Annotated in this window: 111 protein-coding genes and 4 tRNA genes (2 of these 115 only partly in view); 71 read left to right on the top strand and 44 right to left on the bottom strand. The window is 56.4% G+C overall.

Going from position 1 to position 113,369, the window contains the following annotated elements:
* On the bottom strand, window positions 1–19 hold the start of the coding sequence (gene gmk, locus DBR02_RS11125) for a guanylate kinase (protein ID WP_006177710.1). The gene continues 605 nt to the left of window position 1, outside the view; the window shows 19 of its 624 coding nt (coding positions 1–19); the start codon lies at window positions 17–19; its stop codon lies off the left edge, out of view.
* A 249-nt stretch (window positions 20–268) separates the two neighbouring features.
* Between gmk and ligB the strand changes: the two genes are divergently transcribed.
* The 8 genes from ligB to etk all read left to right on the top strand — a co-directional run bounded on the left by ligB (window position 269) and on the right by etk (window position 10,365).
* Window positions 269–1,939, top strand: coding sequence for an NAD-dependent DNA ligase LigB (ligB, locus tag DBR02_RS11130; protein WP_107534395.1), 1,671 nt, complete (start codon window positions 269–271; stop codon window positions 1,937–1,939).
* Between the two features lie 671 nt (window positions 1,940–2,610).
* Window positions 2,611–2,967, top strand: coding sequence for a hypothetical protein (locus DBR02_RS11135; protein ID WP_107534396.1), 357 nt, complete (start codon window positions 2,611–2,613; stop codon window positions 2,965–2,967).
* A gap of 118 nt (window positions 2,968–3,085) precedes the next feature.
* Window positions 3,086–3,730, top strand: a complete 645-nt coding sequence (locus DBR02_RS11140; RefSeq protein ID WP_107535640.1) for a YjbF family lipoprotein — start codon at window positions 3,086–3,088, stop codon at window positions 3,728–3,730.
* A complete protein-coding gene (locus DBR02_RS11145) occupies window positions 3,727–4,464 on the top strand; it encodes a capsule biosynthesis GfcC family protein (RefSeq protein WP_233157733.1) in 738 nt (245 codons plus the stop codon). The genes DBR02_RS11140 and DBR02_RS11145 overlap by 4 nt, the downstream gene beginning before the upstream one ends.
* A complete protein-coding gene (locus DBR02_RS11150; RefSeq protein WP_107534398.1) occupies window positions 4,464–6,557 on the top strand; it encodes a YjbH domain-containing protein in 2,094 nt (697 codons plus the stop codon). The genes DBR02_RS11145 and DBR02_RS11150 overlap by 1 nt, the downstream gene beginning before the upstream one ends.
* A gap of 43 nt (window positions 6,558–6,600) precedes the next feature.
* Window positions 6,601–7,734 (top strand): polysaccharide export protein, encoded by a 1,134-nt coding sequence (locus DBR02_RS11155; protein ID WP_107534399.1) that lies wholly within the window; start codon window positions 6,601–6,603, stop codon window positions 7,732–7,734.
* Window positions 7,722–8,165, top strand: a complete 444-nt coding sequence (locus tag DBR02_RS11160; protein WP_107534400.1) for an arsenate reductase/protein-tyrosine-phosphatase family protein — start codon at window positions 7,722–7,724, stop codon at window positions 8,163–8,165. Before DBR02_RS11155 ends, DBR02_RS11160 begins: the two co-directional genes overlap by 13 nt.
* A gap of 22 nt (window positions 8,166–8,187) precedes the next feature.
* Complete coding sequence (gene etk, locus DBR02_RS11165; RefSeq protein ID WP_107534401.1) at window positions 8,188–10,365, top strand: tyrosine-protein kinase; 2,178 nt, start codon at window positions 8,188–8,190, stop codon at window positions 10,363–10,365.
* Window positions 10,366–10,391: 26 nt separating this feature from the next.
* Here the strand turns inward: etk and DBR02_RS11170 are convergent, their stop codons facing one another.
* Window positions 10,392–11,009 (bottom strand): trimeric intracellular cation channel family protein, encoded by a 618-nt coding sequence (locus DBR02_RS11170; protein WP_063868767.1) that lies wholly within the window; start codon window positions 11,007–11,009, stop codon window positions 10,392–10,394.
* Window positions 11,010–11,217: 208 nt separating this feature from the next.
* On the bottom strand, window positions 11,218–12,081 hold the full coding sequence (locus tag DBR02_RS11175) for a YicC/YloC family endoribonuclease (RefSeq protein ID WP_003860907.1): 864 nt from the start codon (window positions 12,079–12,081) through the stop codon (window positions 11,218–11,220).
* Between the two features lie 125 nt (window positions 12,082–12,206).
* Between DBR02_RS11175 and rph the strand changes: the two genes are divergently transcribed.
* Both rph and pyrE read left to right on the top strand, forming a co-directional pair.
* Window positions 12,207–12,923: a ribonuclease PH gene (rph, locus tag DBR02_RS11185; RefSeq protein WP_013094888.1), complete on the top strand. Its 717-nt coding sequence runs from the start codon at window positions 12,207–12,209 to the stop codon at window positions 12,921–12,923.
* Window positions 12,924–12,990: 67 nt separating this feature from the next.
* The gene (gene pyrE, locus DBR02_RS11190; protein ID WP_107534402.1) at window positions 12,991–13,632 is read left to right on the top strand and encodes an orotate phosphoribosyltransferase; all 642 of its coding nucleotides are present in this window, start codon (window positions 12,991–12,993) and stop codon (window positions 13,630–13,632) included.
* Between the two features lie 82 nt (window positions 13,633–13,714).
* Here the strand turns inward: pyrE and slmA are convergent, their stop codons facing one another.
* The 3 genes from slmA to coaBC form a co-directional block, all read right to left on the bottom strand.
* Complete coding sequence (slmA, locus tag DBR02_RS11195; RefSeq protein WP_063868771.1) at window positions 13,715–14,311, bottom strand: nucleoid occlusion factor SlmA; 597 nt, start codon at window positions 14,309–14,311, stop codon at window positions 13,715–13,717.
* Between the two features lie 121 nt (window positions 14,312–14,432).
* Window positions 14,433–14,891 (bottom strand): dUTP diphosphatase, encoded by a 459-nt coding sequence (gene dut / locus DBR02_RS11200; protein WP_015570042.1) that lies wholly within the window; start codon window positions 14,889–14,891, stop codon window positions 14,433–14,435.
* Window positions 14,869–16,080, bottom strand: a complete 1,212-nt coding sequence (coaBC, locus tag DBR02_RS11205) for a bifunctional phosphopantothenoylcysteine decarboxylase/phosphopantothenate--cysteine ligase CoaBC (protein WP_107535641.1) — start codon at window positions 16,078–16,080, stop codon at window positions 14,869–14,871. The genes dut and coaBC overlap by 23 nt, the downstream gene beginning before the upstream one ends.
* Window positions 16,081–16,252: 172 nt before the next feature.
* Between coaBC and radC the strand changes: the two genes are divergently transcribed.
* From radC to mutM, 4 genes are all read left to right on the top strand, one after another.
* A complete protein-coding gene (gene radC, locus DBR02_RS11210; RefSeq protein ID WP_063868776.1) occupies window positions 16,253–16,918 on the top strand; it encodes a RadC family protein in 666 nt (221 codons plus the stop codon).
* Between the two features lie 217 nt (window positions 16,919–17,135).
* On the top strand, window positions 17,136–17,372 hold the full coding sequence (rpmB, locus tag DBR02_RS11215) for a 50S ribosomal protein L28 (protein ID WP_002436699.1): 237 nt from the start codon (window positions 17,136–17,138) through the stop codon (window positions 17,370–17,372).
* A 22-nt stretch (window positions 17,373–17,394) separates the two neighbouring features.
* Window positions 17,395–17,562, top strand: a complete 168-nt coding sequence (rpmG, locus tag DBR02_RS11220) for a 50S ribosomal protein L33 (protein ID WP_003024094.1) — start codon at window positions 17,395–17,397, stop codon at window positions 17,560–17,562.
* A gap of 72 nt (window positions 17,563–17,634) precedes the next feature.
* Window positions 17,635–18,444: a bifunctional DNA-formamidopyrimidine glycosylase/DNA-(apurinic or apyrimidinic site) lyase gene (mutM, locus tag DBR02_RS11225; protein WP_003860879.1), complete on the top strand. Its 810-nt coding sequence runs from the start codon at window positions 17,635–17,637 to the stop codon at window positions 18,442–18,444.
* Between the two features lie 2 nt (window positions 18,445–18,446).
* On the opposite strand, the gene coaD is transcribed toward mutM, so the two are convergent.
* The 7 genes from coaD to rfaQ form a co-directional block, all read right to left on the bottom strand.
* Window positions 18,447–18,926 (bottom strand): pantetheine-phosphate adenylyltransferase, encoded by a 480-nt coding sequence (gene coaD, locus DBR02_RS11230; RefSeq protein ID WP_063452136.1) that lies wholly within the window; start codon window positions 18,924–18,926, stop codon window positions 18,447–18,449.
* A gap of 3 nt (window positions 18,927–18,929) precedes the next feature.
* Window positions 18,930–19,700 carry a glycosyltransferase family 2 protein gene (locus DBR02_RS11235; protein WP_107534403.1) on the bottom strand — a complete coding sequence of 257 codons (771 nt, stop codon included), beginning with the start codon at window positions 19,698–19,700 and terminating at the stop codon, window positions 18,930–18,932.
* A complete protein-coding gene (gene waaA / locus DBR02_RS11240) occupies window positions 19,700–20,974 on the bottom strand; it encodes a lipid IV(A) 3-deoxy-D-manno-octulosonic acid transferase (RefSeq protein ID WP_003860874.1) in 1,275 nt (424 codons plus the stop codon). The genes DBR02_RS11235 and waaA overlap by 1 nt, the downstream gene beginning before the upstream one ends.
* A 66-nt stretch (window positions 20,975–21,040) precedes the next feature.
* A complete protein-coding gene (locus DBR02_RS11245; RefSeq protein WP_063452138.1) occupies window positions 21,041–22,030 on the bottom strand; it encodes a glycosyltransferase in 990 nt (329 codons plus the stop codon).
* Window positions 22,031–22,041: 11 nt separating this feature from the next.
* Window positions 22,042–23,142 carry a glycosyltransferase gene (locus DBR02_RS11250; RefSeq protein ID WP_064910019.1) on the bottom strand — a complete coding sequence of 367 codons (1,101 nt, stop codon included), beginning with the start codon at window positions 23,140–23,142 and terminating at the stop codon, window positions 22,042–22,044.
* Between the two features lie 2 nt (window positions 23,143–23,144).
* Window positions 23,145–24,272 carry a glycosyltransferase family 4 protein gene (locus DBR02_RS11255; RefSeq protein ID WP_107534404.1) on the bottom strand — a complete coding sequence of 376 codons (1,128 nt, stop codon included), beginning with the start codon at window positions 24,270–24,272 and terminating at the stop codon, window positions 23,145–23,147.
* Entirely contained in the window at window positions 24,269–25,339 is a 1,071-nt protein-coding gene (gene rfaQ / locus DBR02_RS11260) for a putative lipopolysaccharide heptosyltransferase III (RefSeq protein ID WP_107534405.1), read from the bottom strand. Before rfaQ ends, DBR02_RS11255 begins: the two co-directional genes overlap by 4 nt.
* 150 nt (window positions 25,340–25,489) lie before the next feature.
* On the opposite strand from rfaQ, the gene DBR02_RS11265 reads away from it, so the two are divergent.
* Entirely contained in the window at window positions 25,490–26,446 is a 957-nt protein-coding gene (locus DBR02_RS11265; RefSeq protein ID WP_107534406.1) for a polysaccharide deacetylase family protein, read from the top strand.
* 35 nt (window positions 26,447–26,481) lie between these two features.
* On the opposite strand, the gene DBR02_RS11270 is transcribed toward DBR02_RS11265, so the two are convergent.
* The 5 genes from DBR02_RS11270 to rfaD are packed head-to-tail and all read right to left on the bottom strand — an operon-like array spanning window position 26,482 to window position 31,468.
* Window positions 26,482–27,381: a glycosyltransferase family 2 protein gene (locus tag DBR02_RS11270; protein ID WP_107534407.1), complete on the bottom strand. Its 900-nt coding sequence runs from the start codon at window positions 27,379–27,381 to the stop codon at window positions 26,482–26,484.
* Window positions 27,382–27,386: 5 nt separating this feature from the next.
* Window positions 27,387–28,496, bottom strand: a complete 1,110-nt coding sequence (locus DBR02_RS11275) for a glycosyltransferase family 9 protein (protein ID WP_107534408.1) — start codon at window positions 28,494–28,496, stop codon at window positions 27,387–27,389.
* Between the two features lie 3 nt (window positions 28,497–28,499).
* Window positions 28,500–29,483: a lipopolysaccharide heptosyltransferase RfaC gene (gene rfaC / locus DBR02_RS11280; protein ID WP_107534409.1), complete on the bottom strand. Its 984-nt coding sequence runs from the start codon at window positions 29,481–29,483 to the stop codon at window positions 28,500–28,502.
* Between the two features lie 3 nt (window positions 29,484–29,486).
* Window positions 29,487–30,533 (bottom strand): ADP-heptose--LPS heptosyltransferase RfaF, encoded by a 1,047-nt coding sequence (gene rfaF, locus DBR02_RS11285; RefSeq protein WP_107534410.1) that lies wholly within the window; start codon window positions 30,531–30,533, stop codon window positions 29,487–29,489.
* A gap of 2 nt (window positions 30,534–30,535) precedes the next feature.
* On the bottom strand, window positions 30,536–31,468 hold the full coding sequence (rfaD, locus tag DBR02_RS11290; RefSeq protein ID WP_107534411.1) for an ADP-glyceromanno-heptose 6-epimerase: 933 nt from the start codon (window positions 31,466–31,468) through the stop codon (window positions 30,536–30,538).
* Window positions 31,469–31,683: 215 nt separating this feature from the next.
* Between rfaD and kbl the strand changes: the two genes are divergently transcribed.
* Together kbl and tdh are read left to right on the top strand one after the other, a co-directional pair.
* Window positions 31,684–32,880 (top strand): glycine C-acetyltransferase, encoded by a 1,197-nt coding sequence (gene kbl, locus DBR02_RS11295; protein WP_045260056.1) that lies wholly within the window; start codon window positions 31,684–31,686, stop codon window positions 32,878–32,880.
* 9 nt (window positions 32,881–32,889) lie between these two features.
* Window positions 32,890–33,918, top strand: a complete 1,029-nt coding sequence (gene tdh / locus DBR02_RS11300; protein WP_107534412.1) for an L-threonine 3-dehydrogenase — start codon at window positions 32,890–32,892, stop codon at window positions 33,916–33,918.
* Window positions 33,919–33,944: 26 nt separating this feature from the next.
* On the opposite strand, the gene DBR02_RS11305 is transcribed toward tdh, so the two are convergent.
* The 5 genes from DBR02_RS11305 to gpmM are packed head-to-tail and all read right to left on the bottom strand — an operon-like array spanning window position 33,945 to window position 39,892.
* Entirely contained in the window at window positions 33,945–34,859 is a 915-nt protein-coding gene (locus tag DBR02_RS11305; RefSeq protein WP_107534413.1) for a hypothetical protein, read from the bottom strand.
* A 15-nt stretch (window positions 34,860–34,874) separates the two neighbouring features.
* Complete coding sequence (locus tag DBR02_RS11310) at window positions 34,875–36,080, bottom strand: glycosyltransferase (RefSeq protein WP_102750783.1); 1,206 nt, start codon at window positions 36,078–36,080, stop codon at window positions 34,875–34,877.
* Window positions 36,081–36,100: 20 nt separating this feature from the next.
* On the bottom strand, window positions 36,101–37,051 hold the full coding sequence (locus tag DBR02_RS11315) for a divergent polysaccharide deacetylase family protein (RefSeq protein ID WP_107534414.1): 951 nt from the start codon (window positions 37,049–37,051) through the stop codon (window positions 36,101–36,103).
* Between the two features lie 3 nt (window positions 37,052–37,054).
* A complete protein-coding gene (gene envC, locus DBR02_RS11320) occupies window positions 37,055–38,314 on the bottom strand; it encodes a murein hydrolase activator EnvC (protein ID WP_230373043.1) in 1,260 nt (419 codons plus the stop codon).
* Between the two features lie 33 nt (window positions 38,315–38,347).
* Window positions 38,348–39,892 carry a 2,3-bisphosphoglycerate-independent phosphoglycerate mutase gene (gene gpmM / locus DBR02_RS11325; RefSeq protein ID WP_107534415.1) on the bottom strand — a complete coding sequence of 515 codons (1,545 nt, stop codon included), beginning with the start codon at window positions 39,890–39,892 and terminating at the stop codon, window positions 38,348–38,350.
* A gap of 248 nt (window positions 39,893–40,140) precedes the next feature.
* On the opposite strand from gpmM, the gene DBR02_RS11330 reads away from it, so the two are divergent.
* From DBR02_RS11330 to cysE, 5 genes are all read left to right on the top strand, one after another.
* Complete coding sequence (locus DBR02_RS11330; protein ID WP_003860840.1) at window positions 40,141–40,572, top strand: rhodanese-like domain-containing protein; 432 nt, start codon at window positions 40,141–40,143, stop codon at window positions 40,570–40,572.
* An 11-nt stretch (window positions 40,573–40,583) separates the two neighbouring features.
* Entirely contained in the window at window positions 40,584–40,835 is a 252-nt protein-coding gene (gene grxC, locus DBR02_RS11335) for a glutaredoxin 3 (RefSeq protein ID WP_003860837.1), read from the top strand.
* A 31-nt stretch (window positions 40,836–40,866) separates the two neighbouring features.
* Complete coding sequence (gene secB, locus DBR02_RS11340; protein ID WP_003860835.1) at window positions 40,867–41,334, top strand: protein-export chaperone SecB; 468 nt, start codon at window positions 40,867–40,869, stop codon at window positions 41,332–41,334.
* On the top strand, window positions 41,334–42,353 hold the full coding sequence (gene gpsA, locus DBR02_RS11345) for an NAD(P)H-dependent glycerol-3-phosphate dehydrogenase (RefSeq protein WP_006812398.1): 1,020 nt from the start codon (window positions 41,334–41,336) through the stop codon (window positions 42,351–42,353). The genes secB and gpsA overlap by 1 nt, the downstream gene beginning before the upstream one ends.
* A 75-nt stretch (window positions 42,354–42,428) precedes the next feature.
* Window positions 42,429–43,250, top strand: a complete 822-nt coding sequence (gene cysE, locus DBR02_RS11350; RefSeq protein WP_008502718.1) for a serine O-acetyltransferase — start codon at window positions 42,429–42,431, stop codon at window positions 43,248–43,250.
* A 54-nt stretch (window positions 43,251–43,304) separates the two neighbouring features.
* Here cysE and ppiC read toward each other — a convergent pair whose 3' ends face one another.
* On the bottom strand, window positions 43,305–43,586 hold the full coding sequence (gene ppiC / locus DBR02_RS11355) for a peptidylprolyl isomerase PpiC (RefSeq protein ID WP_006812396.1): 282 nt from the start codon (window positions 43,584–43,586) through the stop codon (window positions 43,305–43,307).
* Between the two features lie 85 nt (window positions 43,587–43,671).
* Here ppiC and rep point away from each other — a divergent pair, with 85 nt between their 5' ends.
* Window positions 43,672–45,696, top strand: coding sequence for a DNA helicase Rep (gene rep / locus DBR02_RS11360; RefSeq protein WP_063868811.1), 2,025 nt, complete (start codon window positions 43,672–43,674; stop codon window positions 45,694–45,696).
* Window positions 45,697–45,747: 51 nt separating this feature from the next.
* Here rep and gppA read toward each other — a convergent pair whose 3' ends face one another.
* A complete protein-coding gene (gene gppA, locus DBR02_RS11365) occupies window positions 45,748–47,232 on the bottom strand; it encodes a guanosine-5'-triphosphate,3'-diphosphate diphosphatase (RefSeq protein WP_107534416.1) in 1,485 nt (494 codons plus the stop codon).
* A 6-nt stretch (window positions 47,233–47,238) separates the two neighbouring features.
* Window positions 47,239–48,507 carry an ATP-dependent RNA helicase RhlB gene (rhlB, locus tag DBR02_RS11370; RefSeq protein WP_063452156.1) on the bottom strand — a complete coding sequence of 423 codons (1,269 nt, stop codon included), beginning with the start codon at window positions 48,505–48,507 and terminating at the stop codon, window positions 47,239–47,241.
* A gap of 144 nt (window positions 48,508–48,651) precedes the next feature.
* Between rhlB and trxA the strand changes: the two genes are divergently transcribed.
* The 17 genes from trxA (at window position 48,652) to DBR02_RS11455 (ending at window position 63,808) form a co-directional block, all read left to right on the top strand.
* Window positions 48,652–48,981, top strand: a complete 330-nt coding sequence (gene trxA, locus DBR02_RS11375) for a thioredoxin TrxA (RefSeq protein ID WP_006812392.1) — start codon at window positions 48,652–48,654, stop codon at window positions 48,979–48,981.
* Window positions 48,982–49,322: 341 nt separating this feature from the next.
* Complete coding sequence (gene rho / locus DBR02_RS11380; RefSeq protein WP_001054528.1) at window positions 49,323–50,582, top strand: transcription termination factor Rho; 1,260 nt, start codon at window positions 49,323–49,325, stop codon at window positions 50,580–50,582.
* 242 nt (window positions 50,583–50,824) lie between these two features.
* Complete coding sequence (gene wecA, locus DBR02_RS11385) at window positions 50,825–51,928, top strand: UDP-N-acetylglucosamine--undecaprenyl-phosphate N-acetylglucosaminephosphotransferase (protein ID WP_001050933.1); 1,104 nt, start codon at window positions 50,825–50,827, stop codon at window positions 51,926–51,928.
* Between the two features lie 13 nt (window positions 51,929–51,941).
* Complete coding sequence (gene wzzE, locus DBR02_RS11390) at window positions 51,942–52,988, top strand: ECA polysaccharide chain length modulation protein (protein WP_063868815.1); 1,047 nt, start codon at window positions 51,942–51,944, stop codon at window positions 52,986–52,988.
* A gap of 56 nt (window positions 52,989–53,044) precedes the next feature.
* Window positions 53,045–54,175, top strand: a complete 1,131-nt coding sequence (gene wecB / locus DBR02_RS11395) for a non-hydrolyzing UDP-N-acetylglucosamine 2-epimerase (protein ID WP_063868817.1) — start codon at window positions 53,045–53,047, stop codon at window positions 54,173–54,175.
* Entirely contained in the window at window positions 54,172–55,434 is a 1,263-nt protein-coding gene (wecC, locus tag DBR02_RS11400) for a UDP-N-acetyl-D-mannosamine dehydrogenase (protein ID WP_107534417.1), read from the top strand. The genes wecB and wecC overlap by 4 nt, the downstream gene beginning before the upstream one ends.
* On the top strand, window positions 55,431–56,108 hold the full coding sequence (gene rffC / locus DBR02_RS11405; protein ID WP_107534418.1) for a dTDP-4-amino-4,6-dideoxy-D-galactose acyltransferase: 678 nt from the start codon (window positions 55,431–55,433) through the stop codon (window positions 56,106–56,108). Before wecC ends, rffC begins: the two co-directional genes overlap by 4 nt.
* 4 nt (window positions 56,109–56,112) lie before the next feature.
* Window positions 56,113–57,243, top strand: coding sequence for a dTDP-4-amino-4,6-dideoxygalactose transaminase (gene rffA, locus DBR02_RS11410; protein ID WP_063452161.1), 1,131 nt, complete (start codon window positions 56,113–56,115; stop codon window positions 57,241–57,243).
* A gap of 1 nt (window position 57,244) precedes the next feature.
* The gene (gene wzxE / locus DBR02_RS11415; protein ID WP_107534419.1) at window positions 57,245–58,495 is read left to right on the top strand and encodes a lipid III flippase WzxE; all 1,251 of its coding nucleotides are present in this window, start codon (window positions 57,245–57,247) and stop codon (window positions 58,493–58,495) included.
* Window positions 58,492–59,571 (top strand): TDP-N-acetylfucosamine:lipid II N-acetylfucosaminyltransferase, encoded by a 1,080-nt coding sequence (locus DBR02_RS11420; protein ID WP_107534420.1) that lies wholly within the window; start codon window positions 58,492–58,494, stop codon window positions 59,569–59,571. The genes wzxE and DBR02_RS11420 overlap by 4 nt, the downstream gene beginning before the upstream one ends.
* On the top strand, window positions 59,568–60,920 hold the full coding sequence (gene wzyE, locus DBR02_RS11425; protein WP_063868827.1) for an ECA oligosaccharide polymerase: 1,353 nt from the start codon (window positions 59,568–59,570) through the stop codon (window positions 60,918–60,920). The genes DBR02_RS11420 and wzyE overlap by 4 nt, the downstream gene beginning before the upstream one ends.
* A 12-nt stretch (window positions 60,921–60,932) precedes the next feature.
* Window positions 60,933–61,673 (top strand): lipopolysaccharide N-acetylmannosaminouronosyltransferase, encoded by a 741-nt coding sequence (wecG, locus tag DBR02_RS11430; RefSeq protein WP_107534421.1) that lies wholly within the window; start codon window positions 60,933–60,935, stop codon window positions 61,671–61,673.
* Between the two features lie 198 nt (window positions 61,674–61,871).
* Window positions 61,872–63,257, top strand: coding sequence for a bifunctional threonine/serine APC transporter ThrP (gene thrP, locus DBR02_RS11435; RefSeq protein WP_063868832.1), 1,386 nt, complete (start codon window positions 61,872–61,874; stop codon window positions 63,255–63,257).
* Between the two features lie 102 nt (window positions 63,258–63,359).
* A tRNA-Arg gene (locus DBR02_RS11440) sits at window positions 63,360–63,436 on the top strand.
* Between the two features lie 67 nt (window positions 63,437–63,503).
* Window positions 63,504–63,579: transfer RNA gene (locus tag DBR02_RS11445), tRNA-His, on the top strand.
* Window positions 63,580–63,600: 21 nt separating this feature from the next.
* Window positions 63,601–63,687, top strand: a tRNA-Leu gene (locus tag DBR02_RS11450).
* 44 nt (window positions 63,688–63,731) lie between these two features.
* Window positions 63,732–63,808 (top strand) — tRNA-Pro (locus tag DBR02_RS11455).
* A gap of 538 nt (window positions 63,809–64,346) precedes the next feature.
* Here DBR02_RS11455 and hemY read toward each other — a convergent pair.
* From hemY to hemC, 4 genes are read right to left on the bottom strand one after another with little or no spacing between them, the layout of a single operon-like run.
* Complete coding sequence (gene hemY, locus DBR02_RS11460) at window positions 64,347–65,546, bottom strand: protoheme IX biogenesis protein HemY (RefSeq protein ID WP_063452167.1); 1,200 nt, start codon at window positions 65,544–65,546, stop codon at window positions 64,347–64,349.
* Between the two features lie 2 nt (window positions 65,547–65,548).
* A complete protein-coding gene (gene hemX, locus DBR02_RS11465; RefSeq protein ID WP_107534422.1) occupies window positions 65,549–66,742 on the bottom strand; it encodes a uroporphyrinogen-III C-methyltransferase in 1,194 nt (397 codons plus the stop codon).
* Window positions 66,743–66,762: 20 nt separating this feature from the next.
* Window positions 66,763–67,503: a uroporphyrinogen-III synthase gene (gene hemD, locus DBR02_RS11470; protein WP_107534423.1), complete on the bottom strand. Its 741-nt coding sequence runs from the start codon at window positions 67,501–67,503 to the stop codon at window positions 66,763–66,765.
* Window positions 67,500–68,441 (bottom strand): hydroxymethylbilane synthase, encoded by a 942-nt coding sequence (hemC, locus tag DBR02_RS11475; RefSeq protein ID WP_139158017.1) that lies wholly within the window; start codon window positions 68,439–68,441, stop codon window positions 67,500–67,502. The genes hemD and hemC overlap by 4 nt, the downstream gene beginning before the upstream one ends.
* Before the next feature lie 349 nt (window positions 68,442–68,790).
* On the opposite strand from hemC, the gene cyaA reads away from it, so the two are divergent.
* Window positions 68,791–71,334, top strand: a complete 2,544-nt coding sequence (gene cyaA, locus DBR02_RS11485; RefSeq protein ID WP_063452171.1) for a class I adenylate cyclase — start codon at window positions 68,791–68,793, stop codon at window positions 71,332–71,334.
* Between the two features lie 137 nt (window positions 71,335–71,471).
* Here cyaA and cyaY read toward each other — a convergent pair whose 3' ends face one another.
* Window positions 71,472–71,792 carry an iron donor protein CyaY gene (gene cyaY / locus DBR02_RS11490; protein ID WP_107534425.1) on the bottom strand — a complete coding sequence of 107 codons (321 nt, stop codon included), beginning with the start codon at window positions 71,790–71,792 and terminating at the stop codon, window positions 71,472–71,474.
* A 135-nt stretch (window positions 71,793–71,927) separates the two neighbouring features.
* Here cyaY and lptM point away from each other — a divergent pair, with 135 nt between their 5' ends.
* The 8 genes from lptM to corA all read left to right on the top strand — a co-directional run bounded on the left by lptM (window position 71,928) and on the right by corA (window position 78,859).
* A complete protein-coding gene (gene lptM / locus DBR02_RS11495) occupies window positions 71,928–72,131 on the top strand; it encodes an LPS translocon maturation chaperone LptM (protein ID WP_006812373.1) in 204 nt (67 codons plus the stop codon).
* Between the two features lie 35 nt (window positions 72,132–72,166).
* Complete coding sequence (gene dapF / locus DBR02_RS11500) at window positions 72,167–72,991, top strand: diaminopimelate epimerase (RefSeq protein WP_022646661.1); 825 nt, start codon at window positions 72,167–72,169, stop codon at window positions 72,989–72,991.
* Window positions 72,988–73,695: a DUF484 domain-containing protein gene (locus tag DBR02_RS11505; protein WP_063868844.1), complete on the top strand. Its 708-nt coding sequence runs from the start codon at window positions 72,988–72,990 to the stop codon at window positions 73,693–73,695. The genes dapF and DBR02_RS11505 overlap by 4 nt, the downstream gene beginning before the upstream one ends.
* The gene (gene xerC / locus DBR02_RS11510) at window positions 73,692–74,594 is read left to right on the top strand and encodes a tyrosine recombinase XerC (RefSeq protein WP_063868846.1); all 903 of its coding nucleotides are present in this window, start codon (window positions 73,692–73,694) and stop codon (window positions 74,592–74,594) included. The genes DBR02_RS11505 and xerC overlap by 4 nt, the downstream gene beginning before the upstream one ends.
* Entirely contained in the window at window positions 74,594–75,310 is a 717-nt protein-coding gene (gene yigB, locus DBR02_RS11515) for a 5-amino-6-(5-phospho-D-ribitylamino)uracil phosphatase YigB (protein ID WP_063868848.1), read from the top strand. Before xerC ends, yigB begins: the two co-directional genes overlap by 1 nt.
* A 79-nt stretch (window positions 75,311–75,389) precedes the next feature.
* Window positions 75,390–77,552 (top strand): DNA helicase II, encoded by a 2,163-nt coding sequence (gene uvrD / locus DBR02_RS11520; protein ID WP_063868850.1) that lies wholly within the window; start codon window positions 75,390–75,392, stop codon window positions 77,550–77,552.
* A gap of 149 nt (window positions 77,553–77,701) precedes the next feature.
* Entirely contained in the window at window positions 77,702–77,758 is a 57-nt protein-coding gene (ysgD, locus tag DBR02_RS26890; RefSeq protein ID WP_212743980.1) for a YsgD/CorL family protein, read from the top strand.
* A 150-nt stretch (window positions 77,759–77,908) separates the two neighbouring features.
* Complete coding sequence (gene corA / locus DBR02_RS11530; protein ID WP_063868853.1) at window positions 77,909–78,859, top strand: magnesium/cobalt transporter CorA; 951 nt, start codon at window positions 77,909–77,911, stop codon at window positions 78,857–78,859.
* Between the two features lie 84 nt (window positions 78,860–78,943).
* On the opposite strand, the gene rarD is transcribed toward corA, so the two are convergent.
* Window positions 78,944–79,840, bottom strand: coding sequence for an EamA family transporter RarD (rarD, locus tag DBR02_RS11535; RefSeq protein WP_063868855.1), 897 nt, complete (start codon window positions 79,838–79,840; stop codon window positions 78,944–78,946).
* Window positions 79,841–79,891: 51 nt separating this feature from the next.
* Window positions 79,892–80,359 carry an acyl-CoA thioesterase YigI gene (gene yigI, locus DBR02_RS11540; RefSeq protein WP_006812366.1) on the bottom strand — a complete coding sequence of 156 codons (468 nt, stop codon included), beginning with the start codon at window positions 80,357–80,359 and terminating at the stop codon, window positions 79,892–79,894.
* Between the two features lie 160 nt (window positions 80,360–80,519).
* On the opposite strand from yigI, the gene pldA reads away from it, so the two are divergent.
* The 3 genes from pldA to rhtC all read left to right on the top strand — a co-directional run bounded on the left by pldA (window position 80,520) and on the right by rhtC (window position 83,991).
* Window positions 80,520–81,389: a phospholipase A gene (pldA, locus tag DBR02_RS11545; protein ID WP_063452178.1), complete on the top strand. Its 870-nt coding sequence runs from the start codon at window positions 80,520–80,522 to the stop codon at window positions 81,387–81,389.
* Window positions 81,390–81,479: 90 nt separating this feature from the next.
* Window positions 81,480–83,309 carry an ATP-dependent DNA helicase RecQ gene (gene recQ, locus DBR02_RS11550; protein ID WP_063868856.1) on the top strand — a complete coding sequence of 610 codons (1,830 nt, stop codon included), beginning with the start codon at window positions 81,480–81,482 and terminating at the stop codon, window positions 83,307–83,309.
* A 61-nt stretch (window positions 83,310–83,370) separates the two neighbouring features.
* Window positions 83,371–83,991 carry a threonine export protein RhtC gene (gene rhtC, locus DBR02_RS11555; RefSeq protein ID WP_010426287.1) on the top strand — a complete coding sequence of 207 codons (621 nt, stop codon included), beginning with the start codon at window positions 83,371–83,373 and terminating at the stop codon, window positions 83,989–83,991.
* On the opposite strand, the gene rhtB is transcribed toward rhtC, so the two are convergent.
* Window positions 83,988–84,608 (bottom strand): homoserine/homoserine lactone efflux protein, encoded by a 621-nt coding sequence (rhtB, locus tag DBR02_RS11560; protein ID WP_028014786.1) that lies wholly within the window; start codon window positions 84,606–84,608, stop codon window positions 83,988–83,990. The two genes, rhtC and rhtB, sit on opposite strands and share 4 nt — an antisense overlap.
* 111 nt (window positions 84,609–84,719) lie before the next feature.
* Between rhtB and pldB the strand changes: the two genes are divergently transcribed.
* The 3 genes from pldB (at window position 84,720) to DBR02_RS11575 (ending at window position 87,525) form a co-directional block, all read left to right on the top strand.
* Window positions 84,720–85,712, top strand: a complete 993-nt coding sequence (gene pldB / locus DBR02_RS11565; RefSeq protein ID WP_107534427.1) for a lysophospholipase L2 — start codon at window positions 84,720–84,722, stop codon at window positions 85,710–85,712.
* Window positions 85,713–85,742: 30 nt separating this feature from the next.
* Complete coding sequence (yigL, locus tag DBR02_RS11570; protein ID WP_063452181.1) at window positions 85,743–86,543, top strand: sugar/pyridoxal phosphate phosphatase YigL; 801 nt, start codon at window positions 85,743–85,745, stop codon at window positions 86,541–86,543.
* 82 nt (window positions 86,544–86,625) lie between these two features.
* Window positions 86,626–87,525, top strand: coding sequence for a carboxylate/amino acid/amine transporter (locus DBR02_RS11575; protein ID WP_107534428.1), 900 nt, complete (start codon window positions 86,626–86,628; stop codon window positions 87,523–87,525).
* Here the strand turns inward: DBR02_RS11575 and metR are convergent.
* Entirely contained in the window at window positions 87,413–88,366 is a 954-nt protein-coding gene (gene metR / locus DBR02_RS11580) for an HTH-type transcriptional regulator MetR (protein WP_107534429.1), read from the bottom strand. The two genes, DBR02_RS11575 and metR, sit on opposite strands and share 113 nt — an antisense overlap.
* 116 nt (window positions 88,367–88,482) lie before the next feature.
* Here metR and metE point away from each other — a divergent pair, with 116 nt between their 5' ends.
* The gene (gene metE / locus DBR02_RS11585) at window positions 88,483–90,744 is read left to right on the top strand and encodes a 5-methyltetrahydropteroyltriglutamate--homocysteine S-methyltransferase (protein ID WP_107534430.1); all 2,262 of its coding nucleotides are present in this window, start codon (window positions 88,483–88,485) and stop codon (window positions 90,742–90,744) included.
* Window positions 90,745–90,826: 82 nt separating this feature from the next.
* Here metE and DBR02_RS11590 read toward each other — a convergent pair whose 3' ends face one another.
* Window positions 90,827–91,633, bottom strand: coding sequence for a dienelactone hydrolase family protein (locus DBR02_RS11590; RefSeq protein ID WP_107534431.1), 807 nt, complete (start codon window positions 91,631–91,633; stop codon window positions 90,827–90,829).
* A 259-nt stretch (window positions 91,634–91,892) separates the two neighbouring features.
* Here DBR02_RS11590 and udp point away from each other — a divergent pair, with 259 nt between their 5' ends.
* From udp to tatD, 9 genes are all read left to right on the top strand, one after another.
* A complete protein-coding gene (gene udp, locus DBR02_RS11595; RefSeq protein ID WP_045417628.1) occupies window positions 91,893–92,654 on the top strand; it encodes a uridine phosphorylase in 762 nt (253 codons plus the stop codon).
* A 140-nt stretch (window positions 92,655–92,794) separates the two neighbouring features.
* Window positions 92,795–94,252 carry a DNA recombination protein RmuC gene (gene rmuC, locus DBR02_RS11600; protein WP_107534432.1) on the top strand — a complete coding sequence of 486 codons (1,458 nt, stop codon included), beginning with the start codon at window positions 92,795–92,797 and terminating at the stop codon, window positions 94,250–94,252.
* 66 nt (window positions 94,253–94,318) lie between these two features.
* Complete coding sequence (ubiE, locus tag DBR02_RS11605) at window positions 94,319–95,074, top strand: bifunctional demethylmenaquinone methyltransferase/2-methoxy-6-polyprenyl-1,4-benzoquinol methylase UbiE (RefSeq protein ID WP_063452187.1); 756 nt, start codon at window positions 94,319–94,321, stop codon at window positions 95,072–95,074.
* A gap of 13 nt (window positions 95,075–95,087) precedes the next feature.
* A complete protein-coding gene (gene ubiJ / locus DBR02_RS11610; RefSeq protein ID WP_107534433.1) occupies window positions 95,088–95,693 on the top strand; it encodes a ubiquinone biosynthesis protein UbiJ in 606 nt (201 codons plus the stop codon).
* Window positions 95,690–97,330: a ubiquinone biosynthesis regulatory protein kinase UbiB gene (gene ubiB, locus DBR02_RS11615; protein WP_107534434.1), complete on the top strand. Its 1,641-nt coding sequence runs from the start codon at window positions 95,690–95,692 to the stop codon at window positions 97,328–97,330. Before ubiJ ends, ubiB begins: the two co-directional genes overlap by 4 nt.
* A 76-nt stretch (window positions 97,331–97,406) precedes the next feature.
* On the top strand, window positions 97,407–97,661 hold the full coding sequence (gene tatA, locus DBR02_RS11620; protein WP_063452190.1) for a Sec-independent protein translocase subunit TatA: 255 nt from the start codon (window positions 97,407–97,409) through the stop codon (window positions 97,659–97,661).
* A 3-nt stretch (window positions 97,662–97,664) separates the two neighbouring features.
* Entirely contained in the window at window positions 97,665–98,207 is a 543-nt protein-coding gene (gene tatB / locus DBR02_RS11625) for a Sec-independent protein translocase protein TatB (protein WP_003860783.1), read from the top strand.
* Between the two features lie 2 nt (window positions 98,208–98,209).
* Window positions 98,210–98,980 carry a Sec-independent protein translocase subunit TatC gene (gene tatC / locus DBR02_RS11630; protein WP_063452191.1) on the top strand — a complete coding sequence of 257 codons (771 nt, stop codon included), beginning with the start codon at window positions 98,210–98,212 and terminating at the stop codon, window positions 98,978–98,980.
* 41 nt (window positions 98,981–99,021) lie between these two features.
* Entirely contained in the window at window positions 99,022–99,804 is a 783-nt protein-coding gene (tatD, locus tag DBR02_RS11635) for a 3'-5' ssDNA/RNA exonuclease TatD (RefSeq protein WP_107534435.1), read from the top strand.
* Here tatD and rfaH read toward each other — a convergent pair.
* Entirely contained in the window at window positions 99,801–100,292 is a 492-nt protein-coding gene (gene rfaH / locus DBR02_RS11640) for a transcription/translation regulatory transformer protein RfaH (RefSeq protein WP_063452193.1), read from the bottom strand. The genes tatD and rfaH overlap by 4 nt on opposite strands.
* A gap of 172 nt (window positions 100,293–100,464) precedes the next feature.
* Between rfaH and ubiD the strand changes: the two genes are divergently transcribed.
* The 3 genes from ubiD (at window position 100,465) to DBR02_RS11655 (ending at window position 104,536) form a co-directional block, all read left to right on the top strand.
* A complete protein-coding gene (gene ubiD / locus DBR02_RS11645) occupies window positions 100,465–101,958 on the top strand; it encodes a 4-hydroxy-3-polyprenylbenzoate decarboxylase (RefSeq protein WP_162301186.1) in 1,494 nt (497 codons plus the stop codon).
* A 39-nt stretch (window positions 101,959–101,997) separates the two neighbouring features.
* Entirely contained in the window at window positions 101,998–102,699 is a 702-nt protein-coding gene (gene fre, locus DBR02_RS11650) for an NAD(P)H-flavin reductase (protein WP_006812340.1), read from the top strand.
* A 217-nt stretch (window positions 102,700–102,916) separates the two neighbouring features.
* Window positions 102,917–104,536, top strand: coding sequence for an ABC-F family ATP-binding cassette domain-containing protein (locus DBR02_RS11655; protein ID WP_107534436.1), 1,620 nt, complete (start codon window positions 102,917–102,919; stop codon window positions 104,534–104,536).
* 38 nt (window positions 104,537–104,574) lie between these two features.
* Here DBR02_RS11655 and DBR02_RS11660 read toward each other — a convergent pair whose 3' ends face one another.
* Complete coding sequence (locus DBR02_RS11660; protein WP_063452196.1) at window positions 104,575–104,862, bottom strand: HTH-type transcriptional regulator; 288 nt, start codon at window positions 104,860–104,862, stop codon at window positions 104,575–104,577.
* 331 nt (window positions 104,863–105,193) lie between these two features.
* On the opposite strand from DBR02_RS11660, the gene DBR02_RS11665 reads away from it, so the two are divergent.
* Together DBR02_RS11665 and cspE are read left to right on the top strand one after the other, a co-directional pair.
* The gene (locus DBR02_RS11665; RefSeq protein WP_063452198.1) at window positions 105,194–105,904 is read left to right on the top strand and encodes a DUF3053 domain-containing protein; all 711 of its coding nucleotides are present in this window, start codon (window positions 105,194–105,196) and stop codon (window positions 105,902–105,904) included.
* 245 nt (window positions 105,905–106,149) lie between these two features.
* A complete protein-coding gene (cspE, locus tag DBR02_RS11670) occupies window positions 106,150–106,362 on the top strand; it encodes a transcription antiterminator/RNA stability regulator CspE (protein WP_003860775.1) in 213 nt (70 codons plus the stop codon).
* 58 nt (window positions 106,363–106,420) lie between these two features.
* Here the strand turns inward: cspE and ghrB are convergent, their stop codons facing one another.
* The 6 genes from ghrB to DBR02_RS11700 form a co-directional block, all read right to left on the bottom strand.
* Window positions 106,421–107,395, bottom strand: a complete 975-nt coding sequence (ghrB, locus tag DBR02_RS11675; protein ID WP_107534437.1) for a glyoxylate/hydroxypyruvate reductase GhrB — start codon at window positions 107,393–107,395, stop codon at window positions 106,421–106,423.
* A gap of 27 nt (window positions 107,396–107,422) precedes the next feature.
* The gene (locus tag DBR02_RS11680) at window positions 107,423–108,703 is read right to left on the bottom strand and encodes an MFS transporter (RefSeq protein WP_001089079.1); all 1,281 of its coding nucleotides are present in this window, start codon (window positions 108,701–108,703) and stop codon (window positions 107,423–107,425) included.
* 117 nt (window positions 108,704–108,820) lie between these two features.
* The gene (locus DBR02_RS11685; RefSeq protein WP_107534438.1) at window positions 108,821–109,759 is read right to left on the bottom strand and encodes a sugar kinase; all 939 of its coding nucleotides are present in this window, start codon (window positions 109,757–109,759) and stop codon (window positions 108,821–108,823) included.
* Between the two features lie 3 nt (window positions 109,760–109,762).
* Complete coding sequence (locus DBR02_RS11690; RefSeq protein WP_107534439.1) at window positions 109,763–110,512, bottom strand: sugar phosphate isomerase/epimerase family protein; 750 nt, start codon at window positions 110,510–110,512, stop codon at window positions 109,763–109,765.
* A 102-nt stretch (window positions 110,513–110,614) separates the two neighbouring features.
* Window positions 110,615–111,631, bottom strand: a complete 1,017-nt coding sequence (locus DBR02_RS11695; RefSeq protein ID WP_063452202.1) for a LacI family DNA-binding transcriptional regulator — start codon at window positions 111,629–111,631, stop codon at window positions 110,615–110,617.
* Window positions 111,632–111,745: 114 nt separating this feature from the next.
* The gene (locus tag DBR02_RS11700) at window positions 111,746–112,408 is read right to left on the bottom strand and encodes an OmpA family lipoprotein (RefSeq protein ID WP_102749580.1); all 663 of its coding nucleotides are present in this window, start codon (window positions 112,406–112,408) and stop codon (window positions 111,746–111,748) included.
* A gap of 164 nt (window positions 112,409–112,572) precedes the next feature.
* Here DBR02_RS11700 and DBR02_RS11705 point away from each other — a divergent pair, with 164 nt between their 5' ends.
* Window positions 112,573–113,369: the start of a molybdopterin guanine dinucleotide-containing S/N-oxide reductase gene (locus DBR02_RS11705; RefSeq protein ID WP_107534440.1), read on the top strand. Its footprint extends 1,531 nt past the window's final position; only the first 797 of its 2,328 coding nucleotides appear in the window; it begins with the start codon at window positions 112,573–112,575; the stop codon falls past the right edge of the window.

Genomic DNA, 113,369 nt, shown 5'->3' on the forward strand with positions numbered 1-113,369 from the left:
AAAGCGTGCCTTGAGCCATGAGAGTCTTTTGTATGTGTTAACGAAGAAGTCCTACATACGGGCTTATTATACACGTCGCCGCTGTGTGACGTAGCCTTTGTCACACTTTTTCCCCTGGATTATTGATTTTGCGTGCCGTTTTCAGGTTTTACCCCCCTTTTGCTGCAATAAAAACAATGCGCTGAAGCACGCTCGTAAAATGCCTTTTTGCCGCTGGTCTGCGGCTCTTGGGCAGGGTATACCCTTCGCAAAACCGGGAGGGATGATAATGGTGAGATGGATAAGCATACTGATGTTCTTCTTAAGCAGCGGGGCGTTGGCAATCTGCCCGGTCTGGTCGCCGTCGAAGGCCGGGCAGGAGATCGCGGCCCTGAAGGCGCAGCTGGCCCGCTGGAATGATGCTTACTGGAAGCAGGGCAGCAGCGAGGTGAGCGACGACGTTTACGACAGGCTTAACGCCCGATTAAAACAGTGGCAGCGCTGTTTTCACGATGAGCCGCTGCACGACGATCTCCCTGCCGCCAGCGGGACGGTGAAGCACCCCTTCGCCCATACCGGCGTGCATAAGGCAGAAAGCCAGCAGGCGCTTAGCCGCTGGATGGCCGCGCAGCAGGATCTCTGGGTGCAGCCAAAGGTGGATGGCGTAGCGGTCACCCTGGTCTATAAAAGCGGCAGGCTGGCGCAGGCCATCAGCCGGGGCGACGGTTTACAGGGGGAAGAGTGGACGGCACAGGCGCGAATGATCCCCGCTATCCCGCAAACGCTTTCCGGGCCGCTTGCCAACAGCGTATTGCAGGGTGAACTTTTTCTGCTTCGCGAGGGGCATATCCAACAGCAGATGGGCGGTATGAATGCGCGAGCGAAGGTGGCGGGAGCGATGATGCGCGCGACCGATCGCGCAGCGCTGAAGCAGACAGGCATTTTTATCTGGGCCTGGCCGAACGGTCCAAAAATGATGAAAGCACGCCTTTCCGCGCTGGAAGAGGCCGGTTTTACCCTGACTGCGCGTTATACCTTGCCGGTTAAAAACGCGGCTGACGTGGAAGCGCAGCGGACGGCCTGGTTTAAGGCTTCGTTACCCTTTGCCACTGATGGCATTGTGGTTCGCGCCTCGGCAGAGCCGCCGGGTGAGCAGTGGCTGCCGGGAGAAGGGAACTGGGTCATCGCGTGGAAATATCGTCCTGTGGCCCAGGTGACGGAAGTCAAAGCCATTCATTTTACCGTTGGCCGTACCGGGCGGATCACGGCGATTGCGCAGCTTGAGCCGCTTATGCTCGACGATAAACGTGTACAGCGCGTGAGCCTGGGGTCGGTCAACCGCTGGCAGATGCTGGATATTGCGCCCGGCGATCAGGTGCTGGTAAGCCTGACGGGACAAGGTATTCCCCGGCTGGATAAGGTGGTATGGCGCAATGTGGATCGTCATAAACCACAGCCGCCCTCATCGCACTATAACGGCTTAACCTGTTTCTACGCCTCCCCGGAATGCATGGAGCAATTTTTTGCCCGGCTGACGTGGCTAAGCTCCAGCCAGGCGTTAGATATCAAAGGGATGGGCGAGTCGGGGTGGCGTAACCTCTATCAGGCGCATCGGTTTGAGCATCTCTTTTCCTGGCTACAGCTCACGCAGGCGCAGCTCGCTGCGACGCCGGGGATATCGGCAACGCATGGCGCTGCGCTATGGCATCAGTTTAACCTGGCGCGGGAGCGTCCTTTTATCCGCTGGATCGCCGCGATGGGAATACCGTTGTCCCGGTCAACGCTGAAGGCGGCAGGGGATCGCTCCTGGCAGGCGCTGGTTCAACGAAGCGAAGCGGAGTGGCGGAGGCTGCCGGGCACCGGACAGGAGAAGGCCCGCCAGATCGTAGACTGGCTGCATCAGCCGCAGATTGATGCGCTGGCGAGGTGGCTGGCCGCACAGCACATTGGTGGATTTTAATCTGCGTGCGCTCCTGAAGAGACTGGCAAGGGGCGCATTATTACGCTGTTGTTAATACGCGTATTTATGAAAAGGGGTTTAATATACATAATAATTATGAGTAAAAATAAAGTATTCACGACATATATATTTGAGGGGATATTATTCCTGCCAACTCTTTCAAGGATCGGTTTAATTGATCTCAATCATTATTAATCAAGAATAATAGACTGGCATGAACGTTTCATGGAGGCGTTGTCTTGGGTTTTTGGGGTCTTATTTCTCATTATTTCAGTGACTTAATTATTTTATTAATAATGTGCTGAACGTTTTCCAGGTTAACAATTAGTCATATTTATTCTGGCGGAAATCATTGCGTCAAATTATTTTAAGAATTATCTTATCTGAAATTATTAAGGTAGTGACCGCTGGGGTGCAATTTGCATCACTTCTGCGTTTTCCTTTCTTTTGCGCCCCGTAAGGGAGTTAACTATCTGAACTCCTATTGAAGCCATTAAGAGTATCGAAATATATCCTGACGGTTTATGTGCGCTGGTGTTCAGAGCTCAGGGCTTTTACATGGATGATTTCCCGTCCCTGTCGGGCCGGGATTCAGCCCCGGGCGTTTTGCCCGTTAACGGGGGCCTGGTTTCCAGGTGCTCATCTTTCCTTCATTTGAATGAGGAACATAAATGAAAAAGAGGCTTTGTACAGTGCTTACGGCACTCACGCTGGCGACTGCACTGCCTGCTATGGGGGCAACCACCGAAGCTGGTAGCGCCAGCGCAGCAACCGGCGAAACGACAACCGGAACAACAACCGGAGCGACAACCGGTACAGCGACCGGGACAACAACCGGAGCGACAACCAGTGCAACGGTGGGAGCTACCGCTGGCACCACGGGAGGGCTGGCGGCAGGTGCGATTGGCACGACCGCTGTTGTCACCACCGCTGCGATTGCCGGTGTAGCGTCGTTAGCCGTTGTCGCGGCAAGCGACAGTGGCGATGACTCAGGCAATGGGACTTCCACGACGACAGTTACCCGCTAAGGCTGCTGGTGCGCAAGGCGAAATAGCCTTCCGCAGAACAGCGCAACAACCTGACCCGGTGGCAACATCAACGCCGGGTATTTAGTTGATTCTAATGTTATTTAATAAAGGATTTCTGGTGAGACTGTTTATTCTGCTCATCATGATTCTGCCGATCCAGGGCTGTACGCCGAGTCAGCAGAGCATCATTGAGACCTTTAACGCCAGCCTGGCCGGGCGCCAGGATGTGACGCTAACGGACGGGCAGATTCAGGCGCTCCCTTACTCAACCATGTACCTGCGTCTTGATAATGGCCCGAGGATCCTGGTGGTTCTCGGATATATCGAACAGGGAAACAGTAAATGGTTATCGCAGGATAATGCGATGATCGTCACGCATAACGGTCGCCTTATCCACACGCTGAAGCTCCCGTATAACCTGCTTGAGGTGTCCAGCCTGGAGCACGATCCGCTGCGCCACGCGCAGCAGCTCCACGACGGCAGCCGGTGGTCGCGCGATGTGCGCTGGCAGGAAGAGGGGCGTTATCGCTCCGCACGCCTGACCTCGCGCTTCTCCCTGAGCGGGACTGAAAATCTGACCATTGCCGGCGATACGCTGCATTGCCAGGTCTGGCAGGAGACGGTGCAGGCCGACGGCCTCGGTCGTCGCTGGCAGAACACCTTCTGGATTGATTCCGCCACCGGCCAGGTACGCCAGAGTGAACAGATGCTCGGCGCTGGCGTATTCCCTGTCGCCATGACGATGTTGAAGCCCGCCCCATGAACAGACTCAAAAAATGGCTACCTGGCGTAGGGTTATCACTCTTCAGCCTGCCCGGCTTATGTGCAGGCGTCGTTACCGTGCATCAGCCGGGAAAAACGTGGTCTGCCGGACAGGCCGACACGCTCTCCCAACTGGTTACCCAGCCGCAGCTGAACAACGTCTGGTGGCAGGGCGCTGCGATTGCAACCCCTTCCGCCACACTGCGCGCGCAGCAGACGAAGCAGCAGGTGCTGGCGGCGCTTTCAGCCTGGCAGAATCGCGCTGATGACGGGCGGACCGCGACCGTTCGTGCTGTCGCTGCGCAGATCCAGCCCCTGCGGATCGTCGGGCGGCAGTTTGTCAGCCTCGATCCAGACGCAGTGCGTACCGACGCCCATGGCGATCGTCCCCTGAAGGGCCGTTACGATCTGTGGCTCTCGCCTGCACCCCGCACCGTCACGCTGATGGGGGCGGTCGCAACGCCGAGGAAACTGGCCTGGCGGCCGGGCGCAAGCGTTCAGGATTACTTACAGGGGCAGGCGCGGCTGGCCGGAGCCGACAGGAATAACGTGACCGTTATCGATCCTGACGGCAGTACGGTTGTTGCGCCGGTGGCGTACTGGAACGCACGCCATATTGAAGCAGAGCCGGGCGCTGTTTTGTGGGTGGGTTTTGATCCCCGGGCGGTGCCGGACGATTTTACCGGGCTGAATGAGCAAATCGTTGCGCTCCTGACGCGGCGGATACCTGACTAATGAACAAACTTTTTTTACTGAGCGGCCTTGCTCTGGCGATCTCTGCTGCCTGCCACGCGGAGCTGCGTACCTGGCCCGATCCCACTGGACCTTCGCAGTCCGACTTTGGCGGCACCGGCCTGATGCAAATGCCCGACGCGCGCTTTGGCAGGGAGGGAGAGTTTAGCGTCAACTACCGCGATAACGATCAGTACCGTTTTTACTCCTCTTCCGTCGTGCTCTTTCCGTGGTTGGAAGGGACGATTCGTTATACCGACGTCCGCACCCGCAAATACAGCAGCGACGAGGATTTCAGCGGCGATCAAAGCTACAAGGATAAGTCGTTCGACTTTAAGGTTCGTCTGTGGGAAGAGGGCTACAGCCTGCCGCAGGTAGCGCTCGGCAAGCGCGACATTGCGGGCACCGGCCTGTTCGACGGTGAATATCTGGTTGCCAGCAAAATGGCCGGTCCGGTCGATTTTACCTTTGGAATTGCCTGGGGATATCCCGGTAATAGTAACAACGTGGGCAACCCGCTTTGCCACGATAACAATACTTATTGCACCCGCGGCGAGTCGCATGATGCCGGGGATATCAGCTTTAGCGATATGTTTCGTGGTCCGGCGTCGCTGTTTGGCGGCCTACAGTATCAGACGCCCTGGCAGCCCCTGCGCCTGAAGCTGGAGTATGACGGCAACAACTATGCCGATGATTTTGCCGGCTCCCTTAAGCAGTCGAGCCATATCAACGTGGGGGCGGTCTATCGTGTTGCCGACTGGGCGGATCTCAATCTCAGCTATGAACGCGGCAATACGCTGATGTTTGGTTTTACGCTGCGGACCAACTTCAACGACCTGCGCCCCGCGCTGCGTGATAAACCGAAACCGGCCTGGCAACCGGCACCGGCAGGCGAGACGCTGAACTATACCTCGGCGGCAAACCAGCTCACCGCGCTTAAGTACAACGCAGGCTTCGATGCGCCGGAGATCCTTCAGCACGGCAATACGTTATACATGACCGGCGAGCAGTATCGCTATCGCGATCCGCGCGAAGCGGTAGATCGCGCCAACCGTATTCTCATCAATAACCTGCCCGACGGGGTCGACACGATCGATATCACCCAGCAGCGTGACCATCTGCCGCTGGTCACGACGCAAACCGATGTCGCCAGCCTGCGCAAACGGCTGGCGGGGCAGCCGCTCGGCCAGGAAGAGACGCTCAGGCAGCAGCGCGTCGAGCCTGTGGATACCACCGCGTTCGGGCGCGGCTACCGTATTCGCGCCGATCGCTTCAGCTACAGCGTTAAACCAACGCTGGCGCAGTCGCTGGGCGGTCCGGAAGATTTCTACATGTTCCAGGTGGGAGTGATGGCCAGCGCCAGTTACTGGCTGTCCGATCGTCTGCTGCTCGACGGCGGCGTGTTCGCCAACCTCTATAACAACTACGACAAGTTTAAATCCTCGCTACTCCCCGCCGACTCCAGCCTGCCGCGCGTCAGAACTCATATTCGCGATTATGTCGGCAATGACATCTACATCAACAACTTACAGGCCAACTACGTCGATGCGCTGGGGCACGGCTTCTATGCCCAGATTTATGGCGGTTACCTCGAAACCATGTACGGCGGCGTGGGGGCAGAGGCGCTCTGGCGTCCGCTGGACAGTGACTGGGCGCTGGGTGTGGATGCGAACTACGTCAAACAGCGCGACTGGGACGACATGATGCGCTTTACCGATTACAGCGCGCCAACCGGATTTATCACCGGCTACTGGAACCCGAGGAAGCTCAACAGCGTGCTGATGAAGCTGAGCATCGGGCAGTACCTGGCGAAGGATAAAGGCGCCACCCTCGACGTCGCGAAGCGATTCGACAGCGGCGTGACGGTAGGCGTCTGGGCGGCACTGACGAACGTCTCGAAAGAGGATTATGGGGAAGGTGGCTTTAGCAAAGGCTTCTACATCTCGATCCCGCTCGATCTGATGACGATTGGCCCAAATCGCAACCGGGCGGTGGTCTCGTGGACGCCCCTCACGCGTGATGGCGGCCAGATGTTAGGCCGTAAATATCAGCTTTATAGCATGACGTCAGAACGCGAAACCCCGGTAGGGCAGTAGTACCGGATGAAACAGGCATTACTTAACCAGATGATTTTACTGAATGAAAAACGTTAAATTTTCCGTGCTTGCGTTGGTCATGATGACGTTAAGCGGTTGTACTATCGTACCGGGCCAGGGGCTCAGCACCCACGGCAAAGATATTATCGATCTGCCTGACAGCAGTTACGATCTGGATAAGATGGTCAACGTCTATCCACTCACGCCGGGGCTGGTCGAGGAATTGCTGCCTGGCAAAGTCGACTCCCGCGCCAATCCTGAACTGGACCACCAGCTCCAGAGCTATCAATACCACATCGGCGTCGGCGACGTGCTGATGGTTACCGTCTGGGATCACCCGGAGCTGACCACCCCCGCAGGCCAGTACCGTAGCGCCAGCGATACGGGCAACTGGGTGAATGCGGATGGTACGATCTTCTATCCCTATATCGGCAAAATTTACGTGGTCGGCAAGACGCTGGCTCAGGTGCGCGATGAGATCGCCGCCCGGCTGGACTCGGTGATTGAGAGCCCGCAGGTGGATGTCAGCGTGGCGGCGTTCCGCTCGCAAAAAGCCTACGTGACGGGCGAAGTGGCTAAGTCGGGCCAGCAGCCCATCACCAACATTCCGCTGACGATAATGGATGCGATCAATGCGGCAGGCGGCCTGACGTCGGAGGCGGACTGGCGCCACGTGGTGCTGACCCACAACGGCAAGGACACGCACATTTCTCTCTACGCGCTGATGCAGCGCGGCGATCTTACCCAGAACAAACTCCTCTATCCGGGCGATATTCTCTTCATTCCGCGTAATGACGACCTGAAAGTGTTTGTCATGGGCGAGGTCGGTAAACAGAGCACCCTGAAGATGGATCGTAGCGGCATGACGCTGGCGGAAGCGCTGGGTAATGCGCAGTGCGTGAATCAGGATATGGCCGACGCCACGGGGATCTTTGTGATTCGTCCGTTGCAGGGCAAGCAGAACGGCAAAATTGCCAGCGTCTACCAGCTGAACGCCCGGGATGCGACCGCGATGGTGCTGAGCACCGAATTTCAGCTGGAGCCTTACGACATCGTCTATGTCACCACCGCGCCGCTGGTGCGCTGGAACCGCGTGATATCTCAGCTGGTACCGACCATTACCGGCGTACATGACCTGACTGAAACAGGGAGATATGTCAGAACATGGCCAAATTAACGTTTAACGCCATCCTGGTGATCTGTACCGGCAATATCTGCCGCTCCCCCATCGGAGAACGGCTGCTGCGCCGGCTGCTGCCCACCGCCCGGGTCGATTCGGCGGGAATTTGCGGTCTGGAAGGGCACGCAGCCGATTCGCTGGCGACAGCGATCGCCGCCGAACGTGGCACTCTGCTTGAGGGCCACGTTGCGCGCAGGCTTACCCCCGCCATGGTGCGCGACTACGATCTGATTCTGGCGATGGAGCTGGAACATATTGAGCAGGTCACGGCTATCGCACCGGAGGCGCGCGGCAAAATGATGCTCTTTGGTCACTGGACGGGCAGAAAAGAGATCCCGGACCCCTACCGTAAAAACCGGAACGCATTTGAACATGTTTATGGACTGCTGGAGCAGGCCAGTCAGGAATGGGCAAAACGGCTCAGTTAATCACACGGGATAGTCACGTTTTATGTCAACAAATACTCTTCACGCCCATGATGCGTCTGCCGCGAATAACGAGATCGATCTGGTGCGTCTGTTTGGTGAGCTGCTCGACCACCGAAAGTTTATTCTCGCCCTTACCGCGCTGTTCACGCTGGCAGCGCTGCTTTATGCGCTCTTTGCCACGCCGGTTTATCAGGCCGATGCGCTGATACAGGTGGAACAGAAGCAGGGCAACGCGCTGCTCAGTAACCTTAGCGAGTTTATTCCTGACTCTTCGCCGGAGTCGGCCCCGGAACTTCAGCTTCTACAGTCGCGAATGATCCTCGGTAAAACGATTGATGACCTGAACCTGCGCACGCAGGTGAGCGAAAACTATTTTCCCGTCATCGGACGCGGCTGGGCACGGCTCACCGGCCAGCAGCCTGGCATCGTCGATATTAGCATGCTCAAACTCCCTCCTGTCGCGGGCCGGGCGCAAAAGCTGACGCTGACCGTCGGCGAGAAGGGCCACTATCAGCTGGAAGGGAATAACGTGACGTTACAGGGCGTCGTGGGGCGGCAGCTGAGCGCGGCGAATCTCGCCATTAAAATTGCCGATATCCAGGCGAAGCCGGGTACCCGGTTTACGATTACGCAGCTGAGCGAGCTGGAGGCGATTGACGCGCTACAGCAGCGCTTTACCGTGGGCGAGCGCAGCAAGGATAGCGGAATGCTTGGCCTGACCATCACGGGGGAAGATCCCGTTGAGATGGCCCGCGTGCTTAACTGCATCGCCGACAACTATTTGCATCAGAACGTGGCTCGCCAGGCGGCGCAGGATGCGAAAAGTCTGCAATTTCTGAAGCAGCAGCTTCCGCAGGTGCGCGGCGAGCTGGACCAGGCCGAGGAGAAGCTCAACCGCTATCGTCAGCAAAACGACTCCGTTGACCTGAACCTGGAGGCAAAAGCGGTGTTGGAGCAGATTGTGAATGCAGACAATCAGCTCAATGAACTGACCTTCCGGGAAGCGGAAATTTCGCAGCTCTACAAAAAAGATCACCCCACCTACCGGGCGCTGATGGAGAAACGCCAGACGCTGGAACAGGAAAAAAATCGCCTGAATAAACGGGTATCGTCGATGCCGGCCACCCAGCAGGAGGTGTTGCGCCTGAGCCGCGACGTGGAGTCGGGGCGCGTCATCTACCAGCAGCTGCTTAACCGCGAGCAGGAGCTAAGCATCGCCCAGTCGAGCGCGATTGGTAACGTCCGCATTATCGATCCGGCCGTGACCCGGCCGCAGCCGATCAAGCCGAAAAAAGCACTGGTCGTGGTGCTGGGGGTTATTCTGGGTCTGTTCGTCTCTTCGGGCTGGATCCTGGCGCGCGGTATGCTGCGTATGGGCATTGAAACGCCAGAGCAGCTGGAGGAGCACGGGATTAACGTTTATGCCACCGTGCCGCTGTCGGAATGGCTGGCTAAAAAGATGCGTTCGCGCAAAAAAGCGTTTATGTCCCCGCGTCTGCGCCATAAGACAAAAAATATCCCCTTCCTGGCGACGGATAACCCTGTCGATCTCTCCGTCGAGGCAATTCGCGGCCTGCGCACCAGCCTGCATTTCGCGATGATGGAGTCAGCGAACAATATACTGATGATCTCTGGCGCTACGCCGGACAGCGGAAAAACGTTTGTCAGCAGTACCCTGGCGGCAGTCGTGGCGCAGGCGGGGCAGAAAGTACTCTATATTGATGCGGATATGCGCCGCGGGTATGCCCACGATCTGTTTAAGCTCGACAATACCTGCGGCCTGTCGGAGATTTTATCCGGCAAAGCGGTGTATACGCAGGGCGTTCAGACCTTCGATAAAGGCGGATTCGACATCATCGTGCGCGGGCAGATCCCGCCTAATCCGGCGGAGCTGCTGATGCACGCGCGTTTCCAGCAGCTGCTGGACTGGGCGAACGAACGCTACGATCTGGTGATTATTGATACTCCGCCGATCCTGGCGGTTACCGACGCAGCGGTAGTCGGCCACCGCGCAGGCACCACGCTGCTGGTCGCCCGCTTCGGGATGAACAGCGTGAAGGAGATGCTGGTCTGTATACAACGCCTGGAGCAGAGCGGCGTCAACACCAAAGGGGTGATCCTGAACGGCGTCATTAAGCGGGCAAGCAACGCTTACGGCTACGGCTATCATCACTACGGCTACACCTATTCGAGTAACTGATAATCCGGCGCCTGCCCGTTCTGACATTAATGCGCATTGTGTTTGTAATGAAAAACGGGCAGGCCAAGCTTCAGGCGCAATGCGAGCATGCGCGCGGTGAAACCAAACAGCAGCGTGGAGATAACCACCACATCGTGACTGGTGACATAGTGCTGCAAGGCAACATACAGCACTGCGGCGGCAAAGGAGATGCCGGCATACAGTTCCTTCTGGAAAACCAGCGGGATACGTTTACAGAACATATCGCGCAGCACCCCGCCAAACACGCCCGTGATCACCGCCGCAATGGTGGCGATAACCGGGCCTTCACCCATATCGAGAGCGATTTGCGCACCAATGATGGAAAAAACAATCAGCCCAAGCGCATCAAGCACGAGGAATAAGCGGCGCAGATGAGGCATCACCGGAGCCACAATCGTGGTGAGTACGGCTGCCGTTGCCACGATAATGACGTACTCAGGGTTTTTGACCCAGCCGAGTGGATAATGGCCAAGCAGGATATCGCGTACGGACCCGCCGCCGAGCGCAGTGGCTGTGGCAATAATGATCACGCCGAAGGTGTCCATACGGCGACGTCCGGCAGCGAGCGCGCCGGTCATGGCTTCTGCGGTAATGCCAATGAGATAGAGAACATGAAGCAGCATAAAACCTCCGGAATGAAGAGGGGGAGATTAACGATTTGTGCGGAAGATCACGATTGAGATTTTCTAAGGCGAGGTGGTTTTCCCTAAAGGAATTTATCAGCGCACGGCGGGCAGGCTTGATTTAAGGCGGGAGAGAGAGAAAGTAAGGCTAAGTAAGGATTAGAATAAGTAATGGGTGATGCGCGAGGCAGCACCACCCGGAAAGTGATCACTCGATATTCTGGATCTGCTCGCGCATCTGCTCAATGAGGACCTTCAGTTCAATCGCTGAATTGGTCACCTCTGCATTGATGGACTTAGACGCCAGCGTGTTCGACTCGCGGTTGAACTCCTGCATCATAAAGTCGAGACGGCGGCCCACAGCTTCTTTCTTCTTCAGAATGTTGTAGGTCTCTTTAACGTGCGCTTCCAGACGATCCAGCTCTTCAGCCACGTCCACGCGCTGCGCCATCAGCACCAGTTCTTGTTCCAGACGGTTGTTTTCGAGCTGGACTTCCGCCTCTTCCAGTTTGGCGACAAGTCGCTCACGCTGCCATTGCAGCACTTCTGGCATATGAGCGCGAACTTTAGCCACTTCGGCGCTCACGCCCTCAAGACGCTGTTCAATCATTGCTTTCAGCGCCTGGCCTTCGGTTTCGCGGGCAACGATAAAGTCATCCAGCGTGCCGTCGAGTGCCGCGAGGATTTCGGCGGTAATCGCGTCCAGATCCTGCTCTCCGGCGGCCATCACGCCAGGCCAGCGCAGAATATCAACCGGGTTGATCTCGCCTTCGTCGCTTTGCATTTTGACCCAGTTCGCCGCATTAACGAGCTGTTTTGCCAGCTTTTCGTTAAGGATCAGTTCACCCTGCGCGCTGGCATCGGGCTCAAAACGCAGATTACATTCCACTTTCCCGCGGGTCAGACGCGTACGGATACGCTCACGCACCACAGGCTCCAGGCTGCGGAACTGTTCCGGCATACGGAAATATGTTTCCAGATAGCGCTGGTTTACCGAGCGCATTTCCCAGGTAGCGCTACCCCAGCTACCCTTGATTTCACGCCGGGCGTAGGCGGTCATACTGCGGATCATAGACATTCCCGTTTTTAAAGGAGAGATGGGGGGATTATAGCTTTCAGGGGCTTCTCAGGATAGGAATAAGCGTCCTTTATCCGTATAATGCGCAGCCACATTCGTTTCAAGCCGGAGAATCCATCATGCGTCCAGCAGGTCGTAGCGCCAATCAGGTGCGTCCCGTCACCCTGACCCGTAACTATACAAAACACGCTGAAGGCTCTGTGCTGGTTGAGTTTGGTGACACCAAAGTGCTTTGCACCGCGTCCATCGAAGAGGGCGTGCCTCGCTTCCTGAAAGGTCAGGGCCAGGGCTGGATCACCGCCGAATACGGCATGTTGCCGCGCGCAACCCATACCCGTAATGCTCGTGAAGCGGCAAAGGGTAAGCAGGGCGGGCGTACTATGGAGATCCAGCGCCTGATCGCGCGTGCGCTCCGCGCCGCGGTTGACCTGAAAACGCTGGGCGAGTTCACCATCACCCTGGACTGCGACGTGATCCAGGCCGATGGCGGCACGCGTACCGCCTCCATTACCGGCGCCTGCGTGGCGCTGGCAGATGCGCTGAACAAGCTGGTTGCCGCCGGTAAGCTGAAAACCAACCCGATGAAAGGGATGGTTGCCGCTGTCTCCGTCGGTATCGTTAACGGCGAAGCACTTTGCGATCTGGAATACGTTGAAGATTCTGCCGCAGAAACCGACATGAACGTGGTGATGACCGAAGATGGTCGCATCATTGAAGTGCAGGGCACGGCGGAAGGCGAGCCATTCACCCACGAAGAGCTGCTCACCTTGCTGGCGTTGGCCCGAGGGGGTATCGAATCCATTGTAACGACGCAGAAGGCGGCGTTAGAAAATTGATTTTAAGGCGACCAATGAGTCGCCTTTTTTTTGCCTGTAAGACAGAAAAAACTAAAGGAGCAAATCCATGAAATCGTATCAGCGCCAGTTTATTGAGTTTGCGCTTAACAAGCAGGTACTTAAGTTTGGCGAGTTCACGCTGAAATCGGGGCGTAAAAGCCCGTATTTCTTCAACGCCGGGCTGTTTAATACCGGGCGCGACCTGGCACTGTTAGGCCGTTTCTATGCCGAAGCGCTGGTGGATTCCGGGATTGATTTCGACCTGCTGTTTGGCCCCGCGTACAAGGGCATTCCGATTGCAACCACCACGGCGGTGGCGCTGTCGGAGCACCATGACCGCGACGTGCCATACTGCTTTAACCGTAAAGAGGCCAAAACCCACGGTGAAGGCGGCAATCTGGTAGGCAGTGCGTTGCAGGGCCGCGTGATGCTGGTCGATGACGTGATCACCGCAGGCACCGCGATCCGTGAATCAATGGAGATTATCCAGGCTAACGGTGCAACGCTTGCGGGCGTGCTGATTTCGCTCGATCGTCAGGAGCGCGGGCGCGGCGACATCTCTGCTATTCAGGAAGTGGAACGCGATTATGGCTGCAAGGTCACGTCGATTATCACCCTGAAAGACCTGATTGCGTATCTGGAAGAGAAGCCTGAGATGGCGGACCATCTGGCAGCGGTAAAAACGTATCGCGAAGCGTTCGGGGTTTAATTGCGTTGCCCGGTGGCGCGACGCTTACCGGGCCTACCCGTTCGTAGGCCGGATAAGGCGAAGCCGCCATCCGGCGGCGGCGTTACTGCAATTGTGCTGCCACTAACGGCCAGCGGGCGTCAAAATCGTCCGTTGGTCGGTATTTGAATTCGCTGCGCACAAACCGAGAGAGCATCCCCTCGCAAAATGCCAGGATCTGGCTTGCCAGCAGGGTCTCATCAGTAGTATATCCCTCACCTTCCCGCATTTTTTTCTCGCGCAGAACCTGACGCAGCTGAGCTTCGATACGCTCAAAAAGCTGATTTATACGGCCTTGCAGACGATCCTGTTCAAACATCAGCGCGTGGCCGGTCAGAATACGGGTCAGACCCGGGTTACGTTCACCAAAGCCCAGAATCAGCAGCACAATCAGACGCAGACGCGCGCTGGTGTCTTTTTCATCTTTCAGAATCAGGTTGATGCGCGTGATCAGGCTATCTTCAATAAACTCGATCAGGCTGTCGAACATCCGGGTTTTACTCGGAAAATGACGATACAGCGCCGCTTCTGATACGCCCACAGAGGCCGCCAGCTTTGCGGTGGTGATGCGTTGACTGCCGTCGCTGGATTCAAGCATCAGAGCCAGAGATTGAAGTATTTCTTCGCGACGATTCCTTTTCGCGGTTTGTTTTTCTGCCATGTTACAAAATACCCCTGAAAATAAGCACTTGTCAGGCTGGCAACCACACAGCGACCCGCAAACTGACGTTTGCGGTTTGTTATTGCATTATGGCGCTGTGAGATGCGTGTTTGTCGGGCGGTTATTTGCGCCCGGAATGGCCGAAGCCGCCTTCGCCACGGTCGGTGGCGTCGAAGTCTGCCACCAGGTTAAATTCTGCCTGCACCACCGGTACAAACACCATCTGCGCGATACGCTCGCCCGGCTCAATGGTGAAGCTGTCCTGGCCACGGTTCCAGACGGAGACCATCAGCTGACCCTGATAGTCAGAGTCGATCAGGCCGACCAGGTTACCCAGCACGACGCCATGCTTATGGCCCAGGCCAGAACGCGGCAGGATCACTGCTGCCAGTGACGGGTCAGCAATGTGAATCGCCAGTCCGGTCGGGATCAGGGTCGTTGCACCCGGCGCCAGTTCTACGGCGTCGTCGAGACAGGCGCGCAGGTCAAGACCGGCAGAGCCGGAGGTGGCATACGTTGGCAGCGGAAATTGCTCGCCAACGCGCGGGTCCAGTATCTTAACGTCGATTTTTTTCATCATAACGGGTAACGATCTCGTCCAGTAATTGTTGGCCCAGGAGTGCTTTGCGCTCAAGCGGTAAGACTTTATCTCCATCCTGCCAGAAAAGGTGCAATGCGTTGCTGTCGCTGTTAAATCCTTGCGTGGACAGCGATACGTCGTTCGCGCAAATTAAATCGAGGTTTTTGCGGGTACGTTTTTGCCGGGCATATTCTTCCACATTATTCGTTTCTGCGGCAAACCCAACAACGTAAGGACGATGAGTTTTCAATGCGGCGACACCGGCAACGATATCCGGGTTCTTCACCATTTTTATTGTTAATTCATCGCCTTGCTTTTTAATTTTGGCGTCAGCAATGGTTTCAGCACGGTAATCAGCGACGGCCGCACAGCCGATAAAAATATGCTGCTGTTGTGCATGCGCCTGTACGGCGGCGTTCATTTCCAGCGCGGTCGTCACATCAATACGCTGCACAAACGCCGGTGTGGTAAGCGACACCGGGCCGCTTACCAGCGTGACGTTCGCGCCACGTTTGGCCGCCGCGGCGGCAATGGCAAAGCCCATTTTGCCGGAGCTGTGGTTGGTGATGTAACGCACCGGATCCAGCGGCTCGCGCGTTGGGCCCGCGGTAATCATGATGTTGAGATGTTGCAGATCGTTGACAGGCGAGAAATGGGCGGCGGCCATATCAACAATCGTCAATGGGTCGAGCATACGGCCCGGCCCCACGTCGCCACAGGCCTGGCTGCCGCTATCCGGTCCCCAAATCAGCAGGCCGCGTGAGGCCAGCGTTTCCAGATTATGCTGGGTGGCGGCATTGCGGTACATCTGCTGGTTCATGGCGGGCACAACCGCGACGGGCGCAGGCGTGGCGAGGCAAATGGTCGATACCAGATCGTTCGCCATACCGGCCGCCACGCGGGCAATTACATCTGCCGTGGCGGGGGCAAGGATAACCAGATCGGCCCATTTCCCCAGCTCAATGTGGCCCATTGCGGCTTCGGCCGCCGGGTCGAGAAGGCTGTCGGATACCGGGTATCCCGAGACGGCTTGCAGGCTTAGCGGGGTGATAAAGGCTTTGCCGCCTTCGGTGATCGCGACCCGTACGTCGGCCCCGCGCTCGCGCAAACGGCGCACCAGGTCTGGCGTTTTATAGGCAGCAATACCGCCGCTTACGCCAAGAACGATTTTTTTACCGGCCAGGCTCATCATGATTCTTTCCTGTTGGGTTCACCAGAGAGCGGGCATTTTATCACAATCCCTAAAACGGGGTGATGATGTCCTTTACTCACTTTGCGAGGCGTTACGCAAGAACGAAACGTCAGCGTCGAGCCCCGAATTTGCCTGTGGCAGCATAATGGCAAACAGAAGGAGGCCGGGCATGGAAGAGACTGAACTGCTGCTACCGCGTGAAAAAATGCTGCGCCATGGCGTCACGTTGCTGAAAGACGACGAGCTGCTGGCGCTTTTTTTACGCACCGGCACGCAGGGAAAAACGGTATTTACGCTGGCGAAAGAGCTGATAGACCATTTTGGTTCACTGCATGGTTTGCTGACCGCCGAGCTGGAGGCGTTTACGCACGTGGAGGGCATCGGCGTGGCGAAATATGCCCAGCTGCGGGGCATTGCGGAGCTTGCCCGGCGATTTTATAACGTGCGTATGGAGGAAGAAGACCCGATCCTGACCCCGGACATGACCCGCGAATTTCTGCAAAGCCAGCTCTCCGATCTGGAGCGGGAGATCTTCATGGTGATCTTTCTCGACAACAAAAACCGGGTGCTGAAACATACCCGCCTTTTTTCGGGAACATTGAGCCATGTTGAGGTGCATCCGCGTGAAATTGTGCGGGAAGCGATAAAAGTGAATGCAGCCGGCGTGATCCTCGCGCATAATCACCCCTCTGGCTGTGCAGAACCAAGCAGAGCTGACAAAGCCATTACCGAACGTATTATCAAATGCTGTCAATTCATGGACATTCGTGTGCTGGACCATCTGATAATTGGCCGCGGAGAGTACATTTCTTTTGCCGAACGTGGCTGGATTTAGGCCTTTTCTCGCGATCCATCGGGATCTTTGTCTGTTCGGGACTTGAGCACACCGCCGAGTCAGCGTATACTACGCCACCTTTGAGAATCTCGGGTTTGGCATTTGGGCCTGGCAATCGAGAGTTCAATAGAACTATGCGATGACCGGGCTGTAAAGCCTGACGAGGCGCCGATACCCCATACGAAGCTCGAGCTAATTTGATTTTTGGAGAATAGACATGTCCCGAGTCTGCCAAGTTACTGGCAAGCGTCCGGTGACCGGTAACAACCGTTCCCACGCACTGAACGCGACTAAACGCCGTTTCCTGCCGAACCTGCACTCTCACCGTTTCTGGGTTGAGAGCGAGAAGCGTTTTGTCACCCTGCGCGTATCTGCTAAAGGTATGCGTGTAATCGATAAGAAAGGCATCGATACAGTTCTGTCCGAACTGCGTGCCCGTGGCGAAAAGTACTAAGTACTTAAAGAGGAAATAAATCATGGCTAAAGGTATTCGCGAGAAAATCAAGCTGGTTTCTTCTGCTGGTACAGGTCACTTCTACACCACCACGAAGAACAAACGTACTAAGCCGGAAAAACTGGAACTGAAAAAATTCGATCCAGTTGTACGCCAGCACGTACTGTACAAAGAAGCTAAAATCAAATAATTTTAGTCTCCTTGTATTGAAAAACCCCGCATCTGCGGGGTTTTTTGCATTCTGCATCTCAACGGAGGAACCATGCCTGAATTACCTGAGGTAGAGACCAGCCGCCGCGGTATTGAGCCGCATCTGGTCGGCGCGACTATTCTTCATGCTGTCGTTCGCAACGGGCGTCTGCGCTGGCCGGTTTCCGATGAGATCCACGCGTTAAGCGATAAACCCGTCCTGAGCGTGCAGCGCCGCGCGAAATACCTGCTGCTGGAGCTGCCTGACGGCTGGATCATTATCCATCTGGGCATGTCGGGCAGTCTGCGCATCCTCACCGAAGAATTGCCTGCGGAAAAGCACGATCACGTTGACCTGGTGATGAGCAACGGCAAAGTGCTGCGTTATACCGACCCGCGTCGCTTTGGCGCATGGCTGTGGACCAAAGAGCTGGAAGGGCACAACGTGCTGGCGCATCTGGGGCCTGAGCCGCTCTCAGAGGCGTTTAACGCGGATTATCTCAAAGAGAAGTGTGCGAAGAAGAAGACCCCGATTAAACCCTGGCTGATGGATAATAAGCTGGTGGTGGGCGTGGGGAATATCTATGCCAGCGAATCGCTGTTTGCCGCCGGGATCCATCCCGATCGGCTGGCCTCTTCGCTGTCGGCGCAGGAGTGCGAGCTGCTGGTCAGAGTGATTAAAGCGGTACTGCTGCGCTCAATTGAGCAGGGCGGGACGACGCTGAAGGATTTCCTGCAAAGCGACGGGAAGCCGGGCTATTTTGCGCAGGAGTTGCAGGTTTATGGCCGTAAGGGTGAACCATGCAGGGCCTGCGGGACGCCGATTATTGCCACGAAGCATGCCCAGCGGGCCACGTTCTACTGCCGTCAGTGCCAGAAGTAAGGTTACTTTAGCTTTTCCATCAACGCCTGGTGGACGTTAACCGGCAGGAAGTGGGTAACGTCCCCGTGATGGCGCGCCACCTCTTTCACCAGCGAAGACGAGATGAAAGACCACTCCTTGGAGGGCATCAGGAATACGCTCTCCAGCTCCGGCATCAGATGGCGGTTCATGTGCGCCAGCTGCATCTCGTATTCGAAGTCTGCTACCGCGCGAAGACCGCGGATCAGAATATTGGCCTGCTGAGCACGGGCAAAGTTTGCCATCAAATCGCTGAACCCGACGACTTCAACATTCGACAGATGCGAAATCGCATCGGTGGCCAGCTGCACGCGTTCGTTCAGGTCGAACATCGGCTTTTTGCTCGGGCTGGCGGCGATGGCCAGAATCACCTTGTCGAACATACACGCCGCACGGGTGATGATATCAAGATGACCGTTAGTGATTGGATCGAAGGTACCCGGATAAATCGCTTTTGTGCTCATGGCTCACGTTTTCTCTGAGTAGCCGCGGTTCAGCGCCCACAGCTCGGTGTATTTGTTGAAAGTATACTGGGCATTGACCACCGCCAGTAACCAGCCCTGTTTGCCGTCCAGCACGCCGCCGCGCAGCAGCAGCGTTTTCAGAAACGCGCCCAGCGTGTGGGTGAAGATACCCGTCAGCGTGGCCTTCTTGCCGCGCTGGTGGCGTTCCTGCGCCCATGCGGTGGCATAGTTGAGCTGTTTACGCTGGAAGCTGGCGAAATCACGGCAGGTCAGATGAAGCAGATCGCCCGTCAGGGGGATCACCTGAGCGTTATCGCAGGCCAGCGACTCATGAACAAGGTTATCGTTGTACTGATAACGCTCGCGCGCATAGAGGCGCATCACGCGGTCGGGATACCATCCGCTGTGGCGCATAAAGCGGCCCAGGAAATAGTTACGGCGCGCGATGCTGTAGACCGCGCCAGGCTGCGGCGCGGCAAGCACCGTTTGAATGGCCTGCCGGAGTTCCGGGGTGACGCGCTCGTCGGTGTCGATCATCAGCACATAATCGCCCGTGGCGAACCCCTGCGCACGCTGGCGCTGAATGCCGTAGCCCTGCCAGTCGGTGTCGGTAAAGACTTTTGCGCCCGCTGCACGGGCAACGTCCACCGTGTTGTCCGTACTTCCGGAGTCGAGAATGACGATTTCGTCAGCCCAGGCAACGGAGGCCAGGCAATCCGGAAGCAGGTCGGCGGCGTTTTTGGCGATCATCACGACCGACAGACGCGTTGACATCAATGGCTCCGCTGCGGCAGATAAGGTTGCAAAAGTTGCAGCAGACGGGTCAGTGCGCCCTGGTTCTGATGCAGGACTTCAACGGCATGACGACCGTACCACAGGCGGTAATCTTCGTCGGTCAGAAGGGTAGAGACCTCTTTGACCACTGAATCCGCGTCGGTCACAGTGATTAAGCCATCGGCTTGCTGCAATTTAGCGCAGATATCTTTGAAGTTAAACGTGTGTGGCCCCATCAGCACAGGGATGGCGTGGGCCGCCGGCTCCAGCGGGTTATGGCCACCGCGCTCTACCAGGCTGCCACCGACAAAAGCGAGATCCGCAATGCCGTACAGCAGCATCAGTTCGCCCATCGTATCGCCAATCACCACCTGCGTGCTGCCTGAGGGGATTTCGCCGCTGCTGCGCAGGGTGAAGCTGAAACCGCCTTTTTGCACCATTTCGCGGGCATCTTTGAAACGCTCCGGATGGCGGGGAACCAGAATCAGCAGTAAATCAGGGAATTTTTCCAGCAGCTGGCGGTGAGCCTGAAGAATAATCGCTTCTTCGCCGTCATGAGTGCTGGTGGCAATCCAGACCTGGCGACGCGGCGCCCACTGTCGACGCAGCGTGACCGCACGGGCGGCGAGTTCTGGAGTGACGGAAATATCGAACTTCAGGCTACCCGTGACCGCAAGCTGGTTGCGTTTCAGCCCGAGGGCGATAAAGCGCGCGGCATCTTCTTCGTTCTGCGCGGCAATCAGCGTGATTTTGCTGAGCAGGCGACGCATAAATTTACCCAGCTTGCCGTACCCTTTCGCCGAGCGTTCTGACAGACGCGCGTTGGCGATAACCAAAGGGATTTTACGGGCATGCAGGGCGGAAATCATATTCGGCCACAGTTCGGTTTCCATGACGATCACCAGTTTAGGGCGAACGGTATTCAGGAAACGGTTCATGGCGCAGGGAAGATCGTACGGAAGATAGACGTGATGCACGTCTTTACCGAAAGCAGACATCACACGCTCTGAGCCGGTTGGCGTCATCGTGGTGACGGTGATGGGCAGCGACGGATAGCGGTGGCGCAGGGCACGCACCAGCGGAATGGCCGCCAGCGTTTCCCCGACTGACACGGAATGCAGCAGAATACCGTCCGGCGCCACTTTATTGCGGCAGTAGCCATAGCGTTCGGCCCAGCGTTTACGGTACGCAGGCGCTTTACGGCTACGGAGCAACAGTCGCAGCCACACCAGTGGCTGAATGATGTAGAGCAGGGCGGTATACAACAATTCCAAGCGATTATCCGTTTTTTTAGTTTCGGCCGGGAAATTCTAAGCATTTAAGCGTGCTAAAGCTATCTCTTATGCCAGATACCGTTTTAAACGGAAGTAGCGGCGGCCCAGGCGCCAGCGCAAACGCGGGCTTTTGGCACTCTTCCAGATGAGCTTCCAGATGCCGGTATCGAAGAACTCTTTGATTATCATTGATTTCTTCGCCTCATCCTTCATGTTGTCGAAGGTATGAATAATTCCCAGCCCCTCTTTGGCGATTTGCCAGTGGCAGGCAGGGATATTTTTCACTTTATCCGGGTAACGCTGGTTAATGGCATCAAGCATCTTCAGGATCTTCATGTAATGACGCGCGGAGCGAATAAGCGTGTCGTCATTATCCGGGGTGTGCGATACCGAGGCGGAGTGTATGTAGTAGTCGTAAAAGCGTTCGCTGGTGTACTGAACGCGTTCCGCGGCAAGCAGCACCTCGGTAGTCCACGGGATATCCTGATGGCGCAGGCCAGGCTCGAAGCGGAAACCGTTCTGACGAATAAAATCGTGGCGATAGATATTCAGCCAGGTCACATGGAGGAACTTACGTGAATCCAGCGCCTTTTTTAGCCATGCCGCGCCATTCATGACGCCCGTTGAGGCGAGCTTATCTTCAGGGAAGATAGGGCGAGACGGTTTTTTGTTATTTTCCCAGACGTAGTTGCCATTGCAGGTGGCGACGTCCAGGTTCTGCGTGACGGCCATATCCAGCAGACGCTGGTACATGCCGGGTTTAAAGACGTCATCAATATCCGGGAAAGAGAGATATTGGCCGGTCGCTACGGCCAGGCCGGTATTACGCGCGATGGACACGCCCTGATTAGGTTGTTCAATAACCTGCATCTGTGGCAGCGTTTCACGCCATTTTTCGACAATCTGCATCGAGCGGTCAGTAGAGCCATCATTGACGATGATGACTTCCATACTGTCGATATGTTGATTGACAAGGCAGGTAAAGAACTGATCGAGAAAAGCTTCACCGTTATAAACGGCAACCACCACGCTTAACAAAGGCGCTGAATTTTGCATATGAAACCTGATTATTTTTGGTTGTCGACCAAAGCAATGTATTGCTGGCAAATGGCGTTGATACCGAACGATGCGATCGTTTCGCGATCAACAACCGGCGGAGAGGCATACAGTTCTGCCAGTGTTTTCGCCAGTGATTCGTCGGTTAACGCTGTCAGACCACGCGCCAGGGGGCCAGTAAGGATCTCAGCAGGGCCGCCAGGGCAGTTTGTACTCACCGGTGGGGTCTGACAGATAATGGACTCCACCAGTACATTACCAAAACCTTCGCAGTCGGAACTTAACACTAAAAGGCGAGCCCCTTTGATCCACGGATAGGGGTTGGTTTCGAACGGGCGGAAAATAATCTTATTTTCGATTCCAAGCTCAGCGGCTAACTGTTTGAGCTGGTCTATTTTGGCGTCAGAGCCTTTGCCCATTAACACCAGCGATGCGTCAATCTTGCTCAGCGCGAACGCGCGCAGAAGCCGGTCGTGTCGCTTGTGTTCATGAAAACGGCCAACGTGGATAATGTAATCCTGCCCCTGCATCTCAAAGGGCGCTTCTGCCAGACGCTGAATTTCAGGGATATCGAAGGGGTTATGGATAACCGCTTTGCGCCGCAGGGGGATAGCGAGTACTTCAGCGAGATCGTGTAGCACGGCGCCGGATACCGCCACAACATTGCGGTTTTCATAGGTATGGCGAATTTTATAATGCTTAAACCAGCGGGAAAGCCCGCTGCGATGGCGTAAATAGGAGAAAGAGAACATCCCGTGTACGCAGAACCAGACCTTATCCCGATCCAGCGCGCGGCTGTGCGCCACGATACGGTCGGTTTTATGCAGATGCGAGAAGACAACGTCAAATTTACCGCTGCGTTCTGCCTGCTCAATGGCGCGATCCAGCAAACGGGCGCGACGCGGGATCTCGGTCAGCTTCCGCCAGGGTTTTTTACAGGTATCCTGCACAACCTGAAAATCGATGCCTTCCGGAATGGCGTAGTCGCACACCTTCCGTAAGGAGAAAAGGGTAACCTGATGCCCCAGTTCTGTCAGTCCGCTGGAGAGGGTGAGAACCGTTTTTTCAGCTCCTCCACCGGGTAAACCATCAATAATCATTAGGATGCGCATTATTAATCCAGTAATTTTTGATAAAGCGAAATAAGCTGACTTGACAGTTTTTCAGGGGTTGCTTCTCTGACGCGTTCACGCGCCGCAAGCCCCATATTGTTATTTTTTGCCAGTGAAGGAATGGACACGACGGCCTCCTTCAATGTGCGGATATCAAGTGCATCACAGTAAAACCCGTTCTGGCCTTGCGCAATAAATTCTGATCCACCGCAACTCTCTGACGTAATGACGGGCAGTCCGCAGGCCATTGCTTCAAGTATGACGTTAGGAAAAGGATCATACAGCGTCGGCAGCAGTAAACCATCAGAAAGCTGATAAAATGGCAGCGTCTCTTTTTGCATCCCCAGGAAACGGATTTGCCCCTCACAGCCTAATGAACGGGCGAGGTCGCGATAGCGGCTTTCCGCTTTATCCTGACCGACCACAATCAGCCACGCCGATGTTCCTGCTATCGCCTGAATAGCGCTTGCCAGACCCTTGCGTTCAAACCCCGAACCCACGAAGCAGAAAATGACGGCATCAGCGGGTAAGCCAAATTGCTTACGCAGTACAGCACGCTGACGCTCTTCTGCCGGAACGAAGCGGCTGGAATCTATTGAATTATAAATCACATGTATCTTTTTTGCGTCAATATCAAAGTCTTCGACGATTTCGCGTTTGATCATCTCCGCATTACAGATAACGGCTTTCAGCTCGGGCGCCTGATACATTTCACGCTCTGCGTGCATTACGTAGCGGTGATAGCGATCGTGCATAAGCAGCTTTGCGCGCCAGGCGGGGAGAATACGCGACCGCTGTAGCAGCCAGCGTCGATGCACGCCATCTCCGGCGCGGTAAATATCACAGCCCGGAATGCGTTCGTGGCTCTGCACAATATCAAACTGCTGTTGCTGCCAAAGCGCGCGCGCGGCATGTGCGAAGCCGCGTTCACGGCTGATGCGGCCCCATTTCCGTGGATCGCAAATATGAATGTGCCAGTCGTCCTGCTTTTCGCCCTGCCACTCGCGAGTGATGACGTTGAGCTCAAGATTTTGATTACTCAGCGCGGTGAGTGCCCTGGAGACAAAACGTTCCGCTCCCCCATCCGGACGATATTTTTGGCGCACGATGGCCAGACGATGAAGCTTCATTGCAGGTATCTCCTTGCGGCGGAGACGACAGCATCAACGGGTATGGCGTCGAGATAACGTTCCGTCGTTTTTGTATCAATGGCGTCAGGGTTGGGAAGCGGGCCGTAGTTACCTGCCCAGATGACCTCGCCGTTAACCTGCCATGGCGACCAGAACGTCAATTTTGACGGGCCAAACAGCGCCACGCAGGGCGTCTGAAGGGCGGCGGCCATGTGCATGGGTACGGAGTCAACGCCGATGAACAGGTTCGCATGATCGATAAGCGCGGCCAGCTGGCGCAGGGTTAACTGTCCTGCCAGCGAAACAACACCCGTTTGCGGGGAGGCGGCAAGAATGCGGTCAATCATCGCCAGCTCTTTTTTATCCGGACCTGCGGTAAGAACGATGGTGTGGCCGTCCTGCTGCAACGCGGCGATAGTTTGCGCCATTTTGCCTTCGTCCCAGCACTTAAAGAACCAGCGTGAAGTGGGTTGAATAACGATGAAGCCTTCTCCCACGCCCTTTTGCATAAGCTTTTGCTGAGCATGGTGCCAGTCATCCGCACTGTAAGCCATGGTGACGGTAGGGTTGGACGCTACCGGCAGCGCTGACAGTATGGAGAGATTTTGTTCAACGGTATGCAGCGACTGATGGCTGGCCACAGAGACCAGTTCACTGTGACAAAAACGCCAAAATGCATTATTGCGCTTGTTAAAGGCAAACCCGAGCCGAACCGGTGCGCCGGTGAAGCGGGTGACAATCGCGCTGCGCCACTGATCGGCCAGATTAATCACCAGGTGATAATGTTGAGCGCGCAACGCACGAAGCAGCTGCCACTCTTTTTGCAGGTGCTTCAGCGTCCCCAGCTGCTTCCATTTACGATCGATACCGTAGATCGTACCGATTGCCGGATGCGCGGCGAGCATGTCTCGCGTCTCTTCATAGAGAAGCACGTCGATTTGGGCTTCAGGCCATTTTTGGCGTAATGAATTGATGACGGGGGTAGTGAGTAACATGTCACCATGATGGCGAAGTTTGATCAGTAAAATGCGCAAATCAGGCGTGTCAGGTAAGTTATTCATCATCATCTTATCGGCGTTGTACTATTGGCAATTCTAATAGACCTGGTAACGACTTGCACTCTTTCTCCATAATGTCGGGAATTTCCCCGGAAGGGTTTACTCCTGCTTTCGGGCGTGCGTAACATAGCGCTAACTATTTTGTCTTGCGGGCTCATTATGAAAAAACCAGCGTTTATCATCACGATCGATACCGAAGGGGATAATCTCTGGCAGAACCACCGGGTGATCAAAACGGAAAACGCTCGCTACCTGGCGCGGTTTCAGGCGCTTTGTGAACGTTTCGGCTTTAAGCCCGTCTGGCTGACCAACTACGAGATGGCGGTCGAACCGGTATTTATTGCGTTCGCTAAAGAGGTCATAGCCCGCGGCCAGGGTGAAGTGGGGATGCATCTCCATGCCTGGAACAGCCCTCCGGAGCACGATCTTACCGGTGATGACTGGCGCTGGCAGCCTTATCTGATTGAGTTTTCAGACGAGGTTATGCGTGAGAAAGTGGTATTTATGACCCGCTTACTGGAAGAGACCTTCCAGACAAAAATGCTCAGCCATCGCGCCGGGCGCTGGGCATTTGACAGCCGTTACGCCAGGCTGCTGATCGAGCTGGGTTATCAGGTAGATTGTTCCGTCACGCCGCGCGTGAACTGGCGAAATGCGAAAGGTGCCCCTCAGGGAAGTGGCGGAACGAATTACCAGCATTTTCCCGATCGCGCTTACTTTCTGGACGCAGACGATATTTCCCGTCCTGGAAACAGCCCGTTACTCGAAGTGCCGATGAGCATCCAGTATAAACACCCGGCATGGCTGAATTCCCTGAAGCAGAGGTATGATCGTCTTCGCGGTAAATACCGTTCTCCGTCAGTTAACTGGTTACGCCCGTCCGGCGGAAACGCGGCGGAGATGATTAAGGTTGCGCAGCAGTGTCTGTCTCAGGGGAATGACTACGTGGAGTTCATGCTTCATTCTTCAGAATTTATGCCTGGCGGCAGCCCGACGTTTAAAGATGAGGCGGCGATTGAAGGTTTATATCAGGATTTGGAGCAGCTCTTTACCTGGCTATCAGATAAAACGGTGGGAATGACGCTGGCTGAGTTTTACCAGTACAAAAAAGCATAATGCCCGCCAGGCGGGCATATTTGCTAGCCGTGGTTTTATTTTTTCCATAACGCCTCAATAACCCTTTTTTTGTAGCTAAAACGAACATCGGTGGACAGGAAAAAAGACAATGTATACATGGTCTTTACGCGTTGTTTCACGAGCTGCAATTGTTGGTCTGTAAGACAGGACCGATGGTTGCTGTAAATATCAAACCAGTGGCAATTGACGAGATGTTTGTAGCGTGACGGAAATGTTTTTTCCATCTGTAACGTGCATTCGACAAGTGTCGAAATTTTGCTGGCATCCAGTCTGCTCGATAAACTGTCGCGACGCTTGATGTAATAATAATGCCCCTGGCGCTGATAGAATATTTTACTCGACTGCATCAGCATGCCGGGGAATACGGCGAAATCCTCGTAACATATCATCGAAGGAATGAGGTTACTCTCGTACAGTTTACGATGAATAAACTGGCCGATGAGATGCGCCTGAAAATCTTTATGGCGTAGAAAACGAGCCACTGCTTCACTTTGCGACAGTGGCACCGGGTGAAATCCCTGCCAGTCTGACGTTATTTTCCGGGGATCGCGAATCTCAAGCAAACGCGTCAGCAGCATGTCCGGGCGCTGTGCTTTCAGGAAGGTGATTGCGTCTCTCAGGCTACCCGGCTTTAAGCAATCGTCACTGTCGAGCATCGTAATGTACTCTCCCGATGCCAGCGCGACGGCACTGTTTCGGACCTGGCCTACGTTACGAAAATTCACGGTCCGGGTTATGACTTGCGGAAATTTAGGCGACCACTCGTCAATTATTGCCTGCGTGGCATCCTCAGAACTGTCGTTAAAAATAATGATTTCTGTGTCTTGGTCGGTTGCTGCCAGCAGGCTCGAAAGCGTGGCGGGCAGCGTATCTTCAGCGTTATGCGCAGCAATGATGACGCTTAAAAAAGCCATAAAAATTAGTGTCCTTGAGCGTCGGTAGCGTGATCCAGTGAGCGGGCTTTCGGCAAGCGTCGAATAAACTGCTGGAGTTCGTCTAAAGCGGGTTCAGTCACCGCGAAAAGCTCTTCCCTCTCCTGAGGGAAATAATAACGTGTTTCAAAGACATAAGAGCAAATGTTGTCGTCATTACCAATCAGCATCACGTTGCCAAGCGGACGCTGTTCATAGTGGCAGCAAGGCCCAAACAGCAGAACCACCGGCACGCCGACAGCGTCTGCAATGTAGACATTGCCCGAATCAGACGCGATGTAGCAGTCCATTTTAGAAATGGCCCAGGGAAGCTCTTCGAGCGAAATTTTGCTAATCAGATTGATAAAATTCGGGATGTCACCGTAAAGGCGGGTGATATCGTCCATCCACGACTGTTCGTTTGGCGCGCCGAAGACATAAAACTCGCAGGGTAAATCGGCGAGACGATCCACAATCCGCTTCCAGATAGCAGGCGGCACCGTTTTGGCTTTATTACCCGCCGCAATGCTGATGCCGATGCGGATAACGTCTGGTTTATCAAGAATGGCCGGGTAAGTCGTCGGTTTGAAGAGCGGCTTTGTGGCGTGCTTGGGAGAGTCTTGCCAGGTAAGCGAGCGGTCGGCCAGTTTCAGGTAGTTCGTCACCGAAAGCGTTTTTTTGCCGTGCTCAACGGTACCGTCGGCCGCGAGATAGAAAATCCCGTGATACCACCTGCGTGTGTAAATGCTTAGAAATTGTTTGTTTTTTGCATTGCAGACGGCGGCAAAAAAGAGGTTTACGCTGTTGGGCTGTAGCAGGTAGACGTTGTCATAGCGGTTCATGATCCTGCAAGCGAAGCAGAGCTTGCGCCACAGGCTGCGCTTATGCTGCTCAATAAAATAGATCTGCTCGATAGTCTCATCATGCTTCGCCAGCGCGCCAACGCTGCGACTGACCAACACATCGCTTTTTTGCAGATGTGCCAGAAGAGGTGTCGCATTAATAAAGTCACCGATTTTGGCTGTCTGAATGACAAGGTTTTTGCCCGTGTCTTTCCGAAACAGCTTCCGGAGGAGCTTCACCGGAAAGAGTAAAATCAGCAGAAATACATAACTCATGGGTTAAATATCCCTGTTGGAAAGCCGATGGCTGCCCTGTAAAAATGAAAAAATAGCATCTGCGCTAATATCCTTCGTTTGTTGCGTAGGGCTGACCATCTGATGCTGGTTTTTACCGTAACCCCCGATCAACCCCGGATCGGTCGGGCCGAAAATCGTGATATTAGGACGATCCAGTGCGGCGGTTAAATGGCTTAACCCTGTATCCACAGAAACGACGGCGTTAGCGCCCGCCAGCTGTGCGGCAACTTGCGCCAGCGTGAGTTTGGGTAACACCTCGACGTGGGAAAAGCCTGCTGCCAGACGCTCCGCGCGCTGCCGCTCATGTTCAGCACCCCACGGGAGTTTAATATGGATACCGCAAGGTTGCATTAGTTCAATCAGTCTTCGCCAGTGCGTTTCCGGCCAGTGCTTGTCGTCGCGCGTTGTGGCATGCAGGAAGACCAGATACGGCTCGCTATCCTTCTCCGTTTCGCGGAGAAAATGCTGTGCGATGGCGTAGTCACCCTGGACGTCGGGTTTTGCATAGCCGAGACTCTTTGCGAACAGCTCACGGGTGCGTTCTACGGCGTGCTGCTGCTTTGCGATGTGGTGGCGGCGGTTATAGAACAGACTCGCCAGCGGTTCGCGGGCGGTGTGCCAGTCCATGCCGTGCTTTATGCCGTGCGCCAGACGCGTGACCAGCGCCGCGCTTTTCACCAGCCCCTGCGCGTCTATGATGGCGTCGTAACGCTGCGCCTGTACCGCTTCGCGAAAGGCTTTACGCTCGGCTTTAATCGGTGCGGAGAACCACGCTTTGCGCCAGCGGCGAATGGCCACCGGGATCACGCGGTCAACGGCTTCATGCCAGGTGGGGATTTGCGCGAAGCCTTCTTCCACCACCCAGTCAAAACGGATACCGGGGATGGCCCGCATCGCGTCCGTCAACGACGGCAGCGTATGCAGAACATCACCCATTGAGGAGGTTTTAACGATCAATACCCGCATCCGTTATCCTTCTTCGCTCAACAGCAGTTCGTTGAGTTCTTCGAGAACGCGCTGCGGCGTAATGTCGATCAGGCTCTGATGGTAACCTTCTGCCGCATCGCCTTTGCGGACTTTGTGATAGCCGGTAATGAGACGAATAACGCGCGCCTTGTGCGACAGCGGCGGCGTGAAGTCCGGGCTGCTCGGGCCATACAGCGCGACCAGTGGGCGATCCAGCGCGGCGGCGACGTGCATCAGGCCAGAGTCATTGCTGACCACGGCCTTACAGGCGGCAATCAGGATAACCGCCTGCTCAAGCTGCGTTTCTCCGGCCAGGTTGCGGCACCAGGCCTGTTGCTCGGTGCTGAGCGTGGCGAGGATTTCATTGCCCGCCTCGTGATCTTTCGCCGAGCCAAACAGCACAATCTGATAGCCCTCGTCGATCAGCTGTTTCGCCAGTTCGGCGTAGTGGTAGTGCGGCCAGCGTTTTGCCGGACCGAACTCCGCGCCGGGACAAAAGCCAATCATCGGGCGTTCAGAGGAAATGCCAAACGCATTGCAGGTGTGGGATTTCTCCCCGTCGTTAACCTGAAGCTGCGGCCACAGTAGCGGCTGCGGCAGATCTTTCGCGCTGCGCATGACGCCTTTGTCGTAGGCCAGCGCCACGTAGCGCTCCACCATCAGCGGCCAGGCTTCTTTATCCAGCACCCGGGCATCGTTCAGCAGGCCGTAGCGCATTTCGCCGCGCCAGCCGGTACGGTGCGGGATGCCCGCAAAGAAGGGCACAAGGGCGGATTTGAAGGAGTTAGGCAGCACGTACGCGCGATCGTAGCGCTTCTCGCGCAGGCTATGGCCGAGCTTGCGGCGTTCGCCGATTTCCAGCGACCCGTGGCCGAGCGGCATCGGGATCGCCTCGTTCACTTCCGGCATACGCGACAACAGCGGACGGCACCAGGCGGGTGCCATCACGTCGATTATCGCCTGGGGATAACGCGCCTTGAGCGTGCGATAGAGACTTTGCGACATCATCATGTCGCCCACCCATGACGGGCCGATCACCAGAATCTTCATGCTTATGCGTCGCGGTTCAGCCAGGCCATATATTCCGTTACGCCTTCGGCAACGGTCTTGAACGGCTTGTCGTAGCCTGCGGCGCGCAGGTTGGTCAGGTCCGCCTGGGTGAACGCCTGGTAGCGGCCTTTCAGCTTATCCGGGAACGGAATGTACTCGATGCTGCCTTTCTTATGGTACGCCAGCGTGGTGTCAGCCACCGCCTGGAAGGATTCCGCGCGGCCCGTGCCCAGGTTGAAAATGCCGGAGACGCCGTTTTCCAGGAACCACAGGTTTACGGCTGCAACGTCGCCCACGTAGACGAAGTCACGCTTGAAGCCGTCGCTGCCTTCGAACAGTTTTGGACTTTCGCCGTTATTCAGCTGCGTGTTCAGGTGGAACGCCACGCTCGCCATGCTGCCCTTGTGCCCTTCGCGTGGCCCGTAAACGTTGAAGTAGCGGAAGCCGACAATCTGCGAGTTCGCTTCCGGCAGGATCTGACGCACGTACTCGTCAAACAGGAACTTGGAGTAGCCGTAGACGTTCAGCGGCTGCTCGTATTCGCGGGATTCGATGAAGTCCGAGGTGCGCCCGCCGTAGGTTGCTGCTGAGGAGGCATACAGGAACGGAATTTCACGCTCCAGGCAGTAGTGCAGGATCTCTTTAGAGTACTGATAGTTGTTATCCATCATGTACTTGCCGTCCCACTCGGTGGTGGAAGAGCACGCACCCTCGTGGAAGATGGCTTCGATCTCGCCGAACTCTTCACCCGCCATAATCTGGATAAGGAAGTCTTCTTTATCCATGTAGTCAGCGATGTTCAGATCCACCAGGTTAACGAACTTGGTGCCGTCTTTCAGGTTGTCCACCACCAGAATGTCGGTGATGCCCTTATCATTGAGGGCCTTAATAATGTTGCTGCCGATAAAGCCCGCGCCGCCGGTAACGATGATCATAACTGTAACCTTTGAAGTGTTGAGCCCGGGGACAATCCCGGACGCTAATAGTCATATCATATCATCACAATGCCCGGTCTTCAGCCATTCACCGATATGCAGCAGGGGTACACGTGATTTATGCTGCAAAAACGAGAAGAGATACGGCGTCATCTCGTCATGAACTATAGGTTTGGGTAATATGTGCCAAAATTTGCCGAGTCTGGAGAATTGCAATGCGTGGTGATTTTTACAAACAGTTAAACAGCGACCTCGACACCGCACGTGCGGAAGGGTTGTTCAAAGAAGAGCGTATTATCACGTCTGCCCAGCAGGCGGACATCACCGTTGCCGACGGCAGCCATGTGATCAACTTTTGCGCGAACAACTACTTAGGTCTTGCGAATCACCCTGAGCTGATTGCCGCCGCGAAAAACGGCATGGACACCCACGGCTTCGGCATGGCCTCCGTGCGCTTCATCTGCGGCACCCAGGACAGCCACAAGCAGCTTGAACAAAAGCTGGCGAACTTCCTCGGAATGGAAGACGCGATTCTGTACTCCTCCTGCTTCGACGCTAACGGCGGTCTGTTTGAAACCCTGCTCGGCGCAGAAGATGCGATTATCTCCGACGCCCTGAACCACGCCTCTATCATCGACGGTGTTCGCCTGTGTAAAGCGAAGCGTTTCCGCTACGCCAACAACGACATGGTTGAGCTGGAAGCCCGCCTGAAAGAGGCCCGTGAAGCGGGGGCCCGCCACGTGCTGATCGCGACCGACGGCGTATTCTCCATGGACGGCGTGATCGCCAACCTGAAGGGCGTGTGCGACCTGGCGGATAAATACGACGCGCTGGTGATGGTCGATGACTCCCACGCGGTCGGTTTTGTCGGCGAAAATGGCCGCGGCTCCCACGAATACTGTGACGTGATGGGCCGCGTGGACATCATCACCGGGACGCTGGGCAAAGCGCTCGGCGGCGCGTCCGGCGGTTATACCGCTGCGCGTAAAGAGGTGGTTGAGTGGCTGCGCCAGCGCTCCCGCCCGTACCTGTTCTCCAACTCCCTGGCGCCGGCGATTGTGGCCGCCTCCATCAAAGTGCTGGAGATGGTGGAGTCCGGCGCCGAGCTGCGCGACCGCCTGTGGGCAAACGCCCGTCTGTTCCGCGAAAAAATGAGCGCCGCAGGGTTCACCCTGGCCGGCGCTGACCACGCGATCATTCCGGTGATGCTGGGCGACGCAGTTGTGGCGCAGCAGTTTGCCCGCGAGCTTCAGAAAGAAGGGATTTACGTGACCGGGTTCTTCTTCCCGGTGGTACCAAAAGGTCAGGCGCGTATCCGCACCCAGATGTCTGCGGCGCATTCGCCTGAACAAATTGAGCGTGCGGTGGAAGCCTTTACCCGCATCGGCAAACAGCTGGGCGTAATTGCCTGAGGACGTGTGATGAAAGCGTTATCCAAACTGAAAGCGGAAGAAGGGATTTGGATGACTGACGTGCCGGAGCCGGAAGTCGGTCATAACGATCTGCTGATCAAAATTCGTAAAACCGCCATCTGCGGTACTGACGTTCACATCTACAACTGGGATCAGTGGTCGCAAAAAACCATTCCTGTCCCAATGGTTGTCGGTCACGAATATGTCGGTGAAGTGGTCGGCATCGGCCAGGAAGTAAAAGGCTTTAGCATTGGCGATCGCGTCTCGGGTGAAGGCCATATTACCTGCGGTCACTGCCGCAACTGCCGCGGCGGTCGCACCCACCTGTGCCGTAACACCGTCGGCGTGGGCGTGAACCGTCCGGGCTGCTTCGCGGAATATCTGATGATCCCGGCGTTTAACGCCTTCAAAATCCCGGACAATATCTCTGACGATCTGGCCTCCATTTTCGACCCGTTCGGCAACGCGGTACACACCGCGCTCTCCTTCGACCTGGTCGGTGAAGACGTGCTGGTCTCCGGCGCCGGCCCAATCGGCATTATGGCGGCAGCCGTGGCGAAGCACGTGGGCGCGCGCAACGTGGTGATCACCGACGTGAACGAATACCGCCTGTCGCTGGCGCGCAAAATGGGCGTCACCCGCGCGGTGGATGTCTCGAAAGAGAGCCTGACCGACGTGATGGAAGAGCTGGGTATGACCGAAGGGTTTGACGTCGGTCTGGAGATGTCCGGCGCGCCGCCGGCGTTCCGCACCATGCTGGACACCATGAACCACGGTGGCCGTATCGCGATGCTGGGCATTCCGCCGTCAGATATGTCCATCGACTGGAACAAAGTCATCTTCAAGGGGCTGTTCATCAAGGGAATCTATGGCCGCGAGATGTTCGAAACCTGGTACAAGATGGCGGCGCTGATCCAGTCCGGCCTGGATCTGTCCCCGATTATCACTCACCGTTTCTCCATCGATGAGTTCCAGCAGGGCTTTGACGCGATGCGTTCCGGCCAGTCAGGGAAAGTGATCCTGAGCTGGGATAAGTAAACAAAAAGGGGCCTCAGGCCCCTTTTTTACTGATTCTTTTTCTCTTCATCCGTCAGGTAGCGCACCTTGCGGGTGTAGTCCTGCCCTTTGAACAGCAGTTTGTTATCCGGCGATTCAAGATACTTCTGCCATTCGGAAAGCGGGAAACCCCCGTGCGCGCCAATCACCTCTTTCGGCACAACGGCTTCCTGTCCGCCGATCTTCTTGGAGACCGGCCAGTTCATCCAGTCGCCCAGGTTAACCGTTTTTACATCCAGCATGTCCAGCAGCGCGGCGAGCGGTAGCTGATCGGTCGGCGGCTGCGTGTCGTCCATCAGCTCCCAGGTATCCTGGAACAGCGTCAGCCACAGCGGGCAGATGCGGCGCCAGGTTTTTTTGGTTGCAGCAAGAAACGCGCCGTTAACGTGATCGACCAGATACGGGCGCACCGTTTCTTTATAATAGGCCGGCACTTTTTCCGCGGGTGCGCCGTCCAGCTTGGCAATCATTTTGCCCTGACGGAAGCTGGAGTAGATGTGCATATCGGCCATGTTGATCTGGGGCATCTTCAGCAGGTTGAGATCGGAGTCGATCATCAGCACCCCTTCACCGCGCGCCTGAAGCGGAGCGTTAAGCTTCACCAGACGGCTGAGGTAGATCTGCTTATAGCGGTATCCCTCTTCACGTTTTGGCAGCGTGAGGGTCACAACGCGGGTTTTTGGCGGCAGCTCGCCGAAAGCGGATTCAGGCTGATCGCTGACGATAACAATCTCGCTGACGTCGGTGGCGTAACGCGCTGCAAAGGTCGCTGACAATAACGCCTCTTCGACGAAATCCGCGCCCGTACAGGGGATCACAATGGAATCAACCGCAACGAGATCGCGCGTGGCCGGAAGGGAAGCGTAAGGAATGTTATGACGCCCGGTAATGTGGCGGTAGCGAGCATTCAGAAATTTAAACATGTTCTTCTCGTTTGGTTATTGCGCGCCAAGAACGGCCTCGACACCGTTAACATAGCTTTCAATTGCATACGCGTTGCAGACATTCTGGTGCGCGGCTGCGGCGAGCCGGGCGCGCAGAGCAGGATCCTGCCAGATATTATCCAGATGTTGAGCAAGTTGCGACACATCGCTCCACGGGAACAGCAGCCCGGTCGACTCGTGGTCGATCAATTCTGCCGTGCCGGTCACCTTTGAGCCAATCACCGGAATGTTCAGCAGCATTGCCTCCAGCACGACGCGGGGCAAACCTTCGCTCTTCGAAGCCAGAATAAACGCGTCAAAGGTGGCGAGATAGTCAAAAGGCGTATTCTGGAAACCGGTAAAAATGACGTGCTCAGCAATCCCCAGCGCGTCAGCCTGCGCCGTCAGCGCGCCGCGTTCAGCCCCTTCACCGACCAGCACCATCTTCCATTTTGCCTGCGGGTGCTTCTGGTTGAACTGGGCCAGCGCCTCCAGCGTGTGATGGTTGGCCTTGCGGGGGATTAACGATCCAATGCTGCCAAACACAAACGTGTCGTCATCAATGTTCAGACGCTGGCGCATGGCGCGTCGGTCGGGCAAAGGCTGGTGGATGTCGATGGCGTTGTTGACCGTGGTGCACAGCGCTGGCCGGACGCCATGCTGAAGAAGCACGCGTTCAACGCCGTGCGAGACGGCGATAATTTTTGTGGCGTGGGCATTCACCAGCTTCACCAGCGGCGGGGTCAGCACCGGTTCAATCCGGCAGTGCTGGATTATCCGCGCATGCAGGTTTGCGCCCGCCAGATACCCTTCTTCGTTAGAGCCCGGCTGGTTGTTCATGTACAGCGTATCGAAACCGCCTTCCCTGAAAATCGTCTCGATCTTGCTGACGTTGGGCCGGATGCGCCAGAGCGTATCAATATGTCGGGTAAACGCCTTGCGGGCGCTGCGCGAGAAAAACAGCAGGCCACGGCCCAGCTCTTTCGCAACCTTCGCCCAACCGGGCTGCTTTTGCTGCGGAATGACAATTAACGGGATGCCAATGCCGTTCAACACCTGGCCGATGGTTTCCCCTTCGGCCCGGCTGTAATCGCTGTAAAAACAACAGGTAATATCAAACTTCTCGCGGTTAATCCGCTTCAGAAGCTCGAGCATGCTGTTGGTGCCTCCTCCCCACTCTTTACCGGTATCGAGGAGCAGAATTTTGTGTCGTTGCGGCATCTTTCTACCTTAATCGCCTGTCACTGGGTTGGGCTCGCTGCTGTTTTTTTCCCCCAGCCCTGCCACTGGTGCTGGAAGTACTGCACCAGCGTACTCTGGCTTACGCTTTCGCCAATTACCGTGAAGAAGCGGGTGGCATACACCGGTTCAGGCGGCTGCTTCAGCGTGCAGTTCTTCACGCCACGGAACGGGTTACGCGGCTGCGTTGCGGGCGGTTGCGCACTACCCGGGCGAGAGGTATCCACCTGAGGTTCGTTGAGCAGATCGCTCGGACGCACCAGCGTGATATCGGCGGGTAAGCCCGGTAACATTTGCTGCAAAACGCGAACGGTAGACGGATGCGGGTGCCCGATGGCAATCGCCGAACCGTTACGGCGCGCCAGCTGAACCGCGCGGTTGAACTGCACGCGGATATCCGCTTCGTTCTGGGAGTCGTCCAGGAAGACTTTGCGCTTGATGACCTTCACCCCCGTACCCTGAGCGGCACGCATCGCCTGGCTGTTGCCAATGGTCATGCTGTCGAGGAAATAGAGATTGTAACGCTCCAGCGCCTGCATCACCTTCAGCATACCGTACAGGCTGGAGGTCATCGCGCTGCCCATATGGTTATTCAAACCCACGGCATACGGCACTTTATTGTACGCATCGCGGATGATGCGATCGATCTCGTCGCTGCTCATGTCCGGGCGCAGGGTATCTTTTTCCAGCGGCTGCTTGCTGAGGGGAGCCATCGGCAGATGGATGAGGACCTGATGGCCGCCATTGTGTGCTTTGGTCGCCATTTCATGCGCGTGAGGCGCATTCGGCAGGACGGCAACAGAGATGGCTGACGGCATCGCCAGCACCTGATTTTCATAGTGTGGTCGATAACCGAAGTCATCAATCACAATCGCGAGTTTGCCTGCATAAACCGGTGCAGCCAGCGCCAGTGCGCTGGCGACGGAAAAAACAATTCGACGAAATTGAAGCAAAACTTATCTTCCCAACCACGGCTGTGGATTGACCGCCTGACCCTGACGACGAATTTCGAAATAGAGTGACGGGCGGCCCTGACCGCCACTGCTGCCCACAAGGGCAATGGGTTGACCGGCGCGCACCTGCGTGCCGACGCTGACCAGCGCGCTCTGGTTGTAGCCGTAAAGACTCATGTCGCCTTTACCATGCTCGACCACCACCACGAGCCCGTAACCCTGTAGCCAGTCGGCCAGGATCACGCGGCCATCGGCGATGGCTTTCACTTCGCTACCTTCAGACGCACCGATAACGATCCCCTTCCAACGTAGCTCACCCTGCAACTGTTCGCCATAGCGATGCAGGATCGTACCGCGAACGGGCCAGTAGGCCTGACCACGAGGGGAACCGAGGCCGCCGGTACGCGACATCAGGGAACGTTCATTTTCAGTCGGCTTGTAGGTGGTGCCTTTCCGGGAGGCTTCCTGCTGCTTATTACGCACCGCCTGCGCTTCGCGCGCTTCTTTTTCAGCGCGCGCTTTGGCTGCGGCTTCTGCCCGGGCGATGCTGTTACGCAGTTTCGATTCGTTGGCACGCATTTCGCTCAGCTGGCTTTGTCCTGCCTGGATAGAGGACTCCAGCCCGGCGAGCGTCTTCTTACGCTCATTGCGCGCCTGCTCAAGCTTCTCCTGCTGCGCCTGCTGATCGTAGAGTAGCGTTTGCTGCTGGCTCTGCTTCTCTTCCAGCTCGGCTTTTTGCGTGGTGACTTCTTCGCGCGTCTGTTTCAGCTGCGCAATGGTCTCCTGACGAGCCTGGTTGAGATAGCCGAAATAGGCCTGTAAACGCTGACCGCGCTGGCTCTCTTCACCGCTGAGGATCAGCTGAAGGCCAGTGTGTTCACCCTGACGGAAAGCGGCATCAAGCTGTGCAGCCAGGTTGCGTTCCTGGGCGTCACGCTGACGCTCCAGTTTCGCAATCGACGCGTTCATTTCATCGATTTGCTTATTGAGCTGGGCAAGGGTGTTTTGCGTTTCACGCAGCTTACGCGCAGCGGCGGAAATGGCCTCTTCCTGCTTTTTAAGCTGGGCAAGCAGGGCAGAACGCTGTTGCTGCTGCTGGCGTACCGCACGCTCTTTGGCGGCGATATCGGCCTGAATGGATTTGAGCTGGTCGCGGTCATCCGCGTGGGCGGATGCGGCGCACAGCAATACGCCAGCGCTGAGTGCGCTGGCGCAAAGCAGAGGTCTGACTGATAACCGAAGCGGCTTCACGACCCATGTGATTGAAAAAATCGCCTTTCCCCTCATGGGGAGCGATTATTCCACGATGAACAGCGGCTTGCCAGTCATCTCTTCAGGGATTTCCATACCCATCAGCGACAACATGGTTGGCGCGATGTCGGAAAGCTTACCGCCTTCCACTGCTTTCACTGATTTATCACCCACATAAATCAGTGGAACCGGCAGGTTGGTATGGGCGGTATGCGCCTGACCGGTTGCCGGGTCACGCATCTGTTCTGCGTTACCGTGATCGGCGGTGATCAGCAGCTGGCCTCCCACGGATTCAACCGCTTTTGCGACCTGCTCTACGCAGTGGTCCAGCGCCTCAACCGCCTTAATGGCGGCTTCCATCACGCCGGTGTGACCTACCATGTCACCGTTCGGATAGTTACAGATGATGGTGTCGTATTTACCGCTTTCGATTGCGGCCACCAGTTTTTCGGTCAGCTCCGCAGAGCTCATTTCTGGCTGGAGATCGTAAGTCGCGACTTTCGGCGAGTTGATCAGGATGCGGTCTTCGCCTTTGAACGGCTCTTCTACGCCGCCGTTAAAGAAGAAGGTCACGTGCGCATACTTCTCCGTTTCAGAGATACGCAGCTGGGTTTTATCGTTTTTCGCCATCCACTCGCCGAAGGTATTTTCCAGCGACGCTGGCGGATACGCGCAGGGGGCCTTGATATCCGCTGCATACTCGGTCAGCTGGATGAAATCGAGCTTCGCCACTTTCTTACGGGCGAAACCGTCGAAATCACTGTTGACGAAAGCACGGGTGATTTCGCGCGCGCGGTCAGCGCGGAAGTTCATGAAGATCAGCGCATCGCCATCTTCCATGGCGGCATCGGCCTGGCCTTCAGCGCGGATCACGGTTGCTTTCACGAATTCGTCGTTTTCATCACGCGCGTAAGCCGCTTCCAGACCTGCGACGGCGGTCGGGAACTGGAATTCACCTTTTGCCAGGGTCAGCAGATCGTAGGCTTGCTCAACGCGGTCCCAGCGGTTATCGCGGTCCATCGCATAGTAACGGCCAATGATGGACGCCACGCGGCCTTTGCCCAGTGCGGTAAATTTCTCTTCAAAGGCTTGCAGCGAGCCCTTAGCGCTGCGTGGCGGCGTATCGCGACCGTCCAGGAAGGCATGCAGATAGATTTTTTCCGCACCGCGTTCAGCGGCCAGTTCAACCATCGCCATGATGTGATCTTCGTGGCTGTGAACGCCGCCCGCAGAGAGCAGGCCCATAATGTGAACAGCCTTGCCTGCGGCGACAGCTTTATCCACTGCTCCGGTGAGCGTTGGGTTGGCAAAGAATGTACGTTCTTTGATTTCAACATCCAGGCGCGTCAGGTCCTGATAAACGATACGGCCTGCGCCCAGGTTCACGTGACCCACTTCAGAGTTGCCCATCTGACGGTCCGGCAGGCCGACTTCCAGACCAGACGCGTCAATCAGGGTGTGGGGACGTTTTGCCCATAGCGCATCCATTACCGGGGTTTTGGCGTTGAAAATGGCGTTATCCTGCTGATCTTCACGGTAGCCATAGCCATCCAGAATCACCAGTACCATAGGTTTTTTAGAAACCGACATTGCGACAACCTCATGCTCAAGAGACAAAAAATTTGCGTAATTTTACTACAGCTGAATCGATAAAATAGCCGCAGAAGATCAAAGAAAGCGTGGAGGCAAGGCCGTTCTCGGGCCATTTTGAGGCTTTTTTTTCGTGGCATGCCGCAGAAAATAGATTAGCTTTATGTCGCTGGCTGTATTTGCCACAGCGCACAGGTATACTCCTGTCCTGGTTTTTTTAATCACTTAGTCGGGAGTTGTTACCCCCCATGCAAGAAATTATGCAATTCGTTAGCCGCCACCCGGTTCTGAGCATCGCGTGGATTGGCCTGCTGGTCGCTGTACTGTTCACCACATTTAAGGGACTGACGTCTAAAATTAAGGTGATCACCCGCGGTGAAGCGACACGTCTGATCAACAAAGAGGACGCCGTTGTGGTTGATCTGCGTCAGCGCGACGATTTCCGCAAGGGCCATATCGCAGGTGCTATCAACCTGCTGCCAGCGGAAATCAAAGCGAACAACATTGGTGAGCTGGAGAAGCATAAAGCCCAGCCGATTATCGTTGTTGACGGCACAGGCATGCAGGCGCAGGAATCTGCCAACGCACTGCATAAAGCAGGCTTTGAAAACGTAACGGTGCTGAAAGAAGGCATCTCCGGCTGGAGCGGGGAGAATCTTCCTTTAGTGCGCGGTAAATAAGGAGTTAAGTGATGGCCAATATTGAGATCTACACCAAAGCAACGTGCCCGTTCTGCCACCGAGCGAAAGCGCTGCTGTCCAGCAAAGGCGTAACGTTCAAGGAACTGCCGATCGATGGTGACGCGATTAAACGCGAAGAGATGATCCAACGCAGTGGTCGCACAACGGTTCCACAGATTTTTATTGATGCGCAGCACATTGGCGGCTGTGATGACTTGTATGCGCTCGACGCCCGCGGTGGACTCGATCCGCTGCTGAGCTAGAGACTTTAGGACAATTAAAAAGGGTTTTTCCATGTCAGAACAAAACAACACCGAGATGACTTTCCAGATCCAGCGCATCTACACCAAGGATGTCTCTTTCGAAGCGCCAAACGCGCCGCACGTTTTCCAGAAAGACTGGCAGCCAGAGGTTAAACTTGATCTGGATACCGCATCCACCCAGCTGGCGGATGACGTGTATGAAGTCGTACTGCGTGTCACCGTGACCGCCTCTCTGGGCGAAGAAACTGCATTCCTGTGCGAAGTACAGCAGGGCGGTATCTTCTCCATCGGCGGCATCGAAGGCAACCAGATGGCGCATTGCCTGGGTGCATACTGCCCGAACATCCTGTTCCCGTATGCGCGTGAATGCATCACCAGCCTGGTTTCTCGCGGTACATTCCCGCAACTGAACCTTGCGCCAGTCAACTTTGATGCGCTGTTCATGAACTATTTGCAGCAGCAGGCTGGCGAAGGTGCCGAACAACATCAGGATGCCTGATGAGCACTGTTAATGCGTCAATGACTGTGATCGGTGCCGGCTCTTACGGCACCGCTCTTGCCATCACGCTGGCAAGAAATGGTCACGACGTGGTCCTGTGGGGCCACGATCCAAAACATATCGCGACGTTGCAACACGACCGCTGCAACGTGGCGTTTCTCCCGGACGTTCCGTTCCCTGACTCTCTCTATCTGGAAAGCGACCTCGCGACCGCGCTGGCGGCCAGCCGCAATATTCTGATTGTGGTGCCGAGCCATGTGTTTGGCGAAGTCCTGCGTCAGATTAAGCCGCTGATGCGTGCGGATGCGCGTATTGTGTGGGCGACGAAGGGGCTGGAAGCCGAAACCGGACGTCTGTTGCAAGACGTTGCCCGCGAAGCGCTGGGAACGGCGATCCCGCTGGCGGTGATCTCCGGGCCGACGTTTGCCAAAGAGCTGGCTGCCGGTCTGCCGACGGCGATCTCGCTGGCGTCCACCGACCAGGCATTTTCCGACGATCTTCAGCAACTGCTGCACTGCGGCAAGAGCTTCCGCGTCTACAGCAACCCTGATTTTATCGGCGTACAGCTGGGCGGTGCGGTGAAGAACGTCATTGCCATCGGGGCCGGGATGTCTGACGGCATCGGTTTCGGCGCGAATGCGCGTACGGCGCTGATCACCCGTGGTCTGACCGAAATGTCCCGCCTGGGCGAAGCGCTGGGTGCCGATCCGGCCACCTTTATGGGGATGGCTGGGCTGGGCGACCTGGTGCTGACCTGCACCGACAACCAGTCGCGTAACCGCCGCTTTGGCATGATGCTCGGACAGGGCAGCGATGTAAAAAGCGCGCAGGAGAAGATTGGTCAGGTGGTTGAAGGCTATCGCAATACCAAAGAAGTCCGCGAATTGGCGCACCGTTTCGGTGTCGAAATGCCAATAACCGAGGAAATTTATCAGGTATTGTATTGCGGAAAAAATGCGCGCGAGGCAGCATTGACCCTATTAGGTCGTGCGCGCAAGGACGAGCGCAGCAGCAATTAGCCGGGAAGTATCGTCACCTGAATGACCCAGCCAGCGCAGAACTGGCTGGTCATTAACTATCGTCTGGAGCAAGCAATGCCGTGTGAAGAACTGGATATCGTCTGGAATAATATTAAAGCCGAAGCCCGCGCTTTGGCCGACTGTGAGCCTATGCTGGCCAGTTTCTATCACGCGACGCTACTCAAGCACGAAAACCTCGGCAGCGCCCTGAGCTATATGCTCGCCAATAAGCTGGCTTCCTCCATCATGCCTGCTATCGCCATTCGTGAGGTGGTGGAAGAGGCCTACGCCGCAGACCCGGAAATGATCGCCTCTGCCGCCTGCGACATTCAGGCCGTACGCACGCGCGATCCGGCGGTGGATAAATACTCCACGCCGCTGCTGTATCTCAAAGGTTTTCACGCCTTACAGGCGTACCGCATCGGCCACTGGTTATGGAATGAGGGACGCCGCGCGCTGGCTATCTTCCTGCAAAACCAGGTTTCTGTGACTTTCCAGGTCGATATTCACCCGGCGGCGAAAATTGGCCGCGGGATCATGCTCGATCACGCCACCGGCATTGTTGTCGGTGAAACGGCGGTGATTGAAGATGATGTGTCGATCCTGCAATCCGTTACGCTGGGCGGTACCGGTAAAACCAGCGGAGATCGCCATCCGAAAATTCGTGAAGGGGTGATGATTGGCGCAGGCGCCAAAATCCTCGGCAATATTGAAGTCGGACGCGGCGCGAAGATTGGCGCGGGGTCGGTTGTGCTCCAGCCCGTACCGCCGCATACCACCGCCGCTGGCGTCCCGGCGCGCATCGTCGGTAAGCCAGACAGCGATAAACCGTCGATGGATATGGATCAGCACTTCAACGGTATTCACCACACCTTCGAATACGGCGACGGCATTTAAACGCGGAATAGCCAGATAAAAAAAGCCCGGTGAGTCAATGCACCGGGCTTTTGATTAGTTGCGGTATAACACTTTGATAATGTGATAGCCGAACTGCGTATGCAGTGGGCCGGTTGGCTCCAGCACCGGGCAGGAGAAAACCACTTTATCAAACGCCGGAACCATCTGGCCCTGGCGGAACTCGCCTAAGTCACCGCCGCGTTTGCCTGACGGGCAAATCGAGTGTTTCTTCGCCAGTTTGCCGAAATCGGCGCCGTTTTTAATCTGTTCGAGAAGATCCTGTGCCAGTTTCTCTTCTTTAACAAGGATATGCAGTGCTGCTGCTGTTTTTGCCATGATCGTGCCTTGAGTCAACGAGTTTACGATCGGTATACTACCACGCGTTTTTCCTCCTCTCCCCACTTTCATTGAGCGATCACTTATGCGTTTAAACCCCGGACAACAACAAGCCGTCGAATTCGTCACCGGACCCTGCCTGGTGCTGGCGGGAGCGGGATCCGGTAAAACACGTGTGATCACTAACAAAATTGCCCACTTAATTCGCGGTTGTGGCTACCAGGCGCGCCATATCGCGGCGGTCACCTTTACCAACAAAGCGGCGCGTGAGATGAAAGAGCGCGTCGGCCAGACCCTGGGCCGTAAAGAGGCGCGCGGGCTGATGATCTCCACTTTCCACACGCTGGGCCTGGATATCATTAAGCGTGAATACGCGGCGCTGGGCATGAAGTCCAACTTTTCGCTCTTCGATGACACCGACCAGGTGGCGCTGCTTAAAGAGCTGACGGAAGGGCTGATCGAAGATGACAAAGTGCTGTTGCAACAGCTGATCTCGACGATCTCGAACTGGAAAAACGATCTCATGACGCCGGCCCAGGCAGCGGCGAGTGCCAAAGGCGAGCGCGATCGTATCTTTGCCCACTGCTACGGTCTGTACGATGCGCATATGAAAGCCTGCAACGTACTGGATTTCGACGATCTGATCCTGCTGCCGACGCTGCTGCTTCAGCGGAATGAAGAGGTGCGCGAGCGCTGGCAGAACAAAATCCGCTACCTGCTGGTGGATGAATATCAGGATACCAACACCAGCCAGTATGAGCTGGTGAAGCTGCTGGTAGGACAGCGTGCGCGTTTCACCGTTGTTGGCGATGACGATCAGTCCATTTACTCCTGGCGCGGCGCACGTCCGCAAAACCTGGTGCTGCTGAGCAAAGACTTCCCGGCGTTGCAGGTGATCAAACTGGAGCAGAACTACCGTTCTTCCGGGCGCATCCTGAAGGCGGCGAATATCCTGATTGCCAATAACCCGCACGTCTTTGAGAAGCGCCTGTTCTCCGAGCTGGGTTACGGTACCGAACTGAAAGTGCTCAGCGCCAACAATGAAGAGCACGAAGCGGAGCGCGTAACGGGTGAGCTGATTGCCCATCACTTCGTCAACAAAACCGACTATAAAGACTACGCGATCCTCTATCGCGGTAACCACCAGTCGCGCGTTTTTGAAAAGATGCTGATGCAGAACCGCATTCCCTACAAAATCTCCGGCGGCACGTCGTTCTTTTCGCGTCCGGAAATCAAGGATCTGCTGGCCTACCTGCGCGTGCTGACCAACCCGGATGACGACAGCGCTTTCCTGCGCATCGTGAATACGCCGAAACGCGAAATTGGCTCTGCGACGCTGCAAAAGTTGGGCGAGTGGGCGATGACCCGCAACAAAAGCCTGTTCACCGCCAGCTTCGATATGGGGCTGAGCCAGACCCTGACCGGGCGCGGCTATGACGCCTTAACCCGCTTCACCCACTGGCTGGGTGAAGTGCAGCGTCTGGCCGAGCGCGAGCCGGTGGCGGCGGTACGCGATCTGATCCACGGCATTGATTACGAATCCTGGCTCTATGAAACCTCCGCCAGCCCAAAAGCGGCTGAGATGCGCATGAAAAACGTTAACCAGCTCTTCAGCTGGATGACCGAAATGCTTGAAGGTTCAGAGATAGACGAGCCGATGACCCTGACGCAGGTCGTCACCCGCTTCACGCTGCGCGATATGATGGAGCGCGGCGAAAGTGAAGAAGAGGCCGACCAGGTCCAGCTGATGACGCTTCACGCGTCCAAAGGGCTGGAATTCCCGTACGTCTATCTGGTGGGGATGGAAGAGGGCTTACTGCCGCACCAGAGCAGCATTGATGAAGATAACGTCGACGAAGAGCGCCGTCTGGCCTACGTGGGGATCACCCGTGCGCAGAAGGAGCTGACGTTTACGCTGTGTAAAGAGCGCCGTCAGTACGGTGAGCTGGTGCGCCCGGAGCCGAGCCGTTTTCTGCTGGAGTTGCCTCAGGACGATCTTATCTGGGAGCAGCAACGTAAGGTCATTACCGCGGAAGAGCGCATGCACAAAGGCCAGGCCAACGTGGCAAACATTCGCGCGATGCTGGCAAAAGCCAAAGAGAAGGGATAACGGTTTGTAGGCCGGGTAAGGCGAAGCCGCCGCCCGGCACGCTTCAAAGGGTCACTTCACCTCAAGCGCCCAGTGCACATAGCTCTGCCACTGGAACTCCTGCTCAACCAGTTCTGCGCCAAGCGGGTGATTTTCAAGCCAGTTTTTCGGCAACGTCAGCGTCAGTTTCTCATCGTCTGCCACCAGCGTAATGTCTGGCAGCAAATCATCACGACGGCGGCTGGCAAACAGGATCGCCAGGCGCAGCAGACGGCACAGATGCTCGGCCACGCGCGGCGGCACGGCGTTCTGCTGGTGAAGTGAAGAGAGATCGACGGCGTTGGTCTGATTCAGCAGCAGGGTGGCCAGCAGCTTCTTCTGTGCGGGCGTATAGCCGGGTAAATCGAGATTTCGTACCAGCCAGGCCGCGTGCAGCGGTGCCTGCTTGTACTCCACGCTGAGACCAATTTCATGTAGCGCACAGGCGCTTAGCAACAGATCGCGGCTTAATGGTTCAATATCCCAGCTAGTTTTCACCTGATCGGCAAAAAGTGACGCCAGCTGACTTACTCTTTGCGCCTGGTCGGTATCAACAATAAAGCGTCGCTGAACATTACGCAGCGTACGGCTACGGATGTCCTGATCGACCGACTGGTGCAGCATTCCGTAAACCAGACCTTCACGCAGCGCACCGCCTGCCAGCGTCATACACTGGATATTCAGCTCGGTGAAAATGGCGATCAGGATGGCGAGCCCGCTTGGGAAAACCAGCGCGCGTTCGAGCGTCAGCCCCTCAATTTCAAGCTCTTCCAGGCGTCCACACTGAATGGCGCGCTGTTTAAGCTGCTGGAGCTTGGCAAGGGTGATCCGCTCGTCCATGCCCTGCGCCATCATGATTTCCTGCAACGCCTGAACGGTGCCGGAAGCCCCGACGCAGACTTTCCAGCCGTGATAGCGCAGCTCATCCATGCCCGGGCGCAGCACTTCACGCGCTGCGTTTTCCGCCTCGTCGAAATTCTCTTTGGCAAGGTTTCGATCGGTAAAGTAGCGTTCCAGCCAGGTCACACAGCCCATCGACAGGCTAAAGAGCGAGGTCGCCTGTGCGCCCGTGCCCGTGACCAGTTCGGTACTGGCGCCACCGATGTCCACCACCAGACGGCGATCGTCGCCACCGGTCGTGTGCGCCACGCCCTGATAAATCAGGCGCGCTTCTTCTTCACCGCTGATGACCTGCACCGGACAGCCCAGAATTTCCTGCGCTTTGGCAATGAAATCGCCAGCGTTAACCGCCAGACGAAGGGTCGCCGTGGCAACAACGCGAATTTGACTGAGCGGGATATCCTGCAAACGTTCTGCAAACAGACGCAGGCACTGCCAGCCACGTTCCATGGCTTCAGGGGAGAGGTGGTTGTCGCTGCTCAGGCCCGCCGCGAGGCGGACCTTGCGCTTAATGCGCGTCAGCGTTTGTATGCTTCCCGCCACCTCGCGCACAACCAGCATATGAAAACTGTTGGAGCCGAGGTCTATTGCCGCATAAAGCGAGGTGGAGCTGAGCATATTTTCTTAACCTGAACGACGACGGTTACGCGGTGCGCCGCCGGAACGACGCGGACCATTGCCGGGGCGTGGGCGGGTAAGGCGCTTAGGCGGCGGCAGTTCGCTTAACAGCGCGTCCGGATTGTATTTGCTCTGTGGAATAGAGTGACCGATGTAGGTCTCAATGGCCGGAAGATTCAGCGCATACTCTTCACACGCCAGGCTGATGGAGTGACCGCTTGCGCCGGCACGACCGGTACGACCGATACGGTGTACATAGTCTTCACAGTCATCTGGCAGATCGTAGTTAAAGACGTGCGTCACGGCTGGAATGTGCAGGCCACGGGCCGCCACGTCGGTCGCGACCAGAATATCGAGATCGCCACGGGTAAATTCGTCAAGAATGCGCAGGCGTTTTTTCTGCGCCACGTCGCCGGTCAGCAAACCTACGCGGTGACCATCTGCCGCCAGGTGGCCCCAGATATCTTCACAGCGATGTTTGGTGTTCGCGAAGATGATCGCGCGATCCGGCCACTCTTCTTCGATCAGCGTTTGCAGCAGGCGCATTTTCTCTTCATTAGAGGGATAGAAGAGCTCTTCTTTAATGCGGTGCCCGGTTTTCTGCTCCGGTTCCACTTCCACATACTCGGCGTTGTTCATCTGCTCGAAGGCGAGTTCACGCACGCGGTATGACAGGGTTGCGGAGAACAGCATGTTCAGACGCTGGTTTGCGGCAGGCATACGACGGAACAGCCAGCGGATATCTTTAATGAAGCCCAGATCGTACATGCGGTCTGCTTCATCAAGCACGACAACCTGGATTGCGCCGAGGTTGATATGGTTCTGTTTGGCGTAGTCGATAAGACGGCCGGTGGTTCCAATCAGGATATCCACGCCGCTTTCCAGCACCTTAAGCTGCTTATCGTAGCCGTCGCCGCCATAGGCCAGGCCAAGCTTCAGGCCGGTGGCTTGCGCCAGTGGCTCAGCGTCTGCGTGGATCTGTACCGCCAGTTCTCGCGTCGGGGCCATAATTAGCGCGCGCGGCTGGTTAACTTTGCGGTCTGCAATCGCTGGGTGAGAAAGTAAATAATGAAACGTTGACGTTAAAAACGCCATCGTTTTGCCAGTACCGGTTTGCGCCTGCCCTGCAACGTCGCGACCGGCCAGCGTCAGCGGCAGGGCGAGAGCCTGAATGGGCGTGCAGTTATGAAACCCTTTAGTTTCAAGGGCTTCGATCACCTTTGGGTGCAGGGCGAAGTCGGAAAACTTCTGTTCTGTTAAATGTGTTTTGCTCATAGTGTGGTAGAATATCAGCTTACTATTGCTTTACGAAAGCGTATCCGGTGAAATAAAGTCAACCTTTAGTTGGTTAATGCGACATCAACACGTCGTTGGTGGTGACAAAACCAACGTACCAGGCTTATTCCTGTGGAGTTATATATGAGCGATAAAATTATTCACCTGACTGACGACAGTTTTGACACGGACGTACTTAAAGCTGACGGGCTGATCCTCGTTGATTTCTGGGCTGAATGGTGTGGTCCTTGCAAAATGATCGCTCCGATTCTGGATGAAATCGCTGACGAATATCAGGGCAAACTGACCGTTGCCAAGCTGAACATCGACCAGAACCCGGGCACCGCGCCAAAATACGGTATCCGTGGCATTCCGACCCTGCTGCTGTTCAAAAACGGTGACGTGGCGGCGACCAAAGTGGGCGCACTGTCCAAAGGTCAACTGAAAGAGTTCCTGGACGCTAATCTGGCGTAAGGTTTCTCAGCTGAGCGTTCAGAGCGCCTAATTAATGGCGAGCTCTGGACGCCCGGCTTTAGTCGTGCTAAGTTAGCTATGACTACGTTTTAAACATATCTTGTTGTTTGAATCTTGTTTTACCCGATACTTCCCGTTGTTAATGTAAACAGTGCGTGAAGTTGCTAGATTCCGGGCTTGTCACTCAATCCGTCTTGTCGTTTCAGTTCTGCGTTCTTTCCCTGTGACCAGACAGCGAACAGACATGAGGTGATGGCCGCTAAACAGGCATGGATGACCCTGCCATACCATTCACAACATTAAGTTCGAGAATCACCCCGAGTTTAAGAACCCACACCATTATGAATCTTACCGAATTAAAGAATACGCCGGTTTCTGAGCTGATCACTCTCGGCGAAAATATGGGACTGGAAAACCAGGCTCGTATGCGCAAGCAGGACATCATTTTCGCCATCCTGAAGCAGCACGCTAAGAGTGGCGAAGATATCTTTGGCGACGGTGTGCTGGAGATACTGCAAGACGGATTTGGTTTCCTCCGCTCCGCAGACAGCTCCTACCTCGCCGGCCCTGACGACATCTACGTATCCCCTAGCCAAATCCGCCGTTTCAACCTCCGCACTGGTGACACCATTTCAGGTAAGATTCGTCCTCCTAAAGAGGGTGAACGCTACTTTGCGCTGTTGAAGGTTAACGAAGTTAACTACGACAAACCGGAAAACTCCCGCAATAAGATCCTGTTCGAGAACTTAACGCCGCTGCACGCGAACTCTCGCCTGCGCATGGAGCGTGGTAACGGGTCTACTGAAGACTTAACCGCTCGTGTGCTGGATCTGGCATCGCCAATTGGTCGTGGTCAGCGTGGTCTGATTGTGGCACCGCCAAAAGCCGGTAAAACCATGCTGCTGCAAAACATTGCGCAGAGCATTGCTTACAACCATCCAGACTGTGTGCTGATGGTGCTGCTGATTGACGAACGTCCGGAAGAAGTGACCGAGATGCAGCGTCTGGTGAAAGGTGAAGTGGTTGCGTCTACCTTCGACGAACCGGCTTCTCGCCACGTTCAGGTTGCGGAAATGGTTATCGAGAAGGCGAAACGCCTGGTTGAACACAAAAAAGACGTGATCATCCTGCTCGACTCCATTACCCGTCTGGCTCGTGCCTACAACACCGTAGTGCCGGCTTCCGGTAAAGTACTGACCGGTGGTGTGGACGCCAACGCCCTGCACCGTCCGAAGCGTTTCTTCGGTGCGGCGCGTAACGTGGAAGAGGGCGGTAGCCTGACCATTATCGCGACGGCGCTGATCGATACCGGCTCCAAAATGGACGAAGTTATCTACGAAGAGTTTAAAGGTACAGGCAACATGGAACTGCACCTTTCTCGTAAGATCGCAGAGAAACGCGTCTTCCCGGCCATCGACTACAACCGTTCCGGTACCCGTAAAGAAGAGCTGCTTACCACTCAGGAAGAGCTCCAGAAAATGTGGATCCTGCGCAAAATCATCCATCCAATGGGCGAAATCGACGCAATGGAATTCCTCATTAACAAACTGGCGATGACCAAAACGAACGACGATTTCTTCGACATGATGAAACGCTCGTAACGTAAATAATCCCAGCAAACGCCACGTTTTTACGTGGCGTTTTTTATTTATGGACTATACGCTATTACCACACACTCCCAATTTAGACCTGTCGGTGCGACAATAAGAAGGTTTGCACAGTCAAAGAAATAATTGATTGAAAAACATACAAAGGGAGTTGTGAGAAGCCATCTTTAATCCTTCTGAGGCAGAGGCTTCATGGTTATACTTCCGGGACTAACATTTGTTGAGAGCAATCCATTGTGAATCTACTCACTGCAGTAACTGAGCTGATCAGTATTTTTTTATTCACAACCTGTTTTTTGTTCATTGCGCGCAAGGTAGCAAAAAGAATTGGGTTAGTGGACAAACCGAACTTCCGTAAACGTCATCAGGGGCTTATTCCGCTGGTGGGCGGCATTTCGGTATACGCAGGCATCTGTTTCACATTCGGGATCGCGGATTACTATATCCCCCATGCCGCACTCTATCTGGCGTGTGCCGGTGTGCTGGTACTGGTCGGCGCCCTTGACGATCGTTTTGATATCAGCGTGAAGTTCCGCGCGACGGTACAGGCGGCTATCGGCATCATTATGATGGTGGTGGGCGGTCTCTATCTCAGAAGTCTGGGCTACGTGTTTGGTCCCTGGGAGCTGGTGCTTGGGCCATTCGGCTTCTTCCTGACGCTGTTTGCCGTTTGGGCAGCCATCAATGCCTTTAACATGGTTGACGGTATAGACGGCCTGCTCGGTGGGCTGTCCTCTGTTTCATTTGGCGCTATCGGCATCATTTTATGGTTTGACGGCCAGTACAGCCTGTCAATGTGGTGCTTTGCCATGATTGCCGCCATCCTGCCTTATATCTGCCTGAACCTGGGTGTGTTAGGGCGTCGCTATAAAGTGTTTATGGGCGATGCGGGCAGCACCCTGATTGGCTTTACGGTGATCTGGGTTCTGCTGGAGACCACCCAGGGCAAAACTCACCCGATAAGCCCGGTAACGGCTCTGTGGATTATCGCCATCCCGCTGATGGACATGGTCGCCATTATGTACCGCCGTCTGCGTAAAGGGATGAGCCCGTTCTCTCCCGATCGCCAGCATATTCATCATCTGATTATGCGTGCTGGCTTCACGTCTCGTCAGGCATTTGTGCTGATTACGCTTGCGGCTGCTATTCTGGCTGCGATTGGCGTTGCTGCGGAATACGCACATTTCATTCCTGAATGGGTAATGTTGGTATTATTCTTGCTAGCATTTTTCATGTACGGTTACTGCATTAAGCGTGCATGGAAAGTCGCGCGTTTTATTAAACGTTTAAAACGCAGGATGCGTCGGAACAGTGGCAAAAACACAACATTAACTAAGTAAAACCGGGACTATGATGACTCAACCGTTGGCGGGAGCGAAATCAGTGGGCACTGAGAACGAGCTGGATATTCGTGGTTTGTTTCGAGTGTTATGGCAAGGCAAACTGTGGATTGTGGGTATTGCATTGGGGTTCGCACTGTTAGCGCTTGCCTACACCTTCTTTGCAAAACAAGAGTGGAGCGCCACGGCAATTACAGACCGACCAACGGTGAATATGCTTGGAGGCTACTACTCCCAGCAGCAATTCCTGCGTAATCTTGATATCAAGGCCAATCTGGCGACCCCGGATCAGGCCTCGGTGATGGATGAATCCTACAAAGAGTTTGTGATGCAGCTGGCGTCGTGGGATACGCGTCGCGATTTCTGGTCCCAGACGGACTACTACAAGCAGCGCATGGTCGGGAACAGCAAAGCGGATGCCGCGCTGCTGGATGATTTAATTAATAACATTCAGTTTATGCCTGGCGATATGCTCCGTAATGTTAGCGACAGCGTGAAGCTGATTGCGGAAACGGCGCCGGACGCCAATAACCTGCTGCGTCAGTACGTTGCTTTTGCCAGCCAGCGCGCAGCAAGCCATCTGAATGACGAGCTGAAAGGCGCCTGGGCGGCACGTACAATCCAGATGAAGGCGCAGGTAAAACGTCAGGAAGAGGTCGCAAAGGCCATCTTCGCGCGACGCGTGCATAATATTGAGCAGGCGCTGAAGATTGCTGAACAGCACAATATTTCCCGTAGCGAAACGGATGTTCCGGCTGACGAACTCCCGGATTCAGAAATGTTCCTCCTGGGTCGCCCAATGCTTCAGGCACGTCTGGAAAATATCCAGGCGGTTGGCCCTGACTTTGACCTTGATTACGACCAAAACCGCGCCATGCTCAATACGCTCAACGTCGGTCCAACGCTGGACCCGCGTTTTCAGACCTATCGTTATTTGAGAACGCCTGAAGAGCCTGTAAAACGCGATAGTCCGCGTCGCGCCTTCCTGATGATCATGTGGGGGATTGTGGGCGCACTGACTGGCGCTGGCGTAGCGTTATTGCGTCGCCGCACAAACTAAGAACGCCGTCTACGATGAAGGCTGCGGCCTTCATCGTCTAATCGAAGAGAATCGATGTGAAAGTACTAACCGTATTTGGCACCAGGCCGGAGGCCATCAAGATGGCACCTCTGGTTCATGCGCTGGCCAGAGATCCTGACATTGAAGCGAAGGTGTGCGTAACTGCCCAGCACCGTGAGATGCTCGATCAGGTCTTAACCCTCTTTTCTATCGTTCCGGATTACGATCTCAATATAATGAAACCGGGACAGGGATTGACGGAAATTACCTGCCGTATTCTGCAAGAGTTAAAGCCTATCCTGGAGTCGTTCAGGCCTGATGTGGTGCTGGTGCATGGCGACACCACCACCACCGTGGCGACCAGCCTGGCCGCGTTCTATCAGCGTATCCCTGTGGGCCATGTCGAAGCGGGGCTGCGTACCGGCAATCTCTATTCTCCCTGGCCGGAAGAGGCCAACCGTACCCTCACCGGCCACCTGGCGATGTACCATTTTGCGCCTACCGAGAACTCACGTCAGAACCTGCTGCGAGAAAATATCAGCGACAGCAAAGTTTTCGTCACCGGCAATACGGTTATTGATGCGCTGATTTGGGTGCGCGACCGCGTACTGGCTAACAGCGAACTTCAGGCAGAACTCGCTGCGCGTTATCCGTTCCTGAATAACGGCAAGAAAACGATCCTGGTGACGGGCCACCGTCGCGAAAGTTTTGGCCGTGGCTTTGAGCAAATCTGCCACGCGCTGGCTGAAATAGCCGCGCAGAACGAGGATGTGCAGATTGTCTATCCGGTGCACCTCAACCCTAACGTCAGCGAACCGGTCAACCGCATCCTCGGCCACGTGGAAAACGTGCTCCTGATTGAGCCGCAGGACTATATGCCGTTTGTCTGGCTGATGAACCACGCCTGGCTGATCCTGACCGATTCTGGCGGCATTCAGGAAGAAGCGCCTTCTCTTGGCAAGCCGGTACTGGTGATGCGCGAAACCACCGAACGTCCGGAAGCGGTAACTGCCGGGACCGTCCGTCTGGTCGGAACAGACCCGCGTCGTATTGTCGAAGAGGTCACGCGCTTACTGCATGACGATGAAGAGTATCAGGCGATGAGCCGCGCCCATAACCCGTACGGGGACGGGCAGGCTTGTGGCCGTATTTTGCACGCACTTAAACACAATCGGGTAACGCTATGAGTTTTACTACCATCTCTGTTGTTGGTCTTGGCTATATCGGACTGCCTACTGCGGCGGCCTTTGCCTCTCGTCAAAAGCAGGTTGTTGGCGTAGATATCAACGCGCACGCGGTGGAAACCATCAACCGTGGCGAAATTCATATCGTGGAGCCTGACCTCGATCGCGTGGTGAAAAAAGCGGTGGACGGCGGCTTCCTGCGCGCCAGCACGACGCCGGTAGAAGCCGACGCGTACCTGATTGCGGTACCAACCCCTTTTAAAGGCGATCATGAGCCTGACATGGTTTACGTCGAGGCGGCGGCAAAATCCATTGCGCCGGTGCTGAAGAAAGGGGCGCTGGTTATCCTTGAGTCCACTTCACCTGTTGGAGCCACCGAGCAGATGGCCCAGTGGCTGGCCGAGGCGCGCCCCGATCTCAGCTTCCCGCAGCAGGCGGGCGACCAGGCTGATATCAATATCGCCTACTGCCCTGAGCGCGTGCTGCCGGGCCAGGTAATGGTTGAGCTGATTAAAAATGACCGCGTGATTGGCGGCATGACCCCGGTCTGCTCCGCGCGCGCCAGCGAGTTATATAAGATTTTCCTTGAAGGCGAATGCGTGGTGACCAACTCCCGCACCGCCGAAATGTGCAAGCTGACCGAAAACAGCTTCCGCGACGTCAACATCGCGTTTGCGAATGAACTGTCGTTGATTTGCGCCGATCAGGGAATTAACGTCTGGGAACTGATCCGCCTTGCCAACCGTCACCCACGCGTAAACATTCTTCAGCCGGGGCCGGGCGTGGGTGGACACTGTATCGCAGTCGATCCGTGGTTTATCGTGGCGCAAAACCCGCAACAGGCACGCCTGATTCGCACCGCGCGCGAAGTGAACGACTACAAACCGCACTGGGTGATCAACCAGGTAAAAGCCACGGTCGCGGATTGCCTGGCCGACAGCGGCAAACGCGCCAGCGAGCTGAAAATCGCCTGCTTTGGTCTGGCATTCAAACCGAATATTGACGATCTGCGCGAAAGCCCGGCGATGGAAATTGCCGGGATGATCGCTGACTGGCACAGCGGTGAAACACTGGTGGTTGAGCCGAATATTCATGCGTTACCGGCAAAGCTTGCCGGTCACTGCACCCTTACCGCACTGGATGACGCGCTGGCGACGGCGGATGTGCTGGTACTGCTGGTGGATCACAATGCGTTTAAAGCGGTCTCCGGTGATGCCGTACGTCAGCAGTATGTTGTTGATACTAAAGGCGTGTGGCGTTGAGTATCCTCCACGGCGTGCTGGAACCCCTTGAGTGGGAAAGCACATTCTTTGCGCGCCCCTCAGCGATAGTGCGTCTGCGCGAAAATGCCCCTGCGTTGCGGGAAGCCGACTTCGGCGCCTGGCCGCGCGTGCAGGCTAAGATCCCGGCAGACCGGGCCGATATGCTGGACGCGCTCCAGCAGCACGGATTCCGGCTGGTTGAGGGTGAGGTTGACCTCTCTATTACCGTGGCCCGCCACGACTCACCGGGCGCGGAAATTGCATCAGAGCAGGATATTCCCGCGCTGCGCAACATGGCGGCGCTGGCATTCGCTCAGAGCCGTTTCCGGGCGCCCTGGTATGCGCCCGATGACAGCGGGCGCTTTTATGCCCAGTGGATTGAGAACGCGGTAAAGGGCACGTTTGACCACGTCTGTCTGGTGTTTCGTGCGCCGGAAGGTCCGATTGAAGGTTTTGTTTCGCTTCGCAGGCTCAACGAGCACGAGGCGCGCATCGGTTTATTAGCCGGACGCGGCATGGGCGAAAAACTCATGCAGGCGGCGCTGCACTGGGCGGAGCAACAGCGAGTATCAACGCTGCGGGTCGCGACCCAGATGGGCAACACCGCTGCGCTTAAACGTTATATTGCGAGTGGTGCCAGCATCGACGCCACCGCCTACTGGTTATACAGGTGACAAGATGATTCCATTTAACGCGCCTCCGGTCGTGGGCACTGAACTTGATTATATGCAATCTGCTATGGGCAGCGGCAAGCTCTGTGGCGACGGCGGGTTCACCCGTCGCTGCCAGCAGTGGATGGAGCAACGTTTCCACAGTGCCAAAGTTCTGCTGACGCCGTCCTGTACCGCATCGCTCGAGATGGCGGCGCTGCTGCTGGATATCCAGCCCGGCGATGAGGTGATCATGCCGAGCTACACCTTCGTCTCCACGGCGAACGCCTTTGTCCTGCGCGGGGCGAAAATCGTGTTTGTGGATATCCGCCCGGATACCATGAACATTGACGAAACGTTGATTGAAGCGGCGATCACCGACAAAACGCGGGCGATCGTGCCGGTGCATTATGCGGGCGTGGCCTGCGAAATGGACACCATCATGGCCATCGCCAAAAAGCACAACCTGTTCGTGGTGGAAGACGCCGCGCAGGGGGTGATGTCCACCTACAAAGGACGCGCGCTGGGCACCATCGGTCATATCGGCTGCTTTAGCTTCCACGAAACCAAAAACTACACCGCAGGCGGTGAGGGCGGCGCGACGCTGATTAACGATCGCGCTCTGGTAGAGCGTGCGGAAGTGATCCGTGAGAAAGGGACCAACCGCAGCCAGTTCTTCCGCGGCCAGGTGGATAAGTACACCTGGCGTGATATCGGCTCAAGCTACCTGATGGCGGACTTGCAGGCCGCATACCTCTGGGCGCAGCTGGAAGCGGCAGAGCGAATCAATCTGCACCGCCTCTCCCTGTGGCAAACCTACTACGACGCGCTGGCGCCGCTGGCTAAGGCAGGGCGTATTGAGCTGCCGACCGTACCGGCCGACTGCGTCCACAACGCCCACATGTTCTACATCAAGCTGCGCGATAACGACGATCGCAGCAAGCTGATTGCCTGGCTGAAAGAAGCGGAAATTATGGCGGTATTCCATTACATTCCGCTGCACTCCAGCCCGGCGGGAGAAGCCTTCGGCGCGTTTGCCGGTGAAGACCGCTACACCACCAAAGAGAGCGAACGTCTGCTTCGTCTGCCCCTGTTCTACAACCTCGCGCCGGTGAACCAGCGTACGGTGATCAATTCGCTTCTGAGTTATTTCGCCTGATATGTCTCTGGCAAAAGCGTCGGTGTGGACGGCAGCGTCCACGCTTGTAAAAATTGGCGCCGGATTACTGGTCGTCAAGCTGCTGGCCGTCTCATTTGGTCCGTCAGGCGTTGGGCTGGCCGGGAATTTCCGCCAGCTGGTCACGGTGCTTGGCGTGCTGGCGGGGGCCGGGATATTCAACGGCGTCACCAAATACGTAGCGCAGCATCATGACGATGCCGGAAAGCTCCGCACGGTGGTGGGGACCTCATCTGCAATGGTGCTGGGCTTCTCTACGCTGCTGGCCGTCGTCTTTTTGCTGGCGGCGGCACCCATCAGCCAGGGGCTGTTCGGACATACGCACTATCAGGGGCTGGTACGCCTGGTGGCGCTGGTGCAGATGGGCATCGCCTGGGCGAACCTGCTGCTGGCGCTGATGAAAGGCTTCCGTGATGCCGCCGGGAATGCACTGGCGCTGATCTTCGGCAGCGTCATCGGCGTTATTGCCTACTACTTTTGCTACCGGCTGGGCGGCTATGAAGGCGCACTGCTGGGGCTGGCGCTGGTGCCTGCCCTGGTTGTCATCCCGGCGGCGTTTATGCTGATGCGCAGAGGCGATGTCCCGCTGAGTTACCTGAAACCGCAGTGGGACAAGTTACTGGCAGGCCAGCTGGCGAAATTTACGCTGATGGCCCTCATCACTTCCGTCACCATTCCGGTAGCCTACGTGATGATGCGAAACCTGCTGGCAGCGCATTACAGCTGGGATGAAGTGGGGATTTGGCAGGGCGTGAGCAGCATTTCCGATGCCTACCTCCAATTTATTACGGCTTCCTTTAGCGTCTATTTGCTGCCAACCTTATCGCGCCTGACGTCCAGACAGGATATTACCCGCGAGATTTTTCGCTCCCTGCGTTTTGTGTTGCCGGCTGTTGCGGTCGCCAGCTTTACCGTCTGGTTGCTGCGTGACTTCGCCATCTGGCTGCTGTTTTCGGCGAAGTTTACCGCCATGCGCGACCTGTTTGCCTGGCAGCTGGTCGGCGATGTGCTGAAAGTGGGGGCGTACGTTTTCGGCTATCTGGTGATTGCGAAGGCCTCGCTGCGGCTGTATATCCTGGCAGAGATTAGCCAGTTTGCGCTGCTGACGGCATTTTCTCACTGGCTGATCCCTACCCACGGAGCGCTGGGGGCGGCTCAGGCCTATATGGCAACCTATATCGTTTATTTCGCTGCCTGTTGCGGCGTATTTTTACTTTGGCGTAAACGCGCATGACTGCACTGATACACATTCTGGGATCGGACATCCCGCATCATAACCAGACCGTTCTGCGGTTCTTCAACGATGAGCTGGCATCCGGCACGCCCGACGCGCGCGAGTTTATGGTTGTTGGAAAAGATAATGGCCTGAGCGCGGCCTGTCCGGCACTGAACATGACTTTCTGGCCAGACAAAGCGGCCCTGACCAAAGCCGTTGTCGCGAAAGCCAAAGCGGATCGAAGCCAGCGTTTCTTCTTCCACGGGCAGTTCAATACCGGCCTGTGGCTGGCGCTATTGAGCGGCGGGATCAAACCCTCCCAGTTCAGCTGGCATATCTGGGGAGCGGATCTCTATGAAGTCTCCCACGGCTGGAAATTCCGCCTGTTCTACCCGCTGCGCCGTCTGGCGCAGGCGCGCGTGGGCTGCGTTTTTGCCACCCGCGGCGATCTCACCTATTTTGCTAAACAGCATCCGAAGGTGCGCGGCGAGCTGCTCTATTTCCCGACCCGCATGGATCCAGCGCTGAACACGATGGCGAATGACGCGGTTCGTGAGGGCAAACTGACCATCCTGGTGGGGAATTCCGGCGATCGCAGCAACGAGCATGTCGCGGCGCTCCGGGCTGTGCATCAGCAGTTTGGCGACACGGTGAACGTGGTGGTGCCGATGGGCTATCCCGCCAATAACGACGCCTACATCGACGAGGTCCGCCAGCAGGGGCTTGCGCTGTTTAGCGCAGACAATCTGCATATTCTCAGGGATAAGCTGGAATTTGATGACTATCTCGCGCTGCTGCGAAAATGCGATCTGGGCTATTTCATCTTTGCCCGTCAGCAGGGGATTGGCACGCTGTGTCTGCTGATTCAGGCGGGAGTACCGTGCGTGCTCAACCGCGAAAACCCGTTCTGGCAGGACATGGCCGAGCAGCACATTCCGGTGCTGTTTACCTCTGACACGCTTAATGTCGGGGTGGTACGGGAAGCACAGCGCCAGCTCGCGCTGGTGGATAAAAATAGCATCGACTTTTTCAGCCCGAACTACCTCACGCCGTGGCACCGCGCGCTGCGTATTGCTTCAGGAGACAACGCATGAGCCAGTTGCAGTTTAGCGGCCTGCTGGTGGTCTGGCTGCTGAGCACGCTGTTTATCGCCACGCTCACCTGGTTTGAGTTCCGGCGCGTACGTTTTAACTTCAACGTCTTCTTCTCGCTGCTGTTTTTGCTGACCTTTTTCTTTGGTTTCCCGCTGACCAGCATCCTCGTGTTCCGCTTTGATGTGGGCGTTGCTCCGCCGGAAATCTTGTTGCAGGCGCTGCTCTCTGCGACCTGCTTCTACGCGGTGTACTACGTCACCTATAAAACGCGCCTGCGCGCGGCGAAAGACACCGCGCCCCGTCGACCGCTGTTTACCATGAACCGGGTAGAGACCCATCTGACGTGGGTTATGCTGATGACCATCGCCCTGGTCAGCGTGGCGATTTTCTTCATGCATAACGGTTTTTTACTGTTTAAGTTGCAGTCCTATAGCCAGATTTTTTCTGCCGAAGTCTCCGGCGTCGCGCTCAAGCGCTTCTTCTATTTCTTCATCCCGGCGATGCTGGTGGTCTTCTTCCTGCGCCAGGACAGCAAAGCCTGGCTGTTCTTCCTGGTCAGCACCGTCGCGTTTGGCATTCTGACCTACATGATCGTCGGCGGTACTCGCGCCAACATCATTATCGCCTTCGCGATTTTCCTGTTTATCGGCATTATTCGCGGCTGGATCTCCCTGTGGATGCTGGCGGCGGCAGGCGTCTTTGGCATTGTGGGAATGTTCTGGCTGGCGCTGAAGCGCTACGGTCTTAACGTAGCCGGTGACGAAGCGTTTTATACCTTCCTGTATCTGACGCGCGATACCTTCTCGCCGTGGGAAAACCTGGCATTGCTGCTGCAAAACTACGACAAGATCGAATTCCAGGGGCTGGCGCCGATTGTTCGCGATTTCTATGTCTTTATTCCGACGTGGCTGTGGCCTGACCGTCCCGGCATTGTCCTGAACACGGCGAACTATTTCACCTGGGAAGTGCTGAATAACCACTCGGGCCTGGCGATTTCCCCCACCCTGATTGGCTCGCTGGTGGTGATGGGCGGAACGTGGTTTATCCTGCCCGGCGCCATCGCGGTCGGACTGATAATAAAATGGTTCGACTGGCTGTACACGCTGGGTAACGAAGAGACGAACCGCTACAAAGCCGCTGTTTTGCACAGTTTCTGTTTCGGTGCCATTTTCAATATGATCGTTCTGGCGCGCGAGGGGCTGGATTCGTTCGTCTCGCGCGTGGTGTTCTTTATGGTTGTTTTCGGCGTCTGTCTGCTGCTGGCAAAACTCCTGTACTGGCTGTTTGACAGCGCAGGGCTTGTGCACAGACGTGAGCCACAGGGCAGCACAACGCTGTCGCAAGTCTGAGTAGGGATTATCATGACGGATAAAACTTCAGCCCCGCGTTATGCGCTGCGTGGGCTACAGCTGATTGGCTGGCGTGACATGCAGCACGCGCTGGATTTTCTGTTCGCGGACGGGCAGATGAAGTCGGGCACGCTGGTGGCCATCAACGCAGAAAAAATGCTGGCGGTTGAAGATAACGCGGAAGTGAAAAGCCTGATCGAAGCCGCGGAGTTTAAATACGCAGACGGTATTAGCGTGGTGCGTTCGATCCGGAAAAAGTTTCCAGACGCTAATGTGTCTCGCGTGGCGGGAGCCGACCTTTGGGAGCGGCTTATGGAGCGCGCAGGCGCTGAAGGCACGCCGGTATTTCTGATTGGCGGCAAGCCCGAGGTATTGGCACAGACCGAACAAAAGCTGCGTAGCCAGTGGAATGTCAACATCGTGGGCAGTCAGGATGGCTACTTCAGGCCGGAAGATCGCCAGGCGTTATATGAGCGCGTGCGCGACAGCGGGGCGAAAATTGTCACCGTCGCCATGGGGTCGCCGCGCCAGGAAATACTGATGCGCGATTGCCGTCTGTTCAGCCCGGATGCGCTCTATATGGGCGTTGGCGGCACCTACGACGTCTTTACCGGCCACGTTAAGCGTGCGCCGAAAGTCTGGCAAAATCTGGGCCTGGAGTGGCTGTACCGCCTGCTTTCCCAACCGACGCGCATCAAACGACAGATTCGCCTCCTGCGCTACCTCGCCTGGCACTACACCGGGAAAATGTAATCAATATGCAGCGCGATCTACCGTTCGCGCTGCAACGCCCCCCGCAAAACTGCTGAGTTTATGTGCAATGCATTCATTTTTTTAATGCATTGTTTGCCATTTGCCAGAATTTAAGAAACCATTCGCTCCGTATTTCAGTACCCCTCAAAAATAATAACCGGCAACAAGTCGGGAAACAGCAAACACAACCGAGGAATTATGGCAGAGAAAAAACCGGAGCTTCAGCGTGGGCTGGAAGCTCGACATATTGAACTGATCGCGCTGGGCGGGACTATCGGCGTTGGCCTGTTTATGGGCTCGGCAAGCACGCTGAAGTGGGCGGGGCCTTCCGTCCTGCTGGCGTATATTATTGCCGGGCTGTTCGTCTTCTTCATCATGCGCTCAATGGGCGAAATGCTGTTTTTGGAGCCGGTGACGGGCTCTTTCGCCGTTTACGCCCACCGTTATATGAGCCCGTTCTTTGGCTATCTCACGGCCTGGTCGTACTGGTTTATGTGGATGGCCGTGGGGATTTCGGAGATCACCGCCATCGGGGTCTACGTGCAGTTCTGGTTCCCGGAGATGGCCCAGTGGATACCCGCGCTTATTGCCGTAGGGCTGGTGGCGCTGGCGAACCTTGCCGCCGTTCGTCTTTACGGCGAAATCGAGTTCTGGTTTGCGATGATCAAAGTCACCACCATTATCGTGATGATTGTCGTTGGCCTTGGGGTCATCTTCTTTGGCTTCGGTAACGGCGGGCACGCCATCGGTTTTGGTAACCTGACCGGGCACGGCGGCTTCTTTGCGGGCGGCTGGAAGGGCTTCCTGACGGCGCTCTGTATCGTGGTGGCATCCTATCAGGGCGTAGAGCTAATCGGGATCACCGCAGGTGAAGCGAAAAACCCGCAGGTGACGCTGCGTAGCGCGGTAGGCAAGGTGCTGTGGCGTATCCTGATTTTCTATGTAGGCGCCATCTTCGTTATCGTGACCATTTTCCCGTGGAACGAAATTGGCACGACCGGCAGCCCGTTTGTTTTAACCTTTGCAAAGATTGGCATCACGGCGGCGGCCGCGATTATCAACTTTGTGGTGCTGACGGCGGCGCTTTCCGGCTGTAACAGTGGGATGTACAGCTGCGGGCGCATGCTTTACGCGCTCTCGCAAAACAAACAGCTGCCGGCAGTGATGGGCAAAGTCTCCCGCGTGGGTGTCCCCGTGGCGGGCGTGGCGGTATCAATTGTCATTCTGCTGATCGGTTCTTGCCTGAATTACATCATCCCCAATCCGCAGCGCGTGTTCGTTTACGTCTACAGCGCCAGCGTGCTGCCGGGGATGGTGCCGTGGTTTGTGATTCTGATCAGCCAGCTGCGTTTTCGTCAGGCGCACAGGCAGGCGATTGCCAGCCATCCGTTCCGCTCCATTTTGTTCCCGTATGCAAACTATTTAACGATGGCGTTCCTGATTTGCGTATTAATTGGAATGTACTTTAATGAAGATACCCGCATGTCGCTGTTTGTCGGGATGATCTTCCTGGCCGCCGTGACGGCAGCCTATAAGCTTTTTGGCCTGGGTCGCCGCGGCTCCGCCCATAAAGTGGAGGAATAAGCGGCAAAATGTGCAAACCATAACCAAACGCGCATTTTTTTCAAAAAAGCACTAGACAGCGGGGACGGAGGTACGTAATATCCAGCCCCGCAACGGCGCTAAGCGCCCGTAGCTCAGCTGGATAGAGCGCTGCCCTCCGGAGGCAGAGGTCTCAGGTTCGAATCCTGTCGGGCGCGCCATTTTAGTCCCGGCGCTAGAGCTGCGGTGGTCTGAGAAGTAGTCAGAACCGCGTGAAAGAATACAGTGGTGGCTATAGCTCAGTTGGTAGAGCCCTGGATTGTGATTCCAGTTGTCGTGGGTTCGAATCCCATTAGCCACCCCATTATTGAAAGAGTTGTGAATTGCGAAGGTGGCGGAATTGGTAGACGCGCTAGCTTCAGGTGTTAGTGTTCTTACGGACGTGGGGGTTCAAGTCCCCCCCCTCGCACCACGACTTTTAATGAATTGAACTAAAAATTCAAAAAAGCAGTACATCGGCGAGTAGCGCAGCTTGGTAGCGCAACTGGTTTGGGACCAGTGGGTCGGAGGTTCGAATCCTCTCTCGCCGACCAATTTTGAACCCCGCTTCGGCGGGGTTTTTTGTTTTCTGCGCTTTTTCATCCTGTAGCCATCCCCCGACAACACCCTGCATCCTTGTCGCGATTCAGCGACATATAACTCGTTAATAATAAAGAAATTTTTATTTTGTCGCTTTAAGCGTCTCCTGCTGACGACAGATCGCTGCCCTTAACGCGATGTTGTACGGTGTAAGGCGGTTCTTAACAGCATAATTTCCTTTTATCTTAAAATGTTGCGTGATGTAAAAGTTCTGTGTGTAAACCTGGCACAATACGTGCAATAATACAGGGGTAGATGCTCATTCCATCTCTTATGCTCGCCTCAGGGCCTCATAAACTCAGGAATGACGCAGAGCCGTTTACGGTGCTTATCGTCCACTGACAGATGTCGCTTCGGCCTCATCAAACACCATGGACACAACGTTGAGTGAAGCACCACATATGTTGTCTTACAGACCTGTTTTAACGCCTGCTTTTATAGCAGGCGTTTTTTTATGCCTAAAAAAAGGAGGCCATCTGGCCTCCTTGTGAATTACTGTTGCGTTCCGTTGTTCTGTAGCGTCAGCAGAAGTCCATCACGTCGCATGGCTGCGGCCTCTTCCGGCTTGTGCTGCTTGTCCAGCGAATCAGCAAGCCAGGCGTAATCGAATGCGTCCGGGCGCTGCTTCAGCGCCGCGCGGAAGGCGAGGCTCGCCTCCTGCCACTCGCCGTGCTTCATCAGTGACTGGCCCAGCGTACTCCACAGCAGCGGACGATCGCCGACGGTTTTGATCTGCTGGCGCAGTACTTTTTCGATCTGTTCAGGATTATTGGTCTTCAGGCGCGGGATCACCATTACCAGGCGGTCATCATACTGTCGCTTGAGACCGTCGAGGAGGATCTCCTGCGCGGTGTCATGGTCGTCACACTCAATCAGATGTTCGGCCATCGCGACCTGGAGAGGGACCTGCTGGCGTGTTTTGCGGCTCTGGTTTTTCCACCAGGCCTTCAGCCCGTCGCTGCCAAGATCGGCACGCGCCTGATCCATCAGGCCAATCCACGCCAGACGTTGAAGTTCATCACGGTGTTCATCATCGCCCACGTCGGCTTTCGCCATGGAAGGGATAATGTCCAGCAGCGATCCCCACGCACCGGTCCGGATGTATGCCTGCTCAGCAAGACGCAGCACTTCCGGATGACGAGGCGTAATTTCCAGCAGGCGGTCAACGCCGTGGCGTGCCGCATGGTTTTCATTCCGCGCCAGTTGCAGACGAACGCGGGTGATCTCAACCGGAATCGGATCCTTAGTAGAAAGCTCAGAGGCGCGTTCAAGATGCTGATTGGCGCGGGCCTCATCGCCTCGCTGCTGCGCCGCCTCAGCGGCCAGCAGATAGTTTACAACCGGCTGTTCTGCATGGTCGGCGTTTTTCGACATCAGCTTTTCAACCTGCTGATAATCGCCTTCGGCCAGCTTAAGCAGCGCCTGCTCGGTCTGCTTACGGGCGCGACGGCGCTTACGGCCAACGAACCAGCCGCGGGTATGCGCGCCGGTACGGAAAATACGACGCAGGATCCACTCCACGGCCAGCAGAACGACCACGCCCAGGATCAGGATAATCACCAGCCCGGTCACGCTGGTTTCGATGTTGTAGTTATCGGTCTGGATCAATACGTAACCCTGGTGACCCGCGAGCATCGGCCCCAGCACAATCCCGGCGATCAGCAGGATGAAGAGTAAGAAGACTTTTAGCATCATTACTCTCCTTGCGGCGCGTTTTCAGGCGCTGGCGCGGCGGCAGGTGCTTCAGCCGGGCGCTCTGCCGGAACGCCCGGCTGGGCCAGCAGGTTACGCACGCGCGTCTGCATGATCTTCTCCAGAATCGGCTGGCTCTCCAGTTTGTCCGGCACGTTCATGGTGATGTTTTGCTGGCTCAGCTTGTCGATATCCTCAAGGAACGCGGTCGTGGTTGCGTCATTGGTATCGTAGTAAGCGCGGACCCAGGTGGATACGTTATCCAGAGCCTGTTTGTAGGTCTCTTCCTGATGACGCGGTACGGCCTGAGCAGCCACCAGCAGGCGGGAGCGAATGTTTTCGCGCAGATAAACGTCCTGGTTAGGCGCCAGCAGCGGCACGGCAGTTTCATCGCGGCGGCGAACGGTAATGAAGCTGTCCATAAAGTTCTGCCAGCTCTTTTGCAGGTTGATACGCCACTCGCTCAGGGAGCTGGACAGCTCGGTGCCGTCGGAATCCATTGGGGAGTCGTCGTCGTTGTTGTCCGCCAGCTGAAGGTTATCAATCTGGTTCGAGAGCTGATTCACCTTAAGAATGATACCGTCGTAATCGACCTGAGAAACCGCAGACAGGCTGGCGATATCTTCCGTAATGGCGCGGCGTGCGCCGATCAGGCTCGGATCGTTCATGTCGGCCAGGCTTGCGTCGGCGCTTTTCAGCAGCGCGGCGGCGGTGGTGACATCCTGATCGCTCCAGAGCTTACGTCCGGCCAGCTTCACCAGAAAATCGGCCTGTGAGAGCAGCCAGGTTTTGGCATCGGTCCCGGAAATAGTGGCGACTTTTTCCTGCACTTCGCTCAGCTGTTTGGTCAACGCTTCACGCTTGCTGTTCGCGTCGGCGAGGGCGGCAGCCTGCTGCTTAATCACGCCTTCCAGCTCGGCTTTTTGCGTCTCCTGCGCTTTTTGCAGGGCGGTGATTTGGTTAACCAGCGCGTCGCTGGTGGCCGTCTGGTTGGTGCCCTGTTTCTTCACCAGCCCGTAAAGTCCCACGCCTGCGGCCAGCGCAATCGCGATGGCAATCACGCTCAGCGTAAGGCTGGTTTTGTTGCTGCCGTTTTTCTTCTCAACGGTTTTGTCTGTCGTCTCTGGCTGTGACGTGGTGTCCACAGTCTCCCTGGTCTCTTCAACCACGGCGGAGGATTTTTCGTGTTCCGTCATTATGGCTTCCCATTTGAGAGTTATTGTAATGCGCGCAGCAGCGCATCGTTGTCGGCGTTATCAGCGATCCGAATATCCTGCCAGCCCAGTTCCCGGGCGTGGTTCGCCAGACGCTCGCTGACGACCAGAAGCCGACAGCGGAGTAACCAGTTTTCGCGATACCAAAGCGGGATCAGCGACCAAAGCTGTTGTAACATTTCACCGCTGGTGACCACCAGCGTATTAATGCCGCGGGCGTGCCAGCGCATTGCTTCTTCCGCGCCATCGTAATGTTTCGCACAGCGCTGATAGCACTCCACAAACGTCACGTCTGCACCGCGTTCCCGCAACGTTTCACCCAGCAGTTCGCGGCCACCGTTGCCGCGCAAAATGAGCGCACGCTTTCCGGCAATGGTTTGTAATTCAGGTAATTGTAGCAAGACTTCGCTGATTTCCCGATCTAACGGGTAACGAACGTCAATTCCGCTGGCGGTGTGTAAGGCCAACGCGGTGGTGCGCCCGATGGCGAAATAGCGGGGTGTACAGGGCCAGCTAACGCCCTGCTGTTGCAGCTGCGCATGGGCAAACTCAACGGCATGCTGCGACAGGGCAAAGAGCAGATCGCCTTCCTGCAAGGCACGCATCTGGTCAGCGAGCGTAGACAGCTCGCGACCGGGGGAGAATTCAATCAGCGGAAAACTCCAGGCCACCTGCCCCAGTGCGCGCAGACGGCTCACTAACTGCTCTCCTGCGGGAGAAGGGCGGGTGACAAGAATACTCATGCAGGGGGTTCTCCGTTATAGACCTCGGCCAGAATTTCACGCGCGCCGTTATTCAGCAGCTCTTCCGCCAGCGATACGCCAAGCGCTTCGGCATCCTGCGGCCTGCCGCGACGTTCACCGCGAACCATCTGCGAGCCGTCCGGCGCGCCGACCAGCGCACGCAACCACAGTTCACCGTCGGTTAATTCAGCATAGCTGCCAATGGGCACCTGACAGCCGCCTTCGAGACGAGTATTCATCGCACGCTCGGCTTTTACGCGAATGGCGGTGTCGTCATGATTCAGCGGCGCGAGCAGGGCCTGGGTGCGCGCATCATCCAGACGGCATTCAATGCCGACGGCACCCTGACCGACGGCGGGTAGCGACAGCTCCGGCGGCAACGCCACGCGAATGCGTTCCTCCAGCCCCAGGCGTTTCAGGCCCGCAACCGCAAGAATAATGGCATCGTAGTCGCCGTTATCCAGCTTGCCAAGGCGCGTGCCGACGTTACCGCGCAGCGAACGAATCACCAGATCCGGGCGACGCTCCGCCAGCTGACACTGGCGGCGTAAACTTGACGTGCCGACCACGCTGCCCTCTGGCAACGCGTCGAGCGACGCATAGCGGTTAGAGACAAACGCATCGCGCGGATCCTCGCGCTCGCAGATAGTCACCAGCCCCAGCCCTTCCGGGAACTCAACGGGCACGTCTTTCATCGAATGCACGGCGATATCGGCGCGGTTCTCAAGCAATGCCAGTTCCAGCTCTTTGACAAACAGGCCCTTGCCGCCCACTTTCGCCAGCGGCGTATCGAGGATTACGTCACCGCGCGTGACCATTGGCACCAGCTCAACGCGTAATCCGGTGTGGCAGGCTTCCAGGCGCTGCTTAACATAATGTGCCTGCCAGAGCGCAAGGGGACTTTGGCGTGTGGCAATTCTCAAAACATTGTCTAACATGCTTGTTACCGTCATTATCAATCGCTAACCATCCTAACATTGTTGACACTCGGATGGCAGTTTTACGGTTGATGAAGCGCGAGAGGGACAGGGCGGCGTACGCGTCAGCCACCGCCGTATTCAGGAATTTACACGTACAGAACGGTGCTACACTTGTATGTAGCGCATCTTTCTTTACGGTCAACCGGCAAGGTGTTAAATTGATCACGTTTTAGACCATTTTTCGTCTGTACCACCAGAAAAGCAAAAGGCGAAAGAAGGGTAACGGTTATTTTTTGAAATACTGCGGGTCCGCTGCTTTTTCTGTTTTGACTGGCGTGCGACACCCGGAAACATCAGGCGATACGTCTTGTACCTCTATATTGAGACTCTGAAACAGAGACTGGATGCCATCAATCAATTGCGCGTGGATCGCGCGCTTGCTGCCATGGGCCCTGCTTTCCAGCAGGTATACAGTCTACTGCCGACATTGTTGCACTATCACCATCCGCTAATGCCGGGTTACCTCGATGGTAACGTTCCCCAGGGCATTTGCCTCTTCACGCCTGATGAAACCCAACAGCATTACCTGACTGAACTTGAGCTCTACCGTGGTATGCCGCCGCAGGATTCACCGAAAGGTGAGCTGCCGATTACCGGGGTTTACTCGATGGGCAGTACCTCATCGGTTGGGCAAAGCTGTTCTTCTGACCTGGATATCTGGGTCTGCCATCAGTCCTGGCTCGACAATGAAGAGCGCCAGCTGTTGCAGCGTAAATGCAGCCTGCTGGAGAGCTGGGCGGCGTCGCTCGGCGTGGAAGTAAGCTTCTTCCTGATTGATGAAAACCGTTTCCGCCATAACGAAAGCGGCAGTCTGGGTGGTGAAGACTGCGGCTCGACTCAGCACATTCTGTTGCTGGATGAGTTTTACCGTACCGCCGTTCGCCTGGCGGGGAAACGTATTCTGTGGAATATGGTGCCGTGCGATGAAGAAGAAAATTATGACGACTACGTCATGTCGCTTTACTCGCAGGGCGTTCTGACGCCAAACGAGTGGCTGGATCTGGGCGGCCTGAGCTCCCTGTCTGCCGAAGAGTACTTTGGCGCAAGCCTCTGGCAGCTTTATAAGAGCATTGATTCACCGTACAAAGCGGTGCTGAAAACCCTGCTGCTGGAAGCCTACTCCTGGGAATATCCCACGCCGCGTCTGCTGGCGAAAGACATTAAGCAGCGTCTGCACGACGGCGAGATCGTCTCCTACGGGCTTGATGCCTACTGCATGATGCTGGAACGCGTTACCGAATACCTGACGGCCATTGATGACACCACGCGTCTTGACCTGGTGCGTCGATGTTTCTATCTCAAAGTTTGTGAAAAACTGAGCCGTGAGCGCGCCTGCGTTGGCTGGCGTCGTGAAGTGGTCAGCCAGTTAGTCAAAGAGTGGGGATGGGACGAAGCGCGTCTCGCCATGCTCGACAACCGCGCCAACTGGAAGATCGATCAGGTGCGTGAGGCGCACAACGAACTGCTTGATGCGATGATGCAAAGCTACCGCAACCTGATCCGCTTTGCACGCCGCAACAACCTTAGCGTTTCTGCCAGCCCACAGGATATCGGGGTGTTAACCCGTAAGCTGTACGCCGCATTTGAAGCGTTGCCAGGCAAGGTTACGCTGGTTAACCCACAGATTTCGCCTGACCTGTCTGAACCGAATCTGACCTTTATCTACGTCCCGCCGGGCCGCGCAAACCGCACCGGGTGGTATCTGTACAACCGTGCGCCAAGCATGGATTCAATCATCAGCCATCAGCCGCTGGAATATAACCGCTACCTGAACAAGCTGGTGGCCTGGGCCTGGTTTAACGGCCTCCTCACCTCACGCACCCGGTTGTTTATCAAGGGCAACGAGGTAGTCGATTTAGCCAAGTTGCAGGAGATGGTGGCGGATGTCTCGCACCACTTCCCGCTGCGTCTGCCTGCGCCGACGCCAAAAGCGCTCTACAGCCCGTGTGAGATCCGCCATCTGGCGATCATCGTCAACCTGGAATACGACCCGACGGCGGCCTTCCGCAATCAGGTGGTCCACTTTGACTTCCGCAAGCTGGACGTCTTTAGCTTCGGCGAGCAGCAAAACTGCCTGGTGGGCAGCGTGGATCTGCTGTACCGCAACTCGTGGAACGAAGTACGTACCCTGCACTTCAACGGCGAGCAGGCGATGATCGAAGCGCTGAAAACCATTCTCGGCAAGATGCACCAGGACGCCGCGCCGCCGGACAGTGTGGAAGTGTTCTGCTACAGCCAGCACCTGCGCGGCCTGATTCGTACCCGCGTGCAGCAGCTGGTGTCTGAGTGCATCGAACTGCGCCTCTCCAGCACCCGCCAGGAAACCGGGCGCTTTAAAGCGCTGCGCGTCTCCGGCCAGACCTGGGGCCTGTTCTTTGAGCGCCTGAACGTGTCGGTACAGAAGCTGGAAAACGCCATTGAATTCTACGGCGCGATTTCGCACAACAAGCTGCATGGCCTGTCGGTTCAGGTGGAAACCAACCACGTTAAGCTGCCACAGGTGGTGGATGGCTTTGCGAGTGAAGGGATCATTCAGTTCTTTTTCGAAGAGTCGGGCGATAACGCCGGGTTTAACATCTACATTCTGGATGAAACCAACCGCGCCGAGGTGTATCACCACTGTGAAGGCAGTAAAGAGGAGCTGGTGCGCGACGTCAGCCGCTTCTATTCGTCCTCGCACGATCGCTTTACCTACGGCTCAAGCTTTATCAACTTCAACCTGCCGCAGTTCTACCAGATTGTGAACGTAGATGGCCGGGCGCAGGTGATCCCGTTCCGTACGCAGGCAATTACCCCTGCGGCGCCTGCGAATCAGGATACCGCACCGCTGTTGCAGCAGTATTTCTCCTGAGCCTTTTCGCCGGGTGGCGCTTACGCTTACCCGGCCTACGGTCCGAGCCTTTTCGCCGGGTGGCGCTCACGCTTACCCGGCCTACGGTCCGAGCCGTTGTAGGCCCGGTAAGGCGTAGCCGCCACCGGGCAACAAAACTACCTGAAACTCACGTCCTCGCCCGCCTGCGCGGTTGCAGCCTGTTCCAGCAGATCCCAGAACGTTTCGCCGCTGCGATCGCAAACCCACTCGTCACCTTTCAGGTCAAAGTGATAACCGCCCTGTTTAGCCGCCAGCCACACCTGGTGAAGCGGCTCCTGACGGTTAATAATAATTTTGCTGCCGTTTTCGAAGCTTAAGGTCAGGATCCCGCCGTTGATTTCACAATCGATATCGCTGTCGCCGTCCCAGCCGTCGATACGCTCTTCGATGGTCATCCACAGGGTATCGGCGAGGCGATGAAATTCACTGTCGTTCATGGTTTTATTCCTGTTTTTCGTGATGGCGGCAGTATAACGCTAAATAATTCCCGTTGCAGGAAAGCGGCAAACTCTTGCTTTTGTGTCTTCTCCTGCGATGATAGAAACAGATTTGAACTTACGGGCAACCTCTACATGAAAAACGTCTTTCGAACGCTTGCCGTTCTTGTCACTCTGTTTAGCCTGACCGGCTGTGGGCTGAAGGGACCACTTTACTTCCCGCCAGAGGATAAAAACGCACCACCGCCGACAAAACCGGTGCAAAGTGGTATCGAGTCATCTACGCCGGATACCAACGATCGCGGCAATAACGGTGGCCCGACTCAGGTCAATCTCTGACGATTACGTTCTGTACCCGCGCAATGGAGCAAATGATGCAGTTCTCTAAAATGCATGGCCTTGGCAACGACTTTATGGTCGTCGACGCGGTAACGCAGAATGTTTTTTTCTCCCCGGAGCTGATCCGTCGTCTGGCGGATCGACACGTGGGCGTGGGGTTTGACCAGCTGCTGGTGGTGGAGCCTCCTTACGATCCTGACCTGGACTTTCACTACCGCATTTTTAACGCCGACGGCAGCGAAGTGTCCCAGTGCGGCAATGGCGCGCGCTGTTTTGCCCGCTTTGTTCGGCTAAAGGGGCTCACCAACAAGCGCGATATCCGCGTCAGCACCGCCAACGGTCGGATGGTGCTCAGCGTCACCGACGACGAACTGGTGCGCGTGAACATGGGCGAGCCAAACTTCGAGCCTTCTGCCGTGCCGTTTCGCGCCAACAAAGCGGAAAAGACCTATATTATGCGCGCCGCCGAGCAGACAGTATTGTGCGGCGTTGTCTCAATGGGTAACCCGCACTGCGTGATTCAGGTGGATGATGTGCAAACTGCCGCGGTCGAAACGCTCGGCCCGGTGCTGGAAAGCCACGAGCGCTTCCCGGAGCGGGCGAACATCGGTTTCATGCAGGTGGTGAAGCGTGAACACATTCGCCTGCGGGTTTACGAGCGCGGCGCGGGCGAAACCCAGGCCTGTGGAAGCGGTGCCTGTGCGGCGGTGGCCGTGGGCATCTCGCAGGGGTTACTGGCAGAAGAGGTTCGCGTGGAATTACCGGGCGGGCGTCTTGATATCGCCTGGAAAGGAGCGGGTCATCCACTGTACATGACTGGCCCGGCGACACATGTTTATGACGGGTTTATCCATCTATGAAGCAACCAGGGGAAGAACTGCGGGAACCCTTAACGGAGCTGGACGACAGCGCCGTTGTGGATTACCTGCTGCATAATCCTGAGTTTTTTATCCGCAATGCACGCGTCGTCGAACGGATGCGCGTGCCGCATCCGGTTCGCGAGACCGTGTCGCTGGTTGAATGGCACATGGCGCGCTCGCGCAATCACATCCATCAGCTCGAAGAGAACATGACGCTGCTGATGGAGCAGGCCAGCAATAACGAAAGCCTGTTCCACCGTCTTCTGCACCTCCAGGCGCGTCTGGCGTCTGCGCACAGTCTCGAAGAGTTTCTCAACCGTTTCCACCGCTGGGCGCGCGAGCTGGGGTTGGCAGGCGCAACTCTCCGCCTGTTCCCTGACCGCTGGCGCATTGGCGCGCCGTCCGGGTTTACCCATCTGGCGCTTAGCCGTCAGGCGTTTGAGCCGCTGCGCATTCAGCGTCTGGGCCATGAGCACCACTATCTGGGGCCGCTTAACGGACCCGAGCTGTTGGTGGTGCTGCCGGAAGCCAAAGCTATTGGCTCGGTGGCGATGTCGCTGATGGGGCGTGATGGTGACCTGGGTGTGATGTTGTTTACCAGCCGCGACGCGCATCATTATGAGCAGGGGCAGGGCACGCAGCTGCTACAGGAAATCGCCCTGATGCTGCCTGAGCTGCTGGAGCGCTGGATTGAGCGCGTATGACGGACGCACTGCTCGCCACTGACGTCTCGCGCTTTCTGCGCTATCTGGGCGTAGAGCGTCAGCTCAGCCCCATTACGCTGCTCAACTATCAGCGTCAGCTTGATGCCATCATGCAGATTGCCGATGAAATCGGCCTGAAAAGCTGGCAACAATGTGACGCCGCCACGGTACGCGGATTCGTCGTGCGTAGCCGTAAAAAAAACTTAAGCCCGGCGAGCCTGGCGCTCCGGCTCTCTGCCCTGCGCAGCTTTTTCGACTGGCTGGTCAGTCAGGGCAAGCTGAAAGCTAACCCGGCAAAAGGGATCGCCACGCCAAAAGCCCCACGCCATCTGCCGAAAAATATCGACGTCGACGACGTAAACCGCCTGCTGGATATCGATCTTAACGATCCGCTGGCCGTGCGCGACCGCGCGATGCTGGAGGTGATGTACGGTGCCGGGCTGCGTCTTTCCGAGCTGGTCAATCTCGATATAAAACATCTCGACCTGGAAACGGGCGAAGTGTGGGTGATGGGCAAGGGCAGCAAAGAGCGCCGCCTGCCGATTGGCCGCAACGCCGTCTCCTGGATTGAGCACTGGCTGGATCTGCGCGGGCTGTTTGGCGCCGAAGAAGATGCGCTGTTTTTGTCGAAGCTTGGCAAGCGGATCTCCGCGCGTAACGTGCAGAAACGCTTTGCGGAGTGGGGCATCAAGCAGGGGCTGAACAGCCACGTGCATCCGCACAAGCTGCGCCACTCCTTTGCGACGCACATGCTGGAATCAAGCGGTGACCTGCGCGGCGTGCAGGAGCTGCTCGGCCACGCGAATCTGTCGACCACCCAAATCTATACCCATTTAGACTTCCAACACCTTGCCTCGGTGTATGACGCGGCGCATCCACGCGCCAAACGGGGGAAATAATGCGTTTTTACCGCCCACTCGGCCAGATATCAGCCCTGACGTTTGACCTTGATGACACTCTTTACGATAACCGTCCGGTGATCCTGCGTACCGAGCAGGAGTCGCTGACGTTTGTGCAGAACTACCATCCTGCGCTGAAAGCGATGCAGAACAAAGACTTCCAGCAGCTGCGTCAGTCCCTGCGGGAAACCGAACCGGAGATTTACCACGACGTGACCGAATGGCGTCGCCGGGCGGTTGAGCAGGCGATGCTCAACGCCGGCCTGAGCGCGCAGGATGCGGCCACGGGGGCCGAAGCGGCCATGGAAAACTTCGCCAAATGGCGCAGCCGCATCGATGTGCCGCAGGAGACACACGACACGCTGGCGAAACTGGCCAGTAAGTGGCCGCTGGTGGCCATCACCAACGGCAACGCTCAGCCCGAGCTGTTCGGCTTAGGTGACTATTTTCAGTTCGTGCTGCGCGCGGGCCCGCACGGGCGCTCGAAGCCGTTTAACGATATGTATCACCTGGCGGCGGAAAAACTGGATTTGCCGCTCGGCGAAATCCTGCACGTGGGCGATGACCTGACCACGGACGTCGCCGGGGCGATCCGCTGCGGTATGCAGGCCTGCTGGATCAAGCCGGAAAACGCCGATCTGATGACCACCCCAGACAGCCGTCTTCTGCCGCACGTGGAAATTTCGCGGTTGGCATCCCTCACGACGCTGATATAATCATCAATTGTTCTGTATAAATTAACAGGGTTTTGGCGAATGGAAACATTTGCCTGCCCGACATGACGTGACGGTGCCAATGGACGTTTCTTACCTGCTCGACAGCCTTAATGATAAACAACGTGATGCGGTTGCCGCCTCGCGTACAAACCTGCTGGTACTGGCTGGAGCGGGCAGTGGTAAGACGCGCGTGCTGGTTCATCGTATCGCCTGGCTCCAGAGCGTGGAGAACTGCTCGCCGTATTCGATTATGGCCGTGACGTTTACCAACAAGGCGGCGGCAGAGATGCGCCACCGTATCGCACAGCTGATGGGCACCAGCCAGGGCGGCATGTGGGTTGGCACCTTCCACGGCCTGGCGCACCGTCTGCTGCGCGCGCACCATATGGACGCTAACCTGCCGCAGGATTTCCAGATCCTCGACAGCGAAGACCAGCTCCGCCTGCTGAAGCGCCTGATCAAGGCGATGAACCTCGACGAGAAGCAGTGGCCGCCGCGTCAGGCGATGTGGTACATCAACGGTCAGAAAGACGAGGGTCTGCGTCCGCACCATATCCAGAGCTTCGGTAATCCGGTCGAGCAGACCTGGCAGAACGTCTACAAGGCCTATCAGGAAGCGTGCGACCGCGCTGGCCTGGTGGATTTCGCCGAGCTGCTGCTGCGCGCCCACGAGCTGTGGCTCAACAAACCGCATATCCTGCAACACTACCGTGAACGCTTCACCAACATCCTGGTGGACGAATTCCAGGATACCAACAACATCCAGTACGCGTGGATCCGCCTGCTGGCCGGTGATACCGGCAAGGTGATGATCGTCGGCGATGACGACCAGTCTATCTATGGCTGGCGCGGCGCGCAGGTGGAAAACATCCAGCGCTTCCTCAACGATTTCCCCGGCGCGCAAACCATCCGTCTGGAGCAGAACTACCGCTCAACCAGCAATATTCTGAGCGCGGCCAACGCCCTGATTGAGAACAACAACGGGCGTCTGGGTAAAAAGCTATGGACCGACGGCGTCGACGGCGAACCTATTTCGATTTACTGCGCCTTCAACGAACTCGACGAAGCGCGCTTCGTGGTGAACCGCATTAAAACCTGGCAGGACAACGGCGGCGCGCTGGAGCAGTGCGCCATTCTCTATCGCAGCAACGCCCAGTCGCGCGTGCTGGAAGAGGCGCTGTTGCAGGTGAGCATGCCGTACCGTATTTATGGCGGTATGCGCTTCTTCGAACGTCAGGAGATCAAAGATGCGCTCTCGTATCTGCGTCTGATTGCCAACCGTAACGACGATGCGGCGTTTGAGCGCGTGGTGAACACGCCGACGCGCGGCATCGGCGATCGCACGCTGGACGTGGTGCGCCAGGCCTCGCGCGATCGTCAGCTTACGCTGTGGCAGGCGTGCCGCGAGCTGTTGCAGGAAAAAGCCCTCGCCGGACGCGCCGCCAGCGCGTTGCAGCGCTTCCTGGAATTAATTGACGCGCTGGCGCAGGAAACCGCCGACATGCCGCTGCACGTACAGACCGACCGGGTGATCAAAGATTCCGGCCTGCGCACCATGTACGAGCAGGAAAAAGGCGAAAAGGGGCAGACCCGTATAGAGAACTTAGAGGAACTGGTCACGGCAACGCGCCAGTTCAGCTACAACGAAGAAGACGAAGATCTGATGCCGTTGCAGGCATTCCTCTCTCACGCCGCGCTGGAGGCGGGGGAAGGGCAGGCCGATACCTGGCAGGATGCGGTTCAGCTGATGACCCTGCACTCCGCCAAAGGTCTGGAGTTCCCGCAAGTGTTTATCGTCGGGATGGAAGAAGGCATGTTCCCGAGCCAGATGTCGCTGGATGAAGGCGGGCGTCTGGAAGAAGAGCGTCGTCTGGCCTACGTGGGCGTTACCCGTGCGATGCAGAAGCTGACCCTGACCTACGCGGAAACCCGCCGCCTGTACGGGAAAGAGGTGTATCACCGTCCGTCGCGCTTTATCGGCGAGCTGCCCGAGGAGTGCGTGGAAGAGGTGCGCCTGCGCGCCAGCATCAGCCGTCCGGTCAGCCATCAGCGTATGGGGTCGCCGATCTCTGAAACCGACACCGGGTACAAGCTGGGCCAGCGCGTGCGCCACGCTAAATTTGGCGAAGGCACCATCGTCAACCTGGAAGGCAGCGGCGAGCACAGCCGCTTGCAGGTAGCGTTCCAGGGGCAGGGGATCAAATGGCTGGTGGCAGCCTATGCCAGGCTGGAAAGTGTGTAACTTTCAGAAAAATATCACTATTTTGTAATATTCTGCTAGCCTTATACGCTGAAGGTCAATTAATGCCCTTCAGCGTTCCGTTGCGTGTTGACGCCACAGTTATTGCTGGCGTAACATGCGCGCACGATTACGCTAAGAGGACATTCGCCTTGGACACACCCAGTAGATACTGGCTCAATTCCCTGTCATCCAGGAACAACTCCTAAGGCTATCTCCTCTTGCTGATGGCCTTAGTGGTTGTCAGCGACTGCATTTTTCCCGTCGCGCTGAGTCAGGCTGTTTAATGGTCTGAAACCCAATTTGTTTCTGTGTGCCCACCGAACTGTCCGATATTTTTTGCATTGGGAGTCCCGGTCATGTTGAGCGCATTTCAACTCGAAAATAACCGACTGACTCGGCTTGAAGCCGAAGAGTCACAGCCCCTCATTGATGCCGTATGGGTGGATCTGGTCGAGCCGGACGACGATGAGCGCCTTCGCGTACAATCTGAACTGGGGCAAAGCCTGGCGACACGCCCGGAACTGGAAGACATCGAAGCATCCGCCCGTTTTTTTGAAGACGAAGACGGCCTGCACATTCACTCCTTCTTCTTTTTTGAAGATGCCGAAGACCACGCGGGGAACTCTACCGTGGCGTTCACCATCCGCGATGGCCGCCTGTTCACCCTGCGCGAGCGCGAACTGCCGGCGTTTCGTCTCTACCGCATGCGTGCCCGCAGCCAGGCGATGATAGACGGAAACGCCTATGAGCTGCTGCTGGATCTGTTCGAAACCAAAATCGAACAGCTGGCGGATGAAATTGAAAACATCTACAGCGACCTGGAAAAGCTGAGCCGCGTGATCATGGAAGGCCATCAGGGCGATGAATACGACGAAGCGTTGTCCACGCTGGCAGAGCTGGAAGACATCGGCTGGAAGGTGCGTTTGTGTCTGATGGATACCCAGCGCGCGCTGAACTTCCTGGTGCGCAAGGCGCGTCTGCCGGGCGGTCAGCTGGAGCAGGCGCGTGAGATTTTACGCGATATCGAATCCCTGCTGCCGCACAATGAATCCCTGTTCCAGAAGGTCAACTTCCTGATGCAGGCGGCGATGGGCTTTATCAACATCGAGCAGAACCGCATCATCAAGATCTTCTCGGTGGTCTCCGTGGTGTTCCTGCCGCCAACGCTGGTGGCCTCCAGCTACGGGATGAACTTTGAGTTTATGCCGGAGCTGAAGTGGAGCTTTGGTTACCCGGGGGCAATTATCTTTATGATCCTCGCCGGGCTGGCGCCGTATCTGTACTTTAAGCGGAAGAACTGGCTTTGAGAATTCGCCCGGTGGCGCTACGCTTACCGGGCCTACAGATCTTGTAGGCCGGATAAGGCGCAGCCGCCATCCGGCAAAAAAGCACTACACCCCTCTGCGGGTCCTGCGCTGGGTATAGATCGCATCCGCAACAAAGATGGCCAACGCTACCCAGATAAAGGCGAAGGTCACCATCTTATCTGCACCCGGCACTTCGCCGTAAAATACCACCGCCAGCAGGAACATCAGCGTCGGGCCAATGTACTGGAAGAAGCCCAGCGTGGAGAGGCGCAGACGTGTTGCCGCGCCGGTGAAGCACAGCAGGGGAATCGTCGTGACCACGCCTGCGGCCATCAGCATCAGGTTTAACGACCAGGGGTTGCTGCCCATGTGACTGGTGGCGCTGTCGGCAATACCAAACAGATAGATTGCCGCGACCGGCAGCAGCCACAAGGTTTCAAACAGCATGCCCGTCTGCGCTTCCACCGCAATCTTCTTACGCACCAGGCCGTAGAAGGCAAAGCTGAACGCCAGGCCGAGGGCGATAATCGGCAGCGAGCCAAAGGTCCACAGCTGCACCAGCACGCCGCAGAAGGCCAGAATCACCGCCACCCACTGCATCCGACGGAAGCGCTCGCCGAGGAAAATCATCCCCAGCACGATGTTCACCAGCGGGTTAATGAAGTACCCCAGGCTCGCTTCGAGCATATGATGGTTATTCACCGCCCAGATGAACAGCAGCCAGTTGCCGCCGATCAGCACTGCGGAAAGCGCGAGCAGGAAGACCTTCTTCGGCGTTTTCAGCAGCGTTTTGACGCCTGACCACTGACGGCTGATGCTCATCAGCGCGATCATAAAGAAAAACGACCAGATGACGCGGTGGGTGAGGATTTCGTCCGCCGGGACATAGGCGATAAGCTTGAAGTACGCCGGCGCGATACCCCAAATAAAATAAGCGGCAAGGGCGAGTAAAACGCCCTGCCGCGTCTGTTTAGCATCCATCGGGAAAATCCGTTACAAAAAAGTGAATCAATTTTACCCGAATTTGCCGCCTCAACCCACCATATAAGTGGCGGTTGCGCTGGCGATATAAACCTGCTCTTCGTTATGCAGCTCAACGCGGGCAACGGCAACTTTATTCCCGGCACGCAGCAGGCTACTGGTGCAGGTAAAGCGGTTTCCTCGTCCTGGACGCAGGTAGTCGACGCGTAAATCGATGGTTCCCATGCGCGACAGGCGCTGGCGTAACTCATCTTCGTTGATGGTGTCGTGGCGCGTCAGCGTGCTCCCAACGCACACCAGACCGGCCGCCACGTCCAGCGCAGAGGCAATCACCCCGCCGTGCAAAATGCTTTGCGCCCAGTTGCCCACCATCATTGGCTGATTATTGAAGCTAAGCTGAGCAAAGTCTTTTTCGTATCGTTCCAGCTCAAGACCCAGTGCACGGTTAAACGGCATGTGGTACACAAAAATCTCGCCCACGAGTTTTAATGTTTCTTCGGCGGTTAGCGTGGCTGACATCAGACGTGGCATCCTTATTGTTAATAAAATGTTGATTTTATGCTTCAGGATAAAGGAATGCCACTTTAAGAAACGAGGAAGCGGAAGTTATCGCAGAAGTCTGTAGAATGCGCAGACAAAACTATTCATTAAATGTCACAATTTCAGGAGAACACCACCGATGCGGACGTATCTGGGTTGGTTACTGGCGGCGGTTGCGCTGCCCCTCACAGCATATGCGCAGGAAGCGACGATCAAAGAAGTGCATGATAAACCTGCCGTTCAGGGCAGCATCATCGCCAATATGCTTCAGGAGCACGACAATCCGTTCACGCTGTACCCCTATGACACAAACTACGTGATCTACACCCAGACCAGCGATCTCAACAAAGAGGCGATAAGTTCCTATAACTGGTCTGATAATGCGCGTAAAGATGAGGTGAAGTTCCAGCTCAGCCTCGCCTTCCCGTTCTGGCGCGGCATCCTGGGGCCGAACTCGGTGCTTGGCGCGTCCTACACGCAGAAGTCATGGTGGCAGCTCTCCAACAGCGGCGAATCTTCACCGTTCCGCGAAACCAACTATGAGCCGCAGCTGTTCCTCGGTTTCGCCACCGATTATGAGTTTGCAGGCTGGACGCTGCGCGACGTAGAGGTGGGCTATAACCACGATTCCAACGGTCGTTCCGACCCAACCTCACGCAGCTGGAACCGCGTCTATACGCGTCTGATGGCGCAGAACGGCAATTTCATGGTGGAAGTGAAGCCGTGGTACGTGGTGGGCAGCACCGATGATAACCCGGATATCACCAAATACATGGGCTACTATCAGCTCAAGGTGGGCTATCAGCTGGGTGACGCGGTGCTGAGCGCCAAAGGTCAGTACAACTGGAACACCGGATACGGCGGCGCTGAGCTGGGCCTGAGCTACCCGGTGACGAAACACGTGCGTCTCTATACCCAGGTGTATAGCGGCTACGGCGAATCGCTGATCGACTACAACTTCAACCAGACCCGCGTCGGTGTAGGCGTCATGCTGAACGATATTTTCTAAGCTGCTCGAATGTTTTTGCGTTAAACGTTGAAGTTTCTCTCTCAGGCGCTGAAAATAGCGCCTGTTTCATTTCTGGCATATGGGGTTAACGTGGCGCAGGCGGAAGTATTGAATCAGGAATCGCTGGCTAAACAGGTTTTGCATGAAACCTTCGGCTACCAGCAGTTCCGTCCTGGCCAGGAAACCATCATTGAAACCGTGCTGGAAGGCCGCGATTGCCTGGTGGTGATGCCGACCGGCGGCGGTAAATCGCTCTGCTATCAGGTGCCCGCGCTGGTGCTTAACGGCCTGACGGTCGTGGTATCGCCCCTTATTTCCCTGATGAAAGACCAGGTCGACCAGCTGCTTGCCAACGGCGTGGCGGCGGCCTGTCTTAACTCAACGCAAACCCGCGAGCAGCAGCAAGAGGTGATGGCCGGGTGCCGCACCGGACAGGTTCGTCTGCTGTATATCGCGCCAGAGCGCCTGATGCTGGACAACTTCCTCGAAAACCTGGCGCACTGGAACCCGGTCCTGCTGGCGGTGGATGAAGCGCACTGTATCTCCCAGTGGGGGCACGATTTCCGCCCGGAATATGCCGCGCTCGGCCAGCTGCGTCAGCGCTTCCCCGAGCTGCCGTTTATGGCGCTTACCGCCACGGCGGATGACACCACGCGTCTGGATATCGTTCGCCTGCTGGGGCTGAAAGATCCGTATATCCAGGTCAGCAGCTTCGACCGGCCGAACATCCGCTACATGCTGATGGAAAAATTCAAGCCGTTGGATCAGCTCCTGCGCTACGTGCAGGAGCAGCGCGGCAAGTCCGGCATTATCTACTGCAACAGCCGCGCGAAGGTGGAAGACACCGCCGCGCGTCTGCAAAATCGCGGCTTTAGCGCCGCGGCCTATCACGCCGGGCTGGAGAACCACATTCGCGCCGAGGTGCAGGAGAAATTCCAGCGCGACGACCTGCAAATCGTCGTCGCAACGGTGGCATTCGGGATGGGGATCAACAAGCCCAACGTGCGCTTTGTGGTGCATTTCGACATTCCGCGCAACATTGAATCCTACTATCAGGAAACCGGCCGCGCGGGGCGTGATGGCCTGCCTGCGGAAGCGATGCTGTTTTACGATCCGGCGGATATGGCGTGGCTGCGCCGCTGTCTGGAGGAAAAACCGCAGGGGCAGTTGCAGGATATCGAACGCCACAAGCTCAACGCGATGGGGGCCTTTGCCGAAGCGCAAACCTGCCGCCGTCTGGTGCTGCTCAACTACTTTGGTGAAGGACGACAGGCGCCGTGCGGCAACTGCGATATCTGCCTCGACCCACCAAAGCAGTACGATGGGCTGATGGACGCGCGCAAAGCGCTCTCGACTATCGGACGCGTGAACCAGCGCTTCGGGATGGGCTACGTGGTGGAAGTGCTGCGCGGTGCCAACAACCAGCGTATCCGCGACATGGGTCACGACAAGCTGCCGGTTTACGGCATCGGTAAAGATCAGAGCCACGAGCACTGGGTGAGCATCATCCGCCAGCTGATCCACCTCGGCTTTGCCACGCAAAATATCGCCCAGCACTCTGCGCTTCAGCTCACCGAAGCGGCGCGACCGGTCCTGCGCGGTGAGGTGGAGCTGAAGCTCGCCGTGCCGCGCGTCGTCGCCCTCAAGCCGCGGGTGATGCAAAAATCCTACGGCGGCAACTACGACCGCAAGCTGTTCGCCAAGCTGCGCAAGCTGCGTAAAGCCATTGCGGATGAAGAGAACATCCCGCCATACGTGGTGTTCAACGACGCGACGCTGATTGAGATGGCCGAGCAGATGCCGCTCAGCGCCAGCGAAATGCTCAGCGTCAACGGCGTCGGTACGCGCAAGCTGGAGCGCTTTGGTAAAGAGTTTATGGCGCTCATCCGCTCTCACGCCGATGGTGATGATGAGGAGTAGTCAGCCGGGCAAAAAAGTGCCAGGATGATGACTCACTGAATTATTTCCCCGCGAGCTAATTATGTTAATGCTATTTCTCACCGTGGCGTTAGTGCACATCGTTGCGCTGATGAGCCCTGGCCCTGACTTTTTCTTCGTGTCACAAACGGCCGTCAGCCGCTCCCGTAAAGAGGCGATGATGGGTGTGCTCGGTATTACCATGGGCGTCATGGTCTGGGCGGCGGTTGCGCTGCTCGGTCTGAACCTGATCCTGGCGAAGATGGCGTGGCTACATAACATCATCATGGTCGGCGGTGGACTGTACCTGTGCTGGATGGGCTATCAGATGCTGCGCGGGGCGCTGAAGAAAGAAGAGAAAAAGCCGGAAGAGCCAAAGGTTGAGCTGGCAACCGGTGGTCGTAGCTTTGTGAAAGGGCTCCTGACCAACCTGGCGAACCCGAAAGCGATTATCTATTTCGGCTCCGTGTTCTCGCTGTTTGTGGGTGACAGCGTCGGCGCGGGCGCGCGCTGGGGGATCTTCCTGCTGATCGTGGTTGAGACGTTCGCCTGGTTCACTATTGTTGCCAGCCTGTTCGCTTTACCGGCAATGCGTCGCGGCTACCAGCGCATCGCGAAGTGGATCGACGGCTTTGCCGGCGCGCTGTTCGCCGGCTTCGGCATTCATCTCATTATTTCTCGCTAGGCATGACGCGCTGACGCAAGCAGCGCGCCAACCAGCATAAACAGCGAACCAAAGACTTTGTTCAGGGCCTTCATCTGTTTAGGCCCTTTGATCCACGCCGCAATTCGCTGCGCCAGCGTCGCGTAACCAATCATCACAATGATATCGACAATAATGGTGGTCGCGCCGAGCACCACATACTGCATGACCTGCGGCTGATGCGGCACGATAAACTGCGGGAACAGGGCGGCGAGGAAAACGATGCTTTTTGGGTTGGTCAGGTTAACGAACACCGCGCGCTTAAACAGATGGCCGCGCGTTTGCGTCCGTGAGAGCGTATTCAGGTCAATTGAGCCTGCCGCGCGCCACTGCTGAATGCCCAGCCAAATCAAATACGCCGCACCGGCCCACTTCAGCACTTCAAACGCCAGCACCGAACGGGAGAACAGCGTCCCCAGACCAATCCCCACCAGTACAATGTGAATGCCAAGCCCGGTCTGTAAACCGGCAATCGACGCCGCCGCGCCGCGATAGCCGTGGTTGATGGAGGTGGTCATGGTATTAATGGCCCCGGAGCCGGGTGAAAGGCTGAGGATGATGGATGTCAGCAGGTAAGCGAACCACCACTCGAAGGTCATTTGAAACTCCCGGATCGTCTGTTTTTATGCCACAATACGCTATTGTTGAGTCATTTTGTGACCGATGACGAAAAAAACTATATTCCCTGGATTACGGGGGGTGGAAACCCAATGTTTCAGCAGAAAAAGGACTGGGAAACACGAGAAAACGCATTTGCGGCTTTCTCCATGGGGCCGCTGAGCGATTTCTGGCGCCAGCGAGAGGAAGATGAATTTACGGGCGTCGGAGGGATCCCGGTACGCTTCGTTCGTTTCCGTGATGAAAAAAATGACCGGGTGATTGTGGTCTGCCCCGGCCGTATCGAAAGTTACGTCAAATATGCCGAGCTGGCGTATGACCTGTTCCATCTGGGCTTCGACGTATTAATTATCGACCATCGCGGGCAGGGGCTTTCAGGCCGGTTGCTGCCGGATACCCATCGCGGCCACGTGGATAACTTCAGCGATTACGTCGACGATTTTGCCGCGTTCTGGGAGCAGGAAGTGCAGCCAGGTCCGTGGCGCAAGCGCTATATACTGGCGCACTCCATGGGCGGCGCCATTTCCACGCTGTTTTTGCAGCGCTACGATCACCAGTGTGATGCCATCGCGCTTACCGCGCCGATGTATGGCATTGTGATTCGCTTCCCTGACTGGATGGTACGCCATCTTCTCGACTGGGCTGAGGGCCATCAGCGCATTCGGGAAAATTATGCCATCGGGACAGGGCGCTGGCGGGCGCTGCCGTTTGCCATCAACGTGTTAACCCACAGCCGGCAGCGCTATCGCCGCAACCTGCGCTTTTATGCCGATGAGCCGCGCTTACGCGTCGGTGGCCCGACCTGGCACTGGGTGCGGGAAGGCATTCACGCCGGCGAGCAGGTGCTGGCGGGCGTGGGTGATGATGATACGCCGACGCTTCTGATTCAGGCGGAGGAAGAGCGTGTGGTGGATAACCGCATGCACGATCGATACTGTGAACTGCGCGCCGCGACGGGCCACCCGTGTGAAGGGGGTAAACCGCTTGTCATCAACGGCGCGTACCATGAGATCCTTTTCGAAAAGGACACTATGCGCTCAGTCGCGCTCAACGCTATTGTTGAATTTTTCAACAGGCATAACTGATTACTGTTTTCACCAGAGGTTTAAATCCCTATGTACCAGGTTGTTGCATCTGATTTAGATGGCACGCTGCTTTCCCCCGACCACACCCTGTCGCCTTACGCGAAAGAGACCTTAAAACTCCTGACCGCCCGCGGCGTGAACTTTGTCTTCGCCACCGGCCGCCACCACGTGGACGTGGGGCAGATCCGCGATAACCTGGAAATCAAATCGTACATGATCACCTCCAACGGTGCTCGCGTACACGACACGGACGGTAACCTCATTTTCACTCATAACCTGGATCGTGATATCGCCGCCGATCTGTTCGGCGTGGTGCATAACAACCCGGATATCGTCACCAACGTTTACCGTGACGACGAATGGTTTATGAACCGTCATCGCCCGGACGAAATGCGCTTCTTCAAGGAAGCGGTATTCAACTACTCGCTGTATGAGCCGGGTTTGCTGGATCCGGAGGGGATCAGCAAAGTGTTCTTTACCTGCGAAAGCCACGAAGCGCTGCTGCCGCTGGAGCAGGCGATCAACGCCCGCTGGGGCGACCGCGTCAACGTGAGCTTCTCCACGCTGACCTGTCTGGAAGTGATGGCGGGCGGCGTGTCCAAAGGTCACGCCCTGGAAGCGGTGGCAAAACGTCTGGGCTTTGAGCTGAAAGACTGCATCGCATTCGGCGACGGCATGAACGATGCCGAGATGCTCTCTATGGCGGGCAAAGGCTGCATCATGCAGAACGCGCACCAGCGCCTCAAAGACCTGCACCCGGAGCTGGAAGTGATCGGCACCAACGCCGATAACGCGGTACCTAAGTATTTGCGCAAGCTGTTCCTTGAATAATCTTCATTTGATTATTTATTGCTCAGTTGTCAACTAAAGAGTTCGCTACAATGCCTGTCCTTCTTTCTGAGAGACAAGCATTGTGGCGCTACTCATTATCACCACTATCCTGTGGGCCTTCTCCTTTAGCCTGATTGGCGAATACCTTGCCGGATCGGTCGACAGCTACTTCTCGGTGCTGATGCGCGTAGGGCTGGCGGCGCTGGTATTCCTGCCGTTCCTGCGCACCCGCGGGCAATCGCTGAACACCATTCTGTTGTACATGCTGGTGGGCGCGATGCAGCTCGGCATCATGTATCTGTTCAGCTTTCGGGCCTACGTCTACCTGTCCGTCTCGGAATTCCTGCTCTTTACCGTGCTGACGCCGCTCTATATCACGCTGATTTACGACCTGCTCAGCAAGCGCCGCCTGCGCTGGGGATATCTGCTGAGCGCCGCGCTGGCGGTAATTGGCGCGGCGATCATTCGCTACGACAAGGTGAGCGATCACTTCTGGACCGGGCTGATGTTCGTCCAGCTCGCCAATATCAGCTTCGCCATCGGGATGGTGGGTTACAAACGCCTGATGGAAACCCGCCCGATGCCGCAGCATAACGCGTTTGCATGGTTCTATGTGGGCGCGGCGATTGTCGCGGTGGCGGCGTGGTTTCTGCTCGGCAATCCGCAAAGGCTGCCGACCACTACCGTGCAGTGGAGCGTTCTGGTCTGGCTGGGCGTGGTGGCGTCGGGGCTGGGGTACTTTATGTGGAACTACGGCGCTACGCAGGTAGACGCCGGAACGCTGGGGATCATGAACAACGTACACGTCCCGGCGGGGCTGCTGGTAAACCTCGCAATCTGGCAGGAACAGCCGCACTGGCCGAGCTTCCTTATTGGGGGAACGGTGATCCTGGCTTCGCTATGGGTACATCGCCGCTGGGTCGCTCCGCGCTCCGCACAAACGGAAGATGGTCGCACGCGTGGTTCCGCGCTGAGCGAATAAACGCTTCCGTAATCGGCTGACGCTGCTCGCCGTCGCGCACGGCAGCGTACAGCCGGCTCCACAATCCTTCACCCAGGGTTTTGGTGACCACCAGACCCTGGCGTTCAACCGTCTCGACCACCCAGTGCGGCAGCGCCGCGATCCCCATTCTGGCTGCCACCATCTGGATCAGCAGCAGGGTATTGTCCACGCTTTTCAGCTGAGGGCTGATGCCCGCGGGTTGCAGAAAATGGCGCCAGATATCCAGACGACTGCGCTGTACCGGGTATATCAGCAGCGTTTCGCTGGCAAGATCTTCCGGCGTAATGCGCGTTTTGGCGGCCAGCGGATGATCCGGGGCCAGCACCAGACGGACCTCAAAATCAAACATCGGCGAATAGTGCAGGCCGCTGCGCGGCAGAATGTCTGAGGTCATCACCAGATCCAGCTCACCCTGCTGAAGCGACGGCTGCGGATCAAACGTGACGCCGGATTTAAAGTCCATCTCCACCTGCGGCCACTTCTGGCGGAAGTTCTCAAGCGCGGGAGTCAGCCACTGAATACAGCTGTGACACTCAATGGCGATGCGCAGAGTGGTCTGCTGCGGCTCGTTGCAGGACTGCAACGCGCTGGCAATCTGCGGCAGCACCTGGTTCGCCAGCTGAAGCAAAATTTCGCCCTGCGGCGTAAAGCGCAAGGGCTGGCTCTTACGCACAAAAAGACGAAAACCGAGGCGTTGTTCCAGATCGCTGAACTGGTGAGAAAGGGCAGACTGAGTCTGGTGCAGCGTGGCCGCTGCCGCCGCAAGAGAACCGCAGTTCCGCAACGCTTGTAGCGTTTTCAGGTGTTTTATCTCGATCATGAAAGTCCTTCACTTCGCCATGAACATTTTGCGCTTGAGGAATATACAGTACCTGCCAATTATAGAAGTGTAAACATCTGGACGTCTAAATAACGAATTTCTACAAGGGGTATGCCATGACAATCCGCTCTCACACTCTCGGTTTCCCTCGCGTTGGCCTGCGTCGCGAGCTGAAAAAAGCGCAAGAAAGCTACTGGGCGGGTAACGCCACCCGTGAAGAACTGCTGGCGGTGGGCCGCGAGCTGCGCGCCCGTCATTGGGATCAGCAAAAACAGGCGGGCGTTGACCTGCTGCCGGTGGGCGATTTCGCCTGGTACGACCATGTTCTGACCACCAGCCTGCTGCTTGGCAACGTGCCGGCTCGTCATCAGAACAGCGATGGATCGGTAGATATCGACACCCTGTTCCGCATCGGCCGTGGCCGTGCGCCAACGGGTGAACCAGCGGCAGCGGCGGAAATGACCAAGTGGTTTAACACCAACTATCACTATATGGTGCCGGAGTTCGTTAAGGGCCAGCAGTTTGCGCTGACCTGGACGCAGCTTCTGGATGAAGTGGACGAAGCGCTGGCGCTGGGCCATCAGGTGAAGCCCGTATTGCTGGGGCCAGTAACCTACCTGTGGCTGGGCAAAGTGAAAGGCGAACCGTTTGACCGCCTCAGCCTGCTGAACGATATTCTGCCGGTTTATAAGCAGGTGCTGATCGAGCTCGGCAAACGCGGCATCCAGTGGGTGCAAATCGACGAACCCGCGCTGGTGCTTGAGCTGCCGCAGGCGTGGCTGGATGCCTTTAAACCAGCGTATGACGCGCTCACTGGCCAGGTGAAGCTGCTGCTGACCACCTATTTCGAAGGCGTGACGCCGAACCTCAACACCATTACCGCGCTGCCGGTTCAGGGCCTGCACGTGGACCTCGTTCACGGTAAAGACGACGTGGCGGAGCTGCATAAGCGTCTGCCTGCCGACTGGCTGCTCTCCGCCGGTCTGGTCAACGGTCGTAACGTCTGGCGCGCCGATCTGACCGAGAAATACGCGCAAATTAAAGACATCGTCGGTAAACGCGAGCTGTGGGTGGCTTCGTCCTGTTCTCTGCTGCACAGTCCGATCGATCTGAGCGTGGAGACTCGCCTGGACGCAGAAGTGAAAAGCTGGTTTGCCTTCGCCCTGCAAAAATGTGAAGAGCTGGCGCTGCTGCGCGATGCGCTCAACAGCGGCGATACGGCGGCGATTGCCGACTGGAGCGCCCCAATCCAGGCGCGTCGTCACTCGGCTCGCGTGCACAACCCGGCGGTGGAAAAGCGTCTGGCGGCCATTACCGCCCGGGACAGCCAGCGCCAGAGCCCGTACGAGGTACGTGCAGAAGCCCAGCGCGCCCGCTTCAACCTGCCCGCGTGGCCGACCACGACCATCGGTTCATTCCCGCAGACTACCGAGATCCGCGGCCTGCGTCTGGACTTCAAAAAGGGCAATCTGGACGCGAATCATTACCGCACCGGCATCGCGGAACACATCAAGCAGGCGATTATCGAGCAGGAACGCCTCGGGCTGGACGTGCTGGTGCACGGTGAAGCCGAGCGTAACGACATGGTGGAATACTTCGGTGAGCACCTGGACGGCTTCGTCTTTACCCAGAACGGCTGGGTGCAGAGCTACGGCTCCCGCTGCGTGAAGCCGCCGGTAGTGATTGGTGACATCAGCCGCCCGGCGGCGATTACCGTGGAGTGGGCGAAGTATGCCCAGTCTCTGACCGATAAACCGGTAAAAGGCATGCTGACCGGCCCGGTGACCATTCTCTGCTGGTCGTTCCCGCGCGAAGACGTGTCGCGCGAGACGATTGCCAAACAGATCGCGCTGGCGCTGCGTGATGAAGTGGCGGATCTGGAGGCGGCGGGGATTGGCATCATTCAGATCGACGAACCGGCGCTGCGGGAAGGTTTGCCGCTGCGTCGCAGCGACTGGGATGCGTACTTACAGTGGGGCGTGGAAGCCTTCCGCATTAACGCCGCCGTTGCGAAGGATGACACGCAGATCCACACCCACATGTGCTACTGCGAATTTAACGACATCATGGACTCCATTGCCGCGCTGGACGCCGACGTCATTACCATCGAGACCTCGCGTTCAGACATGGAGCTGCTGGAGTCGTTTGAAGAGTTCGACTACCCGAACGAAATTGGGCCGGGCGTGTATGACATTCACTCCCCGAACGTGCCGAGCGTGGAGTGGATTGAAGCTCTGTTGAGAAAAGCCGCCCAGCGCATCCCGGCAGAACGCCTGTGGGTAAACCCGGACTGCGGCCTGAAAACCCGCGGCTGGCCGGAGACGCGCGCCGCGCTGGCGAATATGGTGAAGGCGGCGCAGAATCTGCGTCAGGCGTAGTGGTGCTGGATTGCCGGGTGGCGCTATCGCTTACCCGGCCTGCCAGTAGGCCCGGTAAGGCGCAGCCGCCACCGGGTTTTTTTTATGCTTTTTTCCCGCCGTACTGGCTAAACCACGCCAGCATTCTCTGCCAGCCATCTTTCGCCGATTCCGCGTGATAGCTCGGACGATAATCGGCATTAAACGCGTGTCCGGCATCGGGATACACCACGATTTCGGCCTTCGCGTTTGCCGCCCGCAGCGCGTGGCGCATGGTCTCGACGGTATCAAGCGGAATACCGGTATCCTGACCGCCATACAGCCCTAACACCGGGGCATTGAGATCGGTAGCAATATCAACCGGATGCTTCGGCGAGTTCAGGGTCTTTTCACCCACCAGTATGCCGTACCAGGCTACGGCGGCTTTCAGCTGCGGGTTATGCGCGGCGTACAGCCAGCTAATGCGCCCGCCCCAGCAGAAGCCGGTCACCATCAGGCGGTGCGGGTCGCCGCCGTTGCGCGCCGCCCAGCTGGCAACGTGGTCAAGATCGGCAAGCACCTGCGCGTCCGGCACCTTGCTGACCAGGTTGCTGAACAGCGTCGGGATGTCGCTGTAATCGTTCGGATCGCCCTGGCGGAAATAGAGTTCTGGCGCAACGGCCAGATAACCCTCCAGCGCCAGGCGGCGGCAGAGGTCACGAATGTGTTCATGAACGCCAAATATTTCCTGAACCACAATCACGATAGGCAGCGGGCCCTCGGCGGATTTTGGCCGCGCGTGGTACGCCGGCATGTTCTCTCCCTGAGAGGGAATCGACGTTTCGCCTGCGGTGATGGCCTCTTCAGGGGTTGAGACAATGGTTGAGGCATGCGGGGCAGCAGCAGGTGCAAAACCGGTTTTTTCAGTCATGGCATTCTCCGTACCAATGAATGGATTAGCGCAAAGATAAATATAGACACCAGGTTAACAATCCACAGTGCCTTATAGCGTCTATCTTTTGTGCAGCACCCGTCGATATAACTTGTTAATGTGATGTGAATCACTATTTGATGGAAATTAACTGCAATCATTTTCATTCATGGTGAGATGCATCACGAAATAATGCACATTGCTTCTGTAAAGTACCTTTTTACTTCTTCTGACTAACCGACCCACAGAGGAGTCACCTATGTCTAAGTCTGATGTTTTTCATCTCGGCCTCACTAAAAACGATTTACAAGGGGCTACGCTGGCTATCGTCCCTGGCGATCCTGAGCGTGTGGAAAAGATCGCCGCGCTGATGGATAAGCCGGTTAAGCTGGCAGCCCATCGCGAATTCACCACCTGGCGCGCAGAGCTGGACGGCAAAGCGGTGATCGTGTGCTCTACCGGTATCGGTGGTCCGTCTACCTCAATCGCCGTTGAAGAGCTGGCGCAGCTGGGCATTCGTACTTTCCTGCGTATCGGCACCACGGGCGCCATTCAGCCGCACATCAACGTGGGCGACGTGCTGGTTACGACGGCATCCGTGCGTCTGGACGGCGCAAGCCTGCACTTTGCACCGATGGAATTCCCGGCAGTGGCTGACTTCGAGTGCACCACCGCGCTGGTAGAAGCGGCGAAATCCGTTGGCGCAACTACCCACGTGGGCGTGACGGCCTCCTCCGACACCTTCTATCCGGGCCAGGAGCGTTACGACACCTTCTCTGGCCGCGTGGTGAGCCGTTTCAAAGGCTCAATGGAAGAGTGGCAGTCCATGGGCGTGATGAACTATGAAATGGAATCTGCAACGTTGCTGACCATGTGCGCAAGCCAGGGTCTGCGTGCCGGTATGGTGGCGGGCGTGATCGTCAACCGTACCCAGCAGGAGATCCCGAACGCCGAAACCATGAAGCAGACCGAAAGTCATGCGGTGAAAATTGTGGTTGAAGCGGCTCGCCGTCTCCTCTAATCCTCTCTTCTGGGATAAAAGGCCGACGCGTTCGGCCTTTATTTTTTGCGTAGCGCCTCGCAGGAAAACCCTTTCAAACTGGACGTTTATACAGCACAATTCTATTTTGTGCGGGTTATACGTGGATGCAGGGGGGCATTGTGGATATCTCAATCCTGGTTTATGCGGTAGTGGCGCTGGCGAGCGTGGGGATTGGCTGGCTCATTTCCAGCTACCAGCACGCGCAGCAGAAAGCCGAACAGCTGGCAGAGCGCGAAGAGATCGTGGCTGAACTCAGCGCGACGAAACAGCAGCTTGCGCTGAGCGACCACTGGCGCGAAGAGTGTGAACTGCTCAATAACGAACTGCGTAACCTGCGCGACATCAACACCTCGCTGGAGGCCGATCTCCGCGAAGTGACCACCCGTCTTGAATCCACCCAGCTGCACGCCGAAGACAAAATCCGCCAGATGATCAACAGCGAGCAGCGCCTCAGCGAGCAGTTCGAAAACCTCGCGAACCGTATTTTTGAGCACAGCAACCGCCGCGTGGATGAACAAAACCGCCAGAGCCTGAACAGCCTGCTGACGCCGCTGCGCGAACAGCTGGACGGTTTCCGCCGTCAGGTGCAGGACAGCTTTGGACAGGAAGCGCGCGAGCGCCACACCCTGGCGCACGAGATCCGTAACCTCCAGCAGCTGAATGCGCAGATGGCGCAGGAGGCAATCAACCTGACGCGGGCGCTCAAAGGCGATAACAAAGCGCAGGGAAACTGGGGCGAAGTGGTCTTAACTCGCGTGCTGGAGGCCTCGGGCCTGCGCGAAGGGTATGAATACGAGACGCAGGTCAGCATTGAAAACGACGCGCGCTCGCGAATGCAGCCGGATGTGATTGTGCGTCTGCCTCAGGGCAAAGATGTGGTTATCGACGCCAAAATGACGCTCGTCGCCTATGAGCGCTACTTCAACGCTGACGATGACTACACCCGAGAATCAGCGTTGCAGGAGCATATCGCCTCCGTGCGTAACCATATTCGTCTGCTGGGCAGGAAAGATTATCAGCAGCTGCCGGGGCTGCGATCGCTGGATTACGTGCTGATGTTCATTCCTGTCGAGCCTGCATTCCTGCTGGCGCTCGACAGACAGCCTGAGCTTATTACCGAAGCGCTGAAAAATAACATTATGCTGGTCAGCCCCACCACGCTGCTGGTGGCGTTACGTACCATTGCCAACCTGTGGCGCTATGAGCACCAAAGTCGTAACGCGCAGCAGATTGCCGATCGCGCCAGCAAGCTGTACGACAAAATGCGGCTCTTCGTCGACGATATGTCCTCGGTGGGGCAAAGCCTGGATCGCGCCCAGGATAATTACCGCCAGGCGATGAAAAAACTCTCCTCCGGGCGCGGCAATTTGCTGGCACAGGCGGAGGCGTTCCGCAGCCTGGGCGTGGAGGTGAAGCGCGAGATTAATCCGGAACTGGTGGAGCAGGCGACCGCTCAGGACGAAGAGTTCCGCCTGCGCGAAGGCGACGCTGAGCAAAATTCCCGCAATGAAGACAACGATTTAGCGGCGAGTTTATCGCCAGATGAGCAGCCGGCACGTTTCTTTCACGGTGGTTGAAACGTAGGGCAAATGCGCCCAATCTGTTACACTTCACGAACATTTGACTGATTAGCAGGCTCTGAGATGGTTGACGATTCACAAGACACAACGCACTTTGGCTTTCAGACTGTCGCCAAAGCGCAGAAAGCTGACATGGTGGCCCACGTATTTCATTCCGTGGCGGCGAAGTACGATGTGATGAATGATTTGATGTCATTCGGCATTCATCGCTTGTGGAAGCGCTTTACTATTGATTGCAGCGGCGTGCGCCGTGGACAAACGGTGCTGGATTTAGCCGGGGGCACGGGCGATCTGACCGCAAAATTCTCCCGTCTGGTAGGCGAAACGGGCCGTGTGGTGCTGGCGGATATCAACGACTCCATGCTGAAAATGGGCCGCGAAAAGCTGCGCAATATTGGCGTGGTGGGGAACGTGGAATATGTTCAGGCGAACGCCGAAGCGCTGCCGTTCCCGGACAATACGTTCGACTGCATCACCATCTCTTTCGGTCTGCGTAACGTGACCGATAAAGACAAAGCGCTGCGCTCCATGTACCGCGTGCTGAAGCCGGGCGGTCGTCTGCTGGTTCTCGAGTTCTCAAAACCCATTATCGACCCGCTGAGCAAAGCTTACGATGCCTATTCCTTCCACGTTCTGCCGCGCATTGGCGAGCTGGTGGCGAACGATGCCGAAAGTTACCGTTATCTGGCCGAATCCATCCGAATGCACCCGGATCAGGACACGCTGAAAGCGATGATGCAGGATGCGGAGTTTGAAAACGTGGAATACTTCAATTTGACGGCGGGTGTCGTCGCGCTGCATCGTGGTTACAAGTTCTGAGTGGAGGTTTCCCGTGCCCATTAAACCCTTAGTCACCGCTGGCATCGAGAATGTACTGAATGCCTTTCTGTATCGCGCACCGGCGCTGAAAACCGCACGTCAGCGGCTTAACGGAAAGGTACTGCGTATTGTATTAAAGGAGTTCTCGACGCCGCTTGTGCTGGTCTTCAGCGAACGCCAGCTTGACGTTCTGGGTGAATGGGAAGGCACGGCTGACTGCTCGGTGATTACGCACATGAGCGTACTGCCAAAACTGCGTGACCGTCAGCAGATGACGGCGCTTATTCGCAGCGGTGAGCTGGAGGTCGAAGGCGATATTCAGGTAGTACAGAACTTCGTTGCACTCAGCGATCAGGCGGAATTCGACCCGGCGGAACTTCTGGCACCCTATATCGGCGACATTGCGGCCGAAGGGATAAGCAAAACGCTGCGCACGGGCTCCGCTTTCCTGCGCAAAGGTCTGCTCCGTCAACAGCGCTATGCTGCCGAGGTGCTGACCGAAGAGTGGCGTATGGCGCCGGGGCCTTTAGAGGTCGCCTGGTTTGCTGAAGAGACCGCGGCAGTTGAGCGCGCAGTTGATGCGTTAACCAAACGGCTGGAAAAACTGGAGGGCAAATGACGCCTGGTGAAATTCGGCGCCTCTACTTTATCGTTCGCACCTTTTTGAGCTACGGGCTCGACGAGCTTATCCCCAGAATGCGCATCACCCTGCCGCTTCGGCTTTGGCGGCGCACGCTGTTCTGGATGCCGAATCGCCATAAGGATGAGGAGCTGGGCGCACGCCTGCGTCTTGCGTTGCAGGAGCTCGGTCCTGTCTGGATCAAGTTTGGGCAGATGCTCTCAACGCGTCGCGACCTTTTCCCGCCGCAGATTGCCGATCAGCTCGCGCTGTTGCAGGACCGCGTCGCCCCGTTTGACGGGGAGAGAGCAAAGCAACAAATCGAAGAGGCGATGGGTAATATTCCCATCGACACCTGGTTTGATGATTTTGACATCCAGCCTCTGGCCTCTGCGTCTATTGCGCAGGTTCACACCGCCCGCCTGAAGGAAAATGGCAAAGAGGTGGTCATTAAGGTGATTCGCCCGGATATCCTGCCGGTTATCAGAGCGGACATGAAGCTGATCTATCGCCTGGCCCGCTGGGTGCCGCGCCTGTTGCCGGATGGCCGCCGTTTGCGTCCGCTGGAAGTGGTGCGGGAATACGAAAAAACGCTGATTGATGAGCTTAACCTGCTGCGTGAATCGGCGAACGCCATTCAGCTGCGTCGTAACTTTGAAGACAGCCCGATGCTGTATGTTCCTGAAGTCTACTCTGACTATTGCAGCCAGAACATGATGGTGATGGAACGTATCTACGGCATTCCGGTCTCGGATGTGGCGGCACTGGAAAAGCAGGGCACCAACATGAAGCTGCTGGCCGAGCGCGGCGTGCAGGTCTTCTTCACGCAGGTTTTCCGCGACAGCTTCTTCCACGCTGACATGCATCCGGGCAATATTTTCGTCAGCTACGAGCACCCGGAAGATCCGAAATACATCGGCATCGACTGCGGAATTGTTGGCTCGCTGAATAAAGAGGACAAGCGTTATCTCGCCGAGAACTTTATCGCTTTCTTCAACCGCGACTACCGTAAGGTGGCCGAGTTGCACGTGGATTCAGGCTGGGTTCCGCCAGATACCAACGTGGAAGAGTTTGAGTTTGCGATCCGCACCGTCTGCGAGCCGATTTTTGAAAAGCCGCTGTCGGAGATCTCCTTCGGTCACGTTTTACTGAACCTGTTCAACACCGCACGCCGTTTCAATATGGAAGTGCAGCCACAATTAGTTTTACTTCAGAAAACATTACTTTACGTTGAGGGCGTAGGCCGCCAGCTCTATCCTCAGTTAGACTTGTGGAAAACCGCGAAACCGTTCCTTGAGTCCTGGATTAAGGATCAGGTCGGTATTCCTGCGCTGGTTCGCTCGCTTAAAGAGAAAGGCCCGTTCTGGATTGAAAAAATGCCTGAAATTCCTGAACTGGTTTACGACAGTTTGCGTCAGAGCAAGAACCTTCAGCACAGCATGGATAAAATCGCGCACGAGCTTCAGTCCAGTCGCGTGCGTCAGGGGCAGTCCCGCTATCTCTTCGGAATTGGCGCGACGCTGCTGATAAGCGGCACGTTGCTGTTGATCAATCGTCTGGACTGGGAAATGATGCCAGCCTGGATTATGGCTGCCGGCGTGGTTGTCTGGCTTGCTGGCTGGCGAAAAACGCGCTGAATTAGCGTCGCTATCGATGGATTGCATACGTATAATGCGATCTGACTAATTAATCGTCTATCACTGGGGAACACGCATGGGTGGTATCAGTATCTGGCAGTTAGTGATCATTGCCGTCATCGTTGTGCTGCTGTTCGGCACGAAAAAACTGGGATCGATTGGTTCCGACCTGGGCGCGTCAATCAAAGGCTTCAAGAAAGCCATGAGCGATGATGAGAATAAGCAGGAAAAAACCGGTCAGGATGCTGATTTTACCGCTAAATCTATCGCCGATAAGCAGGACGAAGCCAAAAAGGAAGAGGCCAAACGTCACGATAAAGAGCAGGTGTAATTCGTGTTCGACATTGGTTTTGGTGAGTTACTGCTGGTCTTTGTGATTGGTCTGATCGTGCTGGGGCCGCAGCGTTTACCCGTTGCGGTGAAAACCGTCGTGGGCTGGGTGCGGGCGCTCCGCTCGCTGGCAACGACCGTGCAGAACGAGCTGGCGCAGGAATTGAAGCTTCAGGAATTTCAGGACAGCCTGAAAAAGGTTGAAAAGGCGAGCATGGACAACCTGACGCCGGAGCTGAAAGCGTCGATGGATGAGCTACGCGAAGCGGCTGAATCCATGAAGCGCTCATACAGCATTAACGATCCTGAGAAGGCGAGCGATGAAGCAAACACCATCCATAATCCGGTGGTGAAGGGCAGCGAAGAGCAGCGCGAGGGTGTGACGCCTTCCAGCGCGGAGCATCAGGCCGCTTCGCCAGAGCAATCGCCTCAGGAGCCCGAAGTGAAAAAGCAGGTGCCGCCGGAAGAGCCCGTGGTCAAAACGGCTGAGGTAAAACCCGCCGCGCCTGTTTCCGAATCATCCCCCTCGTCGAGTGATAAAGCGTAAACATGGCAGTAGATGATACTCAACCGCTGATTGCGCACCTCATTGAGCTGCGTAAGCGCCTGTTAAACTGCATTATTGCGGTTTTCCTCATTTTTTTATGTCTGGTCTATTTCGCCAACGATATCTATCAGGTGGTTTCTGCGCCGCTGATTAAACAGATGCCGCTGGGCGCGACGATGATTGCAACGGACGTTGCTTCGCCGTTCTTTACCCCCATCAAGCTGACCTTCTGGGTATCGTTGATTGCATCTGCACCGGTCATTTTGTATCAGGTCTGGGCATTTGTGGCACCCGCGCTGTACAGGCATGAACGTAAGCTGGTTATTCCGCTGCTGGTATCCAGCTCGCTGCTGTTTTACATCGGCATGGCGTTCGCCTACTTCGTGGTCTTCCCGCTGGCCTTTGGCTTCCTGACGCATACCGCGCCGGAAGGGGTACAGGTTTCGACGGACATCGCCAGCTACCTCAGCTTCGTCATGGCGCTGTTTATGGCCTTTGGTGTCGCCTTCGAGGTGCCCGTCGCGATTGTCCTGCTCTGCTGGGTGGGCGTGACCACGCCTGACGATCTGCGTAAGAAGCGTCCTTATATCCTGGTGGGTGCGTTTGTCGTAGGTATGCTGTTGACGCCACCGGACGTCTTCTCGCAAACCTTACTGGCGATACCCATGTACTGCCTGTTTGAGGTTGGCGTGTTCTTCGCACGTTTCTACGTAGGAAAGGGACGTACCGGGGACGAAGAAGACGAGCCGTCTGAAGAGACCACCAAAGAATAAAACCAACCGCCCGTCAGGGCGGTTGTCATATGGGGATACGTATGTTTGATATCGGGCTTAACCTGACCAGTGCGCAGTTTGCGAAAGACCGCGATGAGGTGGTGGCGCGCGCCTTTGCCGCCGGCGTGAACGGCCTGTTACTGACGGGAACGAACCTGCATGAGAGCGAGCAGGCACGGCAGCTGGCGCAACGCTATCAACACTGCTGGTCCACCGCCGGCGTGCATCCGCATGACAGCAGCCAGTGGACGCATGAAAGCGCTGAGGTGCTTCATCGTCTGGCACAAACGCCAGAAGTGGTTGCCATTGGCGAATGCGGGCTTGATTTCAACCGTAACTTCTCGACGCCTGAAGACCAGGAGAGGGCATTTACCGCCCAGCTCGCGCTGGCCGCAGAGCTGGGGATGCCGGTGTTTATGCACTGTCGCGATGCGCATGAACGTTTTCTGGCGCTGCTGGAACCCTGGCTGGAGAAGCTGCCCGGTGCGGTATTGCACTGCTTTACGGGCTCCCGTCAGGAGGCGCTGGATTGCCTGAACCGCGGGCTTTATATGGGTATCACGGGCTGGGTTTGCGATGAGCGGCGTGGGCTGGAGTTGCGCGAGCTGTTGCCCGTTATCCCGGCCGATCGTTTGCTGCTGGAAACGGATGCGCCGTATCTGTTGCCCCGGAATATGCAGCCCAAACCGGCATCACGACGTAATGAACCGGCTTATCTGGGGCATATTGCTGAGCGAGTGGCGCACTGGCGCGGAGAAGATGCGCAGTGGCTGGCAGCACAAACCGATGTTAACGTGCGTCGTTTGTTCGGCGTGCAGTTCTAAACTTTGCGGAAATCGGTGTTTTTAACGCTCTGCAACACCTCTTTGTTCAGCAGGTTGAGCAGCAGCATGGAACGCGCTTCACCGTCCGGCTCAGAGAAGATGGCCTGCAACCCTTCAAAGGCACCTTCGGTGATCACCACGCTGTCTCCGGCGTACGGGGTTTCAGGATCGGTAATATCGTCAGGCTGCTGATAGACAGAAAGCTGATGAATAACCGATGACGGTACTCTTGCCGGATGGGCGCCAAAACGCACAAAATGGCTGACGCCGCGGGTAGCGCTGATCGTCGTGGTGTGGATCACTTCGGGGTCGAACTCAACGAACAGGTAGTTCGGGAACAGAGGCTCACTGACGGTCGTGCGTCTTCCACGCTGCATTTTTTCAAGCGTGATCACGGGCGTCAGGCAGTTAACAGACTGACGTTCAAGATGTTCCTGCGCGCGCTGAAGTTGCCCGCGTTTGCAATACAGTAAATACCAGGCCTGCATAATCACTCTTCCCATTGTTCGGGGCGCAAGCATACCAAAACCCTGGCGGGATCGCTAAGGTGATTATAATGGCGAAAAAGAGAGTAAGTCGTGGAAGTTCACGCTAATTTAACAAAATTACAGCATCACGCGGTCTTACGCCGTATAATGAAGCGCTTACAGAGAGGCCATGATTAACTGCATGAAATACCACGATCTACGCGACTTCCTGGCGCTGCTGGAAAAGCAGGGCGAACTCAAACGCATTACGCTTCCTGTTGATCCGTATCTGGAAATGACAGAGATCGCCGACCGTACCCTGCGCGCGGGCGGCCCGGCGTTGCTGTTTGAAAACCCAAAAGGCTACGCCATGCCGGTACTGTGCAACCTGTTTGGCACACCTCGCCGCGTGGCGATGGGCATGGGGCAGGAAGATGTCACGGCGCTGCGTGAAGTGGGCAAACTGCTGGCCTTTCTGAAAGAGCCGGAGCCGCCAAAAGGGTTCCGCGACCTGTTCGATAAGCTGCCGCAGTTTAAGCAGGTGCTAAACATGCCAACTAAGCGCCTGCGCGGTGCGCCGTGCCAGCAAAAAGTGCTGGAAGGCGATGCGGTTGATCTGACCAAAATTCCGATCATGCAGTGCTGGCCTGAAGATGCCGCACCGCTGATCACCTGGGGCCTCACCGTGACGCGCGGGCCGCATAAAGAGCGTCAAAACCTCGGCATTTATCGTCAGCAGCTGATTGGCAAGAACAAGCTCATCATGCGCTGGTTGTCCCACCGCGGCGGCGCGCTGGATTTCCAGGAGTGGTGCGCGGCCCATCCGGGCGAACGCTTCCCGGTATCCGTCGCGCTGGGTGCCGATCCGGCAACGATTCTGGGCGCAGTGACGCCCGTTCCGGATACGCTGTCGGAATATGCCTTTGCCGGGCTGCTGCGCGGCACCAAAACCGAAGTGGTGAAGTGCATCTCCAATGACCTGGAAGTGCCCGCCAGCGCGGAGATCGTGCTGGAAGGTTACATTGAACAGGGCGAGCTGGCACCCGAAGGGCCGTACGGCGACCACACCGGCTATTACAACGAAGTGGATAACTTCCCGGTATTCACCGTCACGCACATTACCCAGCGTGAAGATGCCATCTATCACTCCACCTACACCGGCCGTCCACCCGACGAACCGGCGGTGCTGGGAGTGGCGCTGAACGAAGTGTTCGTGCCGATCCTGCAAAAGCAGTTCCCGGAAATAGTGGATTTCTATCTGCCGCCGGAAGGGTGTTCGTATCGCCTGGCGGTGGTGACGATGAAGAAGCAGTATGCCGGTCACGCTAAGCGCGTGATGATGGGCGTATGGTCCTTCCTGCGCCAGTTTATGTATACCAAGTTTGTGATTGTCTGCGATGATGACGTCAATGCCCGCGACTGGAATGACGTGATCTGGGCCATCACCACGCGTATGGATCCGGCGCGTGACACAGTGTTAGTGGAAAACACACCGATTGATTATCTGGACTTTGCCTCGCCGGTTTCCGGCCTTGGCTCAAAAATGGGACTGGATGCCACGAACAAATGGCCTGGCGAAACCGACCGTGAATGGGGTCGCCCGATCGTAAAAGATCCTGCCGTGACCGCGCGAATTGACGCGATCTGGGACGAGCTGGCCATAATGAGTAACGGTAAGGCAGAATAAGACCGTTTAGCCCTATAGACTTCCCGACAGAGAGAGCGAATGACAACCTTAAGCTGTAAAGTGACGTCGGTAGATGCTATTACCGACACCGTATATCGCGTCCGTTTGGTTCCTGAAGCGGCATTTTCATTCCGTGCCGGTCAGTACCTGATGGTCGTGATGGACGAGCGTGATAAGCGTCCTTTCTCTATGGCCTCAACGCCAGCAGAGCAGGAATTTATTGAGCTGCATATTGGTGCGTCTGAGCTTAACCTGTACGCGATGGCCGTGATGGACCGCATCCTGAAAGAGCGTGAAATCGTGGTCGATATTCCTCACGGTGAGGCCTGGCTGCGTGAAGACGAAGACCGTCCGCTGATCCTGATTGCCGGCGGTACGGGCTTCTCCTATGTCCGCTCTATTCTGTTAACGGCGCTGGCGCGTAATCCAAATCGCGATATCACCATCTACTGGGGCGGTCGTGAAGAGAAGCATCTTTACGATCTGTCTGAGCTGGAAGCGCTGAGCGTCAATCATCCAAACCTGCGCATCGAGCCGGTTGTCGAGCAGCCGGAAGAGGGCTGGCGCGGGCGCAGCGGTACGGTGCTGACCGCGGTATTGCAGGATCACGGGACGCTGGCGGGGCACGATATCTACATCGCCGGTCGCTTCGAAATGGCGAAAATTGCCCGCGACCTGTTCTGCAACGAGCGTGACGCGCGGGAAGATCGTCTGTTCGGCGATGCGTTTGCGTTTATCTGATTGAGAGACCCGCTTCGGCGGGTTTTTTTCACGCTGACAATGGCGCTGGTGAAAATTTAACCTTGAAACGGGCGGCGCATTGCCGTTATTCTTGTTCCCGTTAACTTTCGCCCTCAGGAGCGCCCCCCAAAAATGAACAAACACGACTGATGAATTTCGATCCTTGCTAAACGCACCGCGTCGGCAGGGGATGTTTTGATTTCATTCAGGAGTGCTTATGGCTCATTTTGCGCAGTCCCCCTCTTTTATTTTGCATCAGGTCACCTGTCAGTTTGCGACGGGCGATATCCTTTTTGGTCCTCTGTCTCTTTCTCTGGATGCGTCAGCGTGCGCGCTGGTTGGCCGCAACGGCAGCGGCAAAACGCGCCTGCTGCGGCTGCTGGCAGGTATTGATGAGCCCGCCAGCGGTCACATTGAGCGCTTTGCTACACACGCCTGTGTGGCGCAGCAGCAGGATATTTCTGCGGATACCACGCTTGCCGAACTGCTTGGCTACGACGCGATCTTTGCGGCGCGCACGCGCATCGACAGCGGTCATTATGAACCCGACGATCTGGACACGCTCGACGGCCACTGGGATCTGGCTGAACGGCTGAGCCAGGCTTTTATCGCGGCCTCGCTTCCACCTTTTGACCCGAATAAACCCGCAGCAGAGCTGAGCGGTGGCGAGCGCATTCGTGCCTTGCTGTGCGGTGCATTCACCGCAGATGCGGATTACCTGTTGCTGGACGAACCGACCAACCACCTCGACAGGCAAGGCCGCATGTGGTTCTACGAGCAGCTTGCCCGGTATCAGGGCGGGGTGCTGGTGGCCTCTCACGATCGGGAATTGCTGGCGCAGGTGCCGCGTATACTTGAACTGAGTGCTTCGGGCTTGCGCAGCTACGGCGGGAATTATGCTGACTATCGAACCCAGCGTGATGCCGAGCAGCAGGCCGCCCGCGCCGCGCTGGAGCATGCTGCCACCGAGCGCAAACGTACCCGAGCCCGTATGCATAAAGAGCATGACGACAGCCAGCGGCGTTCAGCCAAAACGCTTCGCAAGGTCGACAGCCTTAACATTGCCTCGTTTGAGCGGGTCAAATACAAAGCGGCGGCGAAAGAGCGTATTGGTTCCTGGAAAAAACAGCATAGCGATCAAAATCATGCCCTGAACGCTGCGGTTAACCAGGCACGCGAGCGGGTTGAAGAGGATAACGCGGTGATGTTTACCCTGCCGGGCAGTCAAATTCCGGAAGGGAAACAGGTGCTGGTGCTGGAAGAACTGGTGCTTCCGCACGTGCCTGTCCCCCCGATCGGCTGGCGAATGGATGGCCCGATGCGTGTAGCGCTACGCGGGCCAAACGGCTGTGGAAAATCCACGCTGTTGAAAGTGATCCTGGGCGAAACCGCCCCTGTTACGGGAACCTGTAAGGTCTCCGTCAGGCATGCCTGTCTCGACCAGCATCTTTCCCGGCTGGATCTGTCTCAGTCGGTAATGACGCACCTCAGCCTTAGCAATACGCCGCTCGAGGAGGGGGCGCTACGTACCCGTTTAGCGCAGCTTCAGCTGGGCGCGGAGAAAGTGACGCTGCCTCTGGCCGCGCTAAGCGGCGGCGAGCGCCTGAAGGCCGCGCTGGCCTGCGCGCTGTGGCGTGAGGAGGCGGCGCAGCTGTTGCTGCTGGATGAGCCGACCAATCACCTCGATCTGGCCTCCGTGCAGGCCATTGAAGCGGCCCTGGCCGATTTCCCCGGCGCGCTGCTGGTGGTGTCGCATGATGAAGCGTTTTTGGCAGGATTAAAGCTGACGCATGAGCTGGTGTGGGAAAAGTCGGGATGGCGATGTGAAAGGCTGTAAACACAAGCCCCCGCAAGGGCGGGGGCAAACAAACTTAATCAGGCTAACTGCTTGCGAAGGTCAGGGTTTGCCTGGATCAGGCGCATCAGCTTTAGCTCGGCTGGGGTAGGTTTTTCACGTTTTGACTCCCACTCCAGCACCATCGCTACGCTGACACCCATCGCTCTTGCGAATTCATCTGTTTTCAGGCCCGACCCTTTACGTAAACGCTCAAATTCACTAAAAGGATTGGACTTTTGATTCAGGGTAATCGTCGGCGGTACATCTTTAAAAATAATCTGTTCCAGGCTGCTCAGCAGCTCAAACTCAGGATCTTTTAATTCCATTGAGAACTCCTCATAAATCACACATCGGGATCATGAACATCAGAGAGCATGTTAAGAATAGTCCCTAAACCAAACACAGGATCGTCACGGCTGTGATTAATTGTGCGATCACGATCGCTTTACGCGTTTCAGCTATATGGATAGTTATGCTAATTACCTGATTAGTCATATGTAGGAATGAACAGGTATTTTTTTGTAAATAGTCAGTACAAAAACGGGAATACCCGTTTTGCATGAAAACTCTATCTTGCAAGGCTGACCTGGACTATCCTTGTCAGCGTTGGGCACGCGTGTGCCGGTGTGCGCTTTTTTGGGTGAAAGGAGTAATAAAATGGCGACAGGAAAGTCCTGCTCTCGCTGGTTTGCGCCTATTGCGGCGTTGTTGATGGTGGTTAGCCTGAGTGGGTGTTTCGATAAAGAAGGCGATCAGCGCAAAGCGTTTATCGATTTTCTACAGAATACAGTGATGCGTAGCGGCGAGCGTTTACCAACGCTGACTGCGGATCAGAAAAAACAGTTTGGTCCATTCGTGTCGGATTACGCCATTCTGTATGGCTATTCACAGCAGGTAAGCCAGGCGATGGATTCCGGTATCCGCCCGGTAGTGGATAGCGTGAACGCCATCCGCGTTCCACAGGATTATGTGACCCAGCGTGAACCGCTGCGCCAGTCCAACGGCGCGCTCGGGGTGCTGAGCCAGCAGCTGCAAAATGCCAAAATGCAGGCTGATGCCTCGCGTTCCGCGTTGAAGCAGGGCGAAGATCTGAAGCCGGTTTATGACCAGGTGTATGAGAAAGTGGTGACTAAACCGTCAAACGCCTTGCAGCCGTTGATCCCAGCAGCGCAGGTCTTTACTCAGCAGCTGGTTCAGGTGGGTGACTTTATCAGTGAGCAGGGGACGCAGGTGAGCTTCGTCTCTAACGGTATTCAGTTCCCGACCTCCCAGCAGGCGAGCCAGTACAATACGCTGATCGGGCCGCTCGCGTCCCAGCACCAGGCCTTTAGCCAGGCGTGGAGCGCAGCGGTCGCTGCAACGGAATAAGAAAAAATCCCCGCTTCTGGCGGGGTTTTTTTATGCTTAATGAAAATAACGCTTGTCATTCATCTACCACATCGGTATAACTATGTTCGTCGGTTTGTTACACAGACCTAAAGCAGTTTAGTAAAGCAGTCCAGATTGTTATCCATAGATACCCTTCGTAGTGACCCTTCCTTCATCGCTTAAAAATCTGTAACGCAATCCATCAAGCCGGAAGGCACAATATATTTGTTAATAAGGTAATTTCTATGTCTGCTAAAATGACTGGTCTGGTAAAATGGTTCAACGCTGATAAAGGTTTCGGCTTCATCACTCCTGACGATGGCTCTAAAGACGTGTTCGTACACTTCTCTGCTATCCAGAACGATGGCTACAAATCTCTGGATGAAGGTCAGAAAGTTTCCTTCACCATCGAAAGCGGCGCTAAAGGCCCAGCAGCTGGTAACGTTGTAAGCCTGTAAGCTTCCAACCCAGTAGCACAAAATTCAAAAACCCGCCTTCTGGCGGGTTTTTTCGTTTCTACTGTTGTATCTGTGGGTTAACGCAGTTCTTATCCACTTTACCGCTAAGCGCGGCAATCAGGTTTTCCACTGCGGTCGCCGCCATGTTGTAACGTGTTTCGTGTGTCGCAGAGCCGATGTGAGGCAGGGCGACGACGTTGGGCATGGTCAGCAGCGGTGAATCCACCGGCAGCGGCTCCTGTTCAAACACGTCCAGCCCGGCGGCGTGGATCTCACCGTTTTGCAGTGCCTCAATCAGCGCCTTTTCATCTACCACCGGGCCGCGACCCGCGTTGATGAAAATGGCCGATTTCTTCATCTTTTCAAACGCCGCTTTGCCGATGAGATGACGCGTTTCATCCGTCAGCGGCAGGATCAGACAGACAAAGTCGGCTTCCTGCAACAGCGTATCAAGTTCGCAGTAGCGGGCGTTGAAACGTTCTTCAGCTTCAACGTGATGACGGCGTGCGTTATACAGAATGGGCATGCTGAAGCCGAAATGGGCGCGCTGTGCCAGCGCCAGGCCGATACGCCCCATCCCCACAATCCCCAGCGTTTTGCCATGTACGTCCACGCCGAACCAGTCCGGGCCAATGCTTTTCGTCCATTCGCCCGCTTTCACGCGCTCGGCCACCTCCACCACGCGACGGGCGGTGCTGAGCACCAGCGCCATCAGCGTGTCGGCGACGGTTTCCGTCAGGGCATGAGGCGTGTGCATCAGCAGAACGTTGTGCGCGTTAAGCGCATCCACGTCGTAATTATCGTATCCCACAGAAACGGTTGAGGTGGCACGAAGTTTCGGCATTTTCTCCAGCAGCGCTGCATCCACCTTTTCGCTTGAACCCAGCAGGCCTTCGGCGCTGGCAAACGCGTCGGCGTGCTGCGCCACGGTTTCCGGGCTGAGGTTCTTCACCCGGGTAACGGTAAAGTGTTCCTCCAGGCGTTTTTGCAGATCTTCAGGCAGTGCTTTGTACAAAATGACGGACGGCTTCATGCTAATCTCCGTTGATTTTAAAAGGATTCAGGCGTGGCGTGCGCCGACGGGTAGCTGTTGATTATTAGCAGGCTTAACGATCAGAGTAAGCCATACCGAGGCAAAAAGCGCCACCCCCATAAAGATGTAAGAGGCCGACGGGCTGCCGGTTGCGCCGTTCAGATAGCCAACAAACCACGAGCCGAAGAATGAACCCAGCGCGCCCATACTGTTGATCAAGGCCATCGCGCCCCCTGCGACGTTACGCGGCAGCATTTCCGGAATGATGGCAAAGAACGGACCATACGGGGCATACATGGCTGCACCCGCAATCACCAGCAGGGTATACGAGGCCCAGAAGTGGTTCGCGCCCACGGCCCAGGAGCCAATGAAGGCAAAAGCAGCGATCAGCAGCAGCGGCCAGACGAACAGCTTACGGTTTTGCAGCTTGTCCGATGCCCAGGAGACGATAATCATTGCGATGGTCGCAGCCAGATAAGGCACCGATGACAGCCAGCCCACTTCCACCATGCCAAGGTTTTCACCGCCGCTGCGGATAATTGACGGCAGCCACAGCACAAAGCCGTACACGCCAATACTCCAGGTAAAATACTGCGCGCACAGCAGGATCACGTTGCGGGAGCGGAAGGCTTCACCGTAGTTACGCACCGCTTTCAGCCCCTGCTGTTCTTTATCCAGCTGTGCCTGAAGTGCAGCCTTTTCGTCCTCTGAAAGCCATTTCGCCTGGGCTGGCTTATCTTTCACCAGCACCCACCAGCAGAAGGCCCAGATGATTGCGGGAACCCCTTCGATGATGAACATCTCGCGCCAGCCGAAGGACTGGATCAGGTAGCCGGACACCACCGACATCCACAGCACCGTGACCGGGTTACCGAGTATCAGGAAAGTATTGGCACGTGAACGCTCAGATTTTGTGAACCAGTTGCTGATGTAAATCAGCATTGCCGGCATCACTGCCGCTTCCACCACGCCGAGAATAAAGCGAATGGCAGCCAGTGCAGGAATGTTATTCACCACGCCGGTGAGGGAGGCGCAGGCACCCCATAAGATCAGGCAGATGAAAATGAGCTTTCGCACGCTGCGGCGTTCAGCGTAAATCGCGCCGGGGATCTGGAAGAAGAAATAGCCCAGGAAGAAGAGGGCGCCCAGCAGGGAGGAAACCCCTTTGGTGATCCCGAGGTCTTCGTTGATCCCGGCGGCGGATGCAAAACTGAAGTTGGCACGATCAAGGTACGCCAGGCTGTACGTGATAAACACGATGGGCATGATGTACCACCAGCGTTTGACTGCATTGGTCGAACTGTTCATAGGCTTGCCTCTGTTGTTGAGGTTGTTACCGCCGTTGTCTGTAGGGTACACGGTGGCTTAATTATCTGGTGCGGATTGCTGCCCTCACCCTGGCCCTCTCCCACCGGGAGAGGGAATTCAGACGCCGAGCTCTGCTCGTGTCGGTAATCCTTCGCTATCGCCCTGCACCTGGATCGCCAGCGAACCAATTTTGTTGCCCCGCGCCACGGCCTGCGACAGCGGTTCGCCTTCCAGCAGGGCGCTAATGACCCCGACGGCAAACCCATCGCCCGCGCCCACGGTATCGACCACGTTGTCGACTTTTACCGCTGCGACAGCGCCTTGCTCACCGTCGGCGGTTTTAAACCACGCGCCGTCGGCACCGGTTTTCAGCACTACAGCTTTTACCCCTCGGTTGAGGTAAAAATCCGCAATGCCTTCCGGTGTGGTCTCGCCAGTGAGGATCATTCCCTCTTTTACGCCCGGCAGTACCCAGTCCGCCTGAAACGCCAGTCGGTTGAGTTTCTCAACCATCTCCGCTTCGCTTTTCCACAGCACCGGACGAAGGTTCGGATCAAAGGAGATTGTTTTGCCCTGCGCTTTCATCGCCGACGCAGCGTGATCCAGTAAATCGTACGAACTGGCCGAAAGCGCCGCCGCCACGCCGCTCAGGTGTAGATGGCGCGCGGAGGAGAAATAAGGGGCATGATAATCCTCTACGGAGAGATGGCTTGCTGCTGAGCCTTTGCGGAAATACTCAACGGTGGGATCGGTTCCATTTTCGACTTTCGATTTCAGCTGAAAGCCCGTCGGGAAGCGTCCGTCGAGCGTGACGCCTGCGGCATCAATGCCCTCTTTTTTCAGCGAGTCGAGAACGAAATGGCCAAAGCTGTCATTGCCCACGCGGCTCACCCAGCCGACATTCAGCCCCAGCCGCGCAAGGCCGGTAGCGACATTCAGCTCGGCGCCTGCTACGCGTTTGATAAAGTGTTCTACTGCGCTCAGCTCGCCCGTTTCGGTGGCGACAAACATCGCCATGGCCTCGCCGATGGTGATAACGTCCAGCGTCTTGTGCATGGTTTACTCCTCGCGCAACAGGTTGACGTAATGGCGGGTGACGGCGGTGAGATCCGTCCCTTCGAGCGGAAATTCGATACCGCGCGGCGCGTCGGCAGGCAGTTGATTAAGCAGATCCTGCCAGCGAGAATCGGTTTGATCCGGCGCGACGGCGCGGAACTGCGCCTTATGCGGGACCGCGGCTTTCACGTGAATATAGCTCACGGCGGGTGCCAGCTGACGCGCAGCCTCTTCCGGGGAGTCGCCGACCCACAGCCAGTTGCCCATATCGAACGTCAGCGTTACCGGCAGCGCCATCACCCGACAGGCGGCTTTGAAGCGCTGCATCGGGGCGAGCTGCCCGCAGTCGGTCTGGTCGTTTTCCACCACCAGCGTCATGCCGCTTTCATCCAGCAATGTCCGCAGATCTTCAAGGGGGTGTTTGTCGCTGAAATGACCCAGCGAGACCTTAAGCCATAGCGCGTTCAGGATGCTGGCTTCGCGGAGGTAGCGGGGGAGATCCGGGTTGAGCGTGCCGTCGGGCATAAACAGGGGGGCCGGGGCGGAGTAGCATGCCAGTAAACCCAGCAGCTCAATGGACTCGCCGAGCGCAGGCAGCGCCATTAACTCGTCGCTGCTGAAGAGTTCGCGGCGGATTTCAACGCCATCAGCCCCTGCGCCAGCAATAACGGGAAGCATCGCCCGTTGCCCGCCTGCCTGTCGCACCCGATCCGCGCCATACGCGGCGGTGACCACCATTATTTTCCTGCTCATTTCCTGACTCCAACGCGTAATCGATAGTATTACGCTAGATGGAACCGGTTCCAAAGAAAAGAATGGGATGTTGAATTTATGATCGCTGTCACGAAGGGGAAATTAGCGAGCGGTAGAGCCGCGAACGATCAGCTCGCCGGAAAAAACCTGCTCGCGTACGGCATCGCGGGTGCCTTCAATACGGCGAACCACCTGCTCAACCGCGGCATAGCCGATTTGCCAGGTGGGTTGTTTGAGGGTGGTAATGCCCACGCCTGCAAGTTCTGCCCACTCCAGTTCATCAAATCCAAGTAAGCCGATGTCGCTGCCCCAGTGCAGGCCGATGCGTTGAAGCGAGCGGGCAACCTGTAGCGTGAGCGCCCCGTTCGCGGAGATCACCGCCTTACGCATTCCCCGATGTCGGGTATGGAACTGACGCAGGGTGTTATCCAGCAGCCCGGCTTCGTGCAGAGGAATTTCGGCATTTTCGGCGATCGCACCGGGATATCGCGCCAGCGTAGCGCGAAATGCAGCCAGGCGGTCGCGACGGGTGTTAACCATGCCAAGTGGTTCGCTCAGGAACAGAATGGCTTCGAAACCCTGTTCGATAAGGTGCTCGGTGGCGGTGGTGGCGGCCTGGGTGTTATCCAGCCCGACCACATCGCAGGCAAATTCCGGGATTTTGCGGTCAATAAGCACCATCGGGAGAGACGATTGTTGCAGGCGATTTAGCCCCTCTTCGCGCATCCCGACGGCATTGACCACGATCCCTTCCACCTGGTAGCTGCGTAGCAGATCAAGGTAATGCAGCTCCTGATCAACTTCGTTATTGGTGTTACAGACCAGAGGGGTAAAGCCTTTTTCCCGGCACGCCGCTTCGATGCCGCTGAGTACGTTAACGGAGTAGGGGTTAGTGATATCGGCGATGATAAGCCCAATCAGGCGGGTGCGACCACGCTTGAGGCCGCGCGCCATCAGGCTGGGACGGTAGTCGAGATCGGCAATGGCCTGTTCGATCCGCGCCAGCAGCGCATCGGAAAGCAGGTGTTTCTCGCCGTTGAGGTAGCGCGAAATGCTGGTTTTACCGGTTTTGGCGGCTTTCGCCACGTCGCTGATGGTGGCCCGGGCTGGTTTGCTCATCGCTGATTTCCCTGAATTTAGTGAGAATACCTTAGCGGGAAAATCAACGATGGCAAGTGGTTCATGCCGGGGTGTGCGGTCTGTTGCCCTCACCCCGGCCCTCTCCCTCGGGGATTACTGAATCGGGCTCAACGTAATCTCTACGCGACGGTTTTGCGCTTTACCTTCCGCCGTGCTGTTGCTGGCGATAGGGTTGGCAGGGCCCATGCCGCTGGTGCGGATGCGGTTTGCTTCAACGCCCTGGGTTATCAGGGAGCTGGCCACGGAATCAGCGCGCTGCTGAGACAGACGCATGTTCAGATCCTGGCTGCCGGTGCTGTCGGTGTAGCCAATCACGTTCACGGCAGTTTTACTGTACTCTTTCAGTACCGCGGCCACACCGGTGAGGGTGTTCGCGCCCGCAGGTTTCAGCGTCGCGCTGCTGCTGTCAAAGGTCACGTTGTTTGGCATGTTCAGGATGATATTGTCACCGCTGCGCGTCACGCTCACGCCCGTACCTTTCATTTTGTCACGCAGCTTCGCTTCCTGCACATCCATGTAATACCCTACGCCACCGCCCAGGGCTGCGCCTGCCGCTGCGCCAATCAGCGCGCCTTTGCCGCGATCTTTCTTGGAGGAGGAGAGTGCGCCAACGCCAGCGCCGACAAGGGAACCAATACCCGCGCCAATACCGGATTTACCCGCTTCGCGTTCGCCGGTATAAGGGTTGGTTGTGCAGCCTGAAACAGCCAGTGCGCCGCTTACCAGAGCGGCAATTACGAGTACGCGTTTTTTCATCTTATTTCCTTAATCCTTTTTATTCTTTGCCACGACGGACGTGGCAGTGGATTATGACGTCCGAATACGGAGAAAATTCAGTGTATAACTCTGAAATTTGTCACAAACGATAAACTGCCTCAACGAAAGGCCGTCATACCTGCACGCAACCAGGAGCGCACGCTTTGAGCACCTCAACAAAAACCATTCTGACCGCCGCCCACTGGGGGCCGATGCTGGTCGAAACCGATGGCGACACAGTGCTGTCGTCTCGCGGGGCTTTGCCTTCGCGCCATCTCAACTCTTTACAGACCGTCGTTCGCGATCAGGTACACAGCAAAACCCGCGTACGCTGGCCGATGGTGCGTAAAGGCTTTCTGGCGTCACCGGATAAACCGCAGGGTGTGCGCGGGCAGGATGAGTTCGTTCGCGTGAGCTGGGACGATGCGCTGGCGCTGATCCATACGCAGCATAAACGCATCCGCGACAGCTATGGCCCGTCGTCCATTTTTGCCGGCTCCTATGGCTGGCGCTCGAACGGCGTGCTGCATAAGGCCGCAACCCTGCTGCAACGCTACATGAGCCTGGCCGGGGGCTACACCGGCCATCTGGGTGATTACTCAACCGGCGCAGCGCAGGCGATCATGCCTTACGTCGTGGGCGGCAATGAGGTTTATCAGCAGCAGACCAGCTGGCCGCTGGTGCTGGAGCATACCGACGTGGTGGTGCTGTGGAGCGCCAACCCGCTCAACACCCTGAAGATTGCCTGGAATGCGTCCGACGAGCAGGGCGTTTCCTACTTCGACGCGCTGCGCAAAAGCGGCAAGCGCATCATCTGTATCGATCCGATGCGTTCTGAAACCCTGGATTTCTTCGGCGACAGCGCCGAGTGGATCGCGCCCCATATGGGCACCGACGTGGCGATGATGCTGGGTATCGCCCATACCCTTGTGGAGAACGGCTGGCACGATACGGAATTCCT

It is taken from the genome of Enterobacter cloacae complex sp., from assembly GCF_900322725.1.
Classification (GTDB): Bacteria; Pseudomonadota; Gammaproteobacteria; order Enterobacterales; family Enterobacteriaceae; genus Enterobacter; species Enterobacter quasihormaechei.

Bases quoted from the DNA above. Each gene is read 5' to 3' on its own strand.
- ligB (WP_107534395.1), top strand. From the start codon at position 269: ATGGTGAGATGGATAAGCATACTGATGTTCTTCTTAAGCAGCGGGGCG.
- DBR02_RS11135 (WP_107534396.1), top strand. From the start codon at position 2,611: ATGAAAAAGAGGCTTTGTACAGTGCTTACGGCACTCACGCTGGCGACT.
- DBR02_RS11145 (WP_233157733.1), top strand. From the start codon at position 3,727: ATGAACAGACTCAAAAAATGGCTACCTGGCGTAGGGTTATCACTCTTC.
- DBR02_RS11150 (WP_107534398.1), top strand. From the start codon at position 4,464: ATGAACAAACTTTTTTTACTGAGCGGCCTTGCTCTGGCGATCTCTGCT.
- DBR02_RS11155 (WP_107534399.1), top strand. From the start codon at position 6,601: ATGAAAAACGTTAAATTTTCCGTGCTTGCGTTGGTCATGATGACGTTA.
- DBR02_RS11160 (WP_107534400.1), top strand. From the start codon at position 7,722: ATGGCCAAATTAACGTTTAACGCCATCCTGGTGATCTGTACCGGCAAT.
- etk (WP_107534401.1), top strand. From the start codon at position 8,188: ATGTCAACAAATACTCTTCACGCCCATGATGCGTCTGCCGCGAATAAC.
- DBR02_RS11170 (WP_063868767.1), bottom strand. From the start codon at position 11,009: ATGCTGCTTCATGTTCTCTATCTCATTGGCATTACCGCAGAAGCCATG.
- DBR02_RS11175 (WP_003860907.1), bottom strand. From the start codon at position 12,081: ATGATCCGCAGTATGACCGCCTACGCCCGGCGTGAAATCAAGGGTAGC.
- rph (WP_013094888.1), top strand. From the start codon at position 12,207: ATGCGTCCAGCAGGTCGTAGCGCCAATCAGGTGCGTCCCGTCACCCTG.
- pyrE (WP_107534402.1), top strand. From the start codon at position 12,991: ATGAAATCGTATCAGCGCCAGTTTATTGAGTTTGCGCTTAACAAGCAG.
- slmA (WP_063868771.1), bottom strand. From the start codon at position 14,311: ATGGCAGAAAAACAAACCGCGAAAAGGAATCGTCGCGAAGAAATACTT.
- dut (WP_015570042.1), bottom strand. From the start codon at position 14,891: ATGATGAAAAAAATCGACGTTAAGATACTGGACCCGCGCGTTGGCGAG.
- coaBC (WP_107535641.1), bottom strand. From the start codon at position 16,080: ATGAGCCTGGCCGGTAAAAAAATCGTTCTTGGCGTAAGCGGCGGTATT.
- radC (WP_063868776.1), top strand. From the start codon at position 16,253: ATGGAAGAGACTGAACTGCTGCTACCGCGTGAAAAAATGCTGCGCCAT.
- rpmB (WP_002436699.1), top strand. From the start codon at position 17,136: ATGTCCCGAGTCTGCCAAGTTACTGGCAAGCGTCCGGTGACCGGTAAC.
- rpmG (WP_003024094.1), top strand. From the start codon at position 17,395: ATGGCTAAAGGTATTCGCGAGAAAATCAAGCTGGTTTCTTCTGCTGGT.
- mutM (WP_003860879.1), top strand. From the start codon at position 17,635: ATGCCTGAATTACCTGAGGTAGAGACCAGCCGCCGCGGTATTGAGCCG.
- coaD (WP_063452136.1), bottom strand. From the start codon at position 18,926: ATGAGCACAAAAGCGATTTATCCGGGTACCTTCGATCCAATCACTAAC.
- DBR02_RS11235 (WP_107534403.1), bottom strand. From the start codon at position 19,700: ATGTCAACGCGTCTGTCGGTCGTGATGATCGCCAAAAACGCCGCCGAC.
- DBR02_RS11245 (WP_063452138.1), bottom strand. From the start codon at position 22,030: ATGCAAAATTCAGCGCCTTTGTTAAGCGTGGTGGTTGCCGTTTATAAC.
- DBR02_RS11250 (WP_064910019.1), bottom strand. From the start codon at position 23,142: ATGCGCATCCTAATGATTATTGATGGTTTACCCGGTGGAGGAGCTGAA.
- DBR02_RS11255 (WP_107534404.1), bottom strand. From the start codon at position 24,272: ATGAAGCTTCATCGTCTGGCCATCGTGCGCCAAAAATATCGTCCGGAT.
- rfaQ (WP_107534405.1), bottom strand. From the start codon at position 25,339: ATGATGATGAATAACTTACCTGACACGCCTGATTTGCGCATTTTACTG.
- DBR02_RS11265 (WP_107534406.1), top strand. From the start codon at position 25,490: ATGAAAAAACCAGCGTTTATCATCACGATCGATACCGAAGGGGATAAT.
- DBR02_RS11270 (WP_107534407.1), bottom strand. From the start codon at position 27,381: ATGGCTTTTTTAAGCGTCATCATTGCTGCGCATAACGCTGAAGATACG.
- DBR02_RS11275 (WP_107534408.1), bottom strand. From the start codon at position 28,496: ATGAGTTATGTATTTCTGCTGATTTTACTCTTTCCGGTGAAGCTCCTC.
- rfaC (WP_107534409.1), bottom strand. From the start codon at position 29,483: ATGCGGGTATTGATCGTTAAAACCTCCTCAATGGGTGATGTTCTGCAT.
- rfaF (WP_107534410.1), bottom strand. From the start codon at position 30,533: ATGAAGATTCTGGTGATCGGCCCGTCATGGGTGGGCGACATGATGATG.
- rfaD (WP_107534411.1), bottom strand. From the start codon at position 31,468: ATGATCATCGTTACCGGCGGCGCGGGCTTTATCGGCAGCAACATTATT.
- kbl (WP_045260056.1), top strand. From the start codon at position 31,684: ATGCGTGGTGATTTTTACAAACAGTTAAACAGCGACCTCGACACCGCA.
- tdh (WP_107534412.1), top strand. From the start codon at position 32,890: ATGAAAGCGTTATCCAAACTGAAAGCGGAAGAAGGGATTTGGATGACT.
- DBR02_RS11305 (WP_107534413.1), bottom strand. From the start codon at position 34,859: ATGTTTAAATTTCTGAATGCTCGCTACCGCCACATTACCGGGCGTCAT.
- DBR02_RS11310 (WP_102750783.1), bottom strand. From the start codon at position 36,080: ATGCCGCAACGACACAAAATTCTGCTCCTCGATACCGGTAAAGAGTGG.
- gpmM (WP_107534415.1), bottom strand. From the start codon at position 39,892: ATGTCGGTTTCTAAAAAACCTATGGTACTGGTGATTCTGGATGGCTAT.
- DBR02_RS11330 (WP_003860840.1), top strand. From the start codon at position 40,141: ATGCAAGAAATTATGCAATTCGTTAGCCGCCACCCGGTTCTGAGCATC.
- grxC (WP_003860837.1), top strand. From the start codon at position 40,584: ATGGCCAATATTGAGATCTACACCAAAGCAACGTGCCCGTTCTGCCAC.
- secB (WP_003860835.1), top strand. From the start codon at position 40,867: ATGTCAGAACAAAACAACACCGAGATGACTTTCCAGATCCAGCGCATC.
- gpsA (WP_006812398.1), top strand. From the start codon at position 41,334: ATGAGCACTGTTAATGCGTCAATGACTGTGATCGGTGCCGGCTCTTAC.
- cysE (WP_008502718.1), top strand. From the start codon at position 42,429: ATGCCGTGTGAAGAACTGGATATCGTCTGGAATAATATTAAAGCCGAA.
- ppiC (WP_006812396.1), bottom strand. From the start codon at position 43,586: ATGGCAAAAACAGCAGCAGCACTGCATATCCTTGTTAAAGAAGAGAAA.
- rep (WP_063868811.1), top strand. From the start codon at position 43,672: ATGCGTTTAAACCCCGGACAACAACAAGCCGTCGAATTCGTCACCGGA.
- gppA (WP_107534416.1), bottom strand. From the start codon at position 47,232: ATGCTCAGCTCCACCTCGCTTTATGCGGCAATAGACCTCGGCTCCAAC.
- rhlB (WP_063452156.1), bottom strand. From the start codon at position 48,507: ATGAGCAAAACACATTTAACAGAACAGAAGTTTTCCGACTTCGCCCTG.
- trxA (WP_006812392.1), top strand. From the start codon at position 48,652: ATGAGCGATAAAATTATTCACCTGACTGACGACAGTTTTGACACGGAC.
- rho (WP_001054528.1), top strand. From the start codon at position 49,323: ATGAATCTTACCGAATTAAAGAATACGCCGGTTTCTGAGCTGATCACT.
- wzzE (WP_063868815.1), top strand. From the start codon at position 51,942: ATGACTCAACCGTTGGCGGGAGCGAAATCAGTGGGCACTGAGAACGAG.
- wecC (WP_107534417.1), top strand. From the start codon at position 54,172: ATGAGTTTTACTACCATCTCTGTTGTTGGTCTTGGCTATATCGGACTG.
- rffA (WP_063452161.1), top strand. From the start codon at position 56,113: ATGATTCCATTTAACGCGCCTCCGGTCGTGGGCACTGAACTTGATTAT.
- wzxE (WP_107534419.1), top strand. From the start codon at position 57,245: ATGTCTCTGGCAAAAGCGTCGGTGTGGACGGCAGCGTCCACGCTTGTA.
- DBR02_RS11420 (WP_107534420.1), top strand. From the start codon at position 58,492: ATGACTGCACTGATACACATTCTGGGATCGGACATCCCGCATCATAAC.
- wzyE (WP_063868827.1), top strand. From the start codon at position 59,568: ATGAGCCAGTTGCAGTTTAGCGGCCTGCTGGTGGTCTGGCTGCTGAGC.
- wecG (WP_107534421.1), top strand. From the start codon at position 60,933: ATGACGGATAAAACTTCAGCCCCGCGTTATGCGCTGCGTGGGCTACAG.
- thrP (WP_063868832.1), top strand. From the start codon at position 61,872: ATGGCAGAGAAAAAACCGGAGCTTCAGCGTGGGCTGGAAGCTCGACAT.
- hemY (WP_063452167.1), bottom strand. From the start codon at position 65,546: ATGCTAAAAGTCTTCTTACTCTTCATCCTGCTGATCGCCGGGATTGTG.
- hemX (WP_107534422.1), bottom strand. From the start codon at position 66,742: ATGACGGAACACGAAAAATCCTCCGCCGTGGTTGAAGAGACCAGGGAG.
- hemD (WP_107534423.1), bottom strand. From the start codon at position 67,503: ATGAGTATTCTTGTCACCCGCCCTTCTCCCGCAGGAGAGCAGTTAGTG.
- hemC (WP_139158017.1), bottom strand. From the start codon at position 68,441: ATGTTAGACAATGTTTTGAGAATTGCCACACGCCAAAGTCCCCTTGCG.
- cyaY (WP_107534425.1), bottom strand. From the start codon at position 71,792: ATGAACGACAGTGAATTTCATCGCCTCGCCGATACCCTGTGGATGACC.
- lptM (WP_006812373.1), top strand. From the start codon at position 71,928: ATGAAAAACGTCTTTCGAACGCTTGCCGTTCTTGTCACTCTGTTTAGC.
- dapF (WP_022646661.1), top strand. From the start codon at position 72,167: ATGCAGTTCTCTAAAATGCATGGCCTTGGCAACGACTTTATGGTCGTC.
- DBR02_RS11505 (WP_063868844.1), top strand. From the start codon at position 72,988: ATGAAGCAACCAGGGGAAGAACTGCGGGAACCCTTAACGGAGCTGGAC.
- xerC (WP_063868846.1), top strand. From the start codon at position 73,692: ATGACGGACGCACTGCTCGCCACTGACGTCTCGCGCTTTCTGCGCTAT.
- yigB (WP_063868848.1), top strand. From the start codon at position 74,594: ATGCGTTTTTACCGCCCACTCGGCCAGATATCAGCCCTGACGTTTGAC.
- uvrD (WP_063868850.1), top strand. From the start codon at position 75,390: ATGGACGTTTCTTACCTGCTCGACAGCCTTAATGATAAACAACGTGAT.
- corA (WP_063868853.1), top strand. From the start codon at position 77,909: ATGTTGAGCGCATTTCAACTCGAAAATAACCGACTGACTCGGCTTGAA.
- rarD (WP_063868855.1), bottom strand. From the start codon at position 79,840: ATGGATGCTAAACAGACGCGGCAGGGCGTTTTACTCGCCCTTGCCGCT.
- yigI (WP_006812366.1), bottom strand. From the start codon at position 80,359: ATGTCAGCCACGCTAACCGCCGAAGAAACATTAAAACTCGTGGGCGAG.
- pldA (WP_063452178.1), top strand. From the start codon at position 80,520: ATGCGGACGTATCTGGGTTGGTTACTGGCGGCGGTTGCGCTGCCCCTC.
- rhtC (WP_010426287.1), top strand. From the start codon at position 83,371: ATGTTAATGCTATTTCTCACCGTGGCGTTAGTGCACATCGTTGCGCTG.
- rhtB (WP_028014786.1), bottom strand. From the start codon at position 84,608: ATGACCTTCGAGTGGTGGTTCGCTTACCTGCTGACATCCATCATCCTC.
- pldB (WP_107534427.1), top strand. From the start codon at position 84,720: ATGTTTCAGCAGAAAAAGGACTGGGAAACACGAGAAAACGCATTTGCG.
- yigL (WP_063452181.1), top strand. From the start codon at position 85,743: ATGTACCAGGTTGTTGCATCTGATTTAGATGGCACGCTGCTTTCCCCC.
- metR (WP_107534429.1), bottom strand. From the start codon at position 88,366: ATGATCGAGATAAAACACCTGAAAACGCTACAAGCGTTGCGGAACTGC.
- metE (WP_107534430.1), top strand. From the start codon at position 88,483: ATGACAATCCGCTCTCACACTCTCGGTTTCCCTCGCGTTGGCCTGCGT.
- DBR02_RS11590 (WP_107534431.1), bottom strand. From the start codon at position 91,633: ATGACTGAAAAAACCGGTTTTGCACCTGCTGCTGCCCCGCATGCCTCA.
- udp (WP_045417628.1), top strand. From the start codon at position 91,893: ATGTCTAAGTCTGATGTTTTTCATCTCGGCCTCACTAAAAACGATTTA.
- ubiE (WP_063452187.1), top strand. From the start codon at position 94,319: ATGGTTGACGATTCACAAGACACAACGCACTTTGGCTTTCAGACTGTC.
- ubiB (WP_107534434.1), top strand. From the start codon at position 95,690: ATGACGCCTGGTGAAATTCGGCGCCTCTACTTTATCGTTCGCACCTTT.
- tatA (WP_063452190.1), top strand. From the start codon at position 97,407: ATGGGTGGTATCAGTATCTGGCAGTTAGTGATCATTGCCGTCATCGTT.
- tatC (WP_063452191.1), top strand. From the start codon at position 98,210: ATGGCAGTAGATGATACTCAACCGCTGATTGCGCACCTCATTGAGCTG.
- tatD (WP_107534435.1), top strand. From the start codon at position 99,022: ATGTTTGATATCGGGCTTAACCTGACCAGTGCGCAGTTTGCGAAAGAC.
- rfaH (WP_063452193.1), bottom strand. From the start codon at position 100,292: ATGCAGGCCTGGTATTTACTGTATTGCAAACGCGGGCAACTTCAGCGC.
- fre (WP_006812340.1), top strand. From the start codon at position 101,998: ATGACAACCTTAAGCTGTAAAGTGACGTCGGTAGATGCTATTACCGAC.
- DBR02_RS11655 (WP_107534436.1), top strand. From the start codon at position 102,917: ATGGCTCATTTTGCGCAGTCCCCCTCTTTTATTTTGCATCAGGTCACC.
- DBR02_RS11660 (WP_063452196.1), bottom strand. From the start codon at position 104,862: ATGGAATTAAAAGATCCTGAGTTTGAGCTGCTGAGCAGCCTGGAACAG.
- DBR02_RS11665 (WP_063452198.1), top strand. From the start codon at position 105,194: ATGGCGACAGGAAAGTCCTGCTCTCGCTGGTTTGCGCCTATTGCGGCG.
- cspE (WP_003860775.1), top strand. From the start codon at position 106,150: ATGTCTGCTAAAATGACTGGTCTGGTAAAATGGTTCAACGCTGATAAA.
- ghrB (WP_107534437.1), bottom strand. From the start codon at position 107,395: ATGAAGCCGTCCGTCATTTTGTACAAAGCACTGCCTGAAGATCTGCAA.
- DBR02_RS11680 (WP_001089079.1), bottom strand. From the start codon at position 108,703: ATGAACAGTTCGACCAATGCAGTCAAACGCTGGTGGTACATCATGCCC.
- DBR02_RS11685 (WP_107534438.1), bottom strand. From the start codon at position 109,759: ATGCACAAGACGCTGGACGTTATCACCATCGGCGAGGCCATGGCGATG.
- DBR02_RS11690 (WP_107534439.1), bottom strand. From the start codon at position 110,512: ATGAGCAGGAAAATAATGGTGGTCACCGCCGCGTATGGCGCGGATCGG.
- DBR02_RS11695 (WP_063452202.1), bottom strand. From the start codon at position 111,631: ATGAGCAAACCAGCCCGGGCCACCATCAGCGACGTGGCGAAAGCCGCC.
- DBR02_RS11700 (WP_102749580.1), bottom strand. From the start codon at position 112,408: ATGAAAAAACGCGTACTCGTAATTGCCGCTCTGGTAAGCGGCGCACTG.